The organism is Alteromonas sp. Cnat2-8 (assembly GCF_022348355.1).
In the GTDB taxonomy this organism is placed as follows: Bacteria; Pseudomonadota; Gammaproteobacteria; order Enterobacterales; family Alteromonadaceae; genus Alteromonas; species Alteromonas macleodii.
The window spans coordinates 346,028-461,370 of record NZ_JAKREX010000005.1; the positions used below are offsets into that span (position 1 = coordinate 346,028).

Here is a 115,343-nt window from a genome sequence, read left to right on the forward strand (position 1 = left end):
ATGGCCATCATCAATACAGCGAAGATGGGTAAATTTACCTCAGATCGTTCAATTCGTGACTACGTAGAACGCGTTTGGAAACTTTCACCGTGTAAGATTGAAAGCTAATCGCAGAACCGTAAAGAAATAGCCCGGCAGTGGTACACTCGCCGGGTTTTTTATTACCCTCTAAATACTTCTTCATTGTTTCGTATTGGGTTCAAAATACGGCACAGTTTGTTCTTAACGTCACCAGAAATAAGTACTACAGCCATGTTTTTTGTCCAATATTAGGCTAATGTTGTACAAAAGTATAAGACGGTATACAAAATAATACGTTACTGTCGTTGCGCCTTTCGTAGCGCCATGGTTTTATATAACTAGTTGTTTTTAGTACCTCGAAGCGTAAAGCTCAAGGAAAACATCATGAGCCAACACACATCACTGGCAACCATTCCCAATCGCTATGCGTTTATCGATAGCATTTCGAAGCAAGCGTCTCGCAGTGCTTCTATTTCATTGATGCTGGTCGATGTAGTGCGTTTTTCTGATGTGACAACCAGTCTGGGCATTCATGTAGGCGATCGCTTTTTACTTGAAATAGCCAACCGCATACAACTCCTATTTGGAACTGCGGTATCGATTGGCCGTATCAGTGGTGATGTTTTTGGCATCGTTTTTCCCAATGAAAGTAATGAAACCGTAATGCGACAAATGTTCGAACGCTTAGTCGAGCATTTCAAAACGCCAATGCATTACGATGGTACGGCTTTTATTGCAGACTTTAACGTAGGTGTGGTGTGCAGTATTAAGAATGACTTTGATATCACTTCCTTTGTTTCCCGAGCGGAAACGGCTTTAAAACAAGCAAAAGAAAACAAATACGAAAATTACTTCGCGTTGACTAAGTCAGACAAAACCGACACGGGCAGAAGTTTGGCGCTAAAGGCAGATTTAAAACGTGCATTAGCACAAAATGAACTCGAGCTTTACTATCAACCAAAAGTCGATCTGACAACGCTAGAAGTAGTGGGGGCTGAGTGCTTACTTCGCTGGAATCACCCTCTTGATGGCGTCTTATTTCCAGGTCCGCTAATCGAAGCGGCCGAGTCGTATAATATGATGAGTGAACTGGGCTACTGGACGCTTGAGCAAGCCTTTAGGGCGCTCTCGGAATTGGACCTAATGAAGCGGTCTTTAATGCTGTCTGTGAATATTTCTCCCACACAGTTATACGACAACCAGTTAGTTCCAACCCTGACGATGCTGAGTCGTACCTATTCAATGCCGCTTTCGTTAATTGAGCTGGAGCTTACCGAGGACGTGGCATTGTCTAATTCATTAATGGTGAAAAAGCAGTTAGATGAGCTGCGAAGCTTAGGCGTATCTATTTCTGTAGATGATTTTGGTAAAGGGTATTCAAATCTTGCTTATATTCGAGATCTGGATTTGGATGCGCTGAAAATCGACAAGTCTTTTGTGATGGAACTTGAAGCTTACCCTGTTAATCGCGCCATTATCGAAGCGGCGAAAGTGATAGGGCATGCAAAAGAGTGCTGTGTAGTAGCCGAGGGCATAGAAACCGTAGAGCAGCTTCACATACTCAGAGAAATAGGGGTGACACAAGGGCAGGGATACCTATTCTCTCGCGCCATTCCATTCGATGATTTCGTACAGCTTACCCAACAAGAGATAATTATCGGCAACTCGCCTAGACGCGCTCAAGCGTAGTATCTGAAAGTGCGGCAATCTTTAGTTGCGTTGTTCAATGCTTACAGCTAGTGGGAATTAAACAGTGAGATAACGTGATTTTGAAGGCCTGTCTGGGTACACTGGAAGCATTCGAGATTAGACAACGTAGACAAAGCTCACACTTATGCAAGAACTTATCGAAAGCGGCCAATTTTTAACACTTTCTCGCCGTAATTCCGCATTATTTGAACGCTCTCATCAATTTACATTAGCTAATGGTACGCTCGTCGATATTACCGCACCTGGCATTATTAGTTTTTCAGTTCAGCCAACCTCTAAGCCTAATAAACGCATTGTTTTATCGTGTGGTGTTCACGGTAATGAAACCGCACCTATCGAAATCTGTGATGATTTGGTTAAGGGGATCCTTACAGGGAACATAACGCTGGCACATGATGTTTTGTTCTTATTTGGCAACCTGCCCGCGATGGATATTGCAGAGCGTTTCGTTGAAGAGAACATGAACCGCTTGTTTAGCGGTGCACACTCGAAGGGCGAAGGTTTAGTGAACGCAGAGCGCGTTCGTGCTAAACAGCTCGAAGATGCTGTGGCGTCTTTCTTCGAAGCGGGTGAGGGCACCCGATATCACTACGACCTACACACAGCAATTCGCGCCTCTAAAAATGAAAAGTTTGCGGTATATCCTTATCTTCATGACAGAATACACAGCAAAGGGCAGCTGGCATTTCTTGCCGCGTGTGGTGTGAAAACCATATTACTGTCGGAAAGCTCGACAACCACCTTTAGCTATTTCTCGTCATATCAATACAACGCGCACGCGTTTACGGTTGAACTTGGCAAGGTGCGTCCATTCGGGCAAAACGATATGCGTCGATTTGAAGATGCGAAACAAGCGATAACGCAGTTAATTACTCAAACCGAGTACGCGCCTACGGTTGATATGGATGACCTTGATATTTATCGCGTGAACCAAGTTATAAACCGAAACGAAGAACAGTTTACGCTTCATTTCGATGACGATACGCCAAACTTCACTGACTACCCTAAAGGCACGGTATTGGCTTCTGAACCGGGTAAAGAGTACATAGCAGAGCAGGACGGCGAAGCCATTGTTTTCCCGAATGCAAAAGTGGCCATTGGGCAACGCGCCTTATTAACCGTTGTACCTACTACGTTGGATAAGCTAGATGTTTAAACTTGATAGCCGTTTACACAATGATACATTTTTTGTCTGTGATCTCTCGCTGTGTCGTGTACTGTTAATGAACGATAGTCAGTTTCCGTGGCTTATTTTAGTGCCGATGAAAAATGATATTGCGGAAATTATCGATTTGTCAGAAGAAGAGCAGATTACTTTACTCAAAGAGTCTGCATTGGCATCAAAAGCCATGCAGTCCTTGTTTTCACCACTTAAACTTAATGTGGCAGCACTAGGCAATGTGGTAAGGCAGCTTCATGTTCATCACGTTGCACGTTTTGAAAATGATTGTGCGTGGCCAAAACCTGTGTGGGGCAACCAGCCAGCAGTGGCGTATAACACTAACGATGCTCAGGCACTTGTTAAGTCTGTTAAGCAGTGGTTCGAAAACAACAGCTAGAGGGCGCACGCCCTTAATAGCGACAAATAAACAGTTCACATTAAAAGGAGTTACGCATGATTGTTTCAACTACCCCAACGCTTGAAGGGCATAAAATTGAAGCTTATTACGGTATTGTTGTGGGCGAGGCCGTGATGGGCGCAAACGTATTTAAAGATCTTTTCGCTTCTATTCGCGACATCGTGGGTGGTCGTTCTGGGTCGTATGAAGAAGAGTTAACCACCGCACGTAAGTTAGCGTTTACTGAGCTTGAGCACGAGGCGAGAAGCATGGGCGCCAATGCTGTGGTTGGCATCGACTTAGACTATCAAGTGATTGGCGATAAAGGCAGTATGCTTATGGTGAGCATTAGCGGTACCGCGGTGAAAACAACCCCTTTATAAGATTATGAAGGGCGTATGCTTTGGTGAATTAACGTTTATCAATTAAGTGCCGATTAAAATAGCGGTAAGCAAAAAGCGACACAATCCAATCAAAAAAGGGCAGCCTAAGCGTTTCAAAAAGCTTTGCTGCCCTTTTCTATCTATAAGACTAGGCTTTATTTGGCCGTATTTTCTATTGCTTGCTCTTCAACAGCATCAGCATCAATGGCAATCGTATCTACGATCACTGCGCATGCTGCATCACCGGTAATATTTAGCGCAGTGCGGATCATGTCGAAAATTCTGTCCAAGGCAAATAGCAGGGGTAAACCTTCAATGGGAATGCCGGCAGCAAGCAACACCGCAACGACCAAGAATGATGGCCCAGGAACGCCCGCTTGACCAACCGCGCCAAGGGTAGAGGTTAGGACGATGGCAACATATGCACCCATTGATAAATCTATATTGAAAAGCTGCGCAAAAAACACCGCTACCAAGCCATAATAAATGGCATTTCCGCTCATGTTGATGGTGGCGCCTAACGGCAGTACAAAAGATGCCGTTGCGTTTCTTACACCTAGCTCATTCTCTACTGTATTCATAGTAACCGGCAGTGTCGCCATGGATGACGCGGTCGAAAGAGCTACCGCCTGAGGCTTTTTCATAGCCACGAGAAATGATTTAGCCGACGTTTTTGTAAATAGCTGTACCAAAAGGGGGTAAACCACAAAACCAAATACTAAAATTGCCGCAGTAAATACCAAGAAGAGTTTGAATACCACCATGAGCGCGGCAAAACCAAATGTTCCTACGGCCTCTGCCATTAAACCAAATACGCCGATAGGCGCGATTTTCATCACACAGTTTATCATCCATACCATGGCATCAACGATAGTGTTCACGCCATTTAAAATAGGCTCACGGTTCTTTTTAGGCTGTTTAGACAGGGCGAGGCCGAAGAACAAGCAAAACACCAGAATTTGAAGAATGTTTGCGTTGGTTAACGATGCAAATACGTTGGTGGGGATCATACCTGTAACGGTAGCCCAAAATGAAGGTAACTCACCTTTAGAGGCGTATTCACCAGAGAACATACCTTCTACCGCAGAAACGTCGATACCTATTCCTGGCTTAAACACTTCACCCATAATTAGGGCCAGTGTTACGGCAAGTGCTGACGTTAACGCAAAATAAGCAAGGGTAGATAGCCCCACTTTTCCTGCATTAGTGCTGTTGCCAAGCCCCGCAGCGCCAGAGATAAGCGCTACTGCCACCAGTGGAATGACCAGCATTTTAATTAAATTGATAAAAATGGCACCTAGTGGTGCGAACATTTCAGCGCTTTCACCCATAAAGGCGCCAACAGCGGTGCCAATAATCATAGCAATGACAACTTGTACGCCGATATTGCCCAGTAAGGATTGTTTTTTAGACACGTCTAGAACCTCTTAGAGTGTGTTTAAATGTGAAAAGTGATTTGTGAATGAATAATTGAGAGCCCTAATACTCAAGTGCCCGCTTCGGCATAAACAATGGGTAAAAGCTTCTAATTATAAAAGCCTCTAATTATAAAAGCCTCGAATTATAAAAGCCTCGAATTATAAAAGCCTCGAATTATAAAAGCTTTACTTAGGCTTCGATTAAAATGCCACGACTGACGCTATCAGAATAGGGTTATTTCATAGGGGTGTTGCTGTCTTTATCTTGGTCTTTAACGGATGTATTCGCGCTTTCACTGTCCTTGTTTGAATCGTCGTCACTATCATCATAAGGTTTAGAAGGTGTCGGAAATTTAAATCTAGCACTGTATTTAAGCAGCGTGATATTCCCAATCACAACGCCCAACACTAAAACAATAATGATGATGACCCAGGTAGTACTCATAAAAATTCCGTAGGCTACAGCCCTTTGTTCAATACGTAGCGATTATACAAGCTAGGTAGCTGTGGCAAAATACAAGTTTTTCCTTCTATATCGCTTTGTTCGATGGCTTTCGTAAAGCCATCTAAGTGCCTGGCATTTTCGAAAGCACACGCTGTGTTTCGAAAGCTTAAATGCCATGGCTCTACTGCGACGCCACCCCTATTAACAGAAAAAGGACGATAAAAGCCAAACTGTTCCATATTGTCAGCTAGCCAACATGAAAGGGCATGGCACGGTCCGCCAGAAAGGTATTCGCTTTCGACAAGATTAAACTTGCCCCCCCAGTTATGCACGGTAGCTCTGTCGTACACATCGATGTCAGTGCCCCAATGGTGGCGACTGCCGCCGGGAAGTGCTGACCATGTCAAAATAGCATGAAGCTTTTCATTATCGCTTAGTGCCTCGAATGGCAGTTCATCACCGTTGGTATCAAGAAGCTGTGCTTGACCTGCCCATTTGCGGTTAAAAATGGCAGTTTGTCTGTCGAAATCTCGAAAGCTACTGACCAACTGTAAGTCTATATCGTCTTTTTGCGCAGCATCTTGCATGGCAAGAAACGGCGATATCACGTCGCGATGCAGTCTATGGCCGTTGCCAGCATCAACGAGATAGTCGTTGTGCTGGCCCAACCACGCTTTTTCTGGCACTTGATTCATAACCATCAATAGCGGCTATTTAGCCAGCAAGCGTTCTAAGATACCGAAGTACATATCAGCAAGCTGTTCAAGGTCAGACATTTTCACGCACTCGTCAATTTTGTGAATAGTGGCATTCACCGGGCCTAGCTCTATCACTTGTGCGCCTGTTGGCGCGATAAAGCGACCATCTGATGTACCGCCAGCAGTAGACAGCACGGTAGGTGTTCCTTTAACCGCCGCTATTGCACCTTGAGTGGCTTCTAACAGGGCACCCGTATCGGTCAAAAAAGGTTGACCGTTAAACGTCCATTTAATCTCGTACTCCAGTTCGTGGGCTTCCAAAATTGCCGTGACTCTCTCAATGAGAATTTGGTCGGTTACTTCCGTTGAAAAACGGAAGTTGAAGCAAACGTGCATCTCGCCCGGGATCACATTGCCCGCACCTGTACCCGCGTGAATGTTTGATATCTGGAAGCTGGTGGGAGGAAAAAAGTCGTTCCCGTTATCCCAATGAGATTTAGCTAGCTCGTCAAGGGCCGCCATTGCACTGTGAACAGGGTTTTTAGCTAAATGAGGGTAGGCGACATGGCCTTGGATACCTTTTACTACTAAATCACCCGTTAATGAACCTCTACGGCCATTCTTAACAATATCGCCTACTTCGTCGGTTGAAGAGGGTTCGCCAACAATACACCAATCAATTTTTTCGTTGCGGGCTTCAAGGGTATCAATAACGCGGGTGGTACCGTTTATAAAAGGGCCTTCTTCGTCGCTAGTAATAAGGTACGCAATACTTCCCTTGTGATCAGGGTATTTGTTCACAAACTCGCGGGTGGCTACTAGCATAGCGGCAAGACTGCCTTTCATGTCAGCTGCGCCGCGCCCATGCAGATAGCCGTCAACTTCTGTCGCGGTAAATGGCGGTGTTTTCCATGCTGACTCAGGGCCACTAGGCACTACATCAGTGTGGCCTGCGAAACAAAATACCGGGCCTTCTTTACCTCTGCGAGACCAAAGGTTCGTCGTGTCTTCAAATACCATGGTTTCATTATTAAACCCTAAAGCACCTAAAAACTCGCCCATGGCTTCTTGGCAACCTGCGTCTTCTGGCGTTACAGAACGGCGGTTTATTAATTGTTTAGCAATTTCAATAACAGAGTCGTTTAACAAAATATGTCCTCATACTGCGCGGGTTTGAAGCCAATATAAAACGCGTTGTCATGAACAAGGATAGGGCGTTTAACCATGGCAGGATGAAGCTCTAGCAGGGCCAGTGCTTTATCTTTATCTAGATTCGCTTTCTCTTGCTCTTCTAGCTGGCGAAAGGTCGTGCCGCGTTTGTTGAGCATTGCTTCCCAGCCAAGCTCAGACTCTGCTCGTACAAGAAAGTCGTTATCTATCCCGTCCTTGCGGTAATCGTGAAATGTGAAAGCGATATCGTTGTCTGCTAACCATTTTTTTGCTTTTTTAATGGTGTCACAGTTTGGGATCCCATAAAGGATTGTGCTCATGGTGATTTATTCCGTACTACTTTGTTGTTTGTAAATGAAAGACGCTGGTTAGAACAGTGCCATTAAGTGGCGCTGTTTCGAAGAGCTAGATAAAATAGAAAACCGCAATAGCCCGAAAACAGTGCGCCTGTACATTTTTGTTTTTCAATGTGCTCCATCATACAAGCTGTTGATACGTTGATAAACTCACTTGCGATGATTTTTAATAGTAAATCACTCAGGGCTGAAAGCCTGTTTTACAATTAGGTCAACAGGCCTTAGAGGTAAAGTGTCAACAACGTATCTTCGCCCGCTTCGACAAACTTTTGATGCGTAGGCACCACGCCGATAAGCGCATTTGCATTAAGCAACGTCATTGAACAGGTATTGCTAACACCGCGCTGCTTTAGCCATGCAGCATTCACGGTAAAAAGTACTTGTTTAAGTCTTATTTCATCGCCCCGCTTCAAAGAACAGGCGAATTGTGCGCCATGCAAATGACTAGTATCGCCACCATATTTAATCTTGCATTTAAGGCCCGCGCTAGACTGTATGTCGATTGCGTAATCTAGCGGGGAAACAGTTAATACTTTTCCAGCGAAAGGCGATAAGACAGTATTTGATGTTGAGCTTATTGCTGCACCAGGCCCCATAAGGCCACTTTTATAATAGGGATCGTCAATGTGTGAGAGTGAAACCACTTGCCCTGAAAATGGGCTTAAAGTTACAAACTGCTTGGTAAAACTGTCTGGTGCGTATTGTAGTTGCTTAGCATTCACGGTATTAAACGTCCTCACTTACCGAATAGCCAGCTTTCTTAAGCGCACTAATGGCATCTTTTAGTTTATTGTCTTTTACTAAAAAGAAGTCAGTGTCGAAGGTTGATACCACAAATATAGCCACTTTTGCTGATGCTAACACTTGGCCGATTTGGGCCATGATCCCTACCATGGACAAGTGCAAAGGCCCTAACAGTTCAAGTGCACGCCAACCTTCATCACTATCTAGTGACGGTACGTCTACCGAGTCAGGCACAACAATAGATAGTTCATCTTCTGTTTTACCTAAGAAAAAAAGAGGGCTATTAAGTACAGATGCGGGGATATTGGTTTCAGGATCCAAGCTGTGAATGGTAAACAAAGATTCTCTGACTAAAAGTGTTTGTTTGGGCATGAGAAACCGAAAAAAAGATAACTTCGAAGATATTCACATTAAACCACTAACTGTGATTAAGTGCTACGTGTTATCCACTTAATCTGTGGATAAGTTTGTTGAGTAGTTTGGGGCTTTGCTGTAACTATTTGTATTATAAGGGATAAATAAACTGTACAAACAATGTTCAGTGGATAACATTCTCAATTTCACAAGCATTTTCCACAGGCCATGTCTACAACTAAAATAAAAAATGTTTTGTAATTTTGCAATTTCTTAGCTTGACAACCATGGCTTTTTTCAGAAATTTGCGTATTACTAAAACGCGAGATTCAAATGATCGAACTCTTTTGGCCATGTTGATCTTTGATGTACAGCAAAGGTCAATAGACTCAAGCCTTTTTACCTTTAAAACATCGGTACATTAAAATGATCTATTAGTTAACAAATATTCAGTAAGGTACTACTGTTAGTAGTTAATTTAGTCTTGGGTTTTGCTTATTGAAGCAATGGGGCATTGCGCTTATCAGTTATGTAGCTTACTGGGTATTTGATCTCTAACCAGAACAAGAGCGCTGACTAGAAAAAATGCCTCAACCATAAATAGAGCCCTAACAAAACAACAGCCCTAAACAAAAAACAGAGGGAGAGACAATGTCAGATTCTTCATGGTGCGATATTACGGTAGAAAACGCAGACGAACTTGTCAGCTTTTATGAAGCGGTGATGGGATGGAAGAAAGAGCCCATAGATATGGGTGGCTACAATGATTATGTCATGATGAAAGCCGACGGCACACCTGTGGGCGGCATTTGTCATAAGCAGGGTGTAAACGCGCAGTACCCAAGCGGATGGATTAATTACTTTACCGTAGAAAATCTAGATGCTGCTTTGAAAGAAGTTACTTCCAAAGGTGGAAAACAGGCGGGTGATATACGTCATCACGGAAAAGACAGCTTTTGTGTCATTATTGACCCAAGCGGCGCTGCGTGCGCGCTTTATGAAAAAGGCAGCAAGTGACGAAACTTGCTGCCCTAGTATTGTGTTAGCTATCTACTTACTTGTTTAGCACGCCGCGATTTACCTGATCGCGTTCAATCGACTCAAATAGTGCCTTGAAGTTACCCTCGCCGAAACCTTCATCTTGTTTGCGTTGGATAAATTCAAAGAATACTGGGCCGAAAACGGTTTCAGAAAATATCTGAAGCAGTAGGCGAGGCTCACCATTTTCCGTTGTGCCGTCTAATAGAATACCGCGCTTTTGTAGCTCATCTACGTTTTCGCCGTGCCCAGGAAGACGTTCTTCAAGCATATCGTAGTAGGTATTTGGTGGAGGCGTCATAAACTTCATGCCTTTCGCTTTAAGCTTGTCTAAACACGCCACTAGGTCGTCACAAGCGAAAGCGATATGCTGAATACCTTCACCATTGTACTTCATTAAGAACTCTTCAATTTGGCCACCACCGCCAACCGCCTCTTCATTTAGCGGTATGCGAATTTTACCGTCTGGTGCAGTCATTGCTTTCGATAATAGACCCGTGTATTCACCTTTAATATCGAAATAGCGAATTTCTTTAAAGTTGAATAGCTTTTCGTAGAACCCTGCCCAGAAATTCATGCGGCCGCGGTACACATTATGGGTGAGGTGATCGAGCGTATGGAAGCCACATCCTTCAGGATGGCGATCAACGCCTTCAATCCAATTGAAGTCGATGTCGTAAATGGTATTTTCGCCTTCATAACGGTCTATAAGGTAAAGCATCGCACCGCCAATACCTTTAATAGCAGGAAGTTTCAGTTCCATTGGACCGGTATGGGTATCCATAGGCTGAGCACCGCGGGCAAGCACTTCTTTATATGCGTGCTGTGAATCTTTAACGCGGAATGCCATACCACACGCTGATGGACCGTGTTCTTCGGCATAATAGGCTGCATGACATTTCTTTTCGTAGTTACTTAATAAATTGATGTCGCCTTGACGCCATAATTCCACGTCTTTTGATTTGTGGCGAGCAACAAGGGTAAAGCCCATAGCTTCAAAAATGGGTTCCAACATGCCCTTTTTCGGCGCAGTGAACTCTAAAAATTCAAACCCGTCTAAACCAATAGGGTTTTCAAACAAATCAGCCATAGCGATACATCCTCAACGTAAATCACATTTTATAATTGTTACCTGATTGTAAGGGCGCAGTGAAAAAGCAAGCAATAGGTGTCGAGTTCAAGGATTTTGGGCATGGAAAGCAAAGCTGTAACGTTTTGTTTTCACCCGTGAATGAGATGCTGAGTTAGGGAAAGCTAAATTCCCCTAACTGTTTGAAAATAAATGCTATTAAGCAAAGTTGATGCTTGTCGGTAGTGTTCAAAAATCAGTACAATTGCTTGTTTAGGTATCGGTACGTGTAACGTTACAAACCCCAGGGCGCTTATTTTTCACCATCGTAGTACTTTTTAAGGCCTTTCCAGCACGCCAAATAATTTCGTTGACGAATATCACTGTTTAAAGCGAACTCCGTTGGCGCAATGGCATAGCGAGATTCAAACATAAACGCCAGCGTGTTTTCATAACGCTGCGGTGAAAGCTCGGCGTTCGAGGCTTTTTCAAATACTTCAGCTTCTGGGCCATGGGGAGTCATACAGTTGTGAAGGCTCATGCCGCCGGGCACAAAACCGTGTTCTTTGGCGTCGTACATCCCCTCAATTAGCCCCATAAACTCGCTCATAATATTTCTGTGGTAATACGGTGGGCGAAAAGTATTTTCAGCAACCATCCACCTTGGAGGGAAAATAACGAAGTCAACGTTCGCCGTACCTTCCAGCTCAGATGGTGAGGTAAGCACGGTAAATATAGACGGATCCGGGTGGTCAAAACTTACGGTGTTCATAACGTTGAAACGGGACAAATCATATTTATAAGGGGCAGAGTTACCTACCCAAGCCACCACATCAAAGGGAGAGTGATCGAGTTTTGCTTCGAACAAATTTCCACAGAACTTGTTTACCAAAGTGTGAGGCGTCTCATTATCTTCAAACCAGGCCGTGGGATAGCAAAAATCACGCTGGTTCGCGTAGCCATTCGCGCCTACCGGGCCGCGCTCTGGCAGCACAAAAGGATGACCGTAGTTTTCGCATATATATCCGCGAATTGGCCCATTAATAGGGTTAACCGAAAAACGAACGCCACGAGGAATAACGGCTATTTCACCTACAGACAAGTTGAGTCTACCAAACTCAGTGGTGATCAGCATGTCACCTAGCTGGGGGACAATAAGCATTTCTCCGTCTGATGAGTAGAAAACACGATTTTGCATATTAGCACTGGCACTGTAGCAGTGAATGCCCATACCTACTTGGGCTTTAGCGTCACCGTTAGTGGCGATGGTTACAAGCGAGTCTACAAAATCAACGTCTTTGTCTGGTAAGGGAACAGGATCCCACCTAAGTACATTCGGAGGGCAATGGACATCAGACTCAGGTGCTGTTTTTACCAGGCCGTTTTCAATTTTTTCAAAGTCGCCCATGGCAATAGAGGGGCGTAAACGATAGGTCCAGCTGCGGCGGTTTTCTGCTCGTGGGGCAGTAAATGCTGTACTGCTAAACTGTTCAGCGTAAAGCTTATAATTCACTTTTTGTGGGCTGAACTGGCCTTTAGGAAGGGCACCCGGCAGTGCCTCTGTCTCGTGCTCGTTATTAAAACCCGTTAAATACGACAAATTATCCATAAACCCTCCCACAGGCGGCCATCGATGTGGCTGTACAGATGAATGCTAAATAAAGTAGTTACAAATGAAACTATGTGGTTTAGGCTAGAGGTAAATGAAATGTAAATCAATGGCCGTGGGCGAGTAGAGGGAATGGAGCCAACGTCATTTGGTACGCTAGCTTTACACCTTTTATGTGAGGGCCATTACAAGGTTACACGTATTGCGTGTTTTTAATGCACGATATTAGCTGTGAGAGTTACCTGGGTTAATGTTGAACGCGCCTGAACGCTCGACCGATGGTAGCGACACTGTGGGTATAAGTAACGCCTAAGGTAAATGAAAAACAACCATGGCTTTTAGGGCGGTCGCAGAAGAAAAAATAGCAAGAGTAATACAGTGATAAGGGCTTAAAACATGCAGCTAGAAGATATGCTTGCCTACAAGGTAGCCATGCTTGCGAGCGATTTAAGTGAATCGCTCTCAAAAGAATATGCAGAATATAAACTTACTAAACCAGAGTGGCGAATTTTAGCCACATTAGGCGGCCGAAATGAAAGCTCGCCAAAATCACTGCTAACGGCAAAAGAAATCGCTATTGCAACACGACTAGATAAAGTGCAGGTTTCGCGAGCGCTGGAGCGATTGGTTAAGCGAGATGCTATCGTTAAGCGTGTGAGCAAGCGAGATAATCGGGCCACATTAATTTCATTGTCAGTGGAAGGAGAACGAATCTATCGGGCGCTGTTGCCTAAAATTGTGGCTTGGCAAAATAAGCGTTTGGAAAATATCACTGAAGATGAGTATCGAATATTTGTAAAAGTGATAGATGCACTAACGCCTTAAGATTCGGGTGAAGTCGTTGAAAAGTCTGGTCTGAGCAGATGTGAAGGCATTGCTATAAAGGTTACTTTCGCGCCTTTAACTGTTAAATTCCCCCGAAACTAATTAAATGGGTAAGTTATTGGATTTATTAGTCATGGCTTGCTACCCCCTAAATATTTATCAAGCGCTTCTATTCGGCGCACAGCGAGGACATTGAGTGGCACCCTTAGAAATATACGCAGGTAAAAAAGCACGTGAATCCATAATGAAAAACGGATTTACGCCTGAGTTATTTAGCTATTTTCTGGGGGCATCTGGCGGCCCGAAATGGTTTTCTCTGGCTGGTCTAGATCGCGTACTGTTCCCTGAGTGGTTTGCCAACGTTAAGCATCAAATTCACGTGATTGGCTCTTCAGCAGGTGCGTTTCGTACCATTTGCGCTGTTCAAAATGATCCCCTAGCAGCCATAAATCGTCTAGCCTCTTCTTATTCAACAACGACCTATAGCAGTGATAAGCCTACGCCTAGAGAAATTACGGCTAAAGCTGAAGACCTGCTGAAAGAAATGGTGGATGAAGCAGGTAAGCAAGAAGTGCTGTCTAACTCCCGCTTTAAAGCTCACCTGATCGTTGCTAAATGTTTAGGTGCTACTCGTTTTGAAAGTAAGTTTAGGCAACTTTCGGGCTTGGCGATGAGTGCAGCGGCCAATACAGTGAACCGAAGACACCTTTCTCGTTTATATAAGCGCTACGTGTTCTCAACGCCGGGTACGGAGTTTGCGATAAACGACCCGTATCAACTGCCTACTCAGTACCATGCATTAACGCATGGAAATATTCATACCGCGCTGCTAGCGTCTGGTTCTATTCCTGTTGTTATTGAGGGCGTACAGCAAATTGAAGGTGCGCCAGCTGGAATGTATCGAGATGGCGGTATTATTGACTACCACTTCGATTTGTCCTTTGGGCCAGACGATGGCTTAGTGTTATATCCGCATTTTTACGACAAGCCCATTCCAGGCTGGTTCGATAAGGGCTTGAAGGGCAGGGTGCCTCATCGGTCAAGCTACGATAACGTTGTAATGCTAGTGCCTTCGGCATCGTTTGTGGCGAACTTACCTTATAGCAAAATCCCCGACAGAAAAGATTTCGAGGTGCTCGATGCAGATACACGCATCAAATATTGGCAAACGGTTTTAAAAGAAACCGACAGATTGGGGGAGTATTTTATGCGTGCTGTTAACGACGGATCTTTAGTAGACGCTATCAAGCCGCTTCCATTTAAAATGATTTAAGTTAATCGCAATTGTTGAAGAAAGTGGCTAATTGCTGTCAAATTAGTCACTTGAATCGTCATTTGATAAGTTTTCCTTGCAGGCAACGCTCGTGCTAAGTATTATACGCGCCGTTGCTTGGCATTCGCCCACCTATCAGGTGCAACAAAATTCTATATGCGTCTATAGCTCAGTTGGTTAGAGCGCTACCTTGACATGGTAGAGGTCCCCTGTTCGAATCAGGGTAGACGCACCATCTTACGACTTAATTTCATCTTTTATTTTCCCAAGTTCTGCGCAACACGCACTGGTCCCCTTTTCTTTATTCAGCGATATTCACGAGTAATTTAACTTTTTAATGTCGGGTGGTCTGTGTGATTTGGACTACACTAAAAGAATGGTGGCCATTTTTATATCTTTGCTATCTAACAATTTAGCACTCGCGGGAGTACGATGAGCTTACAGAAATACCAAGAGCCCCCGTTATTTGAACAACATGGTTCGGCTGAAAGGCGGTTCCTTCAGCTTATTAGTGCCTTGCCAAAGGTATCGGTGCAAGGATATGACAAGCACCGAAAAGTTATCTACTGGAATAAATCAAGTGAAGACATGTATGGCTTTCGTGAGTGCGAAGCACTAGGTCAAAAACTTGAAGATCTCATCATTCCCTCGTTCATGAAAAGTGAAGTGATAAAGTTACATCAGCGATGGATAGATTACGGTGAGGCAATTCCTTCAGACGAACTCGTGCTTGAGAAGAAAAGTGGCGAGCCTATCCATGTTTTCTCATCTCACGTCATGCTGAAAGAAGGCACAGATTCACCCGAAATGTATTGTGTGGATATTGACCTGAGTGAGCAGCACAACATCAGGCAAGAACTTGAGCGAATGGCATCCACAGATTTGTTAACCGAGTTGCCTAATCGACGCCTGTTAGAGCAGTTTTTGACGTCGTCCATCGAAGATGCATCGCGCAATGAGTCTGGCTTCGCTTTGTTTTTCATTGACTTAGATATGTTCAAAGAAGTTAATGACACGCTTGGGCATACCTGGGGTGATGAATTACTGCGCTCTGTTTCTAAGCGGCTGTCAGATTGTCTAAGCGAACAAGGCTTACTGGCTCGGTTTGGTGGAGACGAATTTGTTTTTGTCGCCACACAAGTGACTTCTGAAGATGAAAGTGCTGACATTGCTAAGAAACTTACTGAGTGTTTCAAGCAGAGCTTCGCACTTAGCACTGAAAACGTGCATATCACTTCAAGTATCGGTATTAGTATGTACCCTAAAGACGGAAGTGAGATTGATGATCTTCTGAAAAATGCAGACGTCGCAATGTATCAGGCGAAAGCTGAAGGCCGAAACCGTTTTCATTTTTTCACCCACGCTTTAAGTCAGAAAGTTCGACAACAGCGAAGTATCGCAGCTTATCTGCATGAGTCTTTGGTTAACGATGAGTTTGAACTCTTGTATCAACCTCAAATCGATTTGCTCACTGGAAAAGTGGCATCGTGTGAAGCGCTGTTAAGGTGGCGTCCTAAAGATGAGGATAGGGCTGTTCCACCCAATATCTTCATCCCCATCGCTGAGCGCAGTGAGTTAATTGTTCACATCGGAAATTGGGTGTTAGAAAAGGCGTGCAAACAGGCACAGCTATGGAAAGAGCAAGGCATTGATATTCGCGTTGATATCAATGTTTCAGGAAAAGAGTTAGAGCAGAATGCTTACTTCGAACGCTTAAGGGAGTGTCGAGAGCGGCACGGTTTACTGCCTAAAGATATTGGGTTAGAGCTTACTGAGAATGTACTCATTAAGTCTGACAATACGATTTTAGAGAATTTGAGAGCGCAACGCGACCAGGGCGTTGAAATATCGATTGATGACTTTGGTACGGGTTATTCTTCGCTTAGTTATTTAAAACAGTTTCCCGTTAGCCACTTAAAAATAGATCGTTCATTTTTAAGAGGTGCACCGGAAAATGCCTACGATAGTGCGCTAATGGAGGCTATCGTGAATGTTGGTCACAAACTCGATTTAAACATTGTTGTTGAAGGCGTGGAAACTCAAAATCAATCGAACTACTGTAAGTCTCTTAACGTTGAATATGTGCAAGGCTTTCTGTATTCAAAACCCATTAGCTCTGACGCCATTGTAAAGCTGCTTAACGAACAGTAAATGCGGTTAAAAGGAGGTGTATATGAAAGAGATTCTCACAACACCGCCTTAAACGTTTCATCGAATCGACGCACAATAAATTTGTATAAAGCGCGAGGTCTCACTTAAAGCGTCAATACTTATTCTGACGTTCAATGCCTCAGACCAGCGAGCTTACACTTAGTACATTGTCCAAAGTGAGGGTTTAGAAAAGTAATAGCCTTGTTGGTGTTCAACGTCTAGTTTGCTCAGTGCAACAGACTCAGCCTCGTTTTCTACCATTTCCGCAATAACATGGATATTAAGGCCTTTCGCAATATTGATAAGGCTAGAGACAAATAACTGATTATCTTTATTGGTATGAATTCCCTGGGTTAGCCGTCCCGAAAGCTTAACGAATTGAGGCTGAATTGCCCTTAAACCCGCAAGCGAGGCAAAGTTATCGCCAAAGTGTTCTATGGTAATTCTACAGCCCAGCTGTATGAGTTGACGGCAAAAGTTTTCGGCTACTTCTCGATGATGAATAAGCGCTGCATCTTCGACTTCAAAAATAAGTCTTGGGCATAGCGTTTCCCGGGTTCGAAGCTCTTCAATTAACCATTGTCTAAACTCGCCGTTGGCAATTGAGGCGTTACTAATATTTATAGCAACCTGATGAGACGTTACCGTTAGTTTTTTAAACACGATGCCTGATACCAACTTATCGACTTGAGGAATAAGGTCCAATCGCTCCGATGCGGGGATAAGTTGCGCCATGGGTATAACATCATTGGTGTCTTTGTCTTTAAATCGAGCAAACGTTTCGTAATATGCTGGTGCGTTTCGCTCTACATTCATCACTGGTTGAATGAGAATATCGGCATATTGCTGCGACACGATGTAATTGAGGCGCTCACGCCATTTTGTATTGCTATGAACCTGAGACACTTCTGAAGAAAACTGCCATCCTTTTTGCGTTTTCATTGCCGCCATCAACGCACTGTCAGCACTTTCCATTACCTGCTGTAACGACATTTGGCTAGAAAAACGTGTAACGCCCATCCACGTTGCTTTGCTTCCATCTCGAAGTGGCGTGGCGTTTGCAAACTGCTTCGACATATTTTCTAACATCAAATCCCGTTCGTCCCGCCCCATAATTTCACTTATCAAGGCGAAATCTCCGCCTGATAACCGAAATACAAAGCCACTTTTGCAATTGTGCTTCGCCTCATGCACAAGAAGGTCCGCGATAGATTTTACATAATTGTCACCAGCTAACATGCCCAACTTAGTATTTATAGTGGTAAGTTGAGCGAGCCTGATGAGAATAAGCTCTTTTTCCTGGAAATTAGACGTGTCAGACAACAGCGCGCGAGTGTGTCGCTCGAATGCACTGCGGTTCGACAACTTCGTCAATGTATCTTTATTGGCTTCTGTTTTGAATCGCTCAGATTGCTGAGCAACGTCATTAAATTTTGATGCTAACGACGTGGTTAGGGTGTTCACTGTGCTGGTAAGTTGGCGGTAATCTGTTGTAAACGCATTTACCTGCGAGGGGGTGAAGTCGTGGCTATTTATCTCATTAAGCTTCTTAATGGTGTTGGCAATGGGGCGCCTAGCAAATTTGGTTACCGTGACGATATATAGCGCGAGGGCGAAAAATAGCCCACAAAAGATAACAGCATTTTTGATGAGAATAGCGGTGATTTCAGTGTAAATATAAGACGTGTCTGACGTAACTAACAAATAACCATCATTGTTCGAAAAAGGAATTTTCTTGTTAACGGCAGGTGCGGAGTCCAGCTGTAAGTACCAATTAGGAACAATAGTGTTAGGCGAGCGCTCGTACTTCGCAAACACATTTCCTTCGACATCAATGACTTTGGCTGCAGATAAAAACGGCTGCAATACCATTTGACGAAGCATGGCATCAATCACTGATTGCTTCGACTGAGAAGACAAGGCAGAGGTTTGTAAGACGGTTGTTTCGTAACGCAGCCGTGCTTCTTCAGCTTCTTGCTCGATTGACACTGAAGTGCGAGATTTTATTTCGCTTAGCTCAATACTCGACAACACCGTAAATGCTAAAAGCATAAGGGCAAAAACGCCCAAATTAATTTGACTAGACAGCTTCATTGCTAGCAGTTAGCTCCTTTAACTGAGAAATTTATTATTCGCCTCAACCAAATCGAGTACTATCACTTTGATTGAGGCTTTTGTTATACCCGCCAATAGTGCCTAAGCGGCGAATAATAAATGTACTGCAAAACATAGAGTTAAGCGAGCAATTAAAGCCCAGAATAATGAAGCAAGCGCTGTTTATTAGCTACTCACCTTTCGTCTAACCACCAGGTTTTGTTCGGAGCTTCGCCTGCACCCTTAACCGGAACAACTTCGCCAAAGATAGGAATACTGGTGGGAACACCCTTAGCACCAGCAAGGTCTGTGATTTTTATTAAAGGCTCATTCCAATTATGTAGTGCTAAATCAAAGGTACTGTTGTGCACGGGCATCATGACACTAGCTTGAATATCAATATGGGCTTGCAAGCTCTCTTCAGGCAGCATGTGAATGTCAGACCATAGCTCGTTGTACGCACCGGTTTCAATCATCGATAAATCAAACGGACCGTACTTTTCACCAATGGCTTTAAATCCGTCAAAATAGCCCGAGTCACCGCTGTAAAAGATATTGGTATTTGCAGACTTGATAACCCAACTTGCCCAAAGAGTTTCATCTCTATCAAATAAACCTCGCCCTGAGAAATGCTGAGACGGTGTGGCCACTATTTCAATGTCGCTCACTTTTGTACTTTGCCACCAATTTAGCTCAACAACTTTATTTGCATCCACACCCCAGTCACGTAAATGATTGCCTACTTTTAGCGGTGTAATAAACACGTCGACTTTGTTTTTTAGTATTTCAATACTGCCCTTATCTAAATGGTCGTAATGATCGTGACTTATGATAACGGCATCTAATTTAGGCAAGTCTTCCAGTGAAATTGGCGCTTGGTGGAAACGCTTGGGTCCCATCCATTGAACGGGAGAAGCACGCTCACTAAAGACCGGGTCGATCAATATATAACGCTCGGCAAGTTTCAATAGGGTAGTAGAGTGGCCCAGCTTTATCACGCTGTCTTCTGCAACTGCGTCAAGCATTTGTGGTGTAAGTGCCGACACGGGTATGTCAAACGTTGGCGTTGCAGCATCTCTATTGTCACGAAAATACGCTTTGGTGACTTTCCACATGTCTCGCCACGTCGTTTTATATTCAATATGAGTATTAGTGAATTTTTCAGGTTGCGGCGCGCTCGCAGCAAGGGTGTTTGAAGAACCACAGAAAGATGTCATAAATAAAACTCCAACAAGAAAGCGTGTGCGATTAAAAACGGGCATGCTCTCACCTTAAATAAAAAAAGTATACTGCACAGTGTAGTTTACCCATAATAAACTAATTTTGTTAAAAGTAAACTGGTGGGTGTAGTTTTTGTTGAGAAGGATAGATTGCAGCTAAGCGATAGTATGCAGCCAGCATGAGTAGACTCTCCTCATGCTGGCTGTTAACAATATTAGGTCCGCACCGTTATTGCGCTACCTACACTAACTAGCGCACAACTAATCGAATTTGTTGTGCGTACTTTTTATTCTGACTTAATACCGTGGAACGTACAGTGCAGCACAGGCAATATAAGCAGTGTAAGTACGGTGGCAACGGTCAGACCAAATACAATAACAACTGCCATTGACGCGAAGAACGCGTCAGAAAACAGCGGGATCATACCCAGTATGGTGGTGATGGCTGCCATTGAAACGGGACGTACACGAGATACTGACGCGGCTACTACGGCATCGAATGCGCCACTGTTACCCTTTGCCTGTACGTTTATTTCTTCCATTAATACGATCCCGTTTTTAAGCACCATACCAATAAGGCTTAAGCTGCCGAGCAGCGCCATGAATGTAAAGGGTGCACCAACTAACACCAAGCCGCCAATAATGCCGATAGTGGTGAGCGGAATTACGCCCCATATCGCTAACGCCTGACGAAGCTTGCCAAACAGCAAAACGGTGATAATGAACATACCTAATATACCAATAGGCATACTTGCAAATAGGGCGCTTTGCGCGTCTGTTGAGGTCTCGTATTCGCCGCCCCATTCAATGTGGTAGCCATCAGGCAGTTTAAGCTCTTCTACAAGAGGGCGAACTTTAGCTTGCACGCTCGCAGCCGTCTCACCGGATAAAGGCATGGGCTCTGCATAAACCGCCAGCATCCGCACCCGGTTGCGGCGTTTGATAATAGGGTTATCAAGCGATACATCCACATTGCTGATAACATCAGCCATGCTTATATATTTACCTTGTTCTTGGCTCCATACGTTGAGTGAGGCGAGGTTATCTATGTCATAGCGCTGGTTTGGATCGTTGCGCATGACAATAGGTATTAAATCGCTACCTTCGCGGTAAAGGCCCACAGTTTCACCTTCATTGTTCAGTAAAAATGCGGTGTGAACGGCATCTCGCGTTACGCCGATACGCCTGGCTTGTTCTTCCAGAAACACAGGTTCAACAAATGGGACTTTGTTGCTCCACGACAAGCGAACGCTGTCCATGGTTTTCTCTGCTTGAAATATCGCTTCAATGTCGCTGCTTATCTCACGCAAAACTTCAGGCTCTGGTCCGTAGATTCTCGCTTCAATTGCCGCTTTTGCAGAAGGGCCCACTTGAAGTGCTTTTACCTTGTATTGCACATTAGGGAAGTCTTCTCGCACCAGTTCAATAATTTCTCGCATACGTGCATCACGAGACTCAACCGTATCAGTTTCAACGATAAGCTGACCATAACTGGCATATCTGTCTTCTGGCGCATAGGTGAGGGTAAGGCGCTGTGCTCCACCGCCAATAACGCTTGTTACGTTGGCGATATTCTCCATGCCTAACACGTTGTCTTCTAAGCGACGAATAGACTGCTCGGTGGTTAAGATATCGCTACCTTCAGGCAACCACAAATCGACGAAAAACAGCGGTGTGGATGAATCTGGGAAAAATGCATTTTTTACGAATTTACCTGACGCCATGCTGCCTACTAATGCAACAAGTACCAGTACAATTGTCACGTAACGATGATTGATAGCAGCAGTAAGCACGCGCTTGTATACCGTAAAAATAATGCCCTTATATGGGTCGTCATCTTCGTCATTAGCTCCGCGCTCCTTTTCAGTTTTAAACAGTAAGTCGAAAAAGAAGGGGGTAATGGTAAGTGCGGTGATCCAACTTAAGAAAAGCGAAAAGCACAGTACCCAGAAGAGGGAGCCGACGAATTCACCTGTGGCATCTGGCGATAGACCAATTGGCGCAAAAGCGGTGATGGCAATCACAGTCGCGCCAAGCAGCGGCAACCCATTTTGCGATACCACGTCTTTTGCCGCCTGAAGTTTGGTTTGCCCTTTTCTCACACCAATCAACATGCCTTCGGTTACCACGATGGCGTTGTCGACCAACATGCCCAGAGCAATAATAAGCGCACCCAAGGAGATTTTTTGCAACTCAATGCCTTTTACCGACATCAATATAAAGGTGCCGAGAATGGTAAGCACAAGAATGAGCCCCATCAGAACGCCACTGCGCCAGCCCATGAAAAGTAGCAGCACGAAAATAACGATGGCCACGGCTTCAACAAGGTTAATAAGAAAGCCAGTTACAGAATCGTCGACCACTGTAGGCTGGTTGTAAACGGTATCCAGCGTCATACCCAGGGGCATACGCTGCTCTAGCTCGGCTATTTTGCTATCAAGCCGTTTACCTACATCAACTACATTTACCGCCGACGCGAACGACACACCAATTGACAGAGCCGGCGTGCCAGAACTGTGATAAAGGATTGAAGGGGTATCGTTAAGCTTGCGCTCAATAGTCGCAATATCTGTTAAGCGAATAAGGCCGCTTGCCGGTGAGCCAATCACCACCTGACCTAACGCTTCTAGGTTATCAAATTCGCCAGTGGGCTGTATGGACAGGCGCTTGCCCTGAACCTTAATCGAACCCGCGTTGCCCACTACATTTTGCGCGGTTAAAAGGCCAGCAATGGATTCTGCAGAAACATTAAGGGTTTTCATTTTATCGTGATCTAACGACACAATAATCTGTTCATTAACGGTACCGGCAATCGACACCTTTTTTACACCGTCAACAAGCTGAATCTCTCGCTGCATTAAATCTGCAAAGTCTTCCATTTGCTTAAGGGAGTAGTCTTCGCTTTTAAGAGTAAGCAGCAGGCCAAAAACGTCACCAAAGTCATCATTCACAATCGAGGTGCTGGTGCCAGGTGGCAGCGATGCTTGTGCATCGCCCACTTTACGGCGCAAGTTGTCCCAGTATTGCTCTAGGTCCTTGGCCTGAACACTACTTTTAAGCTCAACAGTAATTTGCGATAGCCCAACCATGTTTACTGAGCTGATTCGTTTTACGTTGGGTATACGCTGAATCGCCTTTTCAAGCTGCAGCGTAACTTCTTCCTCAACTTGCTCAGGCGTTGCCCCTGGGTATTGAGTAATAACCAGAGCATTTCTAATGGTGAATTCGGGAAACTCTAGCTGACCTAAGCCAAGAAAAGTCACAATGCCGCCAACACCCAAGATGATGGCGACCATCCAGCTAATTACTTTTTGACGAAAAAAATACTCGACCATGGCTTATAGGCCCCCTTCTTTCGTCCACTCCGTAACAGCTTGGCCTTCTTTTACAAGATGAGCTCCAGCAGCAACGATTTTATCATCGTCGTTTAGCGGGCCTTCAACTAACAGACCGTTGGAAATACCGCGCGTAATCATTACTTCTACTGCTTCTACGGTGCCCTTCGTTGCGTCGCTATCACTAGGCTTAAAACGCCATACAATCGCTTTGTCTGGATCTGCATTGTCGGTAACCACCGCACCAAAAGGCACCAGCCAAAGCTTCGCGTTAGACTCAATGAGTTTCGACATATCAAGTAATACGGTGGCGCTCATGCCCGCTAGAACATTGATGTCGTCTGGTTCTGGCAGAGTAATTGTTACCTCATAGCTAAGCTCGCCTTGTCGCGTGGTGCTTTCGTGATCCTTATACATGGCCGCGTAACGCTTGTCTGGCATACCTGAAAAGCTCACCCATGCCATTTCAGATGTTCGATTTTCACGGGCTCGTGAGCGATCAATCATACGCATTTTTTGCTCTGGCAATTGAAACGTAACGTCGATTGCACCCGGCATATGAAGCTCGGCAATGGTTTGCTGCGGTACAATGACTTGGTAATTTTCAACAGGAACAGACGCAATAAGCCCCGCAAACGGTGCGCGAAGCTCCGTATAGCTTAGCTGATCCTGTGCGTTGGTCAGACTGGCTTTAGCGGCTAAAAAATTGGCTTTCGCTTCATCAAAAGTTGAGCGGCTTACCGCGCCTTTTTCAACGGAAGCCTCCATACGTTCAAACATAGCCGATGACACGTCAAACTGAGACTGGGCGGTGGCTAACTGTGCTTTCGCGTCTCTATCATCAAGTCTAGCGATAAGCTGGTTCTCTTTAACTTCCTCGCCCGCTTTTACTTTGAGTTCTTGGAGTTTGCCGCCAATGCGAAACGAAAGGTTTGAATACTCAGCCGCTTCCACTTGCCCCGGGAATTTGGCGATGGTTTCGTCTGAGTGCTGCACTTTATAAAGCGTTACCGGTGTTGATGAGACTGCCTTGGGTGGCGTAGGGGCTTCTTCACACGCACTTAATCCAGCGAGTGCAGTAAATACCATCACAGTGCGCAGGGCTAAGCTGTGAAAGAGACTTTTTTCAGACAACATGGTAACTCTCCATTTAAATAGACCACTTTTTATTCCCACTTAGGCAATGGGTTATCTTGTACAAGGCGCGTGTTAACTTCTGAACGTGAAAGATAAAAAGCCAATATACGACAAGTTTGATATACATACAGGTTATAGCGCTTTTTTCCCTTTTCGATCAGCTTTTTGTTTATTTTTACAAGGCGATAGTATGCTACCGCCCATAAATATTCGTGAGTGACCGGTCACTATCAGACAATTACCCTCTCTAAATACCGCCGGCTAGTTCGCAATTTACCCTAATCAGGTTTCTCATCGGGCGCGAGGTTTTCAGCATAGCCTTTCGGTGGTGGCGTCCAGCCACGCATTTTCGAATGCTTGTCGTGTAAATCTGCTTTTAGCGCATTTTCGATTAGCGACTCAAGTTCAATAAAGAGTTTCAGATAATTATTGTCTACTCGTTCTCCGCTGGCCTCATCCGCCCACGCGTGATACAGCACATCGTTTTGCTGAGCCTCAATATTTTTATACGCCATTTTTTGCCGTTCAACTTGGAAAGGGTGAATATTGAGTGAGCGAAGTGCCTCTGCGCCCATTTCAAGAGCGCTGTGGTACGTTTCTGATACCACAAAATCTGCGCCCAACTGGCGCAAGCGATACCCATGACCGCGGTCAAAGGCACGCGCAAGCACTTTAATGTTAGGAAATGCGTGCTTGGCGTATTTCACCATTTCGGCAGCGGTTTCTTTATCATCTATAGCAATAACTAGTAACGATGCTTCATGGGCGCCAGCAGTATGCAAAATGTCTGGTTTGGATGCATCGCCAAAATAGGCTTTGGTGCCAATCCGTCTGATAAGGTCTATTTGCTCAGAGCGAATATCAAGCACAACGGTATTTACATCGTTGGCCACTAAAAGACGGTTAATGATTTGTCCAAAGCGCCCAATTCCAGCAATAACGACGGTGCCTTTCTCGTCAATTTCATCTTCAGCTCGCTGTGATTTCGCATTTTTGTAGCGAGGAATGATGGCCTTGTCGAAAAGAATAAAAAGTCCTGGCGTTAGGAACATTGAAATGGCAACAACAAGCGAGAGAACAGAAATAATGTCGCTAGGAAGCACATAGTTTTGCGAGGCAAAACTTAATAGCACAAAGCCAAATTCACCCGCCTGAGCAAGGCTTAGTGTGAACAGCCATTTGTTAGTGCCTTTTATTTTAAAAATTAAGGCGATGATAAACAGCACAATGGCTTTCACAAGCATAACAGCTACGGTTAGCCCTGCTATTAGCATTGGGCTCTCACTAATTACAGAGAAGTTAATGCCAGCGCCTACCGTAATAAAAAAGAGGCCTAACAATAAGCCTTTAAACGGCTCGATATTAGCTTCAAGTTCATGTCTGAATTCACTGTTTGCCAAAACTACACCAGCCAAGAATGCACCAAGGGCGGGAGAGAGACCTACAAGTCCCATTAGTGCTGCAATTCCTATAATGAGCATGAGCGCAGTGGCGGTAAAAATTTCCCGTAAACCCGACGCAGCAACAAACTTAAATAAGGGGCGACTTAAGTAGTGTCCTCCGATGGTTAAAAAGGCAATTGAGCTAATGATCACGAGACCTGAAGCCCAAGGGGCAAGCCCTTCAACTAAATTAAAGCTATCGTGTGACCCTGTATCGCCGCCATGTGCATTTCCTGCTTCGACCAGTTCGGGTATGGCAAGGAGGGGGATAAGCGCAAGCATGGGAATAACCGCGATATCCTGAAACAGCAGTACAGAAAAAGCGCTTTTGCCTCCTTCCGTTTTTTGCAGCCCTTTTTCTTGCAACGTTTGTAAAACAATGGCGGTTGAAGAAAGGGCGAATATAAGGCCTATTGTAAGGGCAATGCTAAAAGGCTGAGCAAGCAATATGGCTACGCCTGTGATAAGGGCGGTGGTTAACGCTAACTGAAGGCCGCCCAATCCCATTAGTTTTGACTTCATCGCCCACAGCGAGCGAGGCTCTAGTTCTAGCCCAACCAAAAACAGCATCATGACTACACCGAATTCAGCAAAATGTTGAATGGCAACAGTTTCGTCACCAACAAGGCCAAATATCGGGCCAATCACTAGCCCTGCTATTAAATAGCCTAGTACAGACCCTAATCCAAGACGCTTCGCAATGGGCACTGCAATTACGGCGGCGACCAGATAGATAAATGCATATAAGAAATAGCCAGTCACGTTACTCTCCTTGCGATGTACAAAGGTCTGCGAGATTCTCGATGTGCTTTGCTTTTTCTAGATTCAGGGTGTTAGTGGTCAATTTGTTTAGCAAGGTTGTCCACTTGCCTCTATGTTCAGCAACGCGATGCTCTTCTTGCGCAGTACGAGAGCCAAAGATCGCAAAAGGAGCAATGTAGGTCATGTGCGTGATCTGAGCCATTTGCTCTAAAGGCTGGAGCAGTTGCCTGATGGTGTAATGATTAAAGCCATCAGTTTGATAGGCTTCTTCCTTACCGCCTGCACTTAATGCGCAAAGAAATAATTTATCTTTAAGTGCAGTGCCTTCATGCCCATAGGCAAAACCATATTCCAACACTAAATCTTGCCATTCTTTTAAGATTGAAGGTGTGGAATACCAGTAAAGTGGAAACAGAAAAACAACGACATCGTGATCGATTAAACGCTGCTGCTCCCGTTCAATATCAATATTGAAATCTGGATACTCTGCATACAAGTCAACAGCAGTAACGTGTTTATTCATTTTTGCTTCGTGAAAAAGCGGCACATTTACTTCTGAACGGGTTTGCGCGGGGTGGGCAAAGAGAACCAGTACTTTCTTACTTTTCTTAGCGCTCTCTACATTGCTTTCAATGATGTTCTCGTCAGTCATACATTTCTACTCAGTGCTACAGCCAGCTCTCGTTGAGCGATAAGGAGCCGTTGATTTTTGATGTGCAAAACACGGCAAAGGTCAAAAGACCCTAGGTTATTCATTAATTCAATCTGTACGTTTAGAGCAAATAAGAATGTGTTTTTCCTCAAAGTTATAAGGTTACTAATATTTATTAGGTTGAAAAAAGTAACCTGATTACCATTATGTACTCACGTATAAAAACAGCTTCGAATAGAAGCGTCGACGGAACACTATTTTTAACTTTTGATTAGGGCCTGTTGACCTTTGATGTACAAATTTTGGTCTAGATGGAAGCCTTTTAATCGCGAAACAGTCCTGCAAGCCTAGTGGGCTAAGTTAAAGGACTGTAACAAAGAGTAAAAGGCTTCCATGACGACCCCTTTGGGCAGCGCCTGTGTGCCACCTATACTGCGTTGAATGTTTTCGATTTAGAACCACTAGACCGTCAAACATTCGTCTTGTCTAGATGGCACACAGACCGCTGCAAAATTGTACAGCAAAGGTCAGCAGGCCCTAGGACAGTATAAACATGAAAACACCAGTAAAAACACTCGCACTTGCATTATCTTTACTTTCTCCCCTTGTTTCTCTTTCTACTCAAGCCCTGCCGCAAGGAAGTGAGCTTAAAGCTGGGGCTGCGGTATGGAACTTGTTTGATGACGCAGACCGTTACGCATTGCATGTGGCTTATGTTCACAAACCGCTCGAATCATTTTACGGAATTCGACCAACAGTTCTCTTGGTAAACGCAGATCAAGGCCAACACTATTTCGCTGCTGGGTTGGCAAAAGACGTCTATAAATACAATGACTTTTCAGTACGCGTTGCCTTTCACGCGGGCATTGTTGATGAATCTGAAAATTTAGGCGACACCATTGAGTTCTATTCATCACTTTCCGGACTCTACAATTTCTCTGAATCTTTTTCGCTAGAGGCTGAAATTGGCCACATTTCTAACGGTGGGCTAGGGGACACGAACCCTGGTTCAGAATCGTTTGTATTGAGCGCTCACTACCATTTCTAATCTCGCCTAAACAAGTTGTGCCTACTTCTTTCGTTAAACAGCCCGCTTAAAACGCGGGCTGTTCATTTTTGGCAAAGACTTTTTTAACTTAACTTTCTGTCGGGCAAGGTGCGCCGCCGTTAATCCAAACCGACATTGCCTTAGCAAACTGTGCATGTGTCCCAGGAGCAGGTGTTCTGCCTGGGCCGGGGTTCCATGCCCATCTCACTAATGGATCATCACTGACATGATGCTCAAATTCTTTTTTAAACGTTTTCATGTCATCTCTTCCCCCACGTTGAGCAAGAAAAGAGTTCAAACGTGGGTTTAACCAATTGTTGCATAATTTTGAGGGTGTCATGTCGCTGCCAATAATCATGGTAGGAGGCGGCATGTGCCACACGAAACCTGGCATAAGGTCGTTTGCTGCACCAGGCGGCCTTCCGGGTTCACGCGCATTTTCATCTTGGTGACATCCGCGGCAGTTTACGGGGTGCGTTTCGCCAACCTGAACAAACTTTCCGTCTTGCACCGCCATTTTTAAGTTGTTCAAAGACGTAATGTTCATAGGGTGGGGGACGCTGTTGTCGCCCACTGTCGGTCGGTGAGCGCCATCTTCAATAACACCGTGACAATTCACACACCGTGGATGTGTTGCTACATCGAACAAGTAGTTGAACGCAGTCGTTGGGTTAGGATCTTGCTGATAAGCTTCAAAAGCAGGTGTTGAGTTAGCTGCTTTTGAAACGCTAGCGGTCAAATTACTATGGTCGCTATCGTCACTTTTATTTGCAATACACCCACTCAGGACGAATGATGAGAGAGAACTAATTAATAGGACTGTTATCATTTTCATCATACTGCCCTTATGCTTTTAATGCTGCGGTAACGTGTTGAGCAAGCATGGGCAAATGACGTAGCCGTACACCAATAGCTTGGTACACGGCATTGCCGATAGCCGGCGCGACACCAATAACGCCTGGTTCACCCAGTCCTACTGGAAACTCCTCACTTTCAACAAGTTCAATATCCATCTCTGGGACATCGTTCATACGTAGAGGAAGGTAGGTATGTAAGTTTGTTTTTGAAACCTGACCGTTTTTCACTTCGTTATGTTCAAACAGTGCCAAGCTCAGTCCCCACAGCAGTGAACCTTCAAGCTGTGCCATCGCGCCATCTGGATGAATAACAATACCAGCATCAGACACAACCCATAACTTCTTAACCGTTATCTTTCCAGTGCGCTTATTAACGTGAACATGGGCTGCAGTCGCGAGCCAAGCTGGCATAGTACGTTCTTGTCCCGCACTTACGCTATAGCCAATGCCTTCATCAGCACCAAGTTCAACACTCGCAGTCTTTTTCTTAATAATTTCAAGCGTATAGGCAAGTCGTGTGGCACCGCCGACACTTTCAGGCGCTTTGCCCCCTTGTTTACCTTTACCGTCTAACATAGCAAGTCTGAAGTCGACGGGGTCTTTGTTGGCTTTCACTGCCACTTCGTCAATAAACGATTCTAAGCCCCATACAATCCAACCTTGACCTACCGAACGCAGCCAACCTGGCGTAAACGTATCTTGCGCTACCTTATTGTTAACCGCGCGTGCGCGATGGTGAGACATGGTGTACCAGTGGTCGGCACCAGATGCCGAAAACATATCGACTTTCCCTTCACCGTTTACCCCTGGTGCTAGAAATCCTGGTGCCATTTTTAGTGTTGGCCAGCCTGCCGCAAGCGCATGCTCCATGCCTAAAAACTGATTATTTTCATCGAACGACGCATTAAACAGTGAAGTAGAGGCAGAGCGGGGTTGATCAAATAATGTATCATCCGGGCGCATGAACACCAGTTTGACTGGCTGGCCAGCAGCTTTAGCTGTAAGCAAAGCTGGAACAACCCAATCACCAAAAAGGCGTCGCCCAAAGCCACCGCCAAGATAATACTGGTGAAGGATCACATCACTTTCTGGCACTTCTGCGGCTTTAGCTACAGTAGGAAGTGTTAGGCTCTGCCACTGGTTACCCGTATGTATATGCCATTTACCACCTTTAAATTCAGCAATGGCGTTAAGTGGTTCTAGCTGGAAATGATTGGCAGTCGCTGTGGTGTATAAAGCTTCAATGGCTTGTGCCGCTTTTGTTTGCGCCAGCTCTATATTTCCTTCGTCTACAAAAACGGTGCCTTCCTTTCGATCGCGTACAATTCTTTCGCCTTCTTTTTGTATATCCGCTTCAGAAACATTAGCGGTTTTACCGGCGTTATAGCTGACTTTCACCATATCAACGGCTTTAATCGCAGTAGGGTAGTCTGTAGCCAATACAGTAACCCAACCTTCGATAGTACCGCTCGGATCGGTAAGCACTTTATAACCTTTATATCCCGGTAGACTCTTAGCCTTACTGTCGTCGACATTTGTTACTGTACTGCCATAACGAGTCGGAGGCAGAATGGGGCGTGCATAAAGCATGTTTTCCACTTCCACATCAATGCCGTATACCGCAGTACCGTTAGTTTTAGGCGGGATGTCGAGTGCTTTGTAGTCTGCATTAACACCGATAAGGTGGCGTTTTTTACCCGGTTTAATTGGCAGTTCAGCAAGCTCATCTGCACTGAATGTTTTGTCTACTTTGCCATTCGCTACGATATCGCCATAGCTAATTTTCTTGTTACCTGAGATAACAAAGCCTTTTTCTGCCTTACAACTATCGGCAGGCACGCCAAGCAATTTTGCTCCAGCATCAATTAACACCATGCGGCCAGCGGCGCCCGCCTGAGACATTGGCTTGTAAGTATGGAAAATTGACCAAGAGCCGCCTGTTACCATGTAGCCCCATTTCGGGTCTGTATCAACGTGAACTATAGACACGTTCTCCCAGTCGCACTCAAGCTCATCAGCCAAGATTCTAGCGATTGGCGTGCCGATATGCTGACCCATTTCCGCTTTGGCTATGTTGACGGTAACGTTGCCATCTGTATCCATTTCAAACCAAATATTTGGAGAAAACTGTTTGGCTTCAATACTTTCTTTCGCCGACAGCAGGGATGGAATAGCGGCAGCACCAAATGCCATGAATAAAGACGTTTTCACTGATCCCACCATAAAAGACCGGCGAGATAAGTTGATCATGTCTTTCTTTTCTTGAGAGATATTTTTCATGCTCATGCGTTTTCCCCTTCTGATGAAGCGGTTGGATCAAAGTATTGAACAGAAGACGTTGCAGCGCGCTTAATCGCCTTTTTTATGCGCGCGTAAGCCATACAGCGACAATAATTTGTGCTCATGTGATTAACGATATCTTGGTCGCTCGGGTTTGGATTTCTATCTAGCAATGTCGCTGCTTGCATGATTTGGCCAGACTGGCAATAGCCACACTGAGGAACCTGCTCTTCTACCCAAGCAGATTGCAGCGGATGCGCGTTGTTGAAGCTTTCAATAGTGTTTACGTTCTTATCTTTAGCTAACGAAACGGGATAGGAGCAAGAGCGAATAGCGTTACCATCAATATGTACCGTGCATGCGCCACACATCGCTACACCGCACCCAAACTTGGTACCTTTTAGTCCAAATTCATCGCGTATTACCCAAACGAGAGGCGTATCTGATGCAGCATCTGTCTGCACTCTTTTTCCATTTAACGTAAATTCAATCATGGTTTGTGTCACCGTGAAGTTAATTTTTAATATGCTCTCGCCAAGGCGCTGTACTTGGTTTGAACGGTCTGTTTTGCCTGTTTTAATTGGTATTATTAAAATCTGGCCGCGTTGGCTCTCCCTTTAATAACCGCTCACTCCATAGACGCCCGAATGAACCTTTCGAATTGGAGTTAGACTAATTAACTAAAGGTATACTAGAGGCCAAACTTGCTTATGTGGTCTATTTTAGTTACCTTGTTCAAACAAACAATTAGTATACTTTTAGTAACTAGGTGGCTTTTTTAGGAAAATAGATGGAAAGTGAAATAAAAACAGACGCTAAGGGTAGAAAAACCGTTCTAAATACTTGTACAGAGCCTTGTGCTATAGAGCGTGGAATGCGCCTAATTGGTGGAAAGTGGACGGGTTCTATTATTTATCATCTCAAAGATGAGCCTGTTAGATTTAACGACCTGTGTAGAATGCTTGGCGGCGCCAGCCGGAAGATGGTCGATCAGCGCCTTAAAGAGCTGGAAAACAACGGTATGGTGATCCGCAACGTTATCGACTCTCGTCCAATTGCGGTTGCTTATAGTCTCACCGAGTTTGGGCGCTCAGCGCTAGATATTCTTGAACAGCTAAGAGTCTGGTCTGAAAACCACACGAATGATTGAATACCGCTAGCGGTGAGCATTTATCTCACCGCATTTGCTTTATAAAGCACTAGACCGACACTAGCGGTAATCGAAGTACTTTTTCAACAAGCTCTCCGGCTTTTTCTTGGAAACCAACAAAGTGTTCAGTAGCTTCATGAGCATCAAGGGCATCCTGAGATTGCCATTTCTCCGTAATAACAAACACACCCTCTTCACTTGCATGTAGGTCATACATCACTGCGCCGACTTCTTCTCGGCTTGATTTAACCAAGGGTAACAATGCGTCTAAAAGTGCATCTTGTTGGTTTGGTTGAGAATAGATTACGACTGAAAACTCGATCATTTTACTGTCCTATTGAGAAAAAACGCTAACATAGGCAACTAACGGAGTAATGGTTAGCGTTTAAAGCTGACTAGCAACTTTTTTCAGGTGAAAAGCAATCTCCACCATCAAATGCCTTTTACCGCTATGTCGCAGTTAGACGCTATCTAAGCCTTTTTCTTAGATGCATTTTTTAGCGAATGAAAAAAGTTAATCTATAATGACTTATACTAAAGTATAAAAGGGTGCTCATTATCCTTTGAGTGCCACCTCTTGAGGCGACGGAATGCAATTACCGAACGGGGCGATGCCCTATGTTTGAAAAAACTTTTCACTTTTGTCCTGTTGGGCTCGCTCACGTAAGCGTGGATGGAAGCTTTATACGTGTAAATAAGCGACTGTGTGATTTTTTAGGATATTCTGATGAAGAACTAACGACGTTAACCTTTCAAGAATTAACTGCGCCAGATTATCTTGATGAAGATCTAAGTTACTTAGAGCGCCTGATGGCAGGTGATATCGATGACTATGCGATTGAAAAGCGATATGTAAGGCGCGATGGCGAGCAAGTTTGGGCGAAGTTAACAGTGTCTTTAGTAAGAGATCAGCGCGGCAACCCAGACTATTTTATTTCTATTGTGGAAGATATCGACGAGAAAAAGCGCATCCAGTCTGAGCTCTTTCAAGTTGATGCCTTGTTTAGCAAAATTGTTAGCGCATTTTCTGATAGAACGTTTATATGGGTGGCGACGCCAGACTTGTCTAAACTGCAATACGTTAACGATGGCTATTCAAACATATTCGGTCGCAACGAGTACGAACTTTACTGTAACCCTATGAGCTTTATTGATCATGTACATGAAGATGATAAAGCACGGGTGTTAAAACTGTTCAGTCAACGCCCTTTGCAGAATTGGGATATTCAATATCGTATATACGACTCGAAAGGCGAAGTGAAGTACCTTCACGATCGCGGAAGCTTGATATTTGACGACCGTGAAATGCAGTCGCTTATTTTAGGTACAGCCGACGACATAACAAGAGAGAAAACGCAGCAACAAGCTCTGATGAGCGCCGTTACTAAATTAGAGCACCTGTCGAAAACCGACTCGCTCACTGGACTTGCCAATAGGAGAGAGATATTTAGCCAGTTAAGTGACGAAATTTCTCGTATGGATCGTGGCCAACAAACGTCAACGCTTGTTTATATAGACTTAAACAAATTCAAAGAAATTAACGATAAATATGGTCACAAGGTAGGAGACAAGGCGCTTGTTGAGTTCTCTGAAAGAATGAGTAGTTTGCTGCGTGATAGTGATAGATTCGGTCGTATTGGAGGAGATGAATTTGTCATCTTGCTCTATGGCACGGGTGAAAAGGAAACGGAAGCTTTTTTTAATAGGGTTGCCCAAAGCGACTTTGAAGTTAATGTAGATGGCAATAAGGTAGTACCAATTGGCTTCAGTGTTGGCTGGGTTGAGTGGAGCGAAGGGATTGAAACGGTGCAGGAATGGCTAGATAAGGCCGATGAGGTAATGTACGGAAAAAAGCGTTATCAGCAAGTTTTAACCGCGATTGATAAAGCGATGTAGATAGCTATTTCTGAGACTCGATATCTACATCGCTTTCGCCATTTTATTTTTGTCTTTGAGCGAACCAGCTCGCTATTTCCTGACGCTCTTTTTCTGTCATTTTTGTCTTATTTAAAAATGGCATGTCTTTGGTCACAGTGGTTCTTCGAACCACTTGTGGAGCAAACCTTTCAATATCTTCCCATGTATCTAATACTACGCCTAAAGGCGCGACTTTAAAGATATCGTCGGTTGGCGTGCGCGAGTGGCAACCCACACAATGGGTCGTAATTAAGCTTACTACTCGCTCATTGCTTACTTCAGAACGCGCTTGGGCGACTGCATTGTTAGCCGTTACTTTTTTACCTACTTCATCGACAAGGGTCACATCTTCATGTCCTTCATTCGATGTATGTGATGGCGACTGTGGCCATGACACCCATAGGGCGATTGCTAGCATGGCGACTGCGCCAGACACTAAAATACCAGGTTTAGTGGTGCCCACATGACGCAAGTTAAAGAAATGACGTATCCAAGCGGCAGCGGCCATTATCGCAATGAGTACCAGCCAATTTTGCGGGTGTTGATACGTCATGGGGTAATGATTTGAAATCATGATAAACAGCAGTGGCAGCGTAAAGTAGTTATTGTGTACCGAACGCAATTTAGCGCTCGCCCCCCAATTAGGATCAATATCTTTCTTATCGGCTACAGCTGCTACCATTTTGCGCTGATTCGGCATGATGTTGAAAAAGACATTCCCTGCCATGATAGTGCCAATAAGCGCACCAACGTGAATATAGGCACCGCGACCGCTAAACCACTGGGTAGACAGGTAGCTGACAATACAAACAAGCGCGACTAATCCAATACCAAAGGCAAGTGGATATTTTGCCAATGGGCTACGACACGCAAATTCGTATAAGGCTAGTCCGCCAAAGATTAGGCCTAAACCTAAAGATATTGCCGTGGTCGGTGACATGGCGTTTACCGAAGGGTCGATAAGATAAGCGCTAGCACCAAAGTAATAAACAATTATGAGTAGTGCGAAGCCCGATAACCACGTGGTATAGGCTTCCCATTTAAACCAGTGCAGTGTTTCTGGCATTTTCTCTGGGCCATAGGCGTATTTTGCGACCTCATAAAAGCCGCCACCGTGAATAGCCCATAAGTCGCCTTTGATACCTTTGTCCTGTTTCCATTTAGGTGGCGTGCGTAGATTGTTATCCAACCAAATGAAGTAAAACGACGCGCCAATCCACGCTACACCCGCTACAACGTGGAACCAACGTACAAATAAACTTATCCAATCTAGCCACGGCATTATTGTTCTCCTTATTTAGGGCCAAAAGGCCCTACAGCAGCCTGTTATTAATGATGTTCTTTTTTATAGCGGCAGGTGCCGCTTATCCACGTTTGGTCGATAGCGCGGTCATCACCTAAAATACTCAAGGCAAAAAACACATCGTCAAAGTCCGCGTCTTCTTTTATTCTCAATTGTGTCAATTCGTCAAACCTAGGCTCAACAACGATAAAGTCAGCAGTGGTGCCTGGGTTTAAGTTGCCTATTTCATGATCAAGCGCATGAGCTACGGCCGCGCCTTGGGTCATAAGATAAAAGCCTTCTAACGGGCTGATGGGCTCGCTGCGCAATTGACTAACCTTGTATGCATCGCCGTAAGTTTTAAACATGTTAAACGTAGTGCCTGCACCCACATCGGTGGCCATAGCCACATGGACCTTGTTAGCACGCGCTGCGGTCATATCAAAAAGGCCACTTCCTAAAAACAGGTTAGATGTAGGACAGAAGGCCACCGTAGCGCCGCTTTCGCCTAAGCGCGCCCATTCGTTAGGCGTAAGGTGAATGCCATGGCCAAACACCGCACGTTCACGCACAAGGCTGTAGGTGTCATATACATCTAAATAGCCGTCCGCTTTAGGGAATAAGCTCTTCACCCATGCAATCTCGTCTAAGTTCTCAGACAAGTGTGTTTGAATGAAAACGTCGGGATACTGCTTGGCAAGTTCCCCTAATGCAGCAAGCTGAGCTTCAGTACTGGTTGGCGCAAAACGGGGCGTTAGCGCATAGCGGTTGCGGCCCTTGTTATGCCAAGCTTCGATTAATTCTGCACTGTCAGCTTGTGCTGTGTCGGCGCAGTCATTAAGCGCACTAGGGCAATTCCTGTCCATACATACTTTACCGGCCACAATTGCCATATCAATTTCGCTTGCTGCACTAAATAATGCGTGGCTACTGCTTTTATGAACCGTAGTAAAAACAAAACCTGTGGTAGTACCGTTCTTTAGCAATTGGCGCAAAAATACGTTAGCAATGGTTTTAGCGTGTTCACTGTCAGCAAACTGCATTTCTGTGGGAAACGTATAGTTTTCAAGCCAGCTCAACAGCTGCTCGCCATAATGAGCTATGCTCTGTGTTTGCGGATAATGCAGGTGGCTGTCTATTAAACCTGGCAAAATCCACTTGCCTGAAAAATCTGTCACAGTGGCAGCCGGGTAGCGCTTTGCTATCTCTTCAAATGTGCCAATGTCTTTTATTTCTTTATTGTCTACTAACAAACCACCGTCTTTGAATATAGCGATGTCATTATCGAACTGTGTAGTTTGGTTAGGAAAGTGCGCAATGCTTGCACGAAAAAGCTGCATGTTTGTTAGCTGCCCCTGTAGCTGCTGAAACCGAATGGAGAGATTAGAAGTGGCACATGGTAATGACCGCCATTCTCATCAAGTTCAAATGTAATATCAATGTGTGGGTAGAAACTTTTGCCATGCGTTTCTACAAGGTAAGGCTTGCAGTGAAAGCGCAGGGTATAAACGCCTGCGGCAAAACCGTCTTCAACGCCCCAGTTGTTAAAACGCCCGTCATTATCCGTTTCACCCGAAAGGGTGCTACCGTCAGGTAGTGTAAGTGTAAGGGCAATGCCTTGTGCTGGCTTACCTAATGTAGTGTCGAGTACGTGGCTAGAAAGCGTATTCATACTGTTTTCCTTAAAAACTATTCAATGCGTATTGACCATATTTTTGAAAATACGGGGGGTTAATCCAGCGCTTTGTTAATACGCAATAGGGTTATCTTTATTTGCTCTGCAGCAGCATTGGTAATCTCTTGCTGTGTGGTATTGGGTAGCCTAGCTTGTAATGCTTCTAACATAGTCTGCGCAGAAAGACCGGTGGCACAAATAATAAAGATAAACCCATGCTTGTCTAAATAGGCGTGATTGGCTTCTTTTAACTGGTGTAAAACGGCCTCGGACGCGCTGGCTGTACCCGACTGCTCGCCCGCAGCAATGGCTTTAGTATTTGCAAACTTTTTGCGCAACGAATCAACGTCACCAATCATGGGGTGTGCCGTAAAAGCTTCAAGGTAGTCGTCATCACTGCACTTGGCCCACGCGCTCTTCGCTTGATTAACAAGTGCATTCTTGTCGCTGTAGGGGCGCGCTTTTACCATTTGATAAACCCAGGTTTTCGCCGCGCAGCATTGCTCAAACCAAGAAGACGCCTCTTCAGCGCTTAGCGTATTTAATTCTTTAAGTGTCACTGGTGGTGTCCTTTTCTTTGTGAAACGCTGTAGCGGGTTTCTCACTGTCTTTGTTACTGTTGCCTGCCGTTACTTCTTTTACATGAAGACGCTCGATAATTTGCGCAGATATAGAAACGGCGACTTCAATTGGTTGCTTGCCAGGGATATCTCGGTTACCTATTGGCGTAAATAGCCTTGCCAGCGCGTTGTCGTCAAACCCACGTTGAGTCAGCTTGGTAATAAAGCGCTTTGCTTTGGTGTCTGAACCAATTAACCCAACAAAGGGGAGGGAAGGTTGCTTTAACGCCTGCTCTGTAATGCGATAGTCCAATTGATGATCGTGGGTGAGTATAATCAGCCAACTGTTCTCATCAAGGTGTCTAACTTCGCTCTCTGGTGCTTCTTCCACGACTTTGTGCACGTTGGCTGGCAAAGACGATGGAAACAGTTCCTCGCGACTGTCTATCCACGAAATGCGTACAGGCAATTGAGCCAAAATAGGCACCAATGCTTTTGCAACATGGCCAGCACCAAAAATGGCGATGTGCTGCTGATGAACGTTACACACGTCAAATAGCACCTTTACTGCGCCGCCGCAGCACTGTCCTAAAGAACTGCTTAACGGGTAGCTGTGAAGTTCAGTGCATGCTTCGCCTTTTGCAAGGTACTCTCGTGCGCGGGCAATGGCATCAAACTCAAGGTGCCCGCCGCCAATGGTATCGATGCTTTGTGAAGCGGTAACCACCATTTTACTACCGGGTTCACGAGGCGTAGAGCCTGCAGTGCCAACCACAGTCACAAGCACATAGCCTTCATTACGCGCTTGGCATTCGGCTATTCCCTCATGCCAGTTTGTTGCACGAAATGATTGGGGCGCGCGAGATGACGTTGCTGCCGTGAGTGTCATAAAACACCGCCTCGACTGGACGACTGCTGCATAGCACTTACTGCATTTAACACCCGTTCTGGTGTGGCTGGTGTATCTAGCTGCGGATCAACTGTGTAGCCAGATAGGCTAGATATGGCGTCTTTAAGGGCGCACCACACTGAAATAGCCAGCATAAATGGTGGCTCGCCAACCGCTTTTGAGTGGTAAATGCTGTCTTCAGCGTTCTTTCTACCAAACAGCTTCACATTAAACTCTTTTGGCGTATCGCCAATAGCTGGAATTTTATAGGTCGCCATATTTTCACTTATCAGCTTACCCGCTTCATTCCATTTAAGGTCTTCTGTGGTAAGCCAACCCATACCTTGAATAAACGCGCCTTCTATTTGGCCAATATCAATGGCAGGGTTAAGACTGTTGCCAACATCGTGGAGTACGTTAACTTTATCTACCGTATATTCACCGGTAAGTGTATCGACAGAGACTTCGCTCATTGAGACGCCATAGGCAAAATAGAAAAACGGACGGCCTTCACCGGTGTCGCGGTTATACTGTAATTTTGGGGTTTTGTAGAAACCGCTTGAAGACAAAGATACACGAGCAAAATACGCTTTCTGCACAAGCTCGGTAAAGGTAATTTTGTGCTCATCCAATACCACGTGCTCATTAATGAATAGGACGTCGCCAGCGCGGTCCTCTAGACCTAAGCTTTTGGCAAAGCACTCGGCCAAACGGGCTTTTAGCGTAATACATGCATTTTGTACGGCTTTTCCATTTAAGTCAGTGCCGCTTGAAGCTGCTGTTGGTGAAGTGTTAGGTACTTTGTCAGTGCGTGTGGCTGTGACTTCAATCATATCCAAATCTAGTCCAAATTCATTGGCTGCAATTTGGCCTATTTTGGTGTGAAGCCCTTGGCCCATTTCAGTACCACCATGGTTCACCTGAATACTACCATCAGTATAAATGTGCACCAAAGCGCCAGCTTGGTTTAAATGCTTCGCGGTAAATGAAATGCCAAACTTAACAGGCGTTAGCGCTAAACCTTTCTTAATCACCGGGCTTTCGCGGTTAAACGCTGCAATAGCTTCACGGCGCTGCCAATACTGAGCGGTTTCTTCTAGCTCGGCAATCATATCGGGCAGAAGGTTATGTTCTACCTTCATTCCGTAGGGGGTAAAACTACCTGTCGTGGGGCCGTATAAATTACGTTTTCTTACCGATAGGGGGTCGCTGCCAATAGCACGGGCAATTTTATCAATCACGGCTTCAGCCATAATCATACCTTGCGGTCCGCCAAAGCCTCGATAAGCGGTGTGCGATACCATATTGGTTTGCAATCTGTGGCCAACAATGTCGCTATCACCTAAGAAATAACCATTGTCCGCATGGAACATGGCTCTATCGACAATGGCGTCAGATAAATCAGGCGAGTGCCCACAAATACCATTGATTGTCATGCGGGTGGCTTCAATTTTACCTGTCTCGTCAAAGGCCACGTCGAACTCGTTTTCGAACGGGTGACGTTTGCCAGTAACATGCATATCGGTGAAGCGTGGTAAGCGAAGCTTAACCGCACATTGATTGCGCGATGCCAGTAGAGCCGCTATACAGGCCCATTGCGCGGCTTGCGTTTCTTTTCCGCCAAAGCCGCCGCCCATACGTCGCATGTCTACCATTACACGGTGCAATTTTACATCGAGCACTTCGGCAACGAGTTTTTGTACCTCACTGGGATGTTGACTAGACGTATAGATTTTCATGCGATCTTCTTCATCAGGGATCGCAAGGCTCACTTGTCCTTCTAAGTACATATGTTCCTGTCCACCAATACTGAGCGTGCCATGTGCTTGGTGGATCGCTTTTTCAAATGTACTTTCAACGCGGTCAGTATGTTGGCCGAACCGATGTAGGGGACGCACAAACGTTTGCTGCTGGTGGGCAGCTTCGGCATTAAGTATAGGTTTGGCTTCACTCACCTCTACTTTCCCTTTTAGCGCAGCTTGTCGGGCAAGGTTTACCGAAGTGGCAAGCACTGCAAATACAGGCTGACCGAAGAATTTGATTTCGCCATTAGCAAGTAACGGATCGCCTTCGAACACAGGTCCAATATCTTTATGGCCAGGCACGTCGTCAATCGTAACCACATCTACAACGCCTTCACTTTGGCGAACAGCGTCAAGATTTATCGAGTTAATTGTACCTTTTGCGCATTGGCTTACACCAACGGCAGCATAAAGAGTGCCTTGAGGTTCAATAACATCGTCAACATAGTTGGCACTGCCTTGTACTTGGCGTGTTGCGCTCTCGTGCTTTTTAGATACGTGAACGACACTTTGCTTGTCGTTTTGTTGCAGTGAATTAGGGGCATCAATTAACTTACGCATGCTGCACCACCCGTGTTTCAAATTGGTTTGCTGTTTGGTTTTCTAACCAGAAGCGATGCCACAGGTTAGCTAAAACAGTTTTACGGTATTGGGCTGTAGCGCGCACATCATCGATAGGTGAAAATGCATCGAATAAGACTTGTTTGCCCAACGTTAAACATTCGTTGCTAGCGAACTGCTTACCTTTCAAAACGTTTTCTAACGCATTGCAGGTTGACGGAACTGCTGCTACACCACCAAAGCCACTGCTAATGGCTTCTACTTTGCCGTTGTCGAGTGTGACATTAAATACGGCGCATACTGCAGAAATATCATCTTCAAATCGTTTCGATATTTTATATGCAGCTAATGCTTGATTGGGCTGTTTCAATGGTATTTCTATTGCACTTATCCATTCATCTTTCGCCAGCATGGTCTCGCGATAGCCTGTGAAGAATGTGCTAATTGGGATCATACGAACGCTCTCGCCGTTATCTAAATGCAGTATGGCATTCAACGCGAGTAGTAACGGTGGCATATCACCAATAGGGGAAGCGTTAGCCACGTTACCGCCAATGGTAGCCTGATTGCGGATAGGCAACGAGGCAAATCGGGTAACAAGCTCAGCCACTTGCGGAAATGCATTTAGTAATAAAGGTGCCGCATCATTTAGCGGTACAGCTGCACCAAGAATAAGAGAATGCTCGCTTTTGGTGCATTGTTTTAGTGCATCAATATGCGTCACACTGATAAGCGTTTCTACATCTTTTAGCTGTTGCGTGAACTGAAGGCTTAAATCCGTGCTGCCAGCGACTAGCTGTGCAGCTGGATGCGCTTGAATCAGAGTCTTCAGTTCTTCGCGAGACGTTGGCGTATGGATATTGCCCGTACCAGTGGGTTTCTCACCAGATAATGACAGTAATGTAGAAAGGGTGGCAGCTTGGCGTGCAGTGAATTGATCAACAGGTGTTTGTTCGCACACCTCCATCGTAGCATCGATAATAGGGCGGTAGCCTGTGCAGCGACATAAGTTGCCTGATAAAGCGTGCAGCACATCGTCGCGATTTGGTTTTGTATTGCTGTGATATAAGGCAAACATCGACATGATAAAACCAGGTGTGCAGAAGCCACACTGAGAACCATGGTGATCAACTAACGCCTGCTGTACGGGGTGTAAGTGTTTACCATCGTTCAAATGCTCAACAAATAAAAGCTGCTTCCCATGAACTGCACTCATTAGCGTGATGCAGCTATTCACTGTTCGATAATTAAGTTCTGCAGCGCTATTTGAAGAGGCTGGTTCCACAAGTACTACGGTACATGCACCGCAGTCTCCTGCTGCACAGCCTTCTTTTGTGCCTGTTTTTTTGCGATGTTCGCGAATAAATTGTAGAAGGGTGAGGTCGGCCCGCGCTTCATTTAATTCAACGACATCGTTATTTATTAGAAAGCGAATCATACTCACACCTTCTTGTTATATTCATTCTTGTATTCATTAATATAGCTGTATTTTTTCAATAAAAGTAGACCATTTGGTCAATTTATTGCTTATAAAAAAAGGCCGAGTTCTAAAAGGCCATGATTTTGCGCAAATTTGATTGGAAAAAAAGAAGTGATACCTTTCTATTTTTCTTTTGCTAAGCACTACGTCGATTTGTTAATAAAGAATAAGGCAAGATTCGTGCAAGGTTTTGAACTATTCGCGTAATTCGTGTTTTAGTATGGTTAACACTCCCTGCATAGGGTATGTATGATCTATAAGAGCATAGCAACTCGTCGGCAATAAATGCTAACCTATCGAAAAGGCATGCAGCATTTATACTGCCCGTGCGCTTGCAAAGTAGATTGCAAAGGAATTTTAATAATAATGATGAAGGTAAAAAGTGCTGACGCTGGCGTTGGCGCTATGAACAGAAGAAAAATACTCCAAGCCGCTGAAAAATGTTTTGCACAGTTTGGCTTCAAAGGCACAGCAGTACAAAAAATTGCTGATGAAGCAGGACTTCCTAAGACTAACGTTTTGTATTATTTCAAAACAAAACAAGAGCTCTACGTAGCGGTACTAGAAGAAACCCTCTCGCTGTGGAACTCACGTTTTGATAAAGCCACTGTAGAAGACGACCCAGCCGAGGTACTCGCCAATTATATCGCCGAGAAAATGGAAGTGTCGCGAACGCATCCAATGGCCTCTAAGATCTTTGCGATGGAAATTATCAATGGTGCACAAAACTTAAGTGGCTACTTTGATGAAGAGCATGCGCTTTGGATGAAAGGGCGACTTGCGGTTATTGATGCATGGGTAACGGCCGGCAAACTGCCACCTGTTGAAGGTGAATACTTGCTTTACACAATCTGGGCGAGTACCCAGCACTATGCTGACTTCTCTGCGCAAATAACCCGTCTACGCGGTAAAAAGATGACAAAATCAGATTTTGAAGACGCTACAAAACAAGTGGTAAAACTCGTGCTCGGTGGCTGTGGGTTATCTGTGCCAGAAAACTTCGAGGTGTAGCATGACAGAGTCTGTTTACCCTCGTGATCTGGTTGGTTACGGTCAACATGTACCTCACGCAAAGTGGCCGGGCGACGCAAAAATCGCGATTCAGTTCGTATTAAATTACGAGGAAGGTGGCGAAAATTGCGTGCTTCATGGTGACGAGGCGTCAGAAATATTCCTATCGGAAATTATCGGCGCACAAGCGTATAAAGATCGCCACCTCAGCATGGAGTCTATTTACGAATACGGCAGTCGTGCAGGGTTTTGGCGTTTACACCGTTTGCTTAATAAATACGACATTCCCGTTACTGTGTTTGGCGTCACTATGGCTATGCAACGACACCCTGACGCCGTAAAAGCCATGATGGATTCAGGTTGGGAAATCGCCAGCCACGCCATGCGCTGGGTGCATTATCAAGACATGGACGAAGAGCAAGAGCGTAAACAAATTGATGAGGCGATTATTCTTCATGAGCAGTTAACGGGCAGTAAACCTGTAGGTTGGTATACAGGAAGAACGAGTCCGAATACGCTGAAGTTGATTGCAGAGCGCGACGATATCTTATATTGCGCCGATTCATATGCTGACGACTTACCTTACTACGACTGCCATTACAGCAAGCCGTTATTAATGGTGCCGTACACATTAGACACCAATGATATGCGCTTTGCCACGCCTCAGGGCTTCAACAGTGGGGAACAGTTTTTCACCTACTTAAAAGATGCGTTTGACGTGTTGTATGAAGAAGGAGAAGAAGCGCCTAAGATGCTATCTATCGGCCTTCACAATCGTATTATAGGCAGGCCTGCTCGACTCGCCGCACTTAAGCGCTTTATCGAGTACGTTAAGTCTCATGATAAAGTATGGCTAGCGACACGAGAGCAAATTGCCCGTCACTGGTTGGAGCTTCATCCTAAAGATGGTGGTGACAAGCCGCGTACGTAGCGTTTACAGTACGCCTACTATATTTGAAGTACAGTAAAGTGAAGAGACGAAAGTGAAACAAATGGAGCGCTATCGCCTTCACTTAATAAAGGACAAAACCATGAAAACAAAACTAGCCATTATTGCCCTTGGGGCGCTAGCGCTGACAGCATGCTCAAAGCTGACTAAAGAAAACTACGATAAATTAGAAATGGGTATGTCTCAGGACGAAGTTGAAGCAATTCTGGGTTCAGCTGACAACTGCGGAAAAACAATGGGTACCATGGCATGTACATGGGGCAATGAAGACAGTAAGCACGTAAAAATCGTTTTTATGGGTGATAAAGCTGTTACCTTCACTTATGATGGGCTGAAGTAAACGATATCCTGTTTACTTGCTTAATTTAAAAAGGAAAGGTGGCGTTGAAAGCCACCTTTTTTGTATCTAAAGCGTTAACTTACAGGCACGCAATAAGCGCCGTTGAATTATTTTAAATCCAATAAGTATCGTAATAAGAAAACAATCGCCAGTGCATAAGTGAGCGGTGTTACTTCTTTAAATTTTCCCGTACCTACCTTAATGCCAACATAAGTAATAAAACCAAGGGCAATGCCTTCGCTAATGCTGAATGTGAGCGGCATGGCGATAAGTGCAACAGAAGCAGTGGCTAACGCACCTAAGTCGTCGAAATCAACCTGTCGAATCGATTCCATCATTAAAATACCTACCATCAATAGCGCTGGCGTAGTGGCCATTAGCGGGATAACTTTCATTAGCGGTGTTAAAAATAGCGAGAGTAAGAAGCAGACAGAAACCACTACTGCGGTAAGCCCGGTTCTGCCGCCCGCCGATACGCCCGTAGCGGACTCCACATAGCTAGTTACTGGAGATGTACCCACTAATGCGCCAGCAATACTCGCTGATGCATCGGCTGTCATTGCTGAGCCAATTTTCGGTAGCTTGCCTTCGGGAGTAAGTAGATTGGCTTTTCGAGATACGCCGATTAAGGTGCCAATGGTATCGAACATGTTCACAAACATAAGTGCGAAAATGAGGTCCCACGTTTCAGCAAGGTGATCAATTGGGTACCAAAAGTCCATTGCCATAAAAGTGTTTGAAATAGATTCTGGCATGCCAACTACAGCAGAAGGCGTTGCAGTTAAGGTACCGTTTTCAGTGGGGATAAAAGCACCAATTAAGGTGAGTGTTACGATAGAGATTAAGATAGCGCCTGTAACGCGTTTCACCATAAGAACGATAGTAAAGATAATGCCGATGAGCGCTAACATTACTGCTGGCTCAGAAAGGTCGCCAAGCTGTACGAAGGTTGCAGGATTATCAACAATCAGCCCCGCATTTTTAAGGCCGATAAAGGCAATGAACAAACCTATGCCACACTGCACGCCGATTTTGAGAGAAGGAGGTATAGACTCGGCTATTTTGGTTCGAACTCCGGTGAGAGAAAGGAGTAAAAAGAGAATGCCGTTCCAGAAAACAATACCAAGCGCTGCTTCCCATGGGATTTCACGACCAAGACAAATGGTAAACGCGAAAAAGGCGTTCAAGCCCATGCCTGGGGCCAACGCAATAGGGTAGTTAGTCATTAGCGCCATCATTAAAGTGCCAATACACGCCGCTATTGCTGTCACTGTAATTAGGCCCTCTACGGGCATGCCACTTAACCCAAGAATACCTGGGTTCACCACGAGTATATAAGACATGGCTGCGAACGTAGTAAGTCCTGCAATGATCTCTGTTCTTACTGTTGTTCCGTGTTCCTGCAGCTTAAATAGCCGTTCGATTACGTTGTTGGACATCAAGAGTTCTCTGTTAGTATTTCATTGTGTGTTTTGTGCGTTGAAAGCAATAAACTGACCAATTAGTCAACTTGTTGGTGTGTTTTGTGCTAACTTACTTTTCAGTACAATGACTAATTAATAGCCATTGCGTGACTCAAGGTCACTAGCCAGGCAGCACAAAGCCAGCCAAACGGTTAGTAATCAACATAGATGAAGTCAAAAAAACCGCAAACAAAACCTAAATGAGCAATAGAACTCGTTTACAGATAGCATTAAAGATAAACTATTACGCACCAATTAAATGCCATTGCATTGTTGTGGTGCAAATAAGTGAGGGGCCATGTCGCTGTCATCAATAATTAAAAACATTCCAAAGGCCGAACTGCATCTGCATATAGAAGGTAGCTTAACGCCTGAACTTATGTGGCGCCTAGCTGAAAAGCACAGTGTATCACTTCCTTATGCTAGCGTGGAAGAGATAGAAGCGGCGTATAACTTTGAAGATCTACAAAGCTTCCTTGACTTATATTATGCAGGGGCGGGCGTGCTTCGCGATGAGGATGATTTCTTTGCCTTAATGTGGGAATACTTAACGCGGTGTCATGAGGACAATATCGTCCACACAGAAATTATGTTTGATCCGCAAACCCATACAGAGCGTGACATAGGTTTCGATGTTTTCATGCCAGGCTTTTTGAAGGCGATGGAAAAAGCAAAAGATGAATACGGTATCAGTAGCTATTTAATCATGTCTTTTCTTCGCCATTTGCCTGAAGATGCTGCTTTCGATACGCTTTCTGCAGCAGAGCCCTACTACGAGCACATCACGGCGGTAGGGTTAGACAGCTCCGAACTTGGGCATCCGCCATCAAAGTTCGAACGTGTTTTCAAAAAAGCCAAAGCTCTGGGATTTAAAATTGTCGCCCATGCTGGAGAAGAAGGACCGGCATCTTACATTTGGGAAGCAATCGAGCTATTAGACGTTGATCGTATAGACCACGGTGTGCGCTGCCAAGAAGACGAGGCGCTTATGGATCTCTTGAAAGAAAGACAAATTCCACTCACTGTTTGCCCGTTGAGCAATCTCAAGCTTTGCGTAATTGATGACATGAAAGACCACAATATTGTCCAGCTGCTTGATGCTGGGCTTCTGGTCACGGTTAACTCTGATGATCCTACGTATTTTGGTGGCTTCTTAAATGACAATTTTGAAGCGTTGCACCAGTCGCTGGGTATTGATGAAAAAACAGTTCGTACGTTGGTAGCAAATAGCTTTAAGGCAAGTTTTTTGCCGCAGGAGCAGAAAAACCAGCTTGTTGAAAAGGTTCTTTCAGCCTAGGGCCTGTTGACTTTTGGTGTACGAATTTTGGTCTAAATGGAAGCCTTTTAATCGCGAAACAGTCCTGCAAGCCTAGCGGGCTAAGTTAAAGGACTGTGACAAAGAGTAAAAGGCTTCCATAACGACCCCTTCGGGCAGCGCCTTTGTGCCATCTATACTGCGTTGAATGTTCTCGATTTAGAACCACTAAACCGTCAAACATTCGCCTTGTCTAGATGGCACACAGACCGCTGCAAAAATGTACAACAAAGGTCAACAGGCCCTAGCAAGGTGAGGAGTGGAAGATAGTCGCGTTAGCTTCTGGCGATTAATGCGAGAAGCTAATGTGATTTTACGATTGCATGACTGCAATAGTTTGCTTAATCAAATTGTCTAATTCCGTGATGTCTTGAACGATTTCGCTTAAATCGTCTTGCTTGGCTTTGTTTTCAATAGACGATGCCTTTTCCCGAATGGCATCGGCACCTACATCGCCCGACACACCTTTCATAGCATGACTGTTGAATCTAACGGCTTCAACATCTAATGCGGTCGCAGCACTTTGAAGTGCTTGTTGTTTTTGTTCTATTTGCGCGAGGAACATTTCAACAATACGGTTCAATAACCCCTCATTTCCACCCAACCTGCTTATTGCAGCATCGCGGTTCCATAATTGTTCTCGAGTGGGCGTATCGTTTGAGTTAGATGTGTCCATATGTGCCACCGTAATTGAAGCGTTATGCCAGTGTACAATACATGTTCTAATCAAGAAATAGCAAGTTTAGTGGCATAGCATACTGCGGTTTATAAACCAGCAAAACCTAGACTAAAGACTAATTTTTTTTTACGTATCTCGGGCGATACTTATTCTGATATTTGTTACATGGTGTGGAATTTCTCATGGATAATGAGACACAGAAAGTAGTCATCATTGACGATGAACCAACAACACTCTTGTTATTAGAAAGTGCAGTAGAATCTCTAGCAAAGGTTGTTACGGTCTCGCAAAGCGCGAATGCGTTTTCGGTGATAAAAGCACAACTTCCTGATTTGGTTGTTCTAGATATAAGCATGCCTGAGCTATCTGGCTTTGAGGTCTGCAAGCAGTTAAAAGCGTGTCCAGAAACGGCAGCTATTCCAGTAATCTTTGTCACTTCCCATAGCGATCCGGAAAATGAACATGTGGCATTGTCGTTAGGTGCCATAGACTTTATATCCAAGCCCATTGATATTGGGTTGTGCCAGATGCGAGTTAGAAATCATCTCACTATTCAGGACCAAAAAACGAAGCTTGCTCGTGTTAATCACGAATTAGAAGCAGAGAAAAAGCAGCTTGCTATTACTCTCAAATCTATAGCTGACGGCGTTATTTCAATTAACGCAGCAGGGGATGTAACTTTTATTAACCCGGTAGCGCAAAGGTTAACCGGTTATAGTGAAACGGAAGCCCTTGGCAAACCTATCGATGAGGTTATGAATTTAAGAGATGCCTCGACAAATGAGCGTCTTTTAAACCCCGCTCTTTACGCACTAGAAGTGATGCGTCCGGTAGCTATGTCTTATAACGCCACGCTGGTAAGCCGACACAATCAAGTATTCAGGGTAGAAGATACAGCGTCACCGATTATTGATGAGGATGGCCAGCTTTCTGGCGCGGTTATCGTTTTCCAAGATGTGTCAGAAGCCATTGAAATGGCAGTGAAGATGACACATTTAACCAATCATGATCAGCTCACGGGCTTGCCAAACCGAGTGCTGCTGCACGATAGAATTGTTCAGGCTATCACTCGTTGTTTTACCTCTAAGCAAAGCATAGCGTTATTGTTAATTGATATCGACAATTTCAAGTACCTCAATGACAGCCTGGGGCATCAAGTCGGTGATTATATTATTGCGTCGATTGCAAAGCGCCTTGCTAAGGTTGTTGGAGAAAGCGCTACGCTGGCCCGCGTGGGTGGCGATGAGTTTGCCTGCTTACTTACTGAAATTGGTTCAGGCTACAGTGCAGACAGTATTGCTATGGCGTGTTTACAGGCGGGCAGAGAGCCCATTGATATAGACGGTAAGGCCCATCAACTTAGCTTAAGCATTGGAATTAGCCTTTATCCCCAAGATGCTGTTAATGCAGAAGAGATGATGCGCCATGCAGACTCAGCCATGTACCGCTCTAAATCAAAAGGCAAAGACACTTTCAGTTTCTTTTCAAAAGACCTGCAGCATGCCATGCATCATCGTGTGGAGATGGAGATAAAGCTTAGAAATGCTATCGAGAACGACAGTTTAGCCATTTATCTACAGCCAAAATATAACTTTGACGATAGCACAGTATTAAGTGCGGAAAGCTTAGTCAGAATGTTCGACGAAAATGGTAAAGTTATTGGACCTGATGAGTTTATCCCACTGGCAGAAGAGACTGGGCTAATACATCAGCTAGGAAAGCAAGTGTTGCAAAAAAGCTGTGAGTTTGTCGCTAAATGCAACGAATTGGGGCAAGGCTTCAAAGTGGCGGTAAACGTAGCTGCTAAACAGCTTTCAAACCCAGGCTTCGCAAAAGAAGTTGCTGAAATTATCAACGAAGCGGGTATCGCCGCGTCGTCTATAGAATTGGAGGTAACAGAATCAGCCCTAATGCACGACTTTGAACAAACCCGAGATATCCTGAACGACTTGGCTTCATTGGGCGTTACTATTGCGTTGGATGATTTTGGTACGGGCTATTCAAGTCTCTCTTATTTGCGTCAGTTCCCATTGAATGTGCTTAAGATAGATCGCTCTTTTGTTATTGATATGGATAAAGAGCAGCAGGCACATGATATCGTAACGGCAATAGTGCATTTAGCATTAAGTTTAGAGTTAACCATTGTTGCCGAAGGTATAGAGACACAATCTCATTTTGCCGCGCTCAAAGCACTTGGGTGTCACTTAGGGCAGGGGTATTTTATGTGTCGCCCTATGGCGATGGCGGATTTCTTCACAAAGTTCATCGATGATTGCCAAGTTGCGTAAAGTTCACAGGATGCTGAGTAGAGTGCTAATCGATAGTCTCTTCTTTATAACCTTGTCTTTCAAACCATACCTACTTGGAAGCAAACTAGCTGACTTTTCGATACAAATTTAGATGTAAGGTGTTAGACTTGCGTAAAACGTTGTTATTACTTTGATATTGTAAAAGTAGAAACAACGCAAGCGAGAATGGTCACCTTGGTGTAGTAATAATAAAAGTACCCGATGAATCGAAAAGAAATAAAACCCTACGCAGAGTGTAACGTACTTATTGTGGACGATGAGCCGATGAGTCGTATGCTGCTTGAATCCATCCTAGAGTCGGTGTTTACCTGTGCTACAGCCGAGTCAGGAGAAGAAGCCATATCCTACTGCGAGGCAAACCTTCCTGACCTAGTCCTGCTTGACATGAACATGCCAGACATTAGTGGGTTAGATGTTTGTACCGCTTTAAAAGCCTCGCCCGAAACGAATCATATCCCCGTCATTTTCGTTACGTCTACAATGGATATTGAGAGTGAAAATGCGTGCTGGGAAGTAGGGGCGTCAGATTTTGTCATGAAACCGGTTAACGCTTCTACGTTAACGCATCGCATCAAAACACATCTGCAGAATAAGCTTCGCACCGAATTCCTTGAAATGATGACATTTCACGATCAGCTAACGGGTTTGTACAATCGTATGTACTTAACCAACGAAATTCCGTTACTGATTAAGCAAGTTGCGAGAGACAAAGGTACGGTTGGAGCAATAATGATCGACATCGATTATTTTAAGCTTTTCAACGATACGTACGGGCATCTCGAAGGCGATATTTGTCTTCAAAAAGTGGCGCAAATTGTATCGGATACGGTTAAACGGCCGAAAGATGCTGTTATTCGCTTTGGCGGCGAAGAGTTTTTAGTCGTCCTCCCCTATATCGACCATCAGGGCACAAAGCTAGTGGCACATCAGCTTGTTGAGGCTGTCGCCAATGCAAGAATTCCACATGGTAAAGGGATAGAAAATCGCGTATCAATAAGTGCAGGCTTTGCAGTTTGGAAAGCTACGGATGTGGTTGAAGACGATGTGGCTGCGCTTATAGAAGACGCTGACATTTCACTGTTTGAAGCAAAAGAATTAGGGCGAAACCAAGCCAAGGGCTGAGGCCACCGCCCAATATCCCATCATAAAAATAGAATTTCTAGCCTATTGTTTAATATCCCGTATTCAAATCCCGAGCTATCATTATAAATGCGGGGCCGCTGTGCACGAATCGAGCAAGGCGGCAAGAATCTTGTGGTCTTTACGCTTGGGTAGCGAACCATGGTTTATTTTGACGAACAATCGAGTTTGAATGTGAAACTGGAACACCAGTTGAAGGCATCGCTAACCAGTTTGGTACAGCGAGGCTGCGATTCGTTTGGCGTGTTTCAAGGTTTACTTTTACAGCTGGACGAAGAGACAGTTAATATATTGGTTAAAGCTTCGTCGGCGTATGCACCCAACTTTAAGTCGGTCCCTTCTTTCTCTACCTGTGTGCCTGTAGACAACTGTTTCCCTGTAAACAGCGCTAAGTGTTCTACTGCATTTAAACAATGGTTTTCTACTTATTTTAATGCCGAAAAATACATCCGAGGCCGTGTTCATACCCTAGATGGAAGCCAAGTCTGCTTAGTCTTTATTAATGCGTGCCCGGAACAGTCGGTAAACCTCGACAAGCTGTCGCTGTTAGACGATTGCCTGAGCGTGATGTTGGATAAGTTTCATCTCGAAAAAGCAGAGACCAATCAAAACACGTTGTACGAAAAGTTACAAAGTGTAGCGAACATAGGCACATGGGAAGTTGATTTGACCACTAATGCACTTAGCTGGTCTTCACAAACTCGGCTTATTCACGAAGTCTCAGAAGACTTTGTCCCCACATTAGAAACAGCTATCAACTTCTACAAAGAGGGGTTTGATAGAGATGAGATAAACCGCATTGTCTCTCACACGGTCGCTACGGGTGAACCGTGGAGTGCAACGCTTGAACTTGTCTCCGCCAAAGGTAATTCAGTTTGGATAGAAACCCACGGCATGGCTGAGATGAAGCACGGAAAGTGTATTCGTTTGTTTGGGACTTGCCAAAACGTAAACAAGTCGGTGCAACTTAGACTCGAATTGGATGAGAGAAGAAGAGAAGCCGAAGCTGCGTCTAAAGAACGTGGCATGTTGTTATCCCGTATAAGCCACGAGTTAAAGACGCCGCTTAATGGCATTACCGGCATGCTGCAGGCGCTCAAGTTCGAAAATAAAGAAAATGTGCGAATGCGCAAAGCGGATGTGGCGCTTCATAGCGCAGACCGCTTATTGTCTCTTATAAACGATGTTTTGGATTACACCTCCATCATTAACGGCGAATTCTCACTAAAATATAGCGATTTTTGTGCGCGTTCGTTAATTGAGGATATCCTGGATGTATTTAAAACAAAATGTGCAGAGAAAGGCGTAAGGCTTTACGCGGTGCTGTCTTTTGACGAAAACACTTATGTTCACGGAGATGCCGCCCGAATCAGTCAAGTCATTACAAATTTACTATCGAACGCGGTTAAATTTACGCCGAAAGGGTATATTTCGGTGCAAGTCACGTTAAAGCACCAAGGCGATGTGCCTATCTTACTTGCGTCAATTGAAGACACTGGTGTGGGCATGAGTGATGAAATATTGTCACGTATTTTTAGACCATTTCAAAACGATACTGCCAGTGCCTCTGAAGAGTTAAATGGAAACGGTTTAGGGTTGTCTATCGTCAATCAACTTGTTGGCAAAATGGATGGCGAGCTTGAAGTGCGCTCAAGCGCAGGGAAAGGCTCCTGTTTCGATATTGCTATACCTGTAGAAATGGCAGTTTTAGATAAAGAAAAGCAGAGTGACGTTGTCCTCTCTTCAGACCTGCTTAGCGTTCCTCTTAACGTTTTGGTTGTTGATGACAACGATATAAACCGTTTCGTGCTTGCATCCATGCTAGAGAAGTTTAATTACCTTCCAGATGAAGCCGAAAATGGCGAAGTGGCCGTTCAAATGGCCCGAGCTAAAAAATACGACATTATTTTTATGGATTGCGCTATGCCAGTGCTCGATGGGGTAAGTGCTACTAAGATTATTGTCCAAGAAAACTTATTGCCCAAACACGGTCGTATTGTGGCTGTAACGGCAAATACAACGCCTGAAGATAAAACTAATTGTAGCAATGCGGGCATGGCCGATTTTCTTGCCAAGCCCGTGGTACAAAATGACGTTACCCTTCAGGTGCGCCATGCACTAAATGCTAAATCAGTGACAGCGTAGAGGTTAAAGTGCGTTTATTCCGCTGAAGGGGGCGTATCTTTTACGGTTTCCCAATGCGTTACAATATAGTCTGTAACCTGCGAACCGACATTATAGGCGGCTTCTATAGCGGCTCCCATTGCTGCATATCCATCGCCAGAACTCTCTAACTTTAGGTTCTCCGCAGCGCTCAACGATGGTGGCTGCATGGTAAAATTGCTCGCCGTTCTAAGAATAAGTAAGCGGTCTTTGTTGACTAACCCTGCATTGTCCAAGTAGCTCAAGCTTTGAAGTGTTGCTGAGTCTTCCATGCCCGAGGTAACAAAATTTCCTTTGCCCTGCGTCCAGTATGCCACCCAATCGTTTGCCCACGTATTTAGTTTTTCGCCATGCCAAAAGGTAGAAGCAGATAAATGCGCACCCATAGATATATTGGGAAGTGCCCTCGCATTAGCTGAGTTGGTGTACTTGGCTCTCAATGCATCCATCGCTTCGTTGTTTAAAAGCTTGGTGTCTTTTGTCAACGAATAGGCCCACTTTGCTAACGGTAAGTTCAGCGCGTACACCTCGCCATTTGGGCTGTTGTTTACGTCTACAGCGTCAGCGTTTTCAAAAGGCGCATGAGTAAAGAGGGGGAAATAACCCGTACTCCACTGAGACGGAATTTCTCTAGCGTCAATTTGATGTGCTAGGTCGCCATCAACTACGTAATCGGTCCAAATTGCACTTCCAATGGTGTTATCCGCAGGGTCGACTCCCGCGATCCCTGCGACCAACCAATAGGCTTGGGATAAATCAAAGCGAGGATCAAGACCTAGTGCCATTATTGCTGCTGAAGCGCGCGCAATGCCCATTCCCGTAACCATACCGATTACACCTGTATCAGGATTGGCGTAAATATCGTGAAAGCCATGAGGCAAAGGGTATTGGGTTGTGAGTTTCTGGCGAGCTTTCCACAATTGAAATTCACCAGGCGCGTCGCCTTCGTCGCTGCCAATTTCGAACATACTTACCACAACAACCTTCACTTTCATTGGCGGCTTAGCGTCATTGGTTTTAACACTGGCAGAATAACAACTGCTACAGAAACCCAAAAACATAGCCAATATAAGCAAAGCGTTGAAAAAGGCAGACCGTTTTTGTTTAAGCAGTGGATAAAAAGAAAGATGCATTTAGTACTCCTAAAAAAGAGCCCAGCATTATTAAACTGGGCTTCTTATCGAAAAAACTTACAGGCCTGAGAGCGTGTGTCGAACGTTCAATCTACACGTGAAGCACGACCACGCTCAAAGAGTATGCGAACTTAGAATGAGTAAGTAAATTTAGCATTCCAGTGACGCGGTAGCTCAGGTAGTACAATTTGACTACCAAATAGATCAGGGAAGTTAGAGCGGAAATAACGCTCGTCAGTTAAGTTTTTAACGGTTAAGTTCAACGACCAATCTTCTGCCTGATATGACAAGCCAGCATTGACTAACGTGTAGGCTGGAAGTGTCACTGCAGCTGAGTAGCCAGACGCGACCTCATCCACATCCACAATACTCACGTTGGCAGCATAACCATTTTGGAAGTCATAGGTTGCTGTCAGCGTGTAAATATTTTCAGGAATACCGGCCTTTCGTCCGTCAGAGTTTGTTTCTCCTTCACCAACAAGGTTAAGACCTACTACGTTCCCGCCAAAAATTAACGAAGGATCATCAAGAGCAACTAAATCGTCAGCACCTAAGAATCCAAATTGGTTTCCATTGGCAAGTGCAGTTAAGTTAATAACTTCTATATTTGTATAGCCAGCAGAAACAACAAGGTTCTCATTGACTACCCAACGAAGTTCAAATTCGGTGCCTTCGTTATTGGTTGTGTTGTTGGTAACCGTATTCTGTGTATTGAAGTCGGTTCGCTCTTGCTCAAAGAATGAAAGGGCAAAATAGAGTGTATCGTCAACGAGAGAACCTTTAATACCGTATTCCATCAGCTCAGAGGTATCGAATGCACCACCACCAGGTTGATTGAGTTGGCCAACACCAATCTCGGCGCCCTGGCCTGCAACAAGGGTAGCTTGCTCTGCTGCAGTGATATAAGGAATAAGGCCAAATTCAAACTCATATGAAATACTTGCGTTCCAAGACCATCCATCTACGGTTTCTTCAGCATAAACTGGTGTTTCATCTCCAGTAGCGCCCAAAAGTAAATCCGTACGCGATGTACTTTCAATGTCAATAGTGTCGTATCGTAAACCTAGTACTAAGTTTAAACCCCAGTCCCAAGTTAAATCGGTCATTGCAGCAATGCCTAAGTCTAAGTAATTACCTACGTCATAGTTGTCGTAGTTTTTACCCGAACGGGTAGACAAAAGGCGGCGATCGAGCGCTGAAGACGGCATGGTTAGGTCGCGACGATTAAAGAACTCGTAAGTGAAGTCATCGCCGTGCTCAAAGTCGGTATAGCGTACAGATGGTGAAAATTGAAATTGCGCTAATAGTCCGTCGTTCTCATATTCTGTCGCAAAAATTAGTTTGTCTTCTATAACCCAGCTGTCATGGAATTGTGAGAAGCCATAAGCATTTTCGTTTATGTTGTCGTATGCATCATAGAAAAGCTGGTTGCGAATTTCCCAATTATCCGTGTAGTAAATGGTGTCGAAGTAGAGCGTTATGGCTTCGTTACCAAGTTGGTCATCAGGTGCTACCAAAGTTTGGCTACCACTTAAGGTCGTAGTACCTGGGTTTTGTAATGCCATTAGAGGATCGAAAAAGTCGCCTGTAACCGAATCTAATGGGACAGCTGGCGTGAAAATAAACGGTGAAATCAAGTCGGCGACTTCAGCATATTCTTCGTGACTGATTTGACCGTCGCCGTCCGTATCTAATGGTTGAGCCGTACCTGTAATATAGGTTCCGTCGTCAACTAACTCCTGAGTTAATCGGTTCCAGCCGGCCACTTGGTTACCATCGTAGTCGTGGTACATACCACCAAATTCAAAGCGAAGGTTATCGGTAATATCGATATTAAATGATGCTTGAAGTACGGTTTGATCAGTCTGGGTATTGTCGTAGTAACTGTCAGAGTTTTCTAGCTCACCGTATATGTAATAGCCCATTTCTTTACCGGCAACACTAGTCGGTCCGCCAACTTCTGCGGTTAAAATGCTTTTGTTCCACGACCCCGTTGTGTAAGACAACGCGCCTGTTGGTGCATCTAAATACTGCCCCGATGACGCACGGGCAGACTTGGGATTAAAGTTCAGATAACCACCAATTTTTGATGGGCCGTAAATAGGTGATGCCGGACCACGAACGATGTCGATTCGGCTGGACGCGCCAATAGGCGTAGGGTAGTTACCTGGGTTGTCTAAGCGCTTAACACCGCGGAAGTAAGTTTCCCCGGGCGTGCCCCGCACATCCAGAGAGCCTGCAACACCGAAGAACGACTGTGTGAATGTACCTGGTGCGAACGCGACGAGTTCATCAATGTCTGAAACGTTGAAGCGCTCCATTTGCTCTTGAGAAATCGTGGACGCTGAGCGAGGCGTTTCGAGAATAGATTTGCCAAAGCCAAAAACTGACTCAACGTCTTGGCCAGGAAGGCTCCCAAGGGATCCTGTTACCTGAATTTTTTCAACGTCTTTTTCTTTAACCTCTGTCTCTTCTTGAGCAAAAGCTTGCGACGATAGCGCGACCGCGGTAGTCATTGCAAAAGCTTTTGCTAGAGGAGATAAATTGAATGTAGTGTTTTTCATGGTTTCCTCGTTATTTTTAGTTGCCCCTTTTTAGGGCTCTTTTCACGCATTTTTATATGCGTTTTGTTATTGGCAAGAGAGTTAGCAGGATGAGTGCCAACTACTTGTCCAGTTGGTCAACTTTTAACCTTCTCTTAAGTTGCTGAATTATAGGGATAAAAATATATAATGTTGTTCTTATATTGTTATTTTTATGTAAATAAACTCAATCGCATAAATGCATGCACTTATAAGGTGATTTTTAGCGAGCTTTTGCACTAAAAAGAGCAGAGGTTACGCCCGGTTGTCCGTCTACACTTAAAATGTGTGTCGAGTGAGCTGAGTGCTTAACAACCTCATGGTTTACAACGGCTTTTTCATTGAGTACTTTCGGCGCCCTACGGTTACCTTCTGGCTTTGGGTTGTGAATAGGCTCGTAAGCAGGGTTGTCCTGAGCAACGCCAGTGCTGCTTTCAATTTTTTGTGCACTAGCGTGTGGGGAAGCAAGGAGCTTTTTTCCAGGTAAGGTTAAATCAAGGATGACGGCGGTAAGGCCGGCCGAGGTTACTGGGGAAAGTAAGATATTTTCAAGCCATGAAGGCAATTCAGAAAGGGCTTCTGGTACCATCATTACACCAATCGCCATACCTAGCGCACACGCTGTCACCAAACTACTGCGCCTATCAAGTGCGTAGCTGGCTAATAGCTTTAAGCCACCCACGGCCACCATGGCAAACATAACCAGAGTAGCACCGCCAAGAACTGGCTTGGGAATAGCCTGCAGCACACCACCTACAATGGGGAAGAACCCAATAACAACGAATAGCGCTGCAACAAAAAAGCCGACCTTACGGCTGGCGATGCCGGTTAATTGGATAACCCCGTTATTCTGGCCAAATGTAGTATTTGGAAAGGTGTTGAACATGCCAGCAAGTAACGAATTAACGCCGTCGCCCAAAATCCCGCCTTTCACTCTTGCAAGATAAATCGGACCGCTCACAGGCTGCTTACAGAAAAGGCTATTTGCGGTTAAGTCGCCGGCCGTTTCTATTGCACTAAACAAATAGATGAGCGCGATAGGTAAAAAGAGAGTGATATCAAATGCAATGCCAAAGGCAAAAGGGGTGGGGATCGCTACGACGGAAAGCGAAGCTAGGCCGCTGAAATCTAATCCTTTTGTAATGCCGACATAGGTTGCGCCAATCGCCATACCTATAAAGATGGCACTCAAACGCAGCCAATGATTTGTTGAGGCGTTCAAGAAAACAATGATGAGCAACACGCCAAGTCCAACGGCTAAGTTTTCTGTGCTGGCGAAGTCAGCAGCGTGAAAGCCGCCCGCAAGATCAGTCATGCCTACGTTTATCAAGCTTAGCCCAATAGCGGTTATTACAATTCCTGTAGTTAATGGTGTAATGATACGTTTGAGTTTATGTACAAATAGACTAAACACCACTTCGACCATGGCACCCGCCATAGTTAATCCAAACAACAAAGACAAGACATCTTCGGGTGTTCCTCCATCCGCCTTGACCTGATTTCCTGCCAGTATCAACGCGCTAATAAACGCAAAACTGGTACCTTGGATGGCTACCAATCCACTGCCTACCGGGCCTATACGCTTTGTTTGAATTGCCGTGCCTATGCCGCTTACAAACAAGGCCATACTGATAAGATAAGGCGTGTATTCAGTAAGGCCCAGTGTTGATGTAACAATAAGAGTCGGCGTAATGACACCGACAAAGCTTGCAAGTAAATGCTGAAATGCCGCGGTAAGTGAAGGAAGAAATGCCGGACTATCATGTAAATCGTAAAGTAGTTCGCTGTGATTTGAAGACATGGTTATTTCCTTGTTATTTCCTTGTTATTTCCTTCATTGGTGCAGACCGAGGCGGCAAACTCGCAGATGAAATCACTGTAGCGTTCCACGTTGCTGTTAAGAGGTTGTACTTTGCTGTTTGCAGAAGGTATTTGGTTAGCGTTTTCCGCTATTAAGGCTAAAAACTGTGTTAGATCTCGGATTAGCTCAGTAAGTAGTTGCTCTTTTTTCTCGTCTTGTAAAAAGCTGTACTTGATACTGTTTTGACTTAATGTAACTAGCTCACTCCAGCTTAGATTGAACTGGGTAAACGCCAGGTAATATTCATCTGTGAGTGTGGCATCCCACATCCCTCGGTCGTCGGTTGAAAGTGCAGTGGGTACACCGGTTCTTAAAAGTTGAGGAAAGGGATGAGCGCTCAAATCATCGATGTATTCTAACTTTAGGTTTGAAATTAAATTGGTTTCAATCAAATAGCGGTTATGGCGCATGAGCAAATACGTTGAAGGATCTTTTAGCAGATTAATGCCATGGCCTATTCGCTCTGCGCCTAACAATAAGGTGTCGCGAATATTGGTATCTGCATGCTCAGATTCACCTGCATGAAAGGAGAGGCGAATGGCTGGATATTGAGCTCTAAGTCTCGTTATGGGCGCTAAAAAGCGCGTGGGTTGACCTCGGGGATCGTCCTCCCTGCCAACCAAATTTATCCCTACATACCATTTTCTATTGGCGTCTACGAATTTGAAGATCCAGTCTAGTTGAGCTTCAATGTTGTCAGTAAAACGAACCAAGGCATATTGAAAACGAACGGTGACACCGGTAGCTTTCGCTGGTTCGCTATCGAGCATGTCTGTAATAACTTTAAGTGCTTCAGCAGGGGGAAAGCGGCTCCCGTCTGCGCGATTCATAAACCTAACGTTCATTTGCGTTTCTAAATAGCGCACATTTTCTTGTTGATACAGCTGCATGTTTCTAAGCAGAACCTGCGCTGTAATATAGGGGTTTTGAGTAAGCTCGCTTAAACGCTGCCAGTGAAATTCAAAAAACTCCTCTCGACCTTCTTCTGGCTTATCAAGTTCAACACTATGGATAAACGCGTCTTGCTCTTTGTTACTTAGGGCATTCAATGCTTTATATTGCTTTTGTTTACATTTCGTTAGTTTTGAGTGGGTAGTGTTAGAAATAGTATGAAACAACGGCGCCGAGTCACACTCGCTATGATTCACCTTCGTGAAGTACTGATAGCCGCCGTTTAGCGCTTGATTAGTTGCTAGCTCATACCACCATTTGCCGTACGCCGAACCTGATAAGTGATGGTGCAAGTCACCGCCTTTTGGAAACTGTTTAAGTAGTTGATAGGTCTGTGAGTCGGTCAATGACTGTGTATATTGCTTAAACCAATTGTTTGCGTCTTCTTCAGTAGGAAAGGGGGTTGCGGCGGAATAAAGACCAACAAGGGATAAAGACAAAATGAACAGGGTTCGTACAACAAATGACATGAGCAATTTTTCTTAGCAATAGTTGCTCTATGGTTGCAAGATATTGACCAATTGGTCTGCTTAGTAATGTGTTTTTAAGTTGTTGTTTTAAAGTGTTTTTTATGTGGGGTTGGGTCAGGAGCAAATAATTAGGCAATTCGTAAGCCCCATTTTGGTGCCTAAACAAAAAAATGCGCTAAATTAGCGCATTTTTTCAGAGCAGTGCGAACGGTCGTTTTATAGGACTACGCCTTCATCTAACGTCACAAAAATTGAGTGGCGTACTTCATTGTACATTGCGCGGGAACAATGGCCTTCGCCTTCTGTGTCTTCTAGCAATAGTACGTCACCTGCTCCAAACACGTGGCGTTCACCGTTAGACACCGTAAATTCAGCACGCCCTTTAATTATGAAAAGGAGTTGTCGCGCCGGCGCTGGATGCCACTTAAAATCATAATCTGCAGGCGTTTCGCGAAAAATGATCTTATCGGCTCCAAATTTTTCTGAAAGCATGCCGATGGGACCGCCGTCTTTTAGCGCAACCTCCACTTCGCCAAAATGACTTTTGCCTGCTTCATCGTTGTAAATCCTTGTTATTTTCATTATTAACCCTTCATTGAAACTTTACTGATTTGAGCACTACGTATGCTTGAGCTTGCTAATGGTTTTATAAAGTACTGACAAACTTGCGGCCACGTCATCAATAGTAATAGATTCTGCAGGGTGGTGACTTATTCCGCCCTTACAACGTGTAAACAACATGGCCACAGGGCAAATATCTGCAATGGCCATAGCGTCATGACCTGCACCCGAGGCAAGTACCCTTGGCTTAATTCCGCTTTCTTCTACCCCCCGAACGAGTGCTTCTTTTAGCAGGCTATCGCAATGCACCGCAGGTGCGCTGTGGGTTTGCTCCCGTGTTAGCGTTATTTGTCTTGCATGCGCAATGGCATCAAACTTTTGCAATATTTCTGCCAATACAGAATCTCGCAATTCATCATCTTCGCTTCTGATATCGAGAGAAAAACGTGTGCGACCAGAAATGACGTTAACACCGTTTGGCGCATTTTCAATTTTACCTACCGTGGCTACAACGCCCGGACGCTGCAAGCTTATGCTCTCTACAGCCAATAGCATCTCTGCACTTGCGCACAATGCATCTCGTCGCATAGACATTGGCACAGTGCCAGCGTGACCCGCCATGCCTTCTACTGAAAAATTAAAACGTTTTGCACCTGCAATAGCACTGACAACGCCAACAGGCAGATTTTCTTGTTCTAAAACAGGGCCTTGTTCAATGTGTAGCTCTATGTAGCCCAAAATGTCGGTACGGGAAATAGCGGCACTGTTTACTGCATCGAAATTAAGGCCGAAGTTCGCCATGGCTTGCTCTAAGTTCACGCCATTTTCATCTTTTAAATGACGCCATTGCTCTTGCCACTTACCGGTGAGCGCGCGGCTTCCTAAAAGGGTGGTGCCAAATCGCGTACCTTCTTCATCACAAAAACCCACAATATCGATATGAAAAGGGAACTTGGTTTGCGTGCCGTCAAACATAGCGACCAGCGAAATAGCGGCGACCACGCCGAGCATGCCGTCGTACTTTCCGCCGTTAGGCACAGTGTCGAGGTGGCTACCTAGAATTAATCGCGGTGCGTTGGGCACGCTTGATGTATAGCGCCCCCATATATTGCCAACGGCGTCTTGCCAGGTGGTCATTCCGGCTTCAATCATCCACCCTGAGGCTAGTTGATTTGCAAGCTTGTGTTGTTCGGTCAAATAGCGCCTGTCTAAACAGGCTGGGTCCTGGCTTAAGGTGCCTAATGTTTCGCACCTTGCCATGACTTGCGTAGCCAATTCAGCAAATTCTGCGAATTCACCCATTGGTGACTCCCGCCGCTTTAGCCTTAGCATAAACGCTAAGCGCTGCATCTACACCTTTACCAGCAGGTAGCGCAAACCCTTGCATACGAAGCACAGTTTCAAGGGACTGGAGGGTATGTAACACGGCATCTTCTCTGGCGTTATAGCCCATAGTGCCAATGCGCCAAATTTTTCCTTTTAGCGGACCAAAACTAGTGCCTATTTCAATGTTAAAACGCAGAAGTAAGGTTTCGCGTACCTCTTCGCCATGAACACTCTCGGGAATATGAACACCTACAACGTTGTACATTTTGTGTTTCAGATCGCCGAAGGGCTCAAGTCCCATGGCCTGAATACCGGCTAGCATCGCGTCGCCCGCTACTTTGTGACGAGCAATCACGTTCTCCTGGCCTTCTTCTAAATGCAGGCGCGCGCATTCACGGGCGCAATAGAGCATACTGGCCGCTTCGGTGTGGTGATTTAGTCGCTCCTCGCCCCAATAATCCATGATCATGGGCAAGTCGAAGTAGTTAGAACGAATTTTAGGGCCACGCGCGGCTTCATGGTGAGCATCGCGAATGCCGGCTTCAACGTGGTGACGGGTACGCACGGTTTTAACAAACTTGTCGCTTAGTGTAATAGGAGCACTGCCTGATGGGCCTCCTAAGCACTTTTGCAGGCCAACTGACACCGCATCTAATTTCCATGCATCAACGTCTAGCGGGTTCCCACCTATTGACGCTGTTGCATCGCAGTAAAACAACACATCGTTTGCTTCACAAATCGCGCCAATTTCTGCAAGCGGTTGCAGCATGGTGGTGGACGTATCCCCTTGAACAATGGCAAGCAGTTTTGGCTTTACGTCTTTTATCGCGTTTTCAATTTGTTCAGACGTAAACACTTCGCCCCACGGCACTTCAATGGTGTGAACTTCAGCGTCGGCGCGCTCTGCAATTTCAGCAAGCAAATGCCCAAAACGCCCGAAGATAGGTACGAGGACTTTATCGCCTGGCTCTATTGCCGAAACCAATACAGCTTCAATTCCAGCGCGCGACGTACCGTCAACCAAAAAAGTTTGCTGGTTTTTCGTATTGAAAACATCGCGGTAAAGTTGCATGACCTCGTTCATGTAGCCAGTCATTACAGGATCATATTGACCTACTAACTGGGTAGACATGGCGCTTAACACACGGGGGTAGCAGTTAATTGGGCCCGGGCCCATTAGCAAGCGAGGCGGCGGGGATAGTGGAGCAAACGTTCTGTTAGAGGCTTCTTTAGACATGTGGGCACTCCTAGATAAGCACTTGCGCTAGCATGCGCAAGCCAGTGATGATGAGAACAACGGCGAAGATTTTCTTAAGTAAGCCAGCGTCTAGCTTATTGGCTATGCTTGCACCGACAGGCGCAAATAACACCGTGAGCGGAACAATGCAGACAAACCCCAGCAAGTTTACATAGCCGTACGTAGCGAAGGGCGCATCAACAGGAGTGGTACCAACAAATAGCAGCGTAAGCGCCGCTGGAAGCGAAATAATTAAACCGACTGCAGCAGCGGTGCCCACCGCTTTGTGTGCTGGGTAGTTACAAAATGTGAGAGTCGGCACGGTTAACGTACCGCCACCAATGCCTACCATAGAACTAAATAGGCCAATGCAGGTTGCCATAATCGACTGACCCGCGCGGCCCGGTAGCCCTTTAAATAGCGCGTCTTTCTTGCCAATAAGCATATTAATGGCAGACAAGGTTGCAATAATGCCAAACAGTAAGGTAAGGAACGTCGGGTTAACCGCCGTCACCGCATAGCTTCCGGCAAGCACGCCAATTAGAATGAATACTGCCCACGCTTTTAGCAATGCAAAGTCTACATTGCCTTTACTGTGATGAGCACGAATAGAGCTTACTGAAGTAGGGACGATGGTTGCCAGAGACGTTGCCGTGGCTATTACCATTGCGCTCTCAGGGGACACACCAAGGGCTTGGAACAAGAAAAACAGTACCGGCACAATAACAATGCCTCCACCTACGCCAAGCATTCCTGCTAGTATGCCTGCGAACACGCCTGTTCCCGCAAGCGATAATATAACCGTTAGGTTATCCATTAAAAACTGCATGTGATTTCTTTCTCTTTAACGTTTGTTGGTTTAACTATTTGTCAGTGCTGCGTCTTAGCCACTGTGAATAAACTAGCGATGTCCAAAGTAAGCTTTGCCGTCACTTCTTGGGTCGCTTGCGCCGCTAACCGTACCTTCTGTGTCGCGAATGATTGCACCAGCATGACCCATGAGTTCGTTGCAAGGATCTACCGTCACCATATCGTGGCCCCGTGCCAGTAAGCTTTCCCCCACATACTCAACTAAGTCACGCTCTGCTTTTAAGTTGTGACTCTGATCGCCCCAGGTTCTACCAAGTAACCAACGGCCTAGGGAAATAGCTTTGGCGATAGGTTGACCGTGGTACACATGACGAGCAAACAGCGCCGCTTGGGTTTGAGGCTGACCTTCACCACCCATGGTGCCGTAGCTCATGCGTCGACCGTCGACAAGCTCAGCGAAAGCGGGGTTAAGTGTGTGAAATGGTTTCAAGCCTGGGGCCAAATATTGGTTACTGTTTGGATCGAGTGAAAACGAAGTGCCACGGTTGTTCCAAACAATGCCTGTTTGCGGGCTCACTACGCCCGAGCCGAACTCCCAGTAAAGTGACTGTATGTAGCTCACCATTCGGCCTTCAGAATCGCAGCAACCCATCCAAATAGTATCGCCGTGCTTGGCTTCGTGCGGCCAAGGAAGTGCTTTATCTAATGAGATGTGCTTCACCATTTCATCAAGCACATCGTCACTTAACAGGCTTTGAAGACTAACAGGCGTACGAGATGGGTCGGTTACGTTCGCGTTACGCGCAATGAAGGCTTGTTTCGTGCATTCAATAAGTAAATGCACCATGTCAGCATCGGTGCTGCCCAAATGCTGAACTTTGTCGTACAAGGCTAAAATAATGAGCGACGCCACACCTTGTGTGGGCGCCGGCAAGTTATAAAGCTTGCCTTTGCTGGTGGACACTGACAATGGCTCAACAATTGTCGCTTTGTAATTGTTAAAATCTTCAAGACGAATAGGGGAGCCGGCGGCTTCTAAGTCTTCAGCCAGCTGTGAAGCTAACTCACCGTGATAAAAATCATCTAACCCTTTTTCTGCTAAATGCTTCAAAGTTTCAGAGAGCTTTGTTAGCTTTAAAATTTTACCTTTTTTAAGGGCTTTCCCCTTAATCAAAAACTGAGCGAAATTTTCATCCGCACTTAGCTCTTCAAAGGTTTTGTTGCTGGCATCCACCAAGCTCTGGGTAACTTCAATCCCCCAGTTAGCTTGACTAATCGCCGTATCGAACAATGTGCTTAACGGTAAACCGCTTTGCCATTTGTGACTTAATTCAAGCGCGGCTTGCCAACCAGCAACTGCGCCTGCCATGGTTAATGCTGACTTTCCGCCTCGGCTAGGTATGGCATCGCTACCCTCGTAGAAAGAAGGTGTCGCGCCCTTTGCTGCTACGCCAGATGCATCAATGCCAATCGGCTTTTTACCAGGTTCACTGATTAGCCAAAATCCATCACCGCCCATGCCATTCATGTGCGGGTATTCAACCGCGATAGATGCTGCAGCAGCTACCATAGCTTCAATAGCGGTGCCGCCTTTTTCTAATATGTTTAAGCCCACTTGCGATGCCGCAAAGTGAGGGGCAGTAAACGCTATATTTGGTTTTTCACTCATTTTTAATTCCTTCAAAAGCTCGGCAACCGCGCAGTCAGTTTAAGCCCAAATCAGGCAAAATGACGGGCGCTTAGGTCTTACTTCCGCTTTCTAGTTTCAACTTGAATGCGATAGGGCGCTAATGCTTTTTTTAAGTGCAACTTAAAAAAACAGGCGCGCTTTACACGTTTAGCGAGTGGTTAGCTTTTTTGCTAACGCGAGAAGTGCAAGATCGTTGCCTTTTTTGCCCACTAGCGATAATCCGCATGGGGCGTTGTGTAGGGTAAACAACGGCAAATGAAGTTGGGGTAATCCCGCAAGCCCAGCTATCGCCGTGAGTGCGAGCAGAGCGTTTCTATCATTTGCCAGCGTTGTTTCATCGGCATCACATCGAGGTGCTACACCGGGTGTCGTGGGAATAATCAATACATCTATTTCTTCAAACAGCGTGTTTAAATGATTGATTACCACAGATTGTTGCGCTTTAGCTTGTTCTACTTCTTGCGTTGTTATGGTTTTACACCAATTCAAGCGCAACATTATATCTTTGGCGATATCGGGTTGAGTGTATTCAATCCATTCGCCATGTTGCTGCCATATTTCATTGCCCTGTAAGGTACGAAAGGTAGCGGCAGTTTGTAAGGTTTTTAAATCTAGCTGTGTCTCTGACAATACAATACAGTCGTTGTTATCTGCCAGCGCTGCAAGCCATGTTTTGCACAGCGATTTGTGAGCGGCCTGCTCAAATAAATGCGCCGCTATGCCAAATCGAGGCGAACCTGATATTTCACTTTGTGTTGCGCTATCTATGCAGACATTGGCAACTTTAGTCAGCGTGTTTAGGTCGCGTGTCATCCAGCCCACGGTATCAAACGACGGAGCAAGTGCCACCATATTGTCGCAGGCCACAACGCCGTGCGTGGTGCGAAGCCCCCATAACCCTTGATAGCTAGACGGTACGCGAATAGAGCCGCCGGTGTCGGTGCCAAGCCCTATGTCGGCAAGGTGCGCGCTAACGGCCACCGCTGAACCTGACGAAGAACCACCAGGTATATGAGCTGGTGCCACTGGATTTACCAGTGTTTCGTAGTGCTTATTCTGCCCGTGTAAACTGTAGGCAAGTTCATCAGTGATGGTTTTGCCTTTGAACGCGGCACCCGCTTGAAGCATCTTTGCTACGCAACGATTGGTGTTTTTCGGAATCGCGTGTGTGGCTAACCAATCAGGATTTCCTGCTGCAGTTGGCAATCCTTCAATGTGAAACAAATCTTTCACTGCCAGACCTAGTCCGCTAAGCGGCAATTTACTTTGACTTTTTGCCTGATTCAGCGCTTTTCCTGACGCCGAAAATGCGTCATCTTTAACACTACCGTCAAGACTGAATGCGATTTCTAGGTTTTTAATTGCCTGTGTGAACTTGGCATCACAGGGCTTCAGTACAAAAGGAGAGCTCACAGCGCGTTACTTATTCGTTATTGTTTCTTTATTCGTCGTTAGATTAATGAAACAACTGTTTCATTAAAAAGTCAAGAGAAACGAGCGTTACTTCATTGGGCATTTTAGTACGTACATTATTTTCTGTGAGTTACATAATTGGTAAAGCGCTGAGTAAATCGTTAAAGAACACTAAATAAGTTGCTAAAAGCCTTGGGGGTTTTGCTTCAGGTATGCAACTTCTTCTGGTGTCGACTCGCGCCCTAAAATTCGGTTGCGGTGAGGGTAGCGGCCAAACATTTCAATTATCTGTTGATGGCGCTTTTCAAAGGAGAATTCTCTTTCAAGGCCTTCTTGTGAAAACAGTTCCAATGCGACGTCGTGGATTGCGAGTGATTCACTATGCATAAACGGCATATACAGAAACGCGCGCTGCTGCGGTGTAAGTACCTTATCGGCTTCAACACTTACCGCTTCTTGCGCAAGAACCAAAGCAATGCTGTCTGCACTGAATGCATCTTTGTCATTGCGATGAATATTTCGCGAGAATTGATCGAGAAGAATTATTTCGGCAAGACGACCGGTAGCCGTCGCTCGCCAAGGCCACAACTCGCCCTTTATGGCTGCTGCACGCAATTTTGAAAATCGCGAAGTGATCGTTTTATCTAGTGCTGCATCTTCCTTAAACCATTGCTCTGGGGAGAGTTCTCCAAACCAAAAGTCTAGTACACCGTTAGCTTCTTCCATGACTACTTGCGTTTTATCCATATCAACTCCAACCACACGCTTTTAGCAGTGAAATTAAATTAACAGGTACGTTTTTATGCATTAAAACCCAAAATAAGCGTTGTGAATTAATACTTATACCCATTTTTAAGCGCTTTAGTTCCCTTTACGCTTGCAAAATAACAATTCTCTGCTATCTGCTCTCTTTATAGTATTGCTTAAAAAGTGTTCTGTGGGAAGGATTAACGCTTTGGACTTTCTAGCTCATCCATTTGAATGTAGATGTCAGTAATCGCGTCGACGCGGTCTGCGGCCTGGCTTCCTAATACTTCGTAGGTGAGGTTACACAGTGATGCAACCAGACTCATTGGAGCCGCGTAACTATCAAAAGGCGAGTCACTGCCAATGTGGGTAACCAGCAGGTGGTCGACATCGTGACGATATCCTTGGCCCGTTGGATCGGTAATTAATACGGTTTTACAGTGTTTAATGCTATTTAAAACAAACTTGAATTGTCGGGTTCTACGACGAAAACCAAAAAGTACGACAAGATCATTTTCGGTTAGGTCGATAATATCTTCACTAAGTGTTTGACCGGGCTGGGGAAGCACACGGACCGACGCACGAATTTGTTTGAGTTGCTGCCTAAAATGAAGTGCAATGGGGTAGGCGTTTCTAAAACCAATCAAGGTGACCTGACCTGCTGATGCCAGCAATTTAGCAATATCTGTCAACGCCTCTGAGGAAGTGCTATCAAATGTATTGGCCAAATTCTTACTATCATTCTCATGCTGAAGTACACCACTTGAAGGGCTTACAACAGGCACGCCTTGCTCACGTAGCTGAACAAGCGCTTCTTTAGCTTGCTGGTGCGAGTCAAAACCCAGCTGGCGAAAGAAGCGACTGACTGTGGCCTTTGACGTCCCCGTTTTTTCTGCAATTAAAGACGTAGATTGACTTAATACTGCGATAGGATTCTGCTGAATATAATGCGCAATAGCCTTGCCCGAAGGGGACAAAGAGGCATAGTGGTTTTCAATTTGCTGTAAAACGTCGCTAGGGCTATTTTTTGTCATTGGTATCGCCTTATACATCTTATGCAATTATTTCACGACTTTTGTGCGATATACAAACACTACCTGAACTCAACGCGTTCACGTACTTCAAAATAGGTTTTTCGAAGCCGATTATTGAAGTAGAACACTATAATGAGCGTTGTTGCTTATTACTAAAAAACGCTTACAAGTTTCCACTGCTCTTAAAAAACCTTATCTATATAGAGAGTTACGAATGCGCAGTAAAGTGTAGGGCTAAAGTAGCACTTAATTAATCACTCATGCTTTGCAAATTGGCACTACACTTTCATAGACATAAACCGTAAAAATTCACAAAAGTGTCATCGGTTGGTAATTATCTTGTTGGTTTAGCATCGATTCTAGTTAGTAAAAACGCTTGGGGAATCGATCAGCGAACCTAGCATGATCGAGAGAAAGAGGTGAGTTGTGGCAAAGCTGTGGTCTGAATTGATCTTGCTCTTTGTGGTGATTCCCTTTGCCGTTCTCTACTGGATAAAGCATTTTGCAAATTATCTCATGCCTATTTTAGGTGTTATGGGACTTTGTTGCTTAGCTATCTTGTTAGCAGATAAGCAATTTAAACGCATTAAATTGTGGCATTGGGAAGACTATCGCACGCATTTAAAAAGTACGCTAAGGTTATTTTTGCCGTGGGCGAGCTTACTGGCGCTGGTAGTTTACTTTTTTAAACCGGAATTGTTCCTACATTGGCCTATGAACCAGCCATGGATGTGGGTAGCTACATTATTGATTTATCCGTTAGTGTCGGTCATCCCGCAAGAGATCATTTTTCGAACGTACTTTTTTCACCGTTACAAGCGAATACTGCCTTCGAAATATGCAAGGTGGGCCTTAAGTACTTTTTTATTTGGTTTAGCCCACTTAGTGTACGGTAACTGGATTGCTGTAGTCATTTCTTGGATTGGCGGTGGCATTTTCGGTTATAGGTATATGCAAACTAACTCGACGCCCGTGGTGGTTATAGAACATGCTATATGGGGCAGTTTTTTATTTACCATCGGGCTGGGATCTTATTTAGTTATCGCGTCGTAGTTATTTATATTAAAAACCGAAACACATGAACGCCAAGGAGTGAGGTGATGTTCAGTGCGCAACAAATATTACAACCCTCTATTTTAAATAAGCGAGCGGGGCTTTCTTTCTCGCAAACCGACAGCGAACCTTTTATACAAACTTTGCTTCAACAAAGTGACGAAGGTGGCGCAATAAGCAGTTTATCAAGTGCACAGTCGCTACTCTCTCAGCTTTGGGAGAACTTTGTTTATCGTTTACCGGGGTTGGCGCTAGGTTTAGTTATCATGGCGGCGTTTATCCTTTTAGCGCCACATATTGCCAAGGTTTTAGTTAAACCGTTAACCCGTACGACCACATCTCCACTGCTGCGCTCAGTCATTCAAAGAAGCGTCAGTTTAGTCTTAATTTTACTCGGTATTTATCTATTTTTGTTCTTAGCTGGGCTCACCGGATTTGCAATCGCGGTGGTGAGTGGTACAGGTGTGGTAGGGCTTATTCTTGGTTTCGCCTTTCGCGACATCGCCGAGAACTTTATTTCAAGCCTACTGCTTACTATTCAACGCCCTTTTAGAATAGGGGATATCGTACAAATCAACGATTTCACCGGCATCATTCAGAAAGTTACGGCACGTGCGACTACACTGGTGGATTTTGACGGCAACCATATTCAAATACCTAACGCGACTATTTACAAAGGGGTAATCAAAAACCTTACGGCCAACCCGCTAATGCGAGGGCAGTTTGTTATTGGCGTGGGTTACGATGCTGATATACAACACGCACAGCAGATGGCGCAAGAAATTACGTCAGCACAAGACAACGTGTTAATCGACCCTGAACCGCAAATTCTTATCGACGAATTAGGCCCCTCGACCTACAACATCAAGGTTTATTTTTGGGTGGATGTAGAGAAAACGAGTGTACTAAAAATGGCATCGGTGCTGATGCGTAAAATCACCCAAGCCTTCTTAGAGGCGAATATCAGTATGCCTGATGATGCGAGAGAGCGCATTTTCCCTGAGGGTATGCATATTTACCAGGCTTCCGAGAAAGACGCTTCAAGCGCTCGCCCTTCTGAAAATGAAGCAAATGAGTTAAGTGAAATAACAACAGGCCAAAAGAACGTAAAAAGCTTGGATAGCGAAAAGAATAGTGGAGCCACAGAAAATAGAAACGAAAGATCAAGTTCTAAAGGGGCTGGAAATTCGCGACCACAAGAATCGAAAATTAATGATGATGTGTCTTCCGAAGCTCATGAAATACGTGAGCAGGCTCGGAATTCGAGAGATCCGGAAGCAGGAGAAAATATTCTGTAATATTTGTTATGTGAAGGATTATTGGAATGTGTCACTTGCCCTCTTTTCAAATCTAGAAGGGAACCGAACATATTGAACGTGCTTCGGCAAAGCTGGCCAGAGGTGAGGAGATGTTCAGCAAAAGCTGGGCTGGTGGATTTGCTCGTCGCGCTATTAAACAGGCGCGACGGGCGATAGATTACATCTACCAAGAAATCCTTGCCATAAGTTGACATGCGCTTTCATGACGCTGCTGTATTGGTTGAATCCGTCTTGTGACTGTTGCCTGATGTAGCGTTTGAATTCCTCGTGCAGCGAAGGCTGCGCAAGCCAGTCTTCCCATAATGGCGCTAGTTTGTAATGGTATTGATTTACCAAACTTCCTACAGGTTGTATTTCCTCAATAAAGAAAAGATAGAATACATTACGCAATATTTTTGCTTTGTCGCTGGCGCGGCCTTCTGGGCAGCTTACAGCATCAAGCTCGGTTTCAAGCATATCCGTAAGCAATGAGAGGTTTTGGGTTAAGGTTTGTTGTGTATGCCAAAGTGTAGCGGGTAACCTGGCTGAGCGTATAATTTTTAGCTGTTGTTCAAGCTCGCTGCTCTCAATAATACTCTCACTATTATTTTCATTCGTAGCCTCTGTTTCTGTATCGCTCGATGCTGTATTGGAAGAATACATATCGCTCAAGAGCAATTCTTTGTTACTCAAGCTGTTGATGTAATAAAGCGCGTTTACGCTAGAAAGTGCGTCTTTATTATTTTCAACTGAGAAAAGACGTTCAGGTGTATTAAGCGCCAGACGCAACTCTTGGCTCCCTTGGACTAGGTTTGCCCACGTTTTACTGTAGTCTTGTGTCTTTTGTTCACGCCACGATGCGATGGTTGCTGCCAGTGCCGCGTTTCTCTGGTTAGACTCGTTTTCTTTCGTGAGCGCTGCTTCACAGCTTTTGAGTACATTAAGCAGCTTGCTCTCATAAACAAGCCGCTGTGATGGCAGCTGACTTTTTCCTAGCGACGTATTGCGTTCGGCAACCACTGTGCCTAACTCACAATCTTGCAGCGCATAAAACTCACGCAGGTTTATACTCACGCCCTCAATAGCGTGTTTAAGCGTGGCGGAGTCAGCAAGTTTGGGAAGCGGGGTGGTAATCTTATCGTTAAACGAATCGGGGAGGGGCGTATCGAGTACACGCGAGAGTCGTGCGGCGTAATCGTCAATGCTTTGCTTTACGGTACTACCGCCAAAACAGCCTAGCAACGCAAACATGGCAACGCTGATGACACCAGCGCGGCAAGCGTTTCTTAGTTGCGAAACTTTTGGGTGCCATGGTTTCACTTGGGAAATATTCACGCGGAGGCACCAGTATGAAGTCCGCGCCCGCCATCGACATAAATGATTTGTCCAGTGATGTAAGGGGCCGATGCCAAGAACGACAATGTTTTAGCAATATCATTTGGTGTACCTAGTTCACCCAGTGGAATACTCGATATCAGTTTGTCTTTTTCGTCCTCGTCCATTTCCCGTTCTGGCCACAAAATTGCCCCTGGCGCAATACCATTTACGCGAACGTTGGGGGCTAAGTCTATAGCTAACGATTGGGTTAGTGAGGCAAGACCGGATTTAGCAATGAGGTAAACACTGTGTTTGGGGAGTGGGCGGTCGATATGCATGTCGACCATATTGATAATGCAGCCTTTACTTACCGCTAATGCTGGTGCCAATGCTTGTGACAAAAACAATGGCCCCTTCACGTTACTGCCTATCAGAGATACCCAGTCGTCTTCTGAAATTTCGCCCACCGGAGTGGGGTAAAAACTAGAAGCATTATTTACTAAAACGTTTATCTGACCCCAAATGTCTAACGCTCGTTGCCCAAGTGCACTTACTTCGTCTGAATTACAAAGGTTGGCTTGGAGACAGGTAGCAGAGTCCTCCCGCTGACTATTTAGCTTTTCAGCCAGTGCAAGTGCCTCGTCTTTAGAATGCCCATAATGGATAATAACGCGATAGCCTTCGCTATGAAGCTGACACGCCATGGCGGCGCCAATTCGCTTTGCTGCCCCGGTAATGAGTGCTACAGGGCCTGAGTTTGTCATAATAAAAGCTACTCTCTATTTTAAATCGACTTATATCTATTTACAGTTTGCGGTGCTTTCTTTCTTAATCCGCAGGTAAAACGGCTGATGGGCAACAAATGCAAGCGAATTTGTTTGTTACATCAGCGCTTGTAAATGTCATCTATTATTTGTTTGGCTTGCGTAATGTAATGCGCGCCGAATAATAACCCGTGATTTAAAATATGGTAAAGCTGGTAAATTGGTTTTCTTAATGGGTAATTTTTTTCAATTGGAGTGTGTTGATGGTAGCCCTCAAAGAATGATTGGGGAAAGCCACCAAACAATTCGGCCATGGCAAGGTCGGTTTCCGCATCGCCAACATACACAGCGGGGTCAAATAACACCGGTCCTTTTTTATTAAAGCCTGCATTGCCCGCCCACAAATCGCCATGAAGTAGTGAAGGGTGGGGTTGATGTAAGCTCAAGAGATGTCTTACTCGAGTAACAATATCGTCTATATTGCCATCTCCGCTTTTCCATGTACCAATTGATGCCAAGCGTTCTAGCATGCTACCAATCCGTTTTTCTGCAAAAAAGTCAGCCCAAGACGCCATTCTTCCATTGGTTTGTACACTGGGACCAATGTAATTGTCATGCGGCCATCCATAGCTTGTGTAGGCGTTAACCGCATGAAGTGCAGCGAGTTGCTGCCCTAAAATGAAATAGTCATTATCAGTAGGTTCAATAAATCGAACGTGAGAAAGTACCAAATATTCCATATTAGGCGTTTCATTGGCTGTAATTCCATGGCAAATGACTCGCGGGGTAGCAATGGTTTGCGTGTTAGCGATGGCCGCTAGTCCTTCGGCTTCATGAGATAATTGCTGAGTATCATCATATTTGCGGGTTTTAACAAAGTAGCGATGGGTCGTATCTTTTATGATGTAACTTTCGTGTGTATCTCCGCCACTTACTCGTTCGGCTTTTTGGCAGCTAAAAAACTGCTGGGTTTCATCTGAAATATGCTCGCTGATAAAATGCCACATATTGCACGCTCTGCTTGTTTTAATGCTTTTTTCAAGGCGATTGGAGTGTTGAGTGACTACTTTCCTATGACACACTAGAACACCAGCGAAGAGCCAGTCCAGCAACCTTTATCGCCTTACACTAAAGTATGGGATAAAAACGGTGAAATGCATAAATTACAACTCAAAATCTTTCTAAACGAAATCAAACCTTCACAAATTAGCCAATAAAGGCTTTTCGATATTGAAGTTGCCCCTACACTGGTTATAATCCACAACTTGCTTTAATACTGAGAAAACTCAGTAAGTTCGACGCATATACAGTTTTGCAGTACCAATGCGCTGTATTTTTATGCTGTACTTTAGTCGCTTCAAATAAAGCAAGTTTCGAGTGCTATAAAGCACGATTAAATTTTCAAAAATATGCATGTGGCGCAGAGTAGGCGTCACCACTGTAAAGGAATTAAAATGCCTGTAATTACCCTTCCTGATGGAAGCCAACGCGCTTTCGATAACGCTGTTTCTGTACTAGATGTTGCAAATGATATTGGCCCTGGTTTAGCCAAAGCAACCATTGCAGGAAAAGTAAACGGTGAGTTAGTTGACGCCGTTGATATGATTGACGCGGACGCACAACTTCAAATTATTACTGCAAAAGACGATGAAGGTTTAGAAATTCTTCGTCACAGTTGCGCGCACTTGTTAGGTCACGCTATCAAACAACTTTGGCCTAACACCAAAATGGCTATCGGCCCTGTTATCGACAACGGTTTCTACTACGATGTTGATATGGAAGAAAGCCTAACCCAGGAAGATTTAGCCAAACTAGAAAAGCGTATGCTTGAACTGGCTAAAACCAATTACGACGTGGTTAAGAACAAAGTTAGCTGGCAAGAAGCACGCGATGCATTTGAAGCGCGCGGTGAAAGCTACAAGATGGAAATTCTTGATGAGAACATCAGCAAGGACGACCGCCCAGCACTGTATCACCACGAAGAATACACAGATATGTGTCGTGGCCCTCACGTGCCAAACATGAAGTTCTGCCATCACTTCAAACTGATGAAAGTGGCAGGTGCTTACTGGCGTGGCGATAGCGACAACAAAATGCTTCAGCGTATTTACGGTACTGCGTGGGCAGATAAGAAGCAGCTTAAATCTTACCTACAGCGCTTAGAAGAAGCTGAAAAGCGCGACCACCGTAAAATTGGTAAAGCACTTAACCTATTCCATTGGCAAGAAGAAGCGCCGGGTATGGTGTTTTGGCACAACGACGGTTGGTCAATTTACACCGAGCTAGAAAGCTACGTGCGTAAGAAGCTTCGTGAATACGATTATGACGAAGTTAAAGGCCCATTAATGATGGACCGCTCGCTTTGGGAAAAATCAGGTCACTGGGACAAGTACGCTGAAAACATGTTTACGACTGAATCTGAAAAGCGTGAATATGCCGTTAAGCCAATGAACTGCCCAGGCCACGTACAGATTTTCAATCAAGGTTTGAAGTCGTACCGCGACCTGCCTCTTCGTATGGCTGAGTTTGGCTGCTGTCACCGTAATGAACCATCGGGCGCACTACACGGCTTAATGCGAGTTCGTGGCTTTACGCAAGACGATGCTCACATTTTCTGTACTGAAGAACAGATCCTAGAAGAGGTGAGTGGCTGTATTAAGATGGTGTACGAGACATACGCTGCGTTTGGTTTCGAAAATATCAAAGTTAAGCTGTCTACTCGCCCAGAAAAGCGCGTAGGTGCTGACGAGATTTGGGATAAATCAGAAGCTGCGCTTGCAGATGCACTTAAAGCTAATGACATCGAGTTCGATTATCAGCCTGGAGAAGGTGCGTTCTACGGGCCGAAAATTGAGTTTACACTGCACGATTGCTTAGACCGTGCATGGCAGTGCGGAACCGTACAGCTAGATTTCTCAATGCCAGGTCGCTTGGGCTCTACTTATGTAGCAGAAGATGGCGAACGCAAAGTGCCGGTTATGATTCACCGCGCTATTTTGGGTTCACTAGAACGCTTCATTGGAATATTGACCGAAGAATTTGCAGGTTTCTTCCCACTCTGGTTGGCACCTCAGCAGGTTGTGGTAATGAATATTACCGACAAACAAGCTGAATATGCCTCAGATTGTGTAAAAAAACTGCAAGAATTAGGTTTTAGAGCAAAGTCTGACTTGCGAAATGAGAAGATCGGCTTTAAAATCCGCGAGCACACTTTGAAGCGTATTCCGTATATGCTAGTTGTGGGCGATAAAGAAATGGAAGCGGGCGAAGTAGCAGTACGCTCTCGTCGCGGTGACGACCTAGGCAAAATGCGCCTGGAAGACTTTATTGCCATGGCTCAACAAGAAGTTGTTGAAAAGACGATTAAGTAGTTGAGCAAATTGTGTATAATGCACAATTAAGGTGTCTGCTTTTGGTTTTACTTTGGGTCAACCGACCTCCCAAAAGCAGACAAAAGAATTAAATGTTTGGAGGAATAGCACATTAAAGGCGCTAACAACAAGGCTCAGGGCGACAAAGCCCGCATTAACGATGAGATTAAAGCCAGAGAAGTAAGATTAATTGGCAAAGACGGTGAACAGGTTGGTGTGGTTTCTTTAGCAGAAGCTACTCGTAACGCAGAAGAAGCGGGCCTAGATCTAGTAGAAATCAGTCCGAATGCCGAGCCGCCAGTCTGTAAAGTTATGGACTATGGCAAATTCCTCTTCGAAAAAAGTAAAGCTCAAAAAGAGCAGAAGAAAAAACAGAAGCAAATTCAGGTCAAGGAGATTAAATTTCGCCCTGGCACTGATGAAGGCGATTACCAGGTCAAACTGCGCAACCTGCGTCGCTTTCTTGAAGGTGGTGATAAAGCCAAAGTTACGATCCGCTTCCGCGGTCGTGAAATGGCGCACCAAGACATCGGTATCGATCTACTAAACCGCGTTAAAACCGATTTAGAAGATATCGCTACATGCGAGTCTTTCCCACGTCGTGTGGAAGGCCGTCAGATGATCATGGTGCTAGCCCCAAATAAGAAGTAGTAACGGTCTAAAGTTTTAAGGAATCTGCACCCTTAAACACCTTGCTGCTAAACATTAACCGGTATGAAGTGACTGCAACACGAAAAATACCGATATTAAACAATGCGGAGTTTTAGCAATGCCTAAAATGAAAACTGTAAGCGGTGCCGCCAAACGTTTTAAGAAAACGGGTTCTGGCCGCTTTAAAAGCAAACAGTCTCACTTACGTCACATTCTGACTAAGAAGAGCTCTAAGCGTAAACGTCACCTTCGTGGCAAAAAACTGGTTCATGACTCTGATACCAAATTGGTTCAGCGCATGTTGCCTTACGTATAAGACTTAGGAGACTGATTAATGGCTAGAGTAAAACGCGGCACTATCGCACGTGCTCGTCACAAGAAAGTCCTCAAGCAGGCAAAAGGTTATTACGGCGCACGTTCACGTGTATATCGCGTAGCGGTACAAGCTGTAACTAAAGCTGGTCAATATGCTTACCGTGACCGTCGTCAGCGCAAGCGTCAATTCCGTCAACTATGGATTGCACGTATTAACGCTGCTGCTCGTCAAAATGGTATGTCATACAGCCGTTTCATTAACGGTTTGAAGAAAGCGTCTGTTGAAATCGATCGTAAGATCCTTGCCGACATCGCAGTACATGACAAAGCAGCTTTCAGCGCACTAGTCGAAGCGGCTAAAGGCGCATTAGCTTAATTATTAACTAATTAAGTTTAAGTTCTTTCGGAAAAAGGCGAGCAGGATGCTCGCCTTTTTTCGTTTTTGGGTCGGGTAAACGTCAAGAAACTCAAACAAAATAGAGGCTAATCTTATTTAAGGGGAATAAAACCAATTGAACGATTTGCGCACGCATTGATTTATTGGCATGTTTTCATTAGATACCAGTTAACTTGCGCTCGAATTCAACAAGTATTCATGAAAATATTTGTTCGTTAGAGGCTAGCTCAAGCGTAAGTTTAGAAGTACGTATGACCTTGGATATTATCCATTCCATATTTGTTGGAACGGATTAATTTTTCATGATCAGGCGTCTCATATACTTGCTCTGATTAAGTTGCTTACCTAGCATATCAACACCTAGTCGCGTTAAATGGTTTTTGTCATAGAAATATACGTTTGAATTAGTATCGGCAACTTTGCATTGATTCCGTTTACACAAAAAGTCAAAAAGGTTTACGTAGTGATATCCTAGTTCAGACTGATATTTAAAAAGTTGCTCATTTTGAAAGTTATAATTGTAGTCAGGTGATGTAGAAATGTTTTCATACGCTACGCTCGACAACTCCTTTCCTGACTCATAAGATTGAAACAACATTAAGGGAATTTCTGTCGAAAATGACTTTCCGCTTATAACAAGTATATCGACCTTTTCGTTGAGCTCTTTTAATTGCTTTATTGACTCTAAGAGGTAGACAATGAAGTTATTATGCCAATGCATGGCTAAAACTATAGTATCTGCCTTCTTGACTGCCTCATCGGTCTGTAAATTCACCAAAGCTGCCTTACATTCGCTAATTTGCTTTTCTGATAGCTCTTTTGATAGCTTAATTAACAACTCGTCTAAGGAAGAGTTATTCAAGTAAGCGCTTCTACAACGAGAATATATCACTCTGCTCACTAAATCGGTGTTCTGTAAACTTCCGTTTATTTCCAACATGTTTATAAAGTCGCCAGCTTGAGAGTCACCTATAACTAATAGCTTGTTTCGGCCATCATTCTCAAATTCTTTACCATTAATACGCTTGTGGAGTTCCCAAGTATACGTACCATTGCTTTCAGTATCTTTATTTACTAAGGTATTTTTGTATATGTTGTCAGGGAGGTCGTATATTAAATTAGTATTCAAAAAGATATAAAACGATGCCAATAATGGAAATAGGGCTATATAAGTAATTTTTTTTCCAAATAGGCTTGGAATTGAATGAATTGCTGAGTTTAATTTTAAGCTTTCTACGTAACGATAACTTAAAAAACCTAGGATAAAAGTTAACGCTATACCTAAAAGTGTGTATTTGAAACCCAAATTGAAGTAACTAATTGCTACTACAATCGGCCAGTGCCACAAGTAAATTGAATAGGACCATCTACCTACGTGCTGAGAAAGGACATTACCCGTTAAAAGACTATCTGCCTTGTTGGCTTGTATTATTAAGAATGCGCCAATAACTGGAAAAAGCGCCAAATATCCAGGCCAAACATCAGAAGATGTGATAAATACATAAGACAATAGTATAAAAAGTATACCAAGGCTTTCTGCTAGACTTTTATGACGCTCCATAAACTTGAGCGGATATAGATAAGCTAAGCCACCAACGAGCATTTCCCAAGCTCTTGTGTGAATTAAGAAGTAAGATGAATCTGGCCAACGTTTAGATGCGATAACGCTTATAGCGAACCCTAATAATGATAACGCACAAATAACTCTTTTCGTGTTATTTGTGCTAAATAACGAGCGTAATACTATAAGAATTACGGGGTAGATAAGATAAAACTGCCACTCCACCGAAAGAGACCAGGTATGAAGTAACCACTTTTCATGAGAATCCACATCGAAGTAGCCTGATTCGGCCCAGTAACAAAAATTCGAAAGAAAACTAATACTTGATGCACTATGTTTGGCTAGAGTCTTATATTCCAGTGGGGGAAGGAAAAGGAATCCAGCAACCATTAAAAAAATACATAAAACGGCTAAGGCAGGGATAATTCTATTTGCCCTAGCTATGTAAAATTTAACAATTGAAAAGCCGCCCTTTTCCATTGAGCTAAATAGTATGCTTGTCATTAAAAAGCCTGATATGACAAAGAATACATCAACGCCCGCAAAGCCACCTGGCATCCAAGCTTCATTAAAGTGGAATAGCACAACAGAAACCACTGCTATAGCTCTTAACCCATTTATATCTTTTCTAAATTTCATACTACTTTTGATATTATCGGTTTCTGAAAAAGACTAGTTTCGCAGGTCTTTGAAAATATGGTATTTACAAGACCGCGCTCTAGTAAGCATTCTTATTAATAAAGCCATTAAATACAGTCATGAATACAATTTTAATATCGAACCAAATAGACCAGCGGTGTATATAGTCTAAATCGTACTCTACACGCTGTACCATCTTGTTCGTGGTTTCCGTTTCACCGCGCAAACCATTCACTTGTGCCCAACCCGTAATACCAGGCTTAACTTTATGTCGCAGCATGTAACCTGTAATGATCTTACGATATTCCTCATTGTGAGCAACCGCGTGCGGGCGAGGGCCTACAATTGACATGCGACCCTGCAGAACATTGATAAACTGAGGTAGTTCATCTAACGATGTGCGCCTTAAGAAACCACCTATTTTGGTTAAACGCGCGTCGTTTTTCGTTGCTTGCTTAACAATTGCTCCGTTGTCTTGCGTAGTCATAGACCGGAATTTGTAAACCGTAATTTGTTTACCATCTAATCCGTAACGCTTTTGTTTGAAAATGACTGGCCCTTTAGATGTGAGCTTAACTGCGGCCGCAATTGCTAACATGGGAACGGATATCAACATTAAAATCAGACTGCTTAATACAACATCTTCAAACCGCTTCAATACGTCACTGGCGCCTTGGAAAGGGGTGTCATATACACTTAGTGCCTGTACATTACCCACGGTTTGCCAGCGAGCGTTAAGCAAGTTGTACATAAAGAAGTTCGGAATTACATAAACGTTAGCGGTGGTATCGCTGCACTGTTCAAGAATTGCACGAATGCGATTTTCTGCACTCATTGGCAATGCTATGTAGATGTAATCAACTTCGTTGCGCTTGGCCATTTCAATGGCTTCTTCAATGTTGCCGAGCACAGCACCCTGCATCTCATGAGGGAGACGTTCTGCTTCACGGTCATCATAAATACCGTTAAAGCGAATACCTAAATGTTCGTTCTGTTGTATCTGAAGAGCAACATTCGCGCCTAAATGAGTAGCGCCAATGATAATAGAACGGCGTGTGTTCAAGCCGCTTTTGCGAATGCGGAAGAGAAACTTGCGCATAATAAAGCGCCACAGAATCAAAACGACAAATGAAGATGCAAACCAAAGCAATATTGCAGGAGGTGGCGTTTTTATTTCTTGAACGAAAAAGTACCCCATCGACATGGTACCGAGAACGCTCAATGTCCATGTGATTGCAGCCGCTCTTAGCATTTCAGGCGTTCTGTGCCCACGCCACGACCGATATAACTCAACGCCTTCGGCAGAAATTTGAAAGCAAATAACGTTTACAAAAAGAAGAATTAAACTGGTGGTATCTATCTGGGTACCGTAATACGCTGCTGCCGAATAATACAAAATCGTTACCAGCGAAAGATCGATGAGTCTGTAAATGGTTGAAAAACCACTTTGGTTCCTGACTACCAAACCACCATTAGAATTAGACTCAACCGGGTGAGCTTTAAGTGCTTTGTTAGATTCTACTCTATTGTCCATTTAAGTAATCTCTAAGTGAAAAAGTGAAGCCTGTAGCCAAAGCTAACGACAACAAAAACAAGCTAAGCCATGAATTAAGAAGAATAGCGAAGACAACTTATGGAAGTTAGGCAAATATTGTGCCCACTTTTAAGCGCGTAAGATGAATAATCACAACGTGCTGATTATATTCGCGTTGAAATTTTTCACGTTTAACGCTTAAGTGCTCTAGCAACAGCGTATTATATGGATATTGTAATTTTATTACAAAAACAAAGTACATTCCGTACTAATTTGGTGCAAAATGAGTAGAATACGGCGCTAGCGCTTTTCATGAACAATATAAATAAGATAGCATATACCTCATTTGCAGCCTTGGACATATAGATGCAACAATACCTAGGTATAAGTTGCAGTACTTTGTTAACTGACTGTTGAGTCAAACAATACAGAGCAAATTGACTTTCGCTTCAATGTGTTCGCTAGTAATGTTCAGAGCCTAATACAGCAAAAGCGGCACGCCTATTGCTCGACATTGATTATCCATGAACTATTAAGGCATTCACCTTGTTTAGTTTGTAAGAATTACACATATTCCGGCTGTTTCGCGGTTTATAGCGTTTATGTAAGGATGTATTTGAAAGCGCTATATCGAAATAATGCACCGTTTTAATACACCCAAGCCATCGTAGGAAGGAAATAACATGTTAAAAAGGACCAAAAGCATAATAGCTCTGTCGGTAATTTGCGCCACACCGACTCTATTTGCCCAAGAGGCTGGTCGAATTCAAGCTGGGCAATTTGATTTGATCCCTTCATTTACGTCTTCGATGGCGTATGTTGACAACGTGGCGAATGCACGAGATAACCAAAGTAAAATATACAGCTGGCGTACCACTTTATCCCCTGAACTTATTGCCGCTACGCAAGTCAACGGCAACCCCGTTCAGATTGGTTATAGACTGGAGCGTGGTGTATATTTTTCCAGTAGCAATGATGATTATACCGACCATTTTGTAGAAGCTTCGGGTGACTTTGAATTGAATAGTCGTCATCGTGTGAGTGCGCTCGCTCAATATGAAGATGGTCATGAAGATCGCGGTACCGGCTTCTCAATTGGTACTGGGTTGGATATTTCAACACCAGATACTTATAAAAGCTCGAACCTTTCTGCTGAATACACGTATGGTGCCGTGACTTCTGATGGTCTTATTACATTAAAAACACGTCGACAATCACTAGACTATGACAGATCTGAAGACGCCTATTTGATCCGCGATAGGGTAAAAACCATGGTTGGCGGTGAGTTTGGCTACCAAATTGGAGCTGCAACTAGTGCTGTTATTGATATTACGCAAACCTACGTTAGATATGATGAGCAGTTAGACTTTGTCACTCGCGACAGTGATGAGACACGCGTTTTAGTTGGTGTTGTTTGGGAAAGCACTGCTGCGACAACAGGTTTTGCAAAAGTAGGTTATAAAGAGAAAGAGTTTGAGGATCAATCACGAGGGACATTCTACGGCACAGATTGGGAGGTTGGAATAGATTGGCAACCAGTGAGCTATTCTACGTTTAGAATCTCGACAAGTGCAGATACCTTCGAAACGAATGGTGAAGGCGATTTCATCCGTGGACAAAACTATAGTGTTCGCTGGAATCATGATTGGCTTGAGCGTTTAAGTACCTCGTTTAGTGTCACTCAACAAGATGACGAATATGTATTTAACGAAATTGATATCGATAATAGAGACGACGAACTCATAAATTACTCAGCATCTTTAAGTTATCAAGCTCGCAGATGGTTAAAATTCAGCACTTATTATCAGTATACAGATCGCGATAGTAACCGAGAGACCATTGGCTATGATAAGAGCGAAATTGGGGTAACTGCTGAGGTAACACTGTGAAACGACAGGTAATTAGTTTAGCTTCGATACTATTCATAATTCTTTACTCGGCGTTCTCCTTCGCTCAGGAAGGAAACTTGAGCATGAGTCAGTATCAACTTGGATCTGGTGACAGAATAAAAATCAGTGTTTTTGGCCAAGATGATCTTTCGATGGAAGTGCGTCTACCTGACGTCGGTACAATTAATTATCCATTCTTAGGGGAAATTAAATTGGTAGGCTTAACTGCCGATGAAGTCGAAAAGAAAATTTATGATGGTTTGCTAGGGGATTATTTGGTTAACCCTTCTGTCTCAGTAGCTATCGTTGAATACAGGCCCTTCTTTATTGATGGTGAAGTGAAAAGGCCGGGCGGCTATCCATATCAACCAGGCCTTTCTGTTAATAAAGCAGCTGCATTAGCCGGCGGTTACACAGAGCGAGCGGCCCGCGACAAAATTACCATAATTCGTGAAAAAGACGGCAGAACAAACGAATTCACCGTAACCGTGAGCGATATGATTCAGCCTGGTGATATTATCACCATCAATCAGCGTTTCTTCTAAATTACGTAGCGTGCAGGAAATAAAATGGCAGTAAATGGCAGGGAAGAGTTCAATGCTGGTGTGTTTGAAAATGAGACCATCGACATTGCTCATTATTTGGGAATTATTAAGCGTTACGCATTTCGAATTGTATCATTAGCAATTGCATTTACGATCTTAGTTGCATTGCTAGTTATGCGTATGACGCCCATGTTCACTTCTACTACAACTATTTTAGTAGAGGCAGAAAAGGCGAACGTTGTTTCAATAGAAGAAGTATATGGTCTTGACACAAAGCGCAAGGACTACATGCAAACGCAATTTGAAATATTGCAATCCCGTCAAATTGCAGAACGCACGGTTGAAAGCTTATCGCTTTATAATAACGAAGAGTTTATGCCAGTTGATGAGGGCGCCAGTTTATTTGATGAACTCAAAGCTAGAGTAGTCGAAGCTTTACCGTTTCTTCCACAGGAAGAGCCTAAAGATTTAACTGAAGAGCAAATTTTAGCGGCTAAAAAGCGCAAAGCCACTTCACTTTTAATGAGCGCACTTACCGTTGAAATGGTCGATAATACGCAAGTAATGAGAATAACCATTACTACTGAATCACCTACACTTTCAGCGGAACTGGCTAACGCAGTCGCAGACGTCTACATTGAAAACTATCTGCAGGCTAAGCTTGATATGACTGCGAAAGCAACGTCTTTTCTTACAGATAGCTTAGAAGGCCTCAAGCAAAAGCTTACTGTGGCTGAACGTAATCTTGCTAAGTTTTACGAACAAAATCAAGTCGTTAATATAGATGGTGTGGTGGGCTTAGCGGCCGATGAATTAGAGCAGCTGAGCAAGCAGTTACTCGATGCGCAAACCGCACTTAAGCTCAATGCTGTTATTTATAGACAAACGCGCAACGATGTTTCGTTAGAAGACATAGCGCGTCTTCCTGAAGTACTGAATCACCCAACCATCAGAGATGTTCGACGTGACGAAGCAAAGGCGATGACGCGCGTGAGCGAACTGAGTAAAGTTTATGGCCCTAAACACCCTAGAATGATTGCTGCGAATGCAGAGCTTTCTTCTATCCGGGAAACACTGAGTAGTCAGATTAGGGATTTGATAACGAGTATTACAACGCAATACGAAGTGTCGGAAGACCGCGTTGTACAGCTAGAGCAAGAAGTCGCGCAAGCGAAAGCTGAGTTCCGTTCACTGTCAGCGTTAGACAACCAGCGGCGAGCTCTGCAACGTGAAGTTGATATTAATCAGCAGCTTTACAACTCTTTCTTTACTCGTTTGAAGGAAACTGATGAGCTGGGCGGCTTTGAGTCAGCAAATGCTCGAGTACTCGACGCGGCGTTACCCAAATATACGCCTTCTGAGCCCAACAAAAAGCTGTTAATAGGTGCTGCTTTTGTCTTTAGTATGGGCTTTGGCGTTTTCTTGGCCATTGCCATGGAAACCCTTAACAGCGGTATTCGTTCGGTTGAAGATGTTGAGCGTAAACTTGGACAGCGTATGTTGGGTCTTATCCCATGGCTTCCACACAAGAAGAAGACTGACTTACCAATTCGTTCTTTCTTTGATGGTAAAAAGCATCAATTTGCAGAGTCGGTTCGTACCCTGCGGACTAGCTTATCATTATTGAATTTAGATAAAGAGCAGCAAGCCATAATGGTTACATCGAGCGTGCCTAAAGAAGGTAAAACTACCGTTTCGATTAATTTAGCGTTTGCCTTGGGGCAGCTGGATAAGACCATACTGATTGATGCCGACTTACGTCGTCCTAGCGTTGGCAAGCAATTTGGCATTCCAAATTACCAGCCCGGTGTTGCGAACTTAATCTTAAAATCACATACTTTTGATGAATGCTTAGTGCAGGATGAAGAATCTAAGATAGATATATTATCCGCAGGAACTATCCCATCAAATCCACAAGAATTGCTAGCTGACAAAGGCTTCGGCGAACTTATCGCCCAGCTCAAGACCCAGTACAAATACGTTGTTGTTGATACTGCACCAACTCAAGCTGTTAGTGACTCTATGGTTATTGCAAACTCATGTGATTCTGTAATCTACGTAGTTCGTGCAGACAGTACCAGTGAGAAGTTAATAAATAATGGTTTGTCTCGATTCCTTCAAGTTGGTCATCGTCTTGATGGGGTAGTGCTAAATCAAGTAGACTTACGTAAATCTGGTGCAGCACAAAGGTATGCTGGATTCTACGACCAATACGGTTATACGAGTCATAAAGACAGCTAACAGTAATTATTGATAGATATACATAGCCATATATTGCCTGGCATCGACGACGGTGCCAGGTCTTTAGATATCGCCTTAGAAATGGCACAGCAAGCTGTTGACTGTGGTGTAAGTCACATGGTTTGCACGCCTCATATCCATAAAGGCTACTTTGACAATTCTTCCAGCACGATAAAGCCTGTATTTGATGAATTTGTGAAAGCTGTCAAAACAGCGGCGATTCCTTTAACACTTTCTTATGCAGCTGAAGTGAGAGTGAATGAGCTTATTCCTGTTTGGTTCAAACAAGGGGAGCTACCATTCATCGGTGAACTAAGCGATAAAAAAATACTTCTGCTTGAAATGCCTCATAGCCATGTTCCTCAGGGGCTTGAGACCCTAGTTAAATGGTTATTAAGAAATAACGTTCAGCCTCTTATAGCGCATCCAGAACGAAATCGGGAGTTGTTAGCAGAGCCAACTAAATTTAGCTGGCTTCAGCGGCAAGGGTGTTTGTTTCAAGTTACCGCTGGCGCTTTGACGGGGCGATTTGGAGACAACGTAGCACAATTTGCATTAAGTTTAATGCAGCGAAAAGCATTTCATGTCGTTGCCTCTGATACCCATGATTTAGTACGACGGCCTAATGACATGAGAGATGCGTTTGACGTTGTCGCCGCCTTCGATAGGGTCTTCGCTCAAGACGTTTTCATTAACAAGCCTGGTGAAATAATAGGTAAAGCACTTAGGCAAGGTGTTTAATGAAGGCGTTTAATCTCGCTAGCTTTCACAACCAACAAATTTTTAGTACAGCGCTTAAATGGATCGTAGCGCTTTTGGCGTTATGGAGTTTAGTGTGGAGTATCCAGCTTTTTATTGCGGGTAATGCGTACTATAGCGTAAAAAATAACATTGATATGTGGCAGCAAAGGCCTGAGCGTGCGACTACAGAGAAGATAGAGCAAGCTCTAAATAAAATAGAAACAGCGCTTAGTTATTTCCCGAAAAACGCACTCTACTATCAAGTACAAGGGCAATTATTTGAATGGAAAGCATATTGTGTGGGTGACGCCGGCGTGTCGAGCGACACTCAAACAGCAGCTTTTGATTCGAAGAGAAATTTATACCAAGCCTTTACCGCCTACGAAAAGAGTCTAGAGCTAAGACCAAATTGGAGCGGCAGTTGGATAGGGCTAGCGTCAGTTAAGTGGAAACAGAGAGAATTAGATAGTGCATTCTATGATTATGTAACGCGTGCCGTTGATGTGGGAGCACAAGATGCCATAGTGCACAAATTTATCGTAGAATATGGCTTAGACATGTTTTCCGCACGCTCAGTGCATTACGTAAAAGTGAAAGACCTATTAAAGCGCCATTTAGATTTAGGAATTCAAAATCCACTTAGTAGAAGTTTTGTTTTAGAAGCTATCCAAAAGCATAGCGCAGAGGAAGTAGTGTGTCGTTGGTTGAATACTTCGAGTTACCCTGTCAAAAAGCGTATACCTAATTGCGTGACATACGACTAAAAACGACCGAAATTAACTTTTTCCTTTCAACCAGTCCCAAAGCCCCAGTGAAAATCCTTCGAAAAGGTTTATTCCTAACCAACTTTTGAGGATATAAAGAAGTACCAAACCAAGTATTAACGATACGCAGAAAAAAAGCGCAACAGTTGCTGCCATAGCAATTCTGCCAATTCTACTTTCAGTTCTGGATAAATCTCGTTTATCTGTTCCAGCTAACAGTACGAAATAATAGCGGCTGCGTAGGAGGCTAATGGTGCCCCGAACATCCACTTTATGATTACCCCAACGTCTTCCCGCAAGCGCAGTATTTAAATGAGATAATTGTTCATCAGAGAATGAGTCAGCTACTTTTTTCGGCATACGCTCAAGCATGTGTTGAACGTTGGGCTCTTCTCTAACGGGGCGTTTAATTTTTAAAACCACACTGCGTCCTTTTACGATAAAACGATCGAGAAAAAATTGAGTTAAGCAGTTTATCTATGTGATTGCCTTCCCATAGAAATATCTCTGCTTAGCGCTCCTAATGCTAAAAGAACAATAAATATAGCCGTATTTGCTGGTGCTTGTAGAGGGAAATCCACACTGCTGTGCAAAGCCATGCCGATAGTTGCCATAATACTTGCAAAAGCGGTGCCTCTGGGTAAAGGGTGGCGTCTATTTCGAACGGCGCTAAGAGCATTTTTAATACACAACAGCACTAGCAGAGCAAGAACAAAGGCACCTACGACACCAAACTCAATGCTAAATTGAAGATATTCGTTGTGTGCGTGATCGTAAAAGTGCTGAATACTTTCACTCTGAAATTGAGGGTAAACGGTGTAAAAAGTTCCACCTCCGGTACCTATTAGTCCGTATTCACCTAATAGGGGGAGTGCGTCTGTTATTACTTCATCTCTACTTTCTTGTGCGAAGTTTGTTTGTTCTAAGCGCTGTTGCACTTGCTTGAGGCCAAAAAGACTACTGACTAACAAAATATCGATAATCAGCATGCTGATAAACAAAGTGATATAGCTTTTTTGACGGGGCTTAAAGTAAATCAAGCCAAGCGTGGCTGTAATTGTCATGGCTATAAAAAAAGCGCTATTACCCATTCGAGAACGGGACATGACTAACGCAATCACCATTATAATTATGCCTATTCTAAATAGTACTTTGTTACTTAACCAAAACTTCACCAGCCTTCGCAGCCTTTCTCGTTTACTGGTGGTGTTGTCTTGATGCAAACTCGCTATCAAATACCCGATTGCGGCACTCAAACAGAGCATTAGAAAATTTGCGTAATGATTCTTGTAAATATAGCTGCCAGTCGCGATGTGCGAAACCGGCTGTTTGAACACCAGGCTGTATTTAATACCTGAAAGTACTTCTAGTGCGCCGTAGATAGCTTGAAATATGCCAGCTGCGCTAATGACTATAAGGGTGTATCGTAAACGCTTAGCTGAATTGATAAGGGTTAATGCGATGAAAAATAGAAAACAATAGGCAAGAGATTTGAAGAAAGTTACGTCGCTCTGGCCTACATCAAAACTCAAAGATAGCCACTTTGAAGTGACGTTCTCTTGGTTACCCCATTGCTCACTTAAGAGGTAGCTTACACGTTCAGGTCTTATTGCCTCGACCAGCGCAAAGGGTAGAGGAACAATATTGATAAGCTGCCAAGCAAGAAAAATAACCCAAAGAATAATGAATGTTCGATATTTTGTGTAGAGTTGATGAAGTAGAGAAGTGTTTAGCAGAACCAAGGTGCCGCCAATTGAAAACAGCGACATTTGCATCAGCGCCCACGCCCACGGGCGGTTTGCGCCCAACGACAGAGGAAGCCAGAACAAAGTGAATAAAAGAAAACCGAAAAGAAACTTTTCGGTTTTCAGAACATTAACCATAAACAACTACAACAAAAATAGTTAAAGTTTAAGCAGTTACGTTTTGGTTAGTTGGCAGAAATTGTTGTATCACCACCACCTGCACCCGCTGCCCCAGTACCGACACCAAGCGGAGAAAACGTATTGCCCGTTCCACCTGCTGCAGTAGCTGTTAATGTGCTTGGATCTACACCAGCATTAATAACTGCTAGCAGTGCATCGTCTTCACTAATTACCTGCATTTGAAGAGCGATATTGTAGATCTCGCTGGCACTCTCAGGAAACATTAAAACAGTAATCGTTATGATTTGAGATGCTTGATCTGGAAACTGTGTAAATCCAGCGATGGCTAATTCGAACCCTGTGGCATTTTCGTTAAGTAAACCTACTAAAGATTCAAATGAATCTTGGTTGTCAGATAAATACGCAGTGCCTGCAGCATCGAAGTAAAGACCTTCATTGATTACAGTCTGACTAACTTGATTTGCGGCGTCTTGTATATTCGCTCCGTTATCAAGTTCATTAACAAGTAACGTTCTTACTTGAGTGCCCGGTGCGCTATTTTCTTGCGCTGAAGAAACAGGCGTTAGCACAACCAGTGCAATCAAAAGTAGAGATAAAATAACGTTGCTACGCATAGCTTATCCTTTTAAATAAAACGTCGGGTCAGCGTCTTGCTAACACCATTAGTAATCATTGTATAACAAATAAGCGTGCTAGGTCTTCACTTTGTTATACGACTTTTCGGCTAAGTAACTTAATTTTGCCAAAGCGTAGGCTTTGCGAAATAAAAACCTTGCTGATAAGCAACGTCGAGTTGAGTTAATGCCACTGACTCTGCTTCGTTCTCAACAAGCTCAGCAATTACGTTGATTTTTAATCCTCGAGCTATGCTCAACAAGCTACTTACAAACAACTGATTATCTTTATCTGTGTGAATATCTTTCGTAAGCTTGCCGGAAATTTTTACAAAATGAGGCTGAATAGCCCTCAATCCTGCAAGAGATGCAAGATTTTCTCCAAAGTGCTCAATTGTTACGCGGCAGCCTAATGTCATTAGAGTCTTGCAAAAAGATATGGTGTCATCTTTATGGTGAATGAGTGCTGAGTCTTCGAATTCGAACACCAACTTAGTGCAAAGCGCCGTGTTTTGGTTCAATTGTGCAACTAGCCAGGTTCTGAAATGGGAATTAGCTAGAGATGCATTTGCAATATTAATGGCCACATCACATTTTGCCTGAGAAAGCTTTTTAAAAACGAGGGTTGCTACCAACTTATCGACCTCTGGAATAAGGTTCAATCGTTCTGAAGCGGGGATTAACTGCGACATTGGTATAACACTGCCGCTTTCTTTGTCTTTGAAGCGTGCGAAAGCCTCAAAATATGAGGGAGTGTTTTCTGCAATACTCATGACGGGTTGTATCAGCATGTCAGCGTACTGTTGCTCCAATATCACATTAAGCCTTTCTCTCCATGCAGTATTACTGTGTATATGAGAGAGTTCTGAAGCAAATTGCCATCCATTAGCTTGTTTAGTTGCAGCCATAAGCGCGCTGTCAGCATTTTCCATAATTTCGGAAAAAGACTGCTTATCGCTAAATTGCGCCACACCCATCCACACCGAACGATTTCCGTCTTTGAGAGGATTGCAATGTACGAGAGTTTCACTTAAATCTTCGATTTTATTCGAACATTCTCTCTTTGATATTGCTTCAGTGACTAGTGCAAAGTCGGCGCCTGATAGCCTGAATAAGTGTGTAGTCTCAGCTGACTCTTTGGAGAACTGCTTAAGAATGTTGGCAACTGAAGTAACGTAATTGTCGCCCTCTTGGGCTCCGAGAGAAGTATTGATAGCGTTGAGGTGCGCTAATCGTATTATAACTAAATAACCTTCATCTGAATGGGCTGTCGAACTTAATAAAGCGTTCATGTGACGAGTGAAGGCACTTCTGTTTTGAACGCCCGTAAGGCTGTCTTCGTACGCTTGCGCCTTGAAGTGTTCTGCTTTTTGGGAAAGTTCTTTAAACATCCCTTCTACAGATGAAGACAGCTTATTCACCGCTTGAGTGATAAATGTAAGCTCTTGGGTAAATGGCTTATAGTTTATTTGAGAAAACTTTTGGTTTTGAATGTCATTAATCTTGTGAACCACGATTCTAAGTGGTTTTGTAATAGCGGTAATTATGAAAAGCAACGCGATGTAGGCTACAACGAACGCGGTAAAAAACATAAAGGCACTTTGTTTGACACTTTCATAAAGCGTTTCATTTGCAAGCCCTGGGTGGCTTTGAACGGTTAGCTCCCCGGCAAGGGTCCAGCCATCGTTTAATTCAGTTCGTTGAACGGGGGGAGTGACTTCTACTAAATTAGTGAACCACGCAGGCACTGAGTCTTGAGTATTTGGGTTTTTACGCTCAATCAGTAAATTACCTTCCATGTCAGAGACCGTAATATACTGATAGAAACCCCTGTCAAAAATGGCATTTACCATAGTCTCCGCAACGATTATTCCGTTGGGTTCGCCAATGTAAGGCGTGATGGAAAGGCCTAAAGACGTTGCTGTATCTTGAGCGTGAGTCGCTAGTTGCTCGTTAACATATTCTCGAGTTAGCTTTACATTTATAATGAAAGAGCCAGCAAATACTAAAACCAAAAAAATGGCTAAGCTCGTACTTAATTGGGTAGATAGTTTCATTCTTTTTCTTTATCTCCGTACATTACGCGGTCTAGTCGCTCTACCATGTCGTCCCACATTTTCATTGGGCCACTACCTCTCAACTTGCGGCCTGTTCCCATCGCTTTCGCAGCCCACAATCCATTACCATTAAAACTGTAAATAGGGGATAAGTCTCTGCGCTTATTCGCCGGTAAAATTCGCCGATTAATATTGTCTAAAACTAAAGGTACTGAGGTAGGCGTTTCATAATAAGCTAGCACCATGTGAGGTTGACGTAATTCTAATGCCGTTACATACATAAGCCTTAATTGACTTTCTGGTACACCTAGCTCAATGAGTGAGAAATATTTCGCAATGGTGTAGTCTTCGCAGTCGCCTGCGCCAGTGGCAATAAACTCTATCGGGGTGGCCCAGTAGTCCTTTTCGTTCCAGTGAACAAGATCGTCAACAAAATCGAACCGGTTAAAGAAGCGGTTGATAGAATAGAGTTTTTCATCAATCGCCTCTTGTTGTAATTCATCGATCAGTTGTCGCCAATCAGCAACATCTTCGGCAGCGTTACTGCCATATACGTCATTTATGCGCTTATAAACCTGCTCGGTAAAGACCGTTTTTTGTTGAGCAATACCAGACGCGACGACAAATACGCAAGACATCATGATAACGCCAGCGCGAAAAGCAGTAATTAAACTGCGGAGTTTGACTGGGTTCTGTGTTCGCGTGACGTAGCGTTCTTTTTGGTGCAAGCCGTGGATACTTTATGCAATAGATTAAGGCGAATGTAAAAAATGTTTCACTACAACGTTGTACGCTGTCTCACCTGTGATTGCGTTATGATGGCAAACTTGGTGATAACTTGAAAGGTTTTTGCTTAACTGAATTATCTTTTACTCAAAAGTGATCATAATTGGCATAATTCGTGTTTCTTATAAGCTAGGTAAATCATGTACCGCCCTCGAAAGCTTCGATAAGCACTTGCCATCAATTAGCATTGAAGGGCGGAAACCATGTACGAATATCAATAACACCTGATATCATTAGAACTGCTTGTAGTTTTATTACAACGAAAAGGAACTTTCATGAAGTACTCAGCGCGTCCAGCGGTGTTTATCATAAATTCACTTGAAGGCGGCGGCGCTGAACGAGTCATGGTTAAACTATTAACCATAATGGAATCTTATTTCGAGGAAAAAACGATTCCCGTCCATCTTATTCTTTTGGATGACCTCCCTGAATCTCATCAATGCCCGGCGTTCGTTGATAAAACTATACTGGACTCTCAGGGGAGCCTAGTCGAGGGTTATCGACAGCTAAAGCCTGTTTTGGAAAAGATCGCTCCTGAGTATGTATTCAGTTTCTTAACGCGAAGTAATTTTCTAAACGTCGCGCTTTCTAAGCGTTTAGGGTTCAAATCAATTATTAGTGAAAGGGTTAATACTACCAGCCATCTGTCTGGTGGCTTAAAGGATAAGGTAAGCCGATTACTTGTTAGGTTGCTATATAATAAAGCCGATAGCGTAGTGGCTGTTTCTGAAGGTGTAAAAGCCGATTTAATCCAAAATTATGCAGTGCCGAAAGACAAAGTAGCTGTGTTATATAACCCCTACGATATTGAACAATTGAAGGAACAGGCCGCGGAGAGTGTATTAGACCTCCCTGCTAAACCTTACATCATTGGTGTAGGGCGATTAGTAAAGAACAAGAATTTTTCACTTTTAATCCACGCTTACGCTAAAGCAAATATCTCAGAAAACCTTGTTATTCTGGGAGTAGGTGATGAAGAGCTTAAACTGAAAAACCTCGCAATAGAGCAGGGGGTAGGTGACAAAGTTCATTTCTTGGGGTTTAAACCTAACCCATACCCTTATGTAAGCAGCGCCGAATTTTTTGTTAGCACATCAAATGCAGAGGGTTTTCCCAATGCCATCGTTGAAGCAATGTGCTTAGGGAAAGCCGTAGTCGCTACTAACTGTGAATCAGGTCCCGCTGAAATTCTTGCTGAGAAATATCCTTATCACGTGTCTGGTGCTAGCGAAGAGAAAAACGGTATTCTATGTGAACTCAATAACGTTCAGGGTGTTTGCGGCGCTTTAAAACTGCTCGAAAACGACAGCGTTCGCTCTTCCTATGCAGCCAAGAGTAGAAGCTGTGCACAGCAATTCTCTTACCAAGCCTTCCAGGAGAAGGTGGTTGCAATAATAGATAAGGTTTGTAAATAAGCATGTTCGAAGGGTTAAAAGTTGTCGTTGGCCTGATCAGTTTCATTCTGGTGTATCGTACTGTCACTGGCAATTGTAATAAATATCTAGCGTTTGCGATTTGCGCAATATGGCTAAGGTTTTTCTTGGCAGCATTTCATACGATTACGTATCCTTCTCTTATCGCAGGTTTTTCTATTAATGCACTTTCCAGTATTTCTGTTGCTGGGTTAGGGCTTTTCTTCCTGCCGTTTGCTGTTTTTACTTTGAGGAAGTTACTCCCCTTTTATTTTCTGTTTTTAGCCATTGCTATAAGTGGTTTTGTGAATATGCAGATTCCAGGAACCATCAATGTCTTAGTAAAATGGTGTTATTTCCTCGTTCTAACTGGAGCCATTTTCTTATCAGTTAGAGCTCAAGGTCACAGTGTCACATTTAAAAAATTATTAGTGTGTTTTTTTATGCCCGTTGTGATGCAAGTATTGTCTATTGCATTAGGCGAGGTGAAAGCAACAGAAAATGATGGTTCAGCGAGCTATATCGGTGGATACAATCATGAAGCCGCATTCTCAATGATAATCGTGAGTTTTATTTTTGTTCTAGGACTAACTGAGAGAAACGCTATTAAGTTTCGAACCTCACTATTCACCGTTGCAGTTTTTCTCCTTATATTGGTGAATTATAGAACAGCAATCCTTACAATCTTGCCCATTGCGGCCGTGTTCTACTACTCATTGGTTGAACAAAGATTAAAACCTTCACAAAAGGCGCCAGTTTTGACTGTGGTGTCTATGTTTCTCATTTTTGTATTTGTCGCGCTTTCGTTTACGTTAAGAGAACGATTTGCCGACGTTGGGACATTGGCATCAAATTTAGACTTAATATTCAAAGCTCCTGCGTATTTCAGTGAGGCTGAGAAAGATATTATGTCTTCTAGAGTTTACTTGTGGAGCCAATACATTAATGCGCTTACAAACTCAGACTTACTTAGACAATTAATAGGTTATGGGCCTGAATCGTGGAATGGTGTTTTTAAACACTATGCTCATAACACATACGTGTCTTATTTTTACGAATACGGATACATAGGATTGTTATCGTTTTTGTTTCTTTGCTCGTATTCCTTGATTGTCACAGCTGGTGTGAAAGACAAGCGATTATCAAAAATTTTACCATTATCTTTAATTGGTTTTCTGACAATGAACCTAGCTACGATGCCCTTATGGAATATAGAAGGGCTTATATTCTTCGCAATTTTGATAGGGGTATCTCTCGGAAATACGGCTCCTGCAAAAGCACGGTACAGTTTTAGAACCCAACTAGCACTATTAACAACTACGGATTAGTTTATGAAGATTTGCGCAATTGGCTTAAGAGGTATTCCAGATGTTATGGGGGGGATAGAGTCTCATTGCCAACAGCTTTACCCTAAAATGGTAAAGCAAGGAGCTAAAGTGACTGTGCTTGCTCGGTCGCCGTATGTGAAAGAAAAGCGATTTAACTTTGAAGGTGTTGAAGTTATTAGCGTTTGGGCATTAAGGCACAAATTACTAGAAACATTTCTTCATACGTTTATCGCAATTATTTACGCAAGACTATTTGTGAGGCCCGATATCGTGCATTTGCACGCTGTAGGCCCCGCTATTTTTACGCCTCTAGCTCGCCTGCTTGGCATGAAAGTCATGGTTACGCACCATGGTGCAGATTACGACAGGCAGAAATGGAGCCCGTTTGCGAAAAAGGTGCTTCGGTTTGGTGAAAAAATGGGGATTGTGTATGGAAATAAAATTTTAGTTGTAGGAAGAACACTAACAGAGCGACTCAAATTACGTTTTCCTGAAGATTCTGACAAAATTCAATACGTTCCAAATGGTATGTTACCGAAGTTTGCGGAAGATGTTTGTGATTCTTATCTACCAAGAGATCTCGGCTTACAGCCAGGTAACTACGTACTCGCAGTAGGTAGATTAGTTCCTGAAAAAGGGTTTCATGACCTTGTGCAAGCGCACAAAAAGTCCAAAGTATCCGAGCCACTAGTAATTGTCGGTGATGCAGACCACATCGATGAATATGCATCAACTCTGCTAACAAGTAGGTCTGAAAAAGTAATCTTCGCAGGTCGACGAAGCGGTAGTGAACTACATGCATTATTTAAATACGCACAGGTATTCGTTCTACCTTCTTATCACGAGGGGCTTCCTATAGTGGCATTAGAAGCAATTAGTGCAGGCACGCCAGTCTTGTTAAGCGATATACCGCCGAATAAGGATATAGAGGCCAAAAGCGATAGCTATTTTCCTGTGGGTGACACCGATAAGCTATCGAACAAACTTAATAATCTGACGAGCTTAGATTTGAATCTAAATCAGCAAAGTTTTTTATCCCGATTTGATTGGGGAAATATTGCTGAAACAACTGAATCTATAGCAGAGCTTATCGTACAAGCTAAAAAATAGATCCAAGATTTTGATATAGGTAAGTGTAATGGCATCCCATGCGTGAGGGGGTGTTAACAGAGAGGCAGAATGGCAAAACCATTAGTTAGTGTAATTATACCAGTTTATAACGATGAAAAACGCATTATAGATTGCGTTACATCTGTCTATGAACAGAATCAATTGAATTTTTCTTTGGAAGTAATTGTTGTCGACAATGGCTCTACAGATAACACGTTGGAAGTAATTGAGCGTGAACTCAAAACTAAATACGAAGATTTAGTTGTGGAAACATGCGAAGTTCCAGGTTCATATGCAGCGCGTAATAAAGGTTTATCAGTGTGCAATGGGGATTTTACTGCTTTTACTGATTCGGATTGTATTGTTTCGAATAATTGGGTAGAAGCCAACCTCACGCAGATTAAAGGGAAAGAAGTAACTACAATAATAGCTGGTGAAGTGAATTTTTTTAAAGAGAAAGGAAAATTTACTGAGCAAAGTGCTATAGACTTTGAAAGTACTTTTTCAATGAAACAAGATGAAAACGCTAAAAATGGAAAATGTATTACAGCAAATTTCTTCTGCGACAAGAAATTTTTCGATTCTGTAGGTGAATTCAATTCTAAATTAAAATCTGGGGGGGATGTAGAAATAAGTCAGCGTGCTGTAAGAAAGGGTGGAAAAGTAGTATTTAACCCTCAGGCTTCAGTCAATCATCCTTCTAGAAATGTCCATGAATTGATTGTTAAACGTAAAAGAATCATAGGTGGGAACTGGGAGACAAATTTAAAAAGCTCGACAGTTTTAGACCGAGTCGCTTTTTTAACTAGGCTTTTAAAAATGTTTCTAGGGCGTGGAAAAAGCGTTCTCTTTAACTCTAACCTTACTCTCCGCAGGAAGGTAGATCTAACTTATCTGCTGTTCCAGATCTGGGTAACTAGTAACATTGAATTCTTTCGCCTTCTATTGGGCAAAGAAGCTAATAGAAGTTAGCTTTAGTGGCTAACTTGGTCGCAATCTTTAACTCTTTAAGTTTTAACGGAATAACTAAATAATGAAAGTTTTAATAATAGGTAATCATTCGTGCGGCAATAGGGGTGATGGGGCGATACTTCGCGGTTTAATAGAGGAGCTCGAGAGGAACAATAAGGGTATTGATATAGATCTTATTTCTCGTTTTCCCATCAGTTCAGAAATATTGCTAGGACGAAAGTTCGAAAACGATTGGTTATACAGATATAAGAGTTATTCAAACGGTATAAAAGGCAAAATTAAGAGTAAACTTTTTAAAAATAAACTATTTCAGCAGCTTTTTTCTTCAGCCAAAAACGCTAAGGCCGAAGAAAACCTACCTGCTGAGTTTAAAGCCTATATAAATTCACTAAAGAAATATGATTATGTGATCCAAGTTGGAGGCTCTTTCTTTGTCGACTTGTATGGTCTAGGCCAGTTCTTTCATGCTTTCTGCGCAATGGCGGCGAAACGACCTTTGTTAATGCTTGGGCATTCAGTAGGGCCTTTTGAGAATCAAATGTTTTGTGAAGCCGCGGAGTTGGTGTTTTCTAAAGCTAAAATACTTGGTTTACGAGAACCAGTTAGCAAATTCCTTTTAGAAGAAAAAATGCCGCTTCCTGAAGGTTTTTTCGAGGGTGCTGACACTGCGTGGTTAGTGGCTCGTAATAAAGTAGTATTAGAAAACCAAGCCCTGAACGAGTTTGTGGAAACTGCAAAAACAGTAGCTATAACTTTGAGAGAGCTTAAACCGTTTGACAAGAGGTTGGGCATAACGCAAGAAGAATATGAAAATGCCTTCGGTTTTTTGTGTAATTGTCTTATAGATGAAGGGTTTAATATTCTAGCGTGCTCTACCTGTACGGGAATAGAGGGGTATCAAAAAGATGATCGTATGGTAGCGTTTAGAGTAGGCAAACATGTAAAAGATGCTAACAAATTTAAAGTTGTTATGGACGAGCTAAATGATGTTGAATTAGGTAATCTCCTCAGTAAATGCGTGCTCACTGTAGGAACTAGGCTTCACAGCGCTATAATATCTATGAACTTTGGTACACCAGCATTTGCTTTAAATTACGAGCACAAGTCTGAAGGCATAATGAATCAACTCGGGTTAAATGACTTCGGCGTCCCATTGGAAGAGCTGATGGATGATACTTTAAAGCAGAAAGTTTTGAACGTTTTAGCTGATGTTGCTGAATGTAGAGAAAAAGTAGAAGTTGCGGTAGAAACAGAGCGTAATAGAGCTCGTGAAATGGTCGCAAATGCATTGAAATAAAAACGCTTGCTGTCTGCTTTTTTTACAGAAAATGGTTAGGTCTTGCTAAGTTATTAAAAATGTTTGATTTTTTATGTGGCATAGTTATTGTATGACATCATGTGCATTTGCTATTCAGCTTAATATTTTGTCAAAGGATGTAAAATGAAGTTTTTTTTAAAAATTGCGTGTGTCGCGACGTTGTTCCTTGTTGGTAGTGCTAACGCCGTTTTTATTGATTTTAACAATTATACTGCTACAGAGTATAGTAACCAGTTTAAGTCAGGCACCGCGACGGTTGATAATGGTGGAAGTACATTAGCTTTAGACGGAAATCTATGGGTTGATATATTGGTCAACACAACACTGACAAGTACGTCTATCTTGAATTTTTCATTTGAAGCAAGTGGGTTAAATGCAGAATTGTATGGAATTGCTTTTGACGTAAACGATAATTTTTCAGTTTCAGCGATGCAAAATTTTGCATTTATAGGTGGGTCTCAATCTACATTATACCCTACTGCGAATGTTCTTTCTGATTACGAAAGCGGTGACGGAATTGTTAATTTCTCAATAGATATCGGTAAATACATAACTGGTTCATTTAATCGTATAGTCTTCATTCTTGACAATGATGAAAACTGGTCGGGTTCAGTAGCTTCATTTTCGAATGTTGAAATATGTGACAATATTTTGGTCTGCCAATCTTCTTCAGTGACCCAAGTAGCCGAACCTAGTCATATTGCCTTTGCAGGCTTAGCGATCATGCTTGTGGGTGCGTTAAGACGTAAAATTAAAAGCTAGACATCACCTTTAATACAGAAAAAAGCCGCTCATTTAGCGGCTTTTTTGTGAATGCGTGTCCTGACCTGAATAAAGTTGTACTTGTCTCACCTTGCAAAAGCATAGACGTATCCGATAGTAATGGAATATTCATGCCGTCTTCCGTTCAACCTATAATGCTTTGTAAAGTTCGAGCCTGGCCGATATTGCGTTTTACTCTAAACTGCTAAGCTAAAAGCGCTAACGCGAGATTATTCGTCAAGTGATTTACGAAAGAGTTCACTGTTTTTTGAGAAGTGTGCTTAACTCTTGGCCCAATTTTTTAGAATTAAACTCATTTTCAACTTTTTTCCGTGCCTCATTCACAATATCTTTTAAAGTATCACTGTTTGCTGCGTTTTTTATGGCTTTTGCAATAGCTTCAGCGTCATGCTCTGGGACTAAATATCCGCTTACACCATTTTCGATTAGTTCAGGAATACCACTGTGATAGGTACTAACAACTACTAAGCCAGAAGCCATAGCTTCCATTAAAGCTACCGGGATTCCTTCCATATCTCCTTTGCTATCTACTACTGATGGCAACAAAAAGATATCTGACTTTTCCAGGCTCTTTTGGACGTAATCTGGCGATTGAGCGCCGTGAAAGGTGATACGATGATCTACACCAATTGTTTTACTAAGTGTTACAAGCTCATCTTGTAATGTGCCACCACCTATAATATCTAAATGGAAGTCGTCAGATAAATAGTGCATTGCTGAAATTGCATACTTGAGCCCTTTCTTTTCTGTTGCTCTTGCAACACTAATAATACTAATGGGCTTGTTTACAGGCTTATATTTCAGTAATAACTTGTCAACATCTACACCCATTCGCAAAACTCTTATCGATTCGCTGTTAGCTCCCCATTGCTCTAACCGTTTTTTCCAAAAATTGCTTATTGGTAATAGCGTACTATCTTTTGCGAGGTCGACGTATTTGTTTTTCCAGAGTTCTATATTTTCATATTCACTAATCTCGTAACCATGAAAAACTGTGTTTAAATGGCCAGATAAAATGCCCGAGTTTTTCAGCGCGTTAGCGATAACACCGTTGTTTCCGAAGTGAGCGATAATACTGTCAGCATTAAAATTCTTTGACTTATTTTTCCAAGAAGTAACTGCGATTTCGTAGGCTAGAGTTATTTTGCTGTTTTTCATAAGGTGAACTACTAAATCAGCACATGGCGCTAATTTTTTTTCATAAGTTCGAGATAAAATCAGAAATTTTGCTATGAACATCAGTTTAAAGGGTTTCTTCACTGATTGAGCACCCTGTGGGCTAATAAAATGCGTCCTAGCTAAAAGGTTGTTCCGTTCTAATGACGCTAAATGAACAGTTTCTTTTTCTTTATAGAACGAAACTATCTGGACGTCGAAACCATTATCGATTAGGGAATTTACTTGATCTATTACAAAAGTCTGCGAAAGAATCGGAAACTTTTTGACAAAAAATATAACTTTTTTCAACGAAACTATCCTTTTTTTAATCGAAGAAGGCCATCTCTAATAAATGAAATGTATTTAAAGCATAGGAATGATACTAAGAGCGTTACTAAACCTACTATGCTTTCCCGCACTAGAAAGGTATCTATAGTTACGTTTAAGAAAAGCATTTTTAGTAATATCAATGGAATCAGCAGCAGAAAAAATGGAATCGTCAAACTAAGTAAAATTTTGGCCAATGGGATACTCAGAACTTGTCCCACAACCAACTTGTTTGCAGTAGGTATAACTAGTAGCTGGAATATTATCAGCGCTACAGCAAGATGAATCACACCGAAATAAGAGGAGCAGTATATAACTGCAATATTCGGAATCATAATACCAAGGTTCCAATAGAAGTTTGCCTTAGTTTTTCCAGAAGAGAGAACGATTGGACCTATCAAGTTACTAGAACCTACTCTAATAAACCAAAAAGCCCCCAATAAGGATAGAACTATGTATTGCGAGGCGTACTCATCACCGAGTAACAACGAAGCTACGAGGTCAGAAAAGAGAATGATTGGTACATAGAAAAATGCCAATACAAATGATTGGGCGCCCATGAAATCTAAATAGGTTTCTCTTAAGCGATTTGCATTAGATTGTAACCCTGCAAAAGTTGGCAGCGCTACCTTATTCACTATTGGTTGTACTGCCATAGCTGGCCGACTGGCCAATTGCTTGATAACATGATAAATGCCAAGGTCGTTAGCGCTCAATGTAAGTGACAATATGAGGACATCTAGTTGACGTCGAACGATATTTAAAGTTTGCGTTCCAAATTCAAAAGCACCGTAGTTGAGTGCTTCTTTTATAATAGCTCTTTCAAAAGACGGGCTAAAGTTTACGACTTTACTGAAAACGATAATCAAGCCTATAAGTCTAAAAATATAATAACTAATATACGATACGAGTAAGCAAAAAATTTCTAGTTCGGTGGTATTGATAGCAATTAAAAAAGAGAGGGATTTGGCTGTTATTTCAATTTTTGCAACTTTATCATGTGAAAATTGCTTGAGTCCAATAGCTTGGTATTGAGATGACAGTGCTGAAAGTGGAAGCAAAATTGCAGCTAACTGCATTGGTCCTTCAAGGATAGGGTAGCCAAGTAGTGAAGTAAGCAATGGGCCTGCGCAATAAAAAAATAAAAATGCTGCAATGCCACTACAAGCAACCATGAGAAAGATAGTATTGGTGCCACGTTGACTTATTTCTTTTTTATATATTACAAATGAAGATATTCCGCCCAAGGCCATAGCAGTGAATACTTCGATAGCTAAATTAACAACAGCGAAATATCCATACGTAGAAGGCTCGATATAGCGGGTTAAAATTGAAATTTGTATTATTGTTAACAGAATAGTTACAATTGTTGCGACGGTAGTCCATTTAGTTGCTTTAACTATCCTGCTCATAGAATGTCAAATCCTTTCATATACTTCTTTCTAAATTGAATTTTTATAGAGTTATTTTGTAGCCGGTTTTAGAAATTGCTATGGGGTAAATTTATTTAGCAATAAGCATGCCTTAATTTTTTGCTATGTTAGTGAGTTTTAACTGGGCTTATACCCAGCGAATATTCCACTGTTATTAAAATTTCCAATAGTTGTTATGGTATCACCAATTATTGACTAAAAATTTAAAATTATAACTGAGCCAAAAAGGAATGTGCTGACGGTAAGACAGTTTGTCGAGTAAAGGTTAAATACTTTCAAATAGAAATTTTACTGTATTGCTGCTCTGGTGGTAAATTCATGAAGATAAATAGATGTCATTAGATTGAAGAAAGCACACTACTACCATTGAACAGCCGGTCTACCCGTGTGGAAGCCATTAATCCACATTAATGTGAATCAAGAGTTACATTTGGGATAGTTCGACAGTTGAACAAATCCATTTTCTGCCAGACATTATATGCTATTCAAATAATCTTTATCGCTTTGAAAATCGCTTTATCCCTGTTTCGCCAGCTTTCGACATCATCATTATCCAGTAAAAGAATTAGATAGTTCACTTTACCTTTCACGTATTGCCCAATAGGAAAAGATATAGCACTAGATTTGGGCGTAAAGGAGTCTTCACCTCTAATTCCCCATGCTTGCTTACCAAAAAACTTAACCACTCTAGAACTATTTAAATTAGTGTCCGTTTCAAAGCCAATTCCAACTACCTCTGGGTTACCCTCTACTTCAAGCTCCAACTCTAAAACAGAGTTTTTGGTTAATGTGTAGCTAATAGGGAACATCTGCCAGTTATTACCGGTTAAAGTTACGGTATTGTTATCGGAAATGGTAGTCGTCCCATAACGAAATTGCTTAGGAAAGCCGGTGTACTCGATTTCGCCTGCTTTGAACTCCCACACTGTTGGCGGTTGCTCTACAGCGGCTTGTAAGGTTGACTCCGAAGAAAAGTTAGGAATTTTAAATTCTTCCGATACATATAGAGTAGGTTTGGGTACGCTTTGCAGTGACTCTATGTATGAAAAGTCGTCGGAGTAGGGGTGTTCAACAACGTTATCTAAATTAAATTCGTATCTTGCATCGGCTGAATTTTCGTTAAAACAAAGATCGTTAGTGCTTGTGCTGCCAGAGTAGTTTTCTTTATCAAAAATGCAGTAGCCAACTGAATAGCCAGTATTTTTAGTAAATATAATATTGTTTTGTGTGGTAACCCAAAATGTTGTGTCGTTATTCACTTTTGATGCCGCAATACCGTTACGCTCGACGTCAATAACATTTTCGAAAACAAAGGTTCTCCCCGCTGGTTTAGATATTAGCCCGCCAGCTTTGATTGCAGTCCACTCTTTACCAGTTTCATCACCTAAATTGTGTATGTAGTTGTGAAAGATATAGCTAGGGCCTAAAGTATTCGGCGCTATGCTTATTCCAGCATAACCTTGCTCCATTTCATTGTCGTAAACCAACACGTTTTGTTGGCCGCCATCTATTTCTATTAGATCGTCATTTGCATAAGCTAGGTAATTGCCATAAATCGCTGAGTTTTTAACGAAACCACCACGTCTTTCGAAGTTTTTTCTGCCCTCAATAACATCGTTAAACCTATGATCTGGCGCGCCGTAAAAGCGATTGTTTCTAACAATAAACTCGCCTCTGTAAGCATCGCTATCATGATATGCCCAAACTTGAAGTGCGTTTGCACCTTTTGGGTGACCGGCTGCCCAGCTATTTGCACCTAAGTTAGGGCTATGTACCTCACACTCTTCAATTACGGCAATACCACTCCGCTCTAGGTAAATACCGGAATCGTAATTGATAGGAGAGTTATTAGTGGTGCTTGAATAGGCAATACCATCCCTTATATCTACCGCTTCTCTACCATAACCAGAAACATTGCAGCCCTTAATCCATATATGGTGCGCTTTTTTTGCAAAAATGCCGTAGCGCTGGCCGCCTTTAACTGTAAGGTTCTCTAGCATTACGTATGAATTGTTACCAATATCCACAGCCGCAAGTACATCGCTGCCAGCTTCAATAACGGGGCCATCACCAATGATTTTCGCGTAGCCATCTGCGCTGCCTTCTATATTTAGAGCTTCTAAATCCAGTTGGCCGCCAGAATAAATTTCTGAAAGGTAATAGATTTTATTTGGATCGATAGGGGGAGTATTGGGCTTTGTAGTTGTTTGAAAGGAATGTTCAACTATATCGCCATAAGAATCCGTAATCGTTACTTCTATATGATATGTAGTGTTTGCTTCTAGGTACACTATGCTTCCAGCGAACGACCCGTAGATGGGCTCCCATGCTAGGTCTAACCCTTCACGCCAATAAGTATCATCCTCGGCTCTAAACTTAACGGTGGCAGTACTTTCTTCATCTTGGCCGTAAATAACTAACCCGATCGAGTTAATAAGAGGGGTAGCAGTATCTTCAAACCCAGAAGCTGATGCGGCAAAAACTATTGAAGGGTCTAACCCTGCTGTAATCGCCGACTCGTAAATATCGTTTTTGCTTAAGCCAGAGTAAGTTGAAATTATTTTCATCCACTTTGCAGTATCGATAGGATACAAAGCAAATAGGGCGGAGGCTTGATTAGCGGTTATATTGGCGAACCGCGCTATCTTTTCACTTTCACTGATTGATGGGTTAGGTGAGAACACATGTTGCTTATACAACTGGGCTATCTCGTCTTCGTACTTTTCAACAAGGGTTGATAGGTTTTTCGGGCCCTTGTAATTAGCTAGTAATGAGTTTACGGCATTACTGTCGCTAATATTAGCATGAACATAGCTATACAAAATATCACCGGGTTGGCCGCCCTTCGTATAACTTTTATCATTTTTGTTCATGGTTGCACAAGAAAGCATTAAAAATGATAGTAAACCAATTAAAGTGATGCGAAAAATAGTTGGCTTCGAGTTAACAGAGTGCATGTTATATCCCTATAGATTGAAAATCATGAAAAGAAAATTAGGGCTGTAATAAAAGGGTAGTGCTAACGTTGTTACGTAGCAAGACGGTAGCTGGGATCTTTACAAATTTAGTTTGATTCTATTGGTAAAACCGCCTGCCTTATTCAGATTTTTTTGATTTTTGTAAAAAACGGAATCTAAATTGCTTAACCTATATAGTTGAAAATGGACTATAAATGACGTTTTTTTACAAACTCACCAATTTCAAGAATAACCTTAAAAGTCAATTTGGTATACTCGCTTGTATACCGGGCAAAGCAATTGCTTCGATGAACTAAAATGGAAATTTTATGAAGAAAAAAGTAGCCGTTATTCACCCTGAGGCAGGGTTTTCATCAAGCGGCGGGTCTCAACTCAGTGCGTATGAAATGGCGGAACACCTAGCCACATTTTTTGACGTAAAGCTTTTAAGCTCATCTAAATGTAGTGAACATAGTGTTGTCATCCCCTGTATCCCCAGAGGAAAGGTTAAAAAAGCCCAGCGAAATAAAACCATTGACTGGTTGCTAACTCGCTTTGTTTCTAATCCATCTTTGCTTATCGAGTCGCTAACTAGCTTCATAACATACACACCTTATTTAATGTTTAAGCGATGTGATGTCATTTACCCTAATAATGATTATGGTGGATTGGCGGTAGCCGCAGTAATTAGAAAACTATTTAAAACGCCCATTCTTTATACCGAAAGGGCAGGGATGGTATCGAACGGTAAAGTATTGCGTCGAAATTTGAAATTTAAGCCCGACTGCTTGGTTGTGTTTAACCAAGAAACCAAAGAGTATGTTCATTCTATAGCGCCAGAACAACGGGTTGAGATTATCCCTAACGGTGTAAACTTAGCTAAATTCAGCCCACAAGGCGAAAAATACGAGCATGGTTTACAGGGCAAAGTGTTATTAACTGTTGGTGCGTTAAATAGGCAAAATCACAAGCGTATACATTTGGCCATAGAGGCAGTGAGCCAATTAAATGATGTGTCGTTACTTATTTGTGGTGACGGCCCAGACGTACAGTACTTTAACGATCTTTGTACTCAAAAGTTAGGTGCGCAACGCTTTAAGATCGTTAAAGTTGACTTTAACGATATTCCCAATGTTTATCGTTCAGTCGACGCATTTACATTACCATCTGAAGATGAGCCGTTTGGGCGAGTGTACCTAGAGGCAATGGCAAGCGGGTTGCCTGTTGTAGCTACCGATGACTCCATGCGTAGAACACTAATAGGTAAAGCTGGCGTGGTTTGCAACGTCGAGAATATCGAAGAGTACGCAGCGGCAATAGCCACTACGTTAACAACGGACTGGGCTGGCGCTCCGATAGAGCAAGCTGCTGACTTCAGCTGGGAGAGTGTAGCTGAGCGATATGCAGACGTGATAGAGAGTTTATAAGGCTTTACCTAACAAAAACAGTGCGCCGTTAACTTCGACAACGGCGCACATGATTGTTTTGTATGAATTTTTTATCTGCCGAATTTTCGACGAATTCTATCTTTTCCTAAAATAACTTTTGCCGTTGCAAAAAGTCCTGCTTCTCGCACTGACAGTCCAATCCACCCTAACTTATTATTCTTTTTTCCTATCTGACTCAGTATTTGGTTTGCTACCCTATCGTTATAGGCCTCTTTTCCAAGGAGCACTTTGTGCTTTTTGAACGCTTTTAATCTAGGAAATACCTTTTCAAGCGGCATATTTGCTACTTCAGTGGAAATACTTACATGGCCTCGGCGATAAAAATAGATATCTTTGGGAATGTTTTTAAATACTGCGTTTTCGAGCGTAATGCGAACAAAGAAATCCCAATCCTGACTGTTTTTCAATTCTTCATCAAACATCAATTTTTTCGCCAACGATGTTTTACATGTAACGCCACTCATTCCACAAAATTTATTTCCTTTTTTAATGACGTCTGTGGTGATTGTCTCAATTGGATTGATGTGAATTTTATCTGGCGTTTCTAAGAATCGATAACCAGATGTCACGGCGTCGGCTTTCTCGTACATTGCAATATGTCGTTCTAAGTAATCCGTATCCCAAATATCGTCATCATCTAGAAACGCAATAATGTCCGATGTAGATTTAGTGATACCTAAATTTCTAGCTGCATTAGCGCCTGACGCCACAGGCACTTTGACATAAGTAAATTGTTCTTGAGGAAATTGAGCTAATACCTCTTCGTAACTTACCGTAGAACCATCATCAATGACGTATAATTCGCTGGGCTTGACAGTTTGATTAAGGACACCCGCCAGAGACTCTTTTAAATAATCTGGGCGATTGTGAGTCGTAATTACGACTGAAACTGTTTTTTGCTTAGATTGGTCTTGCATTGATTGATCCATAAATAGTTAAAGCCAAGTTCCATGTTAATTGAATATAATGTCACATTTCGTACAAGTCAGGCTACTGCACTAACATTCCACTATTTTTAGTGTTGATAATATCTTCGGCGATTAATGATGCACCATAGTTTGAAGCATGGTTATCATCGAAGTATAGGGAGCGCTGGTTAATGGTAGAAAAGCAGAATTTGTCTCCGCAGAAATAGTCTGCAGGATTAATTAATACAACATTGTCTGGGTAATCAGCGTTCTTGAAGTGATTAATTATTACTTCATTACGCTTTTCGTACCAATTACGATTCGTACCTTTAATATTTTCTAAATTACCTTTATTCATTAGCGCTCGGTCGATAAGCTTAGAAATATGGTCTGGCAGCTCAGGTACGGGGTACAGCACAAAAACCCGCTGTTTTGCAGACGCTAACTTGTTTATTGCCCTATCAATATTTTGTAGTAGTTCGACAGATTTCTCATCAAACTTCAAGTCGTCTAAGCCTGGATAGTTTGCATTAGTTCCGCCAACAAGTTGATAAGAATATCTATGAACAAATACAACGTTCTGAATGTTAGGCTCGTGCGCGATGAAGTCAATTGAGCTGTTGTACCATTTAGCACATTTAGAAAATTCATCATCTTGTCCATAAGACGCCCTACACCCAGAGAAACTAAAATGCTTTAAACTTTCATTTGTATCTTTTAATTTCTGGCCCAGTGCGTAAGCAAGCTCGACTGCGTGACTATCTCCAAATGCTGCCCACGTTACTTTTTCATTAACGAAGTATTCGCAAGCTTCTTTGGGATCTCTAAATTCATGTACGTGGCACGAATCTCTAAAAGGACTAGCTTTGACATCATCCAATAAGTTTTGATATGCGACCGGATAGCGGTCAATAAAACCGTCGGTATAATTTGAAAAGCTTCCGGTCAACGCTACCAAAACTGCAAAGATTAAAGGTTTATTTGTGAAAGCTGACTTAAAAGTACTTTCTTTTTTACTGAATTTAGTTGTTTCAATAAACCGATAACTTAGGTATCCCAAAACAATTGACAGGAGAAAACCCAATACAGCGTAAGCCTCGCTCATTTCATTTTTATGAATTACCACCACTATAGGCCAATGCCACAGATAGATAGAGTATGACCACGCTCCCAAAGGTTGAAACAATTTATTATTAAGCAGCGCGTTCTGGTTTTGATTAGCAAGAATAATTAGATAGGCACCGGCTACTGGCAGCAGTGCAGACACACCCGGCCAACTGGTACCCTCTGAAAATATGAAACAAGAGACGAGTATTAATAACACACCTATAAGCGCTGATGCTTTGCTTAACGCTTGACCCAATTTAATGGGGTATAAAAATGCTAAACCACCTACTAACATTTCCCAGGCGCGTGTCGGAAGTACGTAATATGACAAACTAGGGTTCTGTTGAGTAAGCCACGCACTCAGGAGTAAACTTAAAAGTGTAGAAACGACAATGAATACTTTTAGCTTATCGCGAGATAGCACTTTATTTAGCGCTAATAATACAATGGGGTAAAGTAGATAAAACTGCCACTCGACTGAAAGAGACCAAGTATGTAAAAGCCAATTTTCCAGAGAACTTTCAGCAAAGTACCCCGACTCGCTGTAATAAACGAGGTTTGATACAAATACAACAGATGATGCAGCTTGTTTGCTTAGTTTCGCATATTCCACTGGTGACAGTGCAACAAAGCCTATTAGCAGTAAACTGGCGCATAAAACGGCGAGAGCTGGAATAATCCGATTTATCCTTGCAAAATAGAACTCCATTAAACTGAAACGGTCTTTATCAAGCTTATTGATGATGATACTTGTCATTAGATACCCAGATATGACGAAGAATACATCTACGCCAATAAAACCCCCAGGGAGTTTTTCTTCGGCAAAATGGAAAATCACGACTGAAAGAACTGCTAACGCTCTAAGTCCATTGATGTCATATCTAAAGTGCACTGATTTGCCTCGGTTACGTCGCTCCAACGCTTTAGTTCAAGCACAATCCGTACCGATCTGATGTTTATTTACTTTTCGGTAAAATTCTCTAAGGCATTAATGTTATTGAAGCTAAGGTTCCGCTTACGTACTTTGACGACGAATAGAAGAACTACAAAAAAATAAAAGCTAAAGTTCATTGTTGGCGAACTAACCTTCACCGTTTCTACACTCGTTAGAGTAAATCTAACGGTAGAATCTACAGGATAAGTAACCCCAGTATTTAAATCATCTACCCTTTCAATAAGTCTAAGTGAGCCGCCGCCGCTTTTGGTATCTGAAGTAAGGTCGTTATCGAACCATGAAACTGGTGATGTGAAGTCGGGCATTTCGTCTCGTAATAAGGTGCCTTCATCAAACGCCAAGAAATCATTGATTAAGTCGCGAAAGCCGAAGCTTAGGTGCAGTGTTCTTTCTAAGCTTCCATTTGAAAAGAGGGTAGTTTTTCTTGCGTAATCTTTAAGCGATATACCATCGCCGATGTGACCGTCGTCAAAAGTTGGTCCATCGTACATTTCTAACATTTCTTCGGGGTAATACTCATCGTATTCTGCCTGATAAACGCCTTCGTTGTTGAGTCGAAAGAGCATATCGCCAAATTCAACATTAGATGTTAATGCTGGGCGGTCGTTATCATGAACAGACCACCAGTAGTAGCCTGTCTCAAGTCTGCCACGAATTGGCGCTGAAGTGTCTAACGTGAAAGAGCCCGTTACCTGTTGACCCAGTAAACTAACTGCATCGAAAAAAAACTGCTCTGTGTTTTCTACCTCAGAAACAAAGCCGTTAAAGCTGTAAGTTACAATTGCACTGTTTACAGAGAAACTTGAAAAGATGAATGCAATACTGCTTAGCAGTTGACGATAAGAGATATTCATAAGGCAGACCAAGTGGTTGCTTGAAAATTATACTTTAGTCTACTGTTAAATGTGTTGCTAGAACTTCCTTATTGGACGGTGCGTTTTCTAGATAAAGTTGTAAGTTCTTCCATTGCCTGTTCAAAACCCACAAAATTTCGCCATTATCAGCTATATAGGGTAGCGGTAATGTCAGTCACTCGTGTAAACTACCGCTTTTATTTCAGGCAAGCCTTAGCGCACAGAATAATTCTTCCTATGCTTTGGCCATGCAGTCATCATGTAAATTGAGGAAAACATGGAGCTTGACGCTATTATCAATCAGGCACAAAGCCAGATTGACGCTGCACAAGATGCAGCCACATTAGACCAAGTTAGGGTCGAATTCATGGGTAAGAAAGGTAAACTTACCGACTTACTTAAAGGGCTTGGAAAGTTATCTAACGAAGAACGTCCTGCCGCAGGCCAAAAGATTAACCAAGCTAAACAGGTTATTCAGCAAGCTATTTCTGCTAAAGGTGAGTTTTTACGCACTGAAGAGCTTAACAAGAAGCTAGCAGAAGAGGCAGTAGATGTAACTTTGCCTGGTCGCACAGAAAAGCCAGGAAACTTACACCCGGTTAGCCGCACGATTGCACGCATTGAGTCTTTCTTTGGCGAGCTTGGCTTTTCAGTTAAAACTGGCCCTGAAATTGAAGATGGTTTTCACAACTTCGACGCGCTGAACATTCCTGCGAATCACCCCGCGCGTGCAGACCATGATACTTTTTATTTCAACCCAGACATGATGCTTCGTACGCAAACCTCTGGTGTTCAAATTCGTACTATGGAAGCGGAAAAGCCACCATTGCGTATTATCTCGCCAGGCCGCGTGTATCGTAACGACTACGACCAAACACACACGCCGATGTTCCACCAAGTGGAAGGTTTGATGGTTGATAAGAATGTCAGCTTTACCGATCTTAAAGGTATCTTGCACGACTTCTTACATCACTTCTTTGAAGAGTCACTAGAAATTCGCTTCCGTCCGTCTTACTTCCCGTTTACTGAGCCTTCAGCTGAAGTAGACGTTATGGGTAAAAACGGTCAGTGGCTTGAAGTATTGGGTTGCGGCATGGTGCACCCAAATGTACTTAAAGCGGTAGGTATCGACCCAGAAGAGTACACAGGTTTTGCCTTTGGTATGGGCGTAGAGCGCTTAACTATGCTTCGTTATGGTGTTAACGACTTACGCGCGTTCTTTGAAAACGATCTTCGTTTCCTTAAGCAGTTCAACTAAGGCAGAGAGTACACATGAAATTCAGTGAAAAATGGTTAAGAGAGTGGGTTAACCCGTCGCTGTCGGCACATGAGCTGTCTGAACAGTTGAGCATGGCTGGCCTAGAAGTAGACGGCGTTGAGCCAGTGGCAGGCGATTTTAAAGGCGTGCTAGTAGGTGAAGTAGTGGAGTGCGGTCAGCATCCTAACGCCGATAAACTGCGCGTGACTAAAATAAACGTAGGTGGCGATGAGCTACTTGATATCGTTTGTGGTGCGCCTAACTGCCGTCAGGGCATTAAAGTAGCAGTTGCTGTTGTTGGTGCTGTATTGCCAGGCGACTTTAAAATTAAGAAAGCAAAGCTTCGCGGCGAGCCGTCATTCGGTATGCTATGTAGCTTCTCTGAGCTAGGTATTAGCGACGACCACGATGGTATTATCGAGCTTCCAGCCGATGCACCTATTGGCGCAGACATTCGCGATTACCTTGGACTTGATGACAACGCAATCGAAGTTGACCTGACACCAAACCGTGCAGACTGCTTGGGTATTCGCGGCATTGCCCGTGAAGTTGGCGTGCTTAATAACCTTGACGTTTGCGAACCTGAAGTAGCAGCGGTAGACGCAACTATTGATGACAAATTATCAATTATGCTAAGCGCTGATGACGCGTGCCCGCGCTATTTGGGCCGTGTGGTTAAGGGTGTTAACGTTAAAGCAGCATCGCCACTATGGCTAGTTGAAAAGCTGCGTCGCTGCGGCATTCGCAGCATCGACCCTATTGTTGATGTGACTAACTTTGTATTGCTAGAGCTTGGTCAGCCAATGCACGCGTTTAATCTTGCTAGCATTGAAGGCAACGTTAACGTGCGTATGGCAAAAGAAGGCGAAACGCTTACGCTACTTGACGAAACCGAAGCTAAGTTACAAAGCAATACTTTAGTTATCGCTGATGACAACAAAGCGTTAGCTATGGCAGGTATTTTCGGCGGCTTACATTCTGGTGTTACCACCGAAACCCAAGATATTTTACTTGAAAGTGCTTTCTTTAGCCGTGATGCGATTATGGGCCGTGCCCGTCAGTACGGTTTGCATACCGATGCGTCGCACCGCTACGAGCGTGGTGTAGACCCACAGCTTCAGCGTAAAGCCATGGAGCGCGCTACTGCACTGGTACTTGAAATTTGCGGTGGTGAAGCTGGCCCTGTTGTTGAAGCCGTGGCTGAAGACAAGCTACCTAAGCAAGCTACGGTTACGCTTCGTCGCGAACGTTTATCTCGCGTACTAGGTATTAGCATTGACGATGCGAAAGTAACGGAAATGCTAAACCGCCTTGGTTTAGACGTAACGCAAATTGAAGCTGGCTGGGAAGCGGTTGCACCAAGCTATCGTTTCGATATTTCAATTGAAGAAGATTTGATTGAAGAAATTGCGCGTGTATACGGCTACAACAACATTCCAAAC

95 protein-coding genes and 1 tRNA gene (2 of these 96 running past the window's edge) are annotated in these 115,343 nt (G+C 43.5%); 40 read left to right on the plus strand and 56 right to left on the minus strand.

Going from position 1 to position 115,343, the window contains the following annotated elements; genetic code table 11:
* From MHN00_RS15115 to MHN00_RS15135, 5 genes are all read left to right on the plus strand, one after another.
* Nucleotides 1-108 carry the final stretch of a glycogen/starch/alpha-glucan phosphorylase gene (locus tag MHN00_RS15115; protein ID WP_014949036.1) on the plus strand. Its footprint begins 2,370 nt before the window's first position, so only the last 108 of its 2,478 coding nucleotides appear in the window; its start codon lies beyond the left edge, outside the window; the stop codon is at nucleotides 106-108.
* Nucleotides 109-405: 297 nt separating this feature from the next.
* On the plus strand, nucleotides 406-1,710 hold the full coding sequence (locus MHN00_RS15120) for a bifunctional diguanylate cyclase/phosphodiesterase (protein WP_239301636.1): 1,305 nt from the start codon (nucleotides 406-408) through the stop codon (nucleotides 1,708-1,710).
* A gap of 145 nt (nucleotides 1,711-1,855) precedes the next feature.
* Nucleotides 1,856-2,887, plus strand: coding sequence for a succinylglutamate desuccinylase (astE, locus tag MHN00_RS15125; RefSeq protein ID WP_101564059.1), 1,032 nt, complete (start codon nucleotides 1,856-1,858; stop codon nucleotides 2,885-2,887).
* A complete protein-coding gene (locus MHN00_RS15130; protein WP_014949039.1) occupies nucleotides 2,880-3,290 on the plus strand; it encodes an HIT domain-containing protein in 411 nt (136 codons plus the stop codon). The genes astE and MHN00_RS15130 overlap by 8 nt, the downstream gene beginning before the upstream one ends.
* Before the next feature lie 56 nt (nucleotides 3,291-3,346).
* Nucleotides 3,347-3,673 (plus strand): heavy metal-binding domain-containing protein, encoded by a 327-nt coding sequence (locus tag MHN00_RS15135; protein ID WP_014949040.1) that lies wholly within the window; start codon nucleotides 3,347-3,349, stop codon nucleotides 3,671-3,673.
* Nucleotides 3,674-3,828: 155 nt separating this feature from the next.
* Here MHN00_RS15135 and MHN00_RS15140 read toward each other — a convergent pair whose 3' ends face one another.
* From MHN00_RS15140 to MHN00_RS15170, 7 genes are all read right to left on the minus strand, one after another.
* The gene (locus MHN00_RS15140; protein ID WP_039225652.1) at nucleotides 3,829-5,088 is read right to left on the minus strand and encodes a dicarboxylate/amino acid:cation symporter; all 1,260 of its coding nucleotides are present in this window, start codon (nucleotides 5,086-5,088) and stop codon (nucleotides 3,829-3,831) included.
* A 238-nt stretch (nucleotides 5,089-5,326) separates the two neighbouring features.
* Nucleotides 5,327-5,536 carry a DUF2897 family protein gene (locus tag MHN00_RS15145; protein WP_014949042.1) on the minus strand — a complete coding sequence of 70 codons (210 nt, stop codon included), beginning with the start codon at nucleotides 5,534-5,536 and terminating at the stop codon, nucleotides 5,327-5,329.
* Nucleotides 5,537-5,550: 14 nt separating this feature from the next.
* Entirely contained in the window at nucleotides 5,551-6,237 is a 687-nt protein-coding gene (locus tag MHN00_RS15150; RefSeq protein WP_239301637.1) for a M15 family metallopeptidase, read from the minus strand.
* 9 nt (nucleotides 6,238-6,246) lie between these two features.
* The gene (gene dapE / locus MHN00_RS15155; protein ID WP_239301639.1) at nucleotides 6,247-7,383 is read right to left on the minus strand and encodes a succinyl-diaminopimelate desuccinylase; all 1,137 of its coding nucleotides are present in this window, start codon (nucleotides 7,381-7,383) and stop codon (nucleotides 6,247-6,249) included.
* A complete protein-coding gene (locus tag MHN00_RS15160; protein ID WP_239301640.1) occupies nucleotides 7,377-7,724 on the minus strand; it encodes an ArsC family reductase in 348 nt (115 codons plus the stop codon). Before MHN00_RS15160 ends, dapE begins: the two co-directional genes overlap by 7 nt.
* Nucleotides 7,725-7,981: 257 nt before the next feature.
* A complete protein-coding gene (locus tag MHN00_RS15165) occupies nucleotides 7,982-8,482 on the minus strand; it encodes a PTS glucose transporter subunit IIA (protein ID WP_239301641.1) in 501 nt (166 codons plus the stop codon).
* 4 nt (nucleotides 8,483-8,486) lie between these two features.
* The gene (locus tag MHN00_RS15170; protein WP_014949047.1) at nucleotides 8,487-8,876 is read right to left on the minus strand and encodes an ACT domain-containing protein; all 390 of its coding nucleotides are present in this window, start codon (nucleotides 8,874-8,876) and stop codon (nucleotides 8,487-8,489) included.
* Nucleotides 8,877-9,509: 633 nt separating this feature from the next.
* Here MHN00_RS15170 and MHN00_RS15175 point away from each other — a divergent pair.
* Nucleotides 9,510-9,875, plus strand: a complete 366-nt coding sequence (locus MHN00_RS15175; RefSeq protein WP_014976174.1) for a VOC family protein — start codon at nucleotides 9,510-9,512, stop codon at nucleotides 9,873-9,875.
* A gap of 37 nt (nucleotides 9,876-9,912) precedes the next feature.
* Here the strand turns inward: MHN00_RS15175 and hppD are convergent, their stop codons facing one another.
* Both hppD and hmgA read right to left on the minus strand, forming a co-directional pair.
* Complete coding sequence (gene hppD / locus MHN00_RS15180) at nucleotides 9,913-10,986, minus strand: 4-hydroxyphenylpyruvate dioxygenase (protein WP_014949049.1); 1,074 nt, start codon at nucleotides 10,984-10,986, stop codon at nucleotides 9,913-9,915.
* Nucleotides 10,987-11,278: 292 nt separating this feature from the next.
* On the minus strand, nucleotides 11,279-12,574 hold the full coding sequence (gene hmgA / locus MHN00_RS15185) for a homogentisate 1,2-dioxygenase (RefSeq protein WP_156086207.1): 1,296 nt from the start codon (nucleotides 12,572-12,574) through the stop codon (nucleotides 11,279-11,281).
* Between the two features lie 396 nt (nucleotides 12,575-12,970).
* Here hmgA and MHN00_RS15190 point away from each other — a divergent pair, with 396 nt between their 5' ends.
* From MHN00_RS15190 to MHN00_RS15205, 4 genes are all read left to right on the plus strand, one after another.
* On the plus strand, nucleotides 12,971-13,399 hold the full coding sequence (locus MHN00_RS15190) for a MarR family transcriptional regulator (protein ID WP_239301642.1): 429 nt from the start codon (nucleotides 12,971-12,973) through the stop codon (nucleotides 13,397-13,399).
* 196 nt (nucleotides 13,400-13,595) lie between these two features.
* On the plus strand, nucleotides 13,596-14,672 hold the full coding sequence (locus MHN00_RS15195; RefSeq protein ID WP_039225660.1) for a patatin-like phospholipase family protein: 1,077 nt from the start codon (nucleotides 13,596-13,598) through the stop codon (nucleotides 14,670-14,672).
* 158 nt (nucleotides 14,673-14,830) lie between these two features.
* Nucleotides 14,831-14,907 (plus strand) — tRNA-Val (locus tag MHN00_RS15200).
* Nucleotides 14,908-15,104: 197 nt separating this feature from the next.
* Nucleotides 15,105-16,823, plus strand: a complete 1,719-nt coding sequence (locus MHN00_RS15205; RefSeq protein WP_239301643.1) for an EAL domain-containing protein — start codon at nucleotides 15,105-15,107, stop codon at nucleotides 16,821-16,823.
* Between the two features lie 159 nt (nucleotides 16,824-16,982).
* Here the strand turns inward: MHN00_RS15205 and MHN00_RS15210 are convergent, their stop codons facing one another.
* From MHN00_RS15210 to MHN00_RS15235, 6 genes are all read right to left on the minus strand, one after another.
* Nucleotides 16,983-18,917, minus strand: a complete 1,935-nt coding sequence (locus tag MHN00_RS15210; protein ID WP_239301644.1) for an EAL domain-containing protein — start codon at nucleotides 18,915-18,917, stop codon at nucleotides 16,983-16,985.
* Between the two features lie 194 nt (nucleotides 18,918-19,111).
* Complete coding sequence (locus MHN00_RS15215; RefSeq protein WP_239301645.1) at nucleotides 19,112-20,179, minus strand: MBL fold metallo-hydrolase; 1,068 nt, start codon at nucleotides 20,177-20,179, stop codon at nucleotides 19,112-19,114.
* A gap of 245 nt (nucleotides 20,180-20,424) precedes the next feature.
* Nucleotides 20,425-23,472, minus strand: coding sequence for an efflux RND transporter permease subunit (locus tag MHN00_RS15220; RefSeq protein ID WP_171338206.1), 3,048 nt, complete (start codon nucleotides 23,470-23,472; stop codon nucleotides 20,425-20,427).
* A 3-nt stretch (nucleotides 23,473-23,475) separates the two neighbouring features.
* Entirely contained in the window at nucleotides 23,476-24,609 is a 1,134-nt protein-coding gene (locus MHN00_RS15225; protein WP_039225671.1) for an efflux RND transporter periplasmic adaptor subunit, read from the minus strand.
* A 278-nt stretch (nucleotides 24,610-24,887) separates the two neighbouring features.
* On the minus strand, nucleotides 24,888-26,813 hold the full coding sequence (locus MHN00_RS15230; protein ID WP_239301646.1) for a monovalent cation:proton antiporter-2 (CPA2) family protein: 1,926 nt from the start codon (nucleotides 26,811-26,813) through the stop codon (nucleotides 24,888-24,890).
* A gap of 1 nt (nucleotide 26,814) precedes the next feature.
* The gene (locus MHN00_RS15235) at nucleotides 26,815-27,465 is read right to left on the minus strand and encodes an NAD(P)H-dependent oxidoreductase (RefSeq protein WP_014976184.1); all 651 of its coding nucleotides are present in this window, start codon (nucleotides 27,463-27,465) and stop codon (nucleotides 26,815-26,817) included.
* 553 nt (nucleotides 27,466-28,018) lie between these two features.
* Between MHN00_RS15235 and MHN00_RS15240 the strand changes: the two genes are divergently transcribed.
* Complete coding sequence (locus tag MHN00_RS15240; protein WP_014949059.1) at nucleotides 28,019-28,513, plus strand: acyloxyacyl hydrolase; 495 nt, start codon at nucleotides 28,019-28,021, stop codon at nucleotides 28,511-28,513.
* 88 nt (nucleotides 28,514-28,601) lie between these two features.
* Here MHN00_RS15240 and MHN00_RS15245 read toward each other — a convergent pair whose 3' ends face one another.
* The 3 genes from MHN00_RS15245 to MHN00_RS15255 are packed head-to-tail and all read right to left on the minus strand — an operon-like array spanning nucleotide 28,602 to nucleotide 32,144.
* A complete protein-coding gene (locus tag MHN00_RS15245) occupies nucleotides 28,602-29,342 on the minus strand; it encodes a hypothetical protein (RefSeq protein WP_239301647.1) in 741 nt (246 codons plus the stop codon).
* A 16-nt stretch (nucleotides 29,343-29,358) separates the two neighbouring features.
* Nucleotides 29,359-31,656 (minus strand): molybdopterin cofactor-binding domain-containing protein, encoded by a 2,298-nt coding sequence (locus tag MHN00_RS15250; protein WP_239301648.1) that lies wholly within the window; start codon nucleotides 31,654-31,656, stop codon nucleotides 29,359-29,361.
* The gene (locus tag MHN00_RS15255; protein WP_014976187.1) at nucleotides 31,653-32,144 is read right to left on the minus strand and encodes a (2Fe-2S)-binding protein; all 492 of its coding nucleotides are present in this window, start codon (nucleotides 32,142-32,144) and stop codon (nucleotides 31,653-31,655) included. The genes MHN00_RS15250 and MHN00_RS15255 overlap by 4 nt, the downstream gene beginning before the upstream one ends.
* Before the next feature lie 296 nt (nucleotides 32,145-32,440).
* On the opposite strand from MHN00_RS15255, the gene MHN00_RS15260 reads away from it, so the two are divergent.
* Nucleotides 32,441-32,800, plus strand: a complete 360-nt coding sequence (locus MHN00_RS15260; RefSeq protein WP_014949063.1) for a helix-turn-helix domain-containing protein — start codon at nucleotides 32,441-32,443, stop codon at nucleotides 32,798-32,800.
* Between the two features lie 49 nt (nucleotides 32,801-32,849).
* On the opposite strand, the gene MHN00_RS15265 is transcribed toward MHN00_RS15260, so the two are convergent.
* Nucleotides 32,850-33,125, minus strand: coding sequence for an antibiotic biosynthesis monooxygenase (locus tag MHN00_RS15265; protein WP_014949064.1), 276 nt, complete (start codon nucleotides 33,123-33,125; stop codon nucleotides 32,850-32,852).
* A 293-nt stretch (nucleotides 33,126-33,418) separates the two neighbouring features.
* Between MHN00_RS15265 and MHN00_RS15270 the strand changes: the two genes are divergently transcribed.
* Nucleotides 33,419-34,696 (plus strand): diguanylate cyclase, encoded by a 1,278-nt coding sequence (locus tag MHN00_RS15270; RefSeq protein WP_110287928.1) that lies wholly within the window; start codon nucleotides 33,419-33,421, stop codon nucleotides 34,694-34,696.
* Nucleotides 34,697-34,739: 43 nt separating this feature from the next.
* Here MHN00_RS15270 and MHN00_RS15275 read toward each other — a convergent pair whose 3' ends face one another.
* From MHN00_RS15275 to xdhA, 7 genes are read right to left on the minus strand one after another with little or no spacing between them, the layout of a single operon-like run.
* The gene (locus MHN00_RS15275) at nucleotides 34,740-35,999 is read right to left on the minus strand and encodes a urate hydroxylase PuuD (RefSeq protein ID WP_239301649.1); all 1,260 of its coding nucleotides are present in this window, start codon (nucleotides 35,997-35,999) and stop codon (nucleotides 34,740-34,742) included.
* Between the two features lie 47 nt (nucleotides 36,000-36,046).
* A complete protein-coding gene (gene guaD, locus MHN00_RS15280; RefSeq protein WP_049588801.1) occupies nucleotides 36,047-37,339 on the minus strand; it encodes a guanine deaminase in 1,293 nt (430 codons plus the stop codon).
* A gap of 5 nt (nucleotides 37,340-37,344) precedes the next feature.
* The gene (uraH, locus tag MHN00_RS15285; RefSeq protein WP_014976192.1) at nucleotides 37,345-37,671 is read right to left on the minus strand and encodes a hydroxyisourate hydrolase; all 327 of its coding nucleotides are present in this window, start codon (nucleotides 37,669-37,671) and stop codon (nucleotides 37,345-37,347) included.
* Between the two features lie 59 nt (nucleotides 37,672-37,730).
* Nucleotides 37,731-38,234 carry a 2-oxo-4-hydroxy-4-carboxy-5-ureidoimidazoline decarboxylase gene (gene uraD / locus MHN00_RS15290; protein WP_239301650.1) on the minus strand — a complete coding sequence of 168 codons (504 nt, stop codon included), beginning with the start codon at nucleotides 38,232-38,234 and terminating at the stop codon, nucleotides 37,731-37,733.
* On the minus strand, nucleotides 38,224-39,123 hold the full coding sequence (gene xdhC / locus MHN00_RS15295; protein WP_239301651.1) for a xanthine dehydrogenase accessory protein XdhC: 900 nt from the start codon (nucleotides 39,121-39,123) through the stop codon (nucleotides 38,224-38,226). Before xdhC ends, uraD begins: the two co-directional genes overlap by 11 nt.
* Entirely contained in the window at nucleotides 39,120-41,486 is a 2,367-nt protein-coding gene (gene xdhB / locus MHN00_RS15300) for a xanthine dehydrogenase molybdopterin binding subunit (RefSeq protein WP_239301652.1), read from the minus strand. Before xdhB ends, xdhC begins: the two co-directional genes overlap by 4 nt.
* Nucleotides 41,479-42,924, minus strand: a complete 1,446-nt coding sequence (gene xdhA / locus MHN00_RS15305; RefSeq protein WP_239301653.1) for a xanthine dehydrogenase small subunit — start codon at nucleotides 42,922-42,924, stop codon at nucleotides 41,479-41,481. Before xdhA ends, xdhB begins: the two co-directional genes overlap by 8 nt.
* A 408-nt stretch (nucleotides 42,925-43,332) precedes the next feature.
* On the opposite strand from xdhA, the gene MHN00_RS15310 reads away from it, so the two are divergent.
* The 3 genes from MHN00_RS15310 (at nucleotide 43,333) to MHN00_RS15320 (ending at nucleotide 45,266) form a co-directional block, all read left to right on the plus strand.
* Entirely contained in the window at nucleotides 43,333-43,977 is a 645-nt protein-coding gene (locus tag MHN00_RS15310; RefSeq protein WP_239301654.1) for a TetR/AcrR family transcriptional regulator, read from the plus strand.
* A gap of 1 nt (nucleotide 43,978) precedes the next feature.
* Nucleotides 43,979-44,908: an allantoinase PuuE gene (puuE, locus tag MHN00_RS15315; protein ID WP_075176335.1), complete on the plus strand. Its 930-nt coding sequence runs from the start codon at nucleotides 43,979-43,981 to the stop codon at nucleotides 44,906-44,908.
* Between the two features lie 100 nt (nucleotides 44,909-45,008).
* Nucleotides 45,009-45,266, plus strand: a complete 258-nt coding sequence (locus MHN00_RS15320) for a hypothetical protein (RefSeq protein ID WP_014949075.1) — start codon at nucleotides 45,009-45,011, stop codon at nucleotides 45,264-45,266.
* 107 nt (nucleotides 45,267-45,373) lie between these two features.
* Here the strand turns inward: MHN00_RS15320 and MHN00_RS15325 are convergent, their stop codons facing one another.
* Complete coding sequence (locus MHN00_RS15325) at nucleotides 45,374-46,705, minus strand: NCS2 family permease (protein ID WP_014949076.1); 1,332 nt, start codon at nucleotides 46,703-46,705, stop codon at nucleotides 45,374-45,376.
* 322 nt (nucleotides 46,706-47,027) lie between these two features.
* Here MHN00_RS15325 and MHN00_RS15330 point away from each other — a divergent pair, with 322 nt between their 5' ends.
* On the plus strand, nucleotides 47,028-48,026 hold the full coding sequence (locus tag MHN00_RS15330; RefSeq protein WP_239301655.1) for an adenosine deaminase: 999 nt from the start codon (nucleotides 47,028-47,030) through the stop codon (nucleotides 48,024-48,026).
* A 331-nt stretch (nucleotides 48,027-48,357) separates the two neighbouring features.
* On the opposite strand, the gene MHN00_RS15335 is transcribed toward MHN00_RS15330, so the two are convergent.
* Nucleotides 48,358-48,720, minus strand: a complete 363-nt coding sequence (locus MHN00_RS15335; RefSeq protein ID WP_039227191.1) for an Hpt domain-containing protein — start codon at nucleotides 48,718-48,720, stop codon at nucleotides 48,358-48,360.
* Between the two features lie 185 nt (nucleotides 48,721-48,905).
* Here MHN00_RS15335 and MHN00_RS15340 point away from each other — a divergent pair, with 185 nt between their 5' ends.
* From MHN00_RS15340 to MHN00_RS15350, 3 genes are all read left to right on the plus strand, one after another.
* Entirely contained in the window at nucleotides 48,906-51,011 is a 2,106-nt protein-coding gene (locus tag MHN00_RS15340; RefSeq protein WP_239301656.1) for an EAL domain-containing protein, read from the plus strand.
* Between the two features lie 222 nt (nucleotides 51,012-51,233).
* Entirely contained in the window at nucleotides 51,234-52,154 is a 921-nt protein-coding gene (locus MHN00_RS15345) for a diguanylate cyclase (RefSeq protein WP_110287935.1), read from the plus strand.
* Nucleotides 52,155-52,313: 159 nt separating this feature from the next.
* A complete protein-coding gene (locus MHN00_RS15350) occupies nucleotides 52,314-54,317 on the plus strand; it encodes an ATP-binding protein (protein ID WP_039227188.1) in 2,004 nt (667 codons plus the stop codon).
* A gap of 14 nt (nucleotides 54,318-54,331) precedes the next feature.
* On the opposite strand, the gene MHN00_RS15355 is transcribed toward MHN00_RS15350, so the two are convergent.
* The 12 genes from MHN00_RS15355 to MHN00_RS15410 form a co-directional block, all read right to left on the minus strand.
* A complete protein-coding gene (locus MHN00_RS15355) occupies nucleotides 54,332-55,468 on the minus strand; it encodes a purine nucleoside permease (RefSeq protein ID WP_239301657.1) in 1,137 nt (378 codons plus the stop codon).
* A 131-nt stretch (nucleotides 55,469-55,599) separates the two neighbouring features.
* Nucleotides 55,600-58,032, minus strand: a complete 2,433-nt coding sequence (locus tag MHN00_RS15360) for a TonB-dependent receptor (protein ID WP_239301659.1) — start codon at nucleotides 58,030-58,032, stop codon at nucleotides 55,600-55,602.
* A 241-nt stretch (nucleotides 58,033-58,273) separates the two neighbouring features.
* Nucleotides 58,274-59,851, minus strand: a complete 1,578-nt coding sequence (locus tag MHN00_RS15365) for a nucleobase:cation symporter-2 family protein (protein ID WP_239301661.1) — start codon at nucleotides 59,849-59,851, stop codon at nucleotides 58,274-58,276.
* A 2-nt stretch (nucleotides 59,852-59,853) separates the two neighbouring features.
* Nucleotides 59,854-61,332: an adenosine deaminase gene (locus tag MHN00_RS15370; RefSeq protein ID WP_239301662.1), complete on the minus strand. Its 1,479-nt coding sequence runs from the start codon at nucleotides 61,330-61,332 to the stop codon at nucleotides 59,854-59,856.
* 216 nt (nucleotides 61,333-61,548) lie between these two features.
* Nucleotides 61,549-61,914 (minus strand): AraC family ligand binding domain-containing protein, encoded by a 366-nt coding sequence (locus MHN00_RS15375; protein ID WP_239301663.1) that lies wholly within the window; start codon nucleotides 61,912-61,914, stop codon nucleotides 61,549-61,551.
* Between the two features lie 36 nt (nucleotides 61,915-61,950).
* Nucleotides 61,951-63,195 carry an allantoate amidohydrolase gene (locus MHN00_RS15380; protein WP_239301664.1) on the minus strand — a complete coding sequence of 415 codons (1,245 nt, stop codon included), beginning with the start codon at nucleotides 63,193-63,195 and terminating at the stop codon, nucleotides 61,951-61,953.
* Entirely contained in the window at nucleotides 63,188-64,456 is a 1,269-nt protein-coding gene (locus tag MHN00_RS15385) for an alanine--glyoxylate aminotransferase family protein (RefSeq protein WP_239301665.1), read from the minus strand. Before MHN00_RS15385 ends, MHN00_RS15380 begins: the two co-directional genes overlap by 8 nt.
* 10 nt (nucleotides 64,457-64,466) lie before the next feature.
* A complete protein-coding gene (locus MHN00_RS15390) occupies nucleotides 64,467-65,285 on the minus strand; it encodes a sulfite exporter TauE/SafE family protein (RefSeq protein WP_014949089.1) in 819 nt (272 codons plus the stop codon).
* A gap of 72 nt (nucleotides 65,286-65,357) precedes the next feature.
* Entirely contained in the window at nucleotides 65,358-66,935 is a 1,578-nt protein-coding gene (locus tag MHN00_RS15395) for a gamma-glutamyltransferase family protein (protein WP_239301666.1), read from the minus strand.
* A gap of 168 nt (nucleotides 66,936-67,103) precedes the next feature.
* Entirely contained in the window at nucleotides 67,104-68,369 is a 1,266-nt protein-coding gene (locus MHN00_RS15400) for an amidase (RefSeq protein WP_239301667.1), read from the minus strand.
* Between the two features lie 183 nt (nucleotides 68,370-68,552).
* On the minus strand, nucleotides 68,553-69,116 hold the full coding sequence (locus MHN00_RS15405) for a DUF924 family protein (RefSeq protein WP_014949092.1): 564 nt from the start codon (nucleotides 69,114-69,116) through the stop codon (nucleotides 68,553-68,555).
* A gap of 200 nt (nucleotides 69,117-69,316) precedes the next feature.
* Entirely contained in the window at nucleotides 69,317-70,150 is an 834-nt protein-coding gene (locus MHN00_RS15410; protein WP_039230095.1) for a MurR/RpiR family transcriptional regulator, read from the minus strand.
* Nucleotides 70,151-70,576: 426 nt separating this feature from the next.
* Here MHN00_RS15410 and MHN00_RS15415 point away from each other — a divergent pair, with 426 nt between their 5' ends.
* Together MHN00_RS15415 and MHN00_RS15420 are read left to right on the plus strand one after the other, a co-directional pair.
* The gene (locus MHN00_RS15415) at nucleotides 70,577-71,203 is read left to right on the plus strand and encodes a CPBP family intramembrane glutamic endopeptidase (protein ID WP_014976215.1); all 627 of its coding nucleotides are present in this window, start codon (nucleotides 70,577-70,579) and stop codon (nucleotides 71,201-71,203) included.
* Nucleotides 71,204-71,250: 47 nt separating this feature from the next.
* Nucleotides 71,251-72,501 carry a mechanosensitive ion channel family protein gene (locus MHN00_RS15420; protein ID WP_239301668.1) on the plus strand — a complete coding sequence of 417 codons (1,251 nt, stop codon included), beginning with the start codon at nucleotides 71,251-71,253 and terminating at the stop codon, nucleotides 72,499-72,501.
* 153 nt (nucleotides 72,502-72,654) lie between these two features.
* Here the strand turns inward: MHN00_RS15420 and MHN00_RS15425 are convergent, their stop codons facing one another.
* The 3 genes from MHN00_RS15425 to MHN00_RS15435 form a co-directional block, all read right to left on the minus strand.
* The gene (locus tag MHN00_RS15425) at nucleotides 72,655-73,836 is read right to left on the minus strand and encodes a DUF3080 family protein (RefSeq protein ID WP_239301670.1); all 1,182 of its coding nucleotides are present in this window, start codon (nucleotides 73,834-73,836) and stop codon (nucleotides 72,655-72,657) included.
* Complete coding sequence (locus MHN00_RS15430; RefSeq protein ID WP_075176348.1) at nucleotides 73,833-74,582, minus strand: pteridine reductase; 750 nt, start codon at nucleotides 74,580-74,582, stop codon at nucleotides 73,833-73,835. Before MHN00_RS15430 ends, MHN00_RS15425 begins: the two co-directional genes overlap by 4 nt.
* A 122-nt stretch (nucleotides 74,583-74,704) precedes the next feature.
* Entirely contained in the window at nucleotides 74,705-75,589 is an 885-nt protein-coding gene (locus MHN00_RS15435; protein ID WP_239301672.1) for a fructosamine kinase family protein, read from the minus strand.
* Nucleotides 75,590-76,036: 447 nt separating this feature from the next.
* On the opposite strand from MHN00_RS15435, the gene thrS reads away from it, so the two are divergent.
* From thrS to rplT, 4 genes are all read left to right on the plus strand, one after another.
* On the plus strand, nucleotides 76,037-77,953 hold the full coding sequence (thrS, locus tag MHN00_RS15440; protein ID WP_014976220.1) for a threonine--tRNA ligase: 1,917 nt from the start codon (nucleotides 76,037-76,039) through the stop codon (nucleotides 77,951-77,953).
* A 111-nt stretch (nucleotides 77,954-78,064) separates the two neighbouring features.
* On the plus strand, nucleotides 78,065-78,604 hold the full coding sequence (gene infC, locus MHN00_RS15445) for a translation initiation factor IF-3 (protein ID WP_071814473.1): 540 nt from the start codon (nucleotides 78,065-78,067) through the stop codon (nucleotides 78,602-78,604).
* 118 nt (nucleotides 78,605-78,722) lie between these two features.
* On the plus strand, nucleotides 78,723-78,920 hold the full coding sequence (gene rpmI / locus MHN00_RS15450) for a 50S ribosomal protein L35 (protein ID WP_012518091.1): 198 nt from the start codon (nucleotides 78,723-78,725) through the stop codon (nucleotides 78,918-78,920).
* 18 nt (nucleotides 78,921-78,938) lie between these two features.
* Nucleotides 78,939-79,295 (plus strand): 50S ribosomal protein L20, encoded by a 357-nt coding sequence (gene rplT, locus MHN00_RS15455; protein ID WP_012518092.1) that lies wholly within the window; start codon nucleotides 78,939-78,941, stop codon nucleotides 79,293-79,295.
* A gap of 313 nt (nucleotides 79,296-79,608) precedes the next feature.
* Here the strand turns inward: rplT and MHN00_RS15460 are convergent, their stop codons facing one another.
* Nucleotides 79,609-81,516 (minus strand): acyltransferase family protein, encoded by a 1,908-nt coding sequence (locus MHN00_RS15460; protein WP_239301674.1) that lies wholly within the window; start codon nucleotides 81,514-81,516, stop codon nucleotides 79,609-79,611.
* A gap of 79 nt (nucleotides 81,517-81,595) precedes the next feature.
* The gene (locus MHN00_RS15465; RefSeq protein WP_239301676.1) at nucleotides 81,596-83,050 is read right to left on the minus strand and encodes an undecaprenyl-phosphate glucose phosphotransferase; all 1,455 of its coding nucleotides are present in this window, start codon (nucleotides 83,048-83,050) and stop codon (nucleotides 81,596-81,598) included.
* 683 nt (nucleotides 83,051-83,733) lie between these two features.
* On the opposite strand from MHN00_RS15465, the gene MHN00_RS15470 reads away from it, so the two are divergent.
* The 5 genes from MHN00_RS15470 (at nucleotide 83,734) to MHN00_RS15490 (ending at nucleotide 89,230) form a co-directional block, all read left to right on the plus strand.
* Complete coding sequence (locus MHN00_RS15470) at nucleotides 83,734-84,939, plus strand: outer membrane beta-barrel protein (protein ID WP_039227152.1); 1,206 nt, start codon at nucleotides 83,734-83,736, stop codon at nucleotides 84,937-84,939.
* An 83-nt stretch (nucleotides 84,940-85,022) separates the two neighbouring features.
* Nucleotides 85,023-85,484, plus strand: a complete 462-nt coding sequence (locus MHN00_RS15475; RefSeq protein WP_014949103.1) for a polysaccharide biosynthesis/export family protein — start codon at nucleotides 85,023-85,025, stop codon at nucleotides 85,482-85,484.
* Nucleotides 85,485-85,508: 24 nt separating this feature from the next.
* Nucleotides 85,509-87,725 carry a polysaccharide biosynthesis tyrosine autokinase gene (locus MHN00_RS15480; RefSeq protein WP_156078214.1) on the plus strand — a complete coding sequence of 739 codons (2,217 nt, stop codon included), beginning with the start codon at nucleotides 85,509-85,511 and terminating at the stop codon, nucleotides 87,723-87,725.
* Nucleotides 87,726-87,734: 9 nt separating this feature from the next.
* The gene (locus tag MHN00_RS15485) at nucleotides 87,735-88,466 is read left to right on the plus strand and encodes a CpsB/CapC family capsule biosynthesis tyrosine phosphatase (RefSeq protein ID WP_239301678.1); all 732 of its coding nucleotides are present in this window, start codon (nucleotides 87,735-87,737) and stop codon (nucleotides 88,464-88,466) included.
* Entirely contained in the window at nucleotides 88,466-89,230 is a 765-nt protein-coding gene (locus MHN00_RS15490) for a VpsP family polysaccharide biosynthesis protein (RefSeq protein ID WP_239301680.1), read from the plus strand. Before MHN00_RS15485 ends, MHN00_RS15490 begins: the two co-directional genes overlap by 1 nt.
* A 12-nt stretch (nucleotides 89,231-89,242) precedes the next feature.
* Here MHN00_RS15490 and MHN00_RS15495 read toward each other — a convergent pair whose 3' ends face one another.
* The 5 genes from MHN00_RS15495 to MHN00_RS15515 all read right to left on the minus strand — a co-directional run bounded on the left by MHN00_RS15495 (nucleotide 89,243) and on the right by MHN00_RS15515 (nucleotide 94,515).
* The gene (locus MHN00_RS15495; protein WP_014976227.1) at nucleotides 89,243-89,653 is read right to left on the minus strand and encodes a hypothetical protein; all 411 of its coding nucleotides are present in this window, start codon (nucleotides 89,651-89,653) and stop codon (nucleotides 89,243-89,245) included.
* A 50-nt stretch (nucleotides 89,654-89,703) separates the two neighbouring features.
* Nucleotides 89,704-91,113: an O-antigen ligase family protein gene (locus MHN00_RS15500; RefSeq protein WP_239301681.1), complete on the minus strand. Its 1,410-nt coding sequence runs from the start codon at nucleotides 91,111-91,113 to the stop codon at nucleotides 89,704-89,706.
* A gap of 47 nt (nucleotides 91,114-91,160) precedes the next feature.
* Nucleotides 91,161-91,730, minus strand: coding sequence for a hypothetical protein (locus MHN00_RS15505; protein WP_014976229.1), 570 nt, complete (start codon nucleotides 91,728-91,730; stop codon nucleotides 91,161-91,163).
* A gap of 119 nt (nucleotides 91,731-91,849) precedes the next feature.
* Entirely contained in the window at nucleotides 91,850-93,787 is a 1,938-nt protein-coding gene (locus MHN00_RS15510) for an EAL domain-containing protein (RefSeq protein ID WP_239301683.1), read from the minus strand.
* A complete protein-coding gene (locus MHN00_RS15515; protein WP_239301685.1) occupies nucleotides 93,784-94,515 on the minus strand; it encodes a transglutaminase-like cysteine peptidase in 732 nt (243 codons plus the stop codon). The genes MHN00_RS15510 and MHN00_RS15515 overlap by 4 nt, the downstream gene beginning before the upstream one ends.
* A gap of 333 nt (nucleotides 94,516-94,848) precedes the next feature.
* On the opposite strand from MHN00_RS15515, the gene MHN00_RS15520 reads away from it, so the two are divergent.
* The 6 genes from MHN00_RS15520 (at nucleotide 94,849) to MHN00_RS15545 (ending at nucleotide 101,475) form a co-directional block, all read left to right on the plus strand.
* A complete protein-coding gene (locus MHN00_RS15520; RefSeq protein WP_239301687.1) occupies nucleotides 94,849-95,988 on the plus strand; it encodes a glycosyltransferase in 1,140 nt (379 codons plus the stop codon).
* A gap of 2 nt (nucleotides 95,989-95,990) precedes the next feature.
* On the plus strand, nucleotides 95,991-97,313 hold the full coding sequence (locus MHN00_RS15525; protein WP_168533417.1) for an O-antigen ligase family protein: 1,323 nt from the start codon (nucleotides 95,991-95,993) through the stop codon (nucleotides 97,311-97,313).
* A gap of 3 nt (nucleotides 97,314-97,316) precedes the next feature.
* Nucleotides 97,317-98,423 carry a glycosyltransferase family 4 protein gene (locus MHN00_RS15530; protein ID WP_239301689.1) on the plus strand — a complete coding sequence of 369 codons (1,107 nt, stop codon included), beginning with the start codon at nucleotides 97,317-97,319 and terminating at the stop codon, nucleotides 98,421-98,423.
* A gap of 69 nt (nucleotides 98,424-98,492) precedes the next feature.
* Nucleotides 98,493-99,395, plus strand: a complete 903-nt coding sequence (locus MHN00_RS15535) for a glycosyltransferase family A protein (RefSeq protein ID WP_239301691.1) — start codon at nucleotides 98,493-98,495, stop codon at nucleotides 99,393-99,395.
* 61 nt (nucleotides 99,396-99,456) lie between these two features.
* Nucleotides 99,457-100,692 (plus strand): colanic acid biosynthesis pyruvyl transferase WcaK, encoded by a 1,236-nt coding sequence (gene wcaK / locus MHN00_RS15540; RefSeq protein ID WP_239301693.1) that lies wholly within the window; start codon nucleotides 99,457-99,459, stop codon nucleotides 100,690-100,692.
* Between the two features lie 144 nt (nucleotides 100,693-100,836).
* Nucleotides 100,837-101,475 carry a hypothetical protein gene (locus tag MHN00_RS15545; RefSeq protein WP_239301694.1) on the plus strand — a complete coding sequence of 213 codons (639 nt, stop codon included), beginning with the start codon at nucleotides 100,837-100,839 and terminating at the stop codon, nucleotides 101,473-101,475.
* Nucleotides 101,476-101,733: 258 nt separating this feature from the next.
* On the opposite strand, the gene MHN00_RS15550 is transcribed toward MHN00_RS15545, so the two are convergent.
* The 3 genes from MHN00_RS15550 to MHN00_RS15560 form a co-directional block, all read right to left on the minus strand.
* Nucleotides 101,734-102,963, minus strand: a complete 1,230-nt coding sequence (locus MHN00_RS15550; protein ID WP_239301695.1) for a glycosyltransferase — start codon at nucleotides 102,961-102,963, stop codon at nucleotides 101,734-101,736.
* 5 nt (nucleotides 102,964-102,968) lie between these two features.
* Complete coding sequence (locus MHN00_RS15555) at nucleotides 102,969-104,393, minus strand: oligosaccharide flippase family protein (protein ID WP_239301696.1); 1,425 nt, start codon at nucleotides 104,391-104,393, stop codon at nucleotides 102,969-102,971.
* A gap of 506 nt (nucleotides 104,394-104,899) precedes the next feature.
* Nucleotides 104,900-107,287, minus strand: a complete 2,388-nt coding sequence (locus MHN00_RS15560) for a right-handed parallel beta-helix repeat-containing protein (protein WP_239301697.1) — start codon at nucleotides 107,285-107,287, stop codon at nucleotides 104,900-104,902.
* Between the two features lie 413 nt (nucleotides 107,288-107,700).
* On the opposite strand from MHN00_RS15560, the gene MHN00_RS15565 reads away from it, so the two are divergent.
* Nucleotides 107,701-108,798, plus strand: coding sequence for a glycosyltransferase (locus MHN00_RS15565; RefSeq protein WP_239301698.1), 1,098 nt, complete (start codon nucleotides 107,701-107,703; stop codon nucleotides 108,796-108,798).
* A 71-nt stretch (nucleotides 108,799-108,869) separates the two neighbouring features.
* Here MHN00_RS15565 and MHN00_RS15570 read toward each other — a convergent pair whose 3' ends face one another.
* From MHN00_RS15570 to MHN00_RS15580, 3 genes are all read right to left on the minus strand, one after another.
* Nucleotides 108,870-109,736, minus strand: a complete 867-nt coding sequence (locus MHN00_RS15570) for a glycosyltransferase family 2 protein (RefSeq protein ID WP_239301699.1) — start codon at nucleotides 109,734-109,736, stop codon at nucleotides 108,870-108,872.
* 73 nt (nucleotides 109,737-109,809) lie between these two features.
* Entirely contained in the window at nucleotides 109,810-111,726 is a 1,917-nt protein-coding gene (locus MHN00_RS15575; RefSeq protein ID WP_239301700.1) for an acyltransferase family protein, read from the minus strand.
* A gap of 68 nt (nucleotides 111,727-111,794) precedes the next feature.
* Nucleotides 111,795-112,643 carry a hypothetical protein gene (locus MHN00_RS15580; protein WP_239301701.1) on the minus strand — a complete coding sequence of 283 codons (849 nt, stop codon included), beginning with the start codon at nucleotides 112,641-112,643 and terminating at the stop codon, nucleotides 111,795-111,797.
* A 277-nt stretch (nucleotides 112,644-112,920) separates the two neighbouring features.
* On the opposite strand from MHN00_RS15580, the gene pheS reads away from it, so the two are divergent.
* Nucleotides 112,921-113,901: a phenylalanine--tRNA ligase subunit alpha gene (gene pheS, locus MHN00_RS15585; RefSeq protein WP_012518127.1), complete on the plus strand. Its 981-nt coding sequence runs from the start codon at nucleotides 112,921-112,923 to the stop codon at nucleotides 113,899-113,901.
* Between the two features lie 14 nt (nucleotides 113,902-113,915).
* On the plus strand, nucleotides 113,916-115,343 hold the 5' portion of the coding sequence (gene pheT, locus MHN00_RS15590) for a phenylalanine--tRNA ligase subunit beta (protein ID WP_156078229.1). Its footprint extends 960 nt past the window's final position; 1,428 of the gene's 2,388 nt are visible here — the first part of the coding sequence; the start codon lies at nucleotides 113,916-113,918; its stop codon lies beyond the right edge, outside the window.

Bases quoted from the DNA above. Each gene is read 5' to 3' on its own strand.
- MHN00_RS15240 (WP_014949059.1), top strand. From the start codon at position 28,019: ATGAAAACACCAGTAAAAACACTCGCACTTGCATTATCTTTACTTTCT.
- MHN00_RS15530 (WP_239301689.1), top strand. From the start codon at position 97,317: ATGAAGATTTGCGCAATTGGCTTAAGAGGTATTCCAGATGTTATGGGG.
- MHN00_RS15460 (WP_239301674.1), bottom strand. From the start codon at position 81,516: ATGAAATTTAGAAAAGATATAAATGGGTTAAGAGCTATAGCAGTGGTT.
- MHN00_RS15205 (WP_239301643.1), top strand. From the start codon at position 15,105: ATGAGCTTACAGAAATACCAAGAGCCCCCGTTATTTGAACAACATGGT.
- MHN00_RS15265 (WP_014949064.1), bottom strand. From the start codon at position 33,125: ATGATCGAGTTTTCAGTCGTAATCTATTCTCAACCAAACCAACAAGAT.
- MHN00_RS15215 (WP_239301645.1), bottom strand. From the start codon at position 20,179: ATGCCCGTTTTTAATCGCACACGCTTTCTTGTTGGAGTTTTATTTATG.
- puuE (WP_075176335.1), top strand. From the start codon at position 43,979: ATGACAGAGTCTGTTTACCCTCGTGATCTGGTTGGTTACGGTCAACAT.
- MHN00_RS15360 (WP_239301659.1), bottom strand. From the start codon at position 58,032: ATGAAAAACACTACATTCAATTTATCTCCTCTAGCAAAAGCTTTTGCA.
- MHN00_RS15560 (WP_239301697.1), bottom strand. From the start codon at position 107,287: ATGAACAAAAATGATAAAAGTTATACGAAGGGCGGCCAACCCGGTGAT.
- MHN00_RS15390 (WP_014949089.1), bottom strand. From the start codon at position 65,285: ATGCAGTTTTTAATGGATAACCTAACGGTTATATTATCGCTTGCGGGA.
- MHN00_RS15220 (WP_171338206.1), bottom strand. From the start codon at position 23,472: ATGGTCGAGTATTTTTTTCGTCAAAAAGTAATTAGCTGGATGGTCGCC.
- MHN00_RS15500 (WP_239301681.1), bottom strand. From the start codon at position 91,113: ATGGTTAATGTTCTGAAAACCGAAAAGTTTCTTTTCGGTTTTCTTTTA.
- MHN00_RS15405 (WP_014949092.1), bottom strand. From the start codon at position 69,116: ATGGATAAAACGCAAGTAGTCATGGAAGAAGCTAACGGTGTACTAGAC.
- hmgA (WP_156086207.1), bottom strand. From the start codon at position 12,574: ATGGATAATTTGTCGTATTTAACGGGTTTTAATAACGAGCACGAGACA.
- pheS (WP_012518127.1), top strand. From the start codon at position 112,921: ATGGAGCTTGACGCTATTATCAATCAGGCACAAAGCCAGATTGACGCT.
- MHN00_RS15260 (WP_014949063.1), top strand. From the start codon at position 32,441: ATGGAAAGTGAAATAAAAACAGACGCTAAGGGTAGAAAAACCGTTCTA.
- MHN00_RS15150 (WP_239301637.1), bottom strand. From the start codon at position 6,237: ATGGTTATGAATCAAGTGCCAGAAAAAGCGTGGTTGGGCCAGCACAAC.
- MHN00_RS15435 (WP_239301672.1), bottom strand. From the start codon at position 75,589: ATGTGGCATTTTATCAGCGAGCATATTTCAGATGAAACCCAGCAGTTT.
- MHN00_RS15375 (WP_239301663.1), bottom strand. From the start codon at position 61,914: ATGAAAATAACAAGGATTTACAACGATGAAGCAGGCAAAAGTCATTTT.
- MHN00_RS15565 (WP_239301698.1), top strand. From the start codon at position 107,701: ATGAAGAAAAAAGTAGCCGTTATTCACCCTGAGGCAGGGTTTTCATCA.
- MHN00_RS15245 (WP_239301647.1), bottom strand. From the start codon at position 29,342: ATGATAACAGTCCTATTAATTAGTTCTCTCTCATCATTCGTCCTGAGT.
- MHN00_RS15410 (WP_039230095.1), bottom strand. From the start codon at position 70,150: ATGACAAAAAATAGCCCTAGCGACGTTTTACAGCAAATTGAAAACCAC.
- MHN00_RS15235 (WP_014976184.1), bottom strand. From the start codon at position 27,465: ATGACTGACGAGAACATCATTGAAAGCAATGTAGAGAGCGCTAAGAAA.
- MHN00_RS15250 (WP_239301648.1), bottom strand. From the start codon at position 31,656: ATGAGCATGAAAAATATCTCTCAAGAAAAGAAAGACATGATCAACTTA.
- MHN00_RS15535 (WP_239301691.1), top strand. From the start codon at position 98,493: ATGGCAAAACCATTAGTTAGTGTAATTATACCAGTTTATAACGATGAA.
- MHN00_RS15510 (WP_239301683.1), bottom strand. From the start codon at position 93,787: ATGAAACTATCTACCCAATTAAGTACGAGCTTAGCCATTTTTTTGGTT.
- guaD (WP_049588801.1), bottom strand. From the start codon at position 37,339: ATGCAGCTTTTTCGTGCAAGCATTGCGCACTTTCCTAACCAAACTACA.
- MHN00_RS15350 (WP_039227188.1), top strand. From the start codon at position 52,314: ATGGTTTATTTTGACGAACAATCGAGTTTGAATGTGAAACTGGAACAC.
- MHN00_RS15525 (WP_168533417.1), top strand. From the start codon at position 95,991: ATGTTCGAAGGGTTAAAAGTTGTCGTTGGCCTGATCAGTTTCATTCTG.
- MHN00_RS15330 (WP_239301655.1), top strand. From the start codon at position 47,028: ATGTCGCTGTCATCAATAATTAAAAACATTCCAAAGGCCGAACTGCAT.
- MHN00_RS15465 (WP_239301676.1), bottom strand. From the start codon at position 83,050: ATGGACAATAGAGTAGAATCTAACAAAGCACTTAAAGCTCACCCGGTT.
- MHN00_RS15385 (WP_239301665.1), bottom strand. From the start codon at position 64,456: ATGTCTAAAGAAGCCTCTAACAGAACGTTTGCTCCACTATCCCCGCCG.
- MHN00_RS15170 (WP_014949047.1), bottom strand. From the start codon at position 8,876: ATGCCCAAACAAACACTTTTAGTCAGAGAATCTTTGTTTACCATTCAC.
- MHN00_RS15325 (WP_014949076.1), bottom strand. From the start codon at position 46,705: ATGTCCAACAACGTAATCGAACGGCTATTTAAGCTGCAGGAACACGGA.
- MHN00_RS15355 (WP_239301657.1), bottom strand. From the start codon at position 55,468: ATGCATCTTTCTTTTTATCCACTGCTTAAACAAAAACGGTCTGCCTTT.
- rpmI (WP_012518091.1), top strand. From the start codon at position 78,723: ATGCCTAAAATGAAAACTGTAAGCGGTGCCGCCAAACGTTTTAAGAAA.
- uraH (WP_014976192.1), bottom strand. From the start codon at position 37,671: ATGAATACGCTTTCTAGCCACGTACTCGACACTACATTAGGTAAGCCA.
- MHN00_RS15370 (WP_239301662.1), bottom strand. From the start codon at position 61,332: ATGTCATTTGTTGTACGAACCCTGTTCATTTTGTCTTTATCCCTTGTT.
- MHN00_RS15505 (WP_014976229.1), bottom strand. From the start codon at position 91,730: ATGCGTAGCAACGTTATTTTATCTCTACTTTTGATTGCACTGGTTGTG.
- MHN00_RS15345 (WP_110287935.1), top strand. From the start codon at position 51,234: ATGAATCGAAAAGAAATAAAACCCTACGCAGAGTGTAACGTACTTATT.
- MHN00_RS15120 (WP_239301636.1), top strand. From the start codon at position 406: ATGAGCCAACACACATCACTGGCAACCATTCCCAATCGCTATGCGTTT.
- MHN00_RS15520 (WP_239301687.1), top strand. From the start codon at position 94,849: ATGAAGTACTCAGCGCGTCCAGCGGTGTTTATCATAAATTCACTTGAA.
- MHN00_RS15380 (WP_239301664.1), bottom strand. From the start codon at position 63,195: ATGGGTGAATTCGCAGAATTTGCTGAATTGGCTACGCAAGTCATGGCA.
- MHN00_RS15210 (WP_239301644.1), bottom strand. From the start codon at position 18,917: ATGAAGCTGTCTAGTCAAATTAATTTGGGCGTTTTTGCCCTTATGCTT.
- MHN00_RS15365 (WP_239301661.1), bottom strand. From the start codon at position 59,851: ATGTCTTCAAATCACAGCGAACTACTTTACGATTTACATGATAGTCCG.
- MHN00_RS15190 (WP_239301642.1), top strand. From the start codon at position 12,971: ATGCAGCTAGAAGATATGCTTGCCTACAAGGTAGCCATGCTTGCGAGC.
- MHN00_RS15430 (WP_075176348.1), bottom strand. From the start codon at position 74,582: ATGACAAACTCAGGCCCTGTAGCACTCATTACCGGGGCAGCAAAGCGA.
- MHN00_RS15275 (WP_239301649.1), bottom strand. From the start codon at position 35,999: ATGCCGTGGCTAGATTGGATAAGTTTATTTGTACGTTGGTTCCACGTT.
- rplT (WP_012518092.1), top strand. From the start codon at position 78,939: ATGGCTAGAGTAAAACGCGGCACTATCGCACGTGCTCGTCACAAGAAA.
- wcaK (WP_239301693.1), top strand. From the start codon at position 99,457: ATGAAAGTTTTAATAATAGGTAATCATTCGTGCGGCAATAGGGGTGAT.
- xdhB (WP_239301652.1), bottom strand. From the start codon at position 41,486: ATGCGTAAGTTAATTGATGCCCCTAATTCACTGCAACAAAACGACAAG.
- MHN00_RS15480 (WP_156078214.1), top strand. From the start codon at position 85,509: ATGGCAGTAAATGGCAGGGAAGAGTTCAATGCTGGTGTGTTTGAAAAT.
- hppD (WP_014949049.1), bottom strand. From the start codon at position 10,986: ATGGCTGATTTGTTTGAAAACCCTATTGGTTTAGACGGGTTTGAATTT.
- MHN00_RS15320 (WP_014949075.1), top strand. From the start codon at position 45,009: ATGAAAACAAAACTAGCCATTATTGCCCTTGGGGCGCTAGCGCTGACA.
- MHN00_RS15395 (WP_239301666.1), bottom strand. From the start codon at position 66,935: ATGAGTGAAAAACCAAATATAGCGTTTACTGCCCCTCACTTTGCGGCA.
- MHN00_RS15270 (WP_110287928.1), top strand. From the start codon at position 33,419: ATGTTTGAAAAAACTTTTCACTTTTGTCCTGTTGGGCTCGCTCACGTA.
- MHN00_RS15160 (WP_239301640.1), bottom strand. From the start codon at position 7,724: ATGAGCACAATCCTTTATGGGATCCCAAACTGTGACACCATTAAAAAA.
- MHN00_RS15130 (WP_014949039.1), top strand. From the start codon at position 2,880: ATGTTTAAACTTGATAGCCGTTTACACAATGATACATTTTTTGTCTGT.
- MHN00_RS15555 (WP_239301696.1), bottom strand. From the start codon at position 104,393: ATGAGCAGGATAGTTAAAGCAACTAAATGGACTACCGTCGCAACAATT.
- xdhA (WP_239301653.1), bottom strand. From the start codon at position 42,924: ATGATTCGCTTTCTAATAAATAACGATGTCGTTGAATTAAATGAAGCG.
- MHN00_RS15340 (WP_239301656.1), top strand. From the start codon at position 48,906: ATGGATAATGAGACACAGAAAGTAGTCATCATTGACGATGAACCAACA.
- MHN00_RS15470 (WP_039227152.1), top strand. From the start codon at position 83,734: ATGTTAAAAAGGACCAAAAGCATAATAGCTCTGTCGGTAATTTGCGCC.
- MHN00_RS15255 (WP_014976187.1), bottom strand. From the start codon at position 32,144: ATGATTGAATTTACGTTAAATGGAAAAAGAGTGCAGACAGATGCTGCA.
- MHN00_RS15225 (WP_039225671.1), bottom strand. From the start codon at position 24,609: ATGTTGTCTGAAAAAAGTCTCTTTCACAGCTTAGCCCTGCGCACTGTG.
- MHN00_RS15310 (WP_239301654.1), top strand. From the start codon at position 43,333: ATGATGAAGGTAAAAAGTGCTGACGCTGGCGTTGGCGCTATGAACAGA.
- MHN00_RS15545 (WP_239301694.1), top strand. From the start codon at position 100,837: ATGAAGTTTTTTTTAAAAATTGCGTGTGTCGCGACGTTGTTCCTTGTT.
- MHN00_RS15570 (WP_239301699.1), bottom strand. From the start codon at position 109,736: ATGCAAGACCAATCTAAGCAAAAAACAGTTTCAGTCGTAATTACGACT.
- thrS (WP_014976220.1), top strand. From the start codon at position 76,037: ATGCCTGTAATTACCCTTCCTGATGGAAGCCAACGCGCTTTCGATAAC.
- MHN00_RS15420 (WP_239301668.1), top strand. From the start codon at position 71,251: ATGTTCAGTGCGCAACAAATATTACAACCCTCTATTTTAAATAAGCGA.
- MHN00_RS15145 (WP_014949042.1), bottom strand. From the start codon at position 5,536: ATGAGTACTACCTGGGTCATCATCATTATTGTTTTAGTGTTGGGCGTT.
- MHN00_RS15490 (WP_239301680.1), top strand. From the start codon at position 88,466: ATGAAGGCGTTTAATCTCGCTAGCTTTCACAACCAACAAATTTTTAGT.
- MHN00_RS15580 (WP_239301701.1), bottom strand. From the start codon at position 112,643: ATGAATATCTCTTATCGTCAACTGCTAAGCAGTATTGCATTCATCTTT.
- xdhC (WP_239301651.1), bottom strand. From the start codon at position 39,123: ATGACACTCACGGCAGCAACGTCATCTCGCGCGCCCCAATCATTTCGT.
- MHN00_RS15175 (WP_014976174.1), top strand. From the start codon at position 9,510: ATGTCAGATTCTTCATGGTGCGATATTACGGTAGAAAACGCAGACGAA.
- MHN00_RS15475 (WP_014949103.1), top strand. From the start codon at position 85,023: ATGAGTCAGTATCAACTTGGATCTGGTGACAGAATAAAAATCAGTGTT.
- astE (WP_101564059.1), top strand. From the start codon at position 1,856: ATGCAAGAACTTATCGAAAGCGGCCAATTTTTAACACTTTCTCGCCGT.
- MHN00_RS15335 (WP_039227191.1), bottom strand. From the start codon at position 48,720: ATGGACACATCTAACTCAAACGATACGCCCACTCGAGAACAATTATGG.
- MHN00_RS15135 (WP_014949040.1), top strand. From the start codon at position 3,347: ATGATTGTTTCAACTACCCCAACGCTTGAAGGGCATAAAATTGAAGCT.